The sequence below is a fragment of the Alphaproteobacteria bacterium genome (genome assembly GCA_020638555.1).
GTDB lineage: Bacteria > Pseudomonadota > Alphaproteobacteria > Bin95 > Bin95 > JACKII01.
The window spans coordinates 682,149-794,847 of sequence record JACKII010000001.1; the positions used below are offsets into that span (position 1 = coordinate 682,149).

A 112,699-nucleotide genomic window follows, 5' to 3' on the forward strand; every position below is an offset into this window, starting at 1 on the left:
AAGCCACCGGCGGCACAGAGCGCAGGCACGATCAGGGCCGGATAGCCGATCAGCCAGATCGCGCTCGCCCATAGCGCCAGCAGGTTGACGACGAACAGCACGCGCTCGACCAGGTCGCCGCGGCGGGCGCTCCAGGCCAGCAGGGCGAGGACGGGCAGATAGGCAAGGGCGATGAACCCCATGGGGGAGGACCTCCGGGCGTCGGACATGCAAGCGGGCTCTGGGCGGGCTCTGGCAAGCGGGCTCTGGCCCGTCGGCCGTACACGTGGGGCGGAGGCCGCCGCCGCGGGAGTGGACGAACCGGCGCGGGACGTGTCGCCGCGCGTCGGCGGCCGCGATGGCGCCGCCCCGCGCGATACGGTGAGTCAGGTCACGACGAAGCCGGACTTCTCGCCCAGCAGCGTCGCGCGCAGCATGTGCCGCGGCTGGGTCTGGTCGAAGTCCGTGAGGGCCACGTGCATGGTGGTCCGGTTGTCCCAGCAGACCAGGTCGCCCGGCCGCCAGACATGGCGGTAGACATTCTCGGCGCGCGTGGCGTGGGCGCAGAGATAGTCGATCAGCGGCCGGCTTTCCGCGGCCGTCATGCCGTGGAAGTGGGAGGACCGCTCGCTGACATAGAGCGCGCGGCGGCCGCTGTCCGGATGGACGCGCACCGCCGGGTGGGCGATGGGCGGGTTCAGGCGGCGCACCTCCGCAGTCTGGGCCGGGTCGCGCTCGTTGATGCCGGCGGTAAGGCTGACATCGTAGACCACGTCCAGCTCGTCCAGGAAGGCGCGGAGCGGCGGCGACAGGCTCTCATAGGCCCGGACCATGTTGCAGAACATGGTGTCGCCGCCCACCGGCGGCCGCTCGACGCAGAACAGCATGGAGGCGGCGGCGGGATGGTCGGTGTAGGAATAGTCGGAATGCCAGTTGCGGCCGGTGTTGCGCGTCTCCGACGGCTTGCCGCCGATTGGCCGGTTGGTGATCTGCAACAGTTGCGGATAGTCCTCCAGCCGGTAGAAGGGCGTGGCGGCGTGGTCGTCGAGCGCGCCGAACGCCTGGGCGAAGCGCAGCATGCCCGCGGCCTCGAAGCGCTGGCCGCGGAAGACGATGACATGGTGCTCGTTCCAGACCGCGCGGATGGCGGCGACGCAATCGGCCGACGGTGCCTGGTTGATGTCCACGCCCTCGATCACGGCGCCGAGGGCATAGGCGATGGGCGTGACGGTCAGGCCGGCGGCGGTGTCGAGCGGGGCCATGGCGCGATTTCCTCCGAATAAGGCGGTTGGTCTTTGTCCGGGATGCTAGCGCGCGGCGCGGCGGCGGGCTAGCGTGGCGGTGCTGTGTTCCGTTACCGGGAGAACCCGTCATGGCCGCCACGGCCGCCATCGCCTTTGCCAAGCCTGCCTTCGATGTGGGCTTCGCCACCAACGACCTCGACGGTTTCCGCGCGCTCTGGGAGGGGCGGTTGGGCCTGGCCTACGACCATCTGGCCAAGCTGGGCGGCGGTTTTCACCAGCACCGCTGGCGCCAGGGCGACTCGATCCTGAAAGTGAACCACACGCGCACGCCGCTGGCGGCGGCGCCGGTCGGCGGCTATCGCGCGCTGCTGCTGGCGGGCGACGAGGACGCGGACCTGCAAACGCCGGACGGCACGCCCATCGTCGTGCGGCGCGTGCCGGGCGCGGACCTGACCCTGCGCGCGGTCACCGCCGACACCGACGCCTTTGCCCGGTTTTATGGCGAGCGGCTGGGGCTGAAGCCGGACGGGCCGCACGCCTTTCGCCTGGGCGAGAGCCGCATCGTTGCGGCGGAGGGGCCGGCACCGGCCCGGGCCGGCTGGCGCGAGCGGGGGCTGCGCTACATGACGGTGCAGATTTTCGACTGCGACGGCCTCACCGCGGCGCTGGAGCGCCAGGGCGTCGAGGTCGGGATGGCGCCCCGGACCATCGGCCAGGTGCGCTACAGCTTCGTGCGCGACCCTGACGGCAACTGGATCGAACTGTCCGAACGGGCGAGCCTGACCGGCAAGCCGGTGCGGGAGGGGTGAGTGGGAATGGCGGTGGTTTGAGCGCCCGCCGAAAGCCGCGGCCTCGACCCCCTCCCACGCTTCACCCCGAGTGGGGCCGCAGGCCCGTATCGAGGGGGTAGGGTGGCGTCCCTCGATACGGCGCGTTCGCGCCTACTCGGGATGAAGTGACTGGGGCAGCGGCGGCAGTTGTTCCGTGTCTTCTTCCTTACTTCGCCTCCCTTGCTTCACCCCGAGTAGGGCCGCAGGCCCGTATCGAGGGGATATTATGCTAAATAGCTTAATACCCTTGATAGGTGCCTTTCCGCTTTTCCTTGAAGGCGGCGATGGCTTCCTTGTGGTCGGGGCCGGCGCGCAGGATGGCGATGTGGCTGCTGACCAGATCGAACGCGGTGTCCATGTCGCTGCGCAGGCCCTGGGCCACCAGCCGCTTGATCAGCTTGATCGAGAGCGGCGGCTGGGCGGCGATGCGCCGGGCGAGTTTCACCGTCTCGGCCATCAGGTCGGCATCCGGCCAGACATGGTTGACGAGGCCGATGGCCTTGGCCTGCTCGGCGTCGACGAAGTCGGCGGTCCAGAGCAGTTCGAGCGCCTGCGCCTGGCCGACCAGTCGCGGCAGGAAATAGGCGCCGCCACCGCCGGGGGCGAGGCCGATCTTGCCATAGGTCTCGGCAAAGCGGGCGCTGGCGCCGGCGACGCGGATATCGCAGGCCAGCGCCAGGTCCATGCCGCCGCCCACCGCCGCGCCGTTGACCGCGCACAGGATCGGCTTCTCGAACCGGGCCACCCGTTTGGGGAAGGCCTGGATCTGGCGCCAGATCCGCTCCTTGGTCGCATGGGGGCGGTCTTCCTGGCCCTCTCCCATGCCGCCGATATCGCCACCGGAGCAGAAGGCGCGGCCGGCGCCGGTCAGGATCGCCACCTGCACGTCGTCACGGGCTTCGAAATCGTCCAGGGCATCGACCAGGCCGAACAGCATGTCGGCGGTGAAGGCGTTCAGCTTGTCCGGGCGGTTCAGGGTCAGCGTGCCGATGCCGTCGGCAACGTCTATCAACAGATGGTCGGCCATAGTATCCTCCTCGGGCGTGGTTGGCGGACAGCCTGCGACGCGCCGGCGGGCCGCGCAATAGCGCTGCGGGCCGCCTTGCGGGAGACGAGCGATGGGTGAGGCTGGAGTTGCGGGCCCTGGCCGGCAGGCGCTGTTGATCGACTGCGATCCGGGCCATGACGACGCCGTCGCCATTCTGGTCGGCCACCGGCATTTCGACCTGAAGGCGATCACCACCGTGCACGGCAATTCCGGGCTGGACAACACCACCCGCAACGCGCTGGCGGTGCTGGAACTGGCCGGCATCGACGGCGTGCCGGTGGCGAAAGGCGCGGCCTCGCCGCTGGTGGGGCCGGCGCACAACGCCGCGCATGTGCACGGCCAAAGCGGCCTGGACGGCCACGACCTGCCGGAACCGGCGCTGAAGCCCGTGCCGGACCACGCCATCGACGTCATTATCGAGACCGCGCGTGCCCACCAAGGCGAACTGGTGCTCGCCGTGATCGGGCCCGCCACCAACATCGCGCTCGCCTTGCGCCGCGAGCCGCGCCTTGCGGACTGGGTGCGGGAGGTAACGGTGATGGGCGGCTCGGGCGGCGGCGGCAACATGACGCCCGCCGCCGAGTTCAACGCCTATTGCGACCCGGAGGCGCTGGCCGCGGTGTTCGCCGCCGGCTGGCCGCTGCGCATGGTGGGCGTGGACGTGACCCGCACCGTCGGCATCGACGCCACTGACATCGAGATCCTGCGCGGCAGCGGCCGCCGCACCGCCGGCGTCATCGCCGACCTGCTGAGCTTCTATATGGACCGCCAGACCCACAGCACCGGCCTGACCCATGCGCCCATGCACGACGCCTGCGCCCTGATCCCGCTGCTGGACGCCGACGCCATGGTCTATCGCGAGACCCGGGTGGAGGTGGAACTGGCCGGGCGCTTCACCCGCGGCATGACCGTCTGCGATTTCCGCGGCAGCCGCATCGACCGGCCGAACGCGCGGGTCGCGGTGCAGCCGGCGCGCGAACGACTGGTTGGCGTTATGATGGATGCTGTCCTATCCTACCCGTAATGTGATCGCACCATCCCAAAGCCGAGGAACGCCCCGATGAAAGTCGTTGAAGCCATTTGCGAGATCATGAAGCGGGAGGGCGTCGAGAACCTGCTCGCCTATCCGGTGAACCATGTGATCGAGTACGCGGCCCGCGCCGACATCCGGCCGATCATCGTGCGCCAGGAGCGGGTCGGCCTGCACATGGCCGATGCGATCAGCCGGCTCTCCAGTGGCAAGACCATCGGCGCCTTCGCCATGCAGCACGGCCCCGGCACGGAAAACGCCTATGGCGGCATCGCCCAGGCCTATGGCGAGAGCGTGCCGATCCTGGTGCTGCCGGGCGGCTATGCCCGCCGCATCGCCCACATTCATCCGAATTACAGCGCGACCCAGTCCATGCGCGACATCGCCAAGTCGGTCGAGCCGATCATGGCGGCGGGCGAGCTCTGCAACATCATGCGCCGCGCCTTCACCCGGCTGAAAAACGGCCGCGGCGCGCCGGTGATCGTCGAGATCCCGACCGACACCATGTTCGAGGAGATCGAGGGCGAGCTGGACTACACCCCGGTGCTGCGCACCCGCTCCGGCCCCGACCCGGTGGATGTGGCCCGCGCGGCCGAGGCGCTGATGGGGGCTGCGCGGCCGGTGCTCTATGTCGGCCAGGGCGTGCACTATGCCGAAGCCTGGGACGAGGTCAAGGCGCTGGCGGAGCATCTGGCGCTGCCGGTCTGCACCAGCCTGCAAGGCAAGAGCGCGTTTCCGGAGGATCATCCGCTGGCGCTCGGCTCCGGCGGCCGGGCGATCCCGAAGGCGCTGCACCATTTCCTGCAGAATGCCGACCTGATTTTCGGCATCGGCTGCTCGTTCACCGAGACCAGCTTCGGCGTGAAAATGCCCAAGGGCAAACGCTACATCCATGCCACGCTCGACCACATGGACCTGAACAAGGACATCGCCTGCGAGATCGGCCTGGTGGGCGATGCCAAATTGACCTTGCAAGCCCTGCTGGAGGCGGTGAAGGCCAAGGCGCCGGCGGCGCGCGACCCGAAGGACGTGGCCGCCGAGATCAAGGGCGTGGAGGAAGGCTGGCTCGCCGAATGGCTGCCGAAGCTGACCTCGAACGAGACGCCGTTGAACCCCTACCGCGTGCTCTGGGATTTGCAGCAGACGGTGGAGAAGGACAACACCATCATCACCCACGACGCCGGCAGCCCGCGCGACCAGCTCTCGCCCTTCTGGAAGAGCACCAAGCCCTTGACCTATATCGGCTGGGGCAAGACCACCCAGCTCGGCTATGGTCTGGGTCTGGCCATGGGCGCCAAGCTCTACCGGCCGGATGCGCTCTGCATCAATGTCTGGGGCGATGCCGCCATCGGCTTTACCGGCATGGACTTCGAGACCGCGGTGCGCGAGCGCATTCCGATCCTCTCCATTCTGCTGAACAATTTCTCCATGGCGATCGAACTGCACATCATGCAGCAGTCGACCGAGAAATACCGCTCGACCGACATTTCCGGCGACTATGCGGCGATGGCCCGCGCCTTCGGCGGCTATGGCGAGCGGGTGACTTCGCCGGACGAGATCATCCCCGCGATCAAGCGCGGCATCGAGCAGACCAAGAACGGCGTGCCGGTGCTGCTGGAATTCATCACCAGTAAGGAAGTGAGCATCAGTGCGTTCTAGGCGGAAGTCCGGCCCGGCATGACGGGGCTGATGCTGATCCTGGCCGGCCTGAACGGCTTGGCCATGGTGGCGATGGGCGCCATCGGTGCCCATGCGCTGCCATCCGGAGCCGCGGCGGCGGCAGCCGTGCCGTTCCAGAGCGGCTGGCAGATCCACGGGCTGCACGCAGCCCTGCTGGCGGCGCTCGCGCTCCACGCCCCGGAGAGCCGGTGGCTCAGGGCGGCGTTCTGGCTGGGCCTGCTCGGGACGCTGCTGTTCAGCGGCTCGATCTATGGTCTGGCGTTGGGCTGGTGGAGCGGCGGCCGTTTCGTGACGCCGATGGGTGGCAGCGTGCTGATGCTGGCTTGGCTGGCGCTGGCGGGTGCGGGCCTCGGCCGTTTGCGGGCGCGCGCACCCTAGCCGCACGGGCCAAGGCGCCGGCGGGAGACAGACGCGAAGGAGGAGGTGCCGGCAATGCGGTTTACCATGCAGCCCATGGTGCAGGCGCACCGTTACATGGTGTCGGCCGGCCATTATCTGGCGACCGAGGCCGGCATCCGCATGCTGGAGGCCGGCGGCAATGCCATCGATGCCGGCGTGGCGGCCGGGATGGCGCTGGGCGTGGTGCATTCCGACCAGGTGCAGTTTTCCGGCGTCGCGCCGATCCTGATCTATCTGGCCGAGCGCGACGAGGTGGTCTCCATCGCCGGCCTCGGCCCGTGGCCCAGGGCGACCCGGCCGGACGTGTTCGTGCACCAGCATGGCGGCCATATCCCGTTGGGGCTACTGCGCACGGTGGTGCCGGCCGCGCCCGATGCCTGGATCACCGCGCTGGCGCGCTATGGCACGATGCGGTTTGCCGAGGTGGCGGCCCCGGCCATCAAATACGCCCGCGAAGGCTTCGCCGTGCATCCGGTCATGGCGCATTTCATCGGCGTCTACCGCGACCAGTACCGCCTGTTCCCGGAGAACGCCGCCATCTGGCTGCGCGATGGTGAGCCGCCGCAGGTCGGTGACTTGCACGTGCAGGCGGACCTGGCCCGGACGCTGCAATACATGGCCGACGAGGAAACCGCCGCCCGCGCCCGCGGCGGCCGCGTCGCCGGGCTGGAGGCGGCGCGGGCGGCCTTCTACACCGGCGATATCGGCCGGGCGATTGCCCGATACCATGCGGACAACGAGGGCTGGCTGACCGCGGCGGACCTGGCGGATTACCGCTCGCCGGTGGAAAAGCCGCTGTCGGTCGAATTCCGCGGCCATCGGGTCTATTCCTGCGGCCCCTGGTGCCAGGGGCCGGTGCTGTTGCAGATGCTGCGCCTCGTCGACGGCATCGACCTGACGGCGCTGGGCCACAACTCCGCCGACTACATCCACACGCTGGCGGAGGCGATGAAGCTGGCCTTTGCCGACCGGGAGAAATTCTACGGCGATCCGGACCATGTGGACGTGCCGATGGAGCGGTTGCTGTCTGCGGCCTATGCGGCGGAGCGGCGCCGGCAGATCGACCCGGCCCGCGCCTGGCCGGAGATGGCGCCGCCGGGCGACATCCCCGGCTTTGGCGGCGAGCCGTTCGTGCCGATGCCGGCGGCGGGTGCGAGCCTGCTGCACCCGGACACCAGCTATTGCTGCGCCGTCGATGCGGCGGGCAATGTCTGGTCGGCGACGCCGTCCGACGTCTCGTTCGAGAGCCCGGTGATTCCGGGCCTGGGCCTGGTGCCCTCGGCGCGCGGCGCCCAGTCGTTTGCGAAGGAGGGCCATGCCTCCGCGCCGGCGCCGGGCAAACGGCCGCGGCTGACGCCGAACCCGGCCATGGTGGTGACGCCCGGCCGGCTCGCCATGCCGTTCGGCGCGCCCGGCGGCGATACCCAGCCGCAGGGCATGTTGCAGGTGCTGCTCAATCATCTGGTCTGGGGCATGCCGATCCAGGAGGCGATCGAGGCGCCGCGGGCGATCACCCACGCCTATCCGATGACGTTCGAGCCGCACAAATACTTTCCCGGCCGCCTGTCGCTGGAAGGGCGGATCGCGACAACAGTGCGCGATGACCTGGCGGGCCGGGGTCACCAAATCGAGGTACTCGACGACCTTTCGGTCGGTACCGCCGGCGTGTGCGCGATCAGTGCCGACCGAAGGACCGGCCTGCTTTCGGGCGGAGCGGACCCGCGCCGCGCTGCCCGCGCCATGGGATTTTGACGCCGACCATGACCATTGTTCGCGCTTGGCTCGCTGCCTGGGCCGTGCTGGCGCTGCTGCTATTGACCGCTGCGGCGGCCGGAGCGCAGCCGGCGTCGGTGCAGTCGATGAACCCGCTGGCGTCGACGGCGACTCCGGCCCCGCCCAGCGAGGCGGCGACGATCGACGCATTGATCCGGGCGCTGGAAGACCCGGCGGCACGGCAACGTCTGGTGGACGCGCTGCGGCAGCGGACCCAACCGCCGGCGCAGGCCGCGCAACCTTCCCAGCCGCCCGCGGCCGGCGTGGGTGCCGGCGCCGCGCCGCTAAACCCGGCCGCCGCAGCGGGATCGCAACCGACCCCGGCGCCCGCCGTGGTCGCTCCCTGGCGGCGACGACCGCCGCGCCGGGTGAGCCTTCCACGCGGCAGCGACTGCCCTGCAGGCAGCGACGACCGCTTTGCCGGCAGCGACCGCCCCGCCGGCGGCGGTCGCTCCGCCGGCGCGCCCCATCGTGACCCGGGTCCTGGACACGGTTCGGGGGATGGTGAGCGATCTGGCGGATTTTGCCGCCAACGCGGTCGACATCCAGCGGTTGTGGGGATGGGCCGAGATCCAGGCGAATTCGAACGAAAGCGCCGAGTTCTGGCAGAGCTTCCTGGCGGCCCTGCTGGTCGTGCTGCTGGTCGGCGCGGCCGGGTATTGGGCCATGCGCGTCGGGTTGCGGAAATTTGACCGCCGGCTGCGCAGCCGCATCCGGGCCCGGGAAGGCCACCATCTGCTGTGGCTCGGAATTCGTCTGGCCTTGCTGGAACTGGCGCCGATCGCGGCCTTCGCCGCATTGGGGTTCGGCCTGGCCAAGTCCCTGTATTTTCCGCTGCGCACCGAACTGGTGGCGGAAGCGGTCCTGACGCTGGTGTGTTCGGCGCTGTTGGTGATGGCGGTGGGCCGCATCGTGCTGCGTCCGAGCCTGCCGAGCCTGCGGGGCTTCCCGATGGATCAGGAGGTGGCGCGCGACCTCTACCGCGCGCTTCGCCGGCTGACGCTGTGGGCTTTGCTGGGGCATGCCCTGTTCAGCAATATCGGCGATCTGCGGGTACCCCATGGCGTGTTCGAGGGATTGGAGCGCCTCTGGGGCCTGGTGATCATGGTCATGGTGGTGACGCCGGTTCTGCGCTATCGCAGCGATATCGGCGAATTCATCCGCGGCAGTGGCGGGCGGTTTTCGCTGCTGCGCCGGTTTCTGGCCCAGATCTGGCTGCCGGTCGTGCTGTTGTATGCCGTCAGCGCCTATCTGGTCTGGGCGTTGCAGGTGTATCAGGGATCGGAATTGCTGGTCCGCGGCGGCCTGCTGAGCGTGGTCATTTTGCTGGCGGTCCAGCCGCTGGACCTGCTGCTGCGCCAGTGGCTGGAGTCGCTCGAAGCGGCCGAGGTGTCCGGCCCGACCGCCATCCTTCAGGCCCGCCTGTTGCGCTATGCCGCCGTGCTGCGAGCGCTGCTCTCGCTGTTGCTGTTCGTCGCGGTGGTGCTGGCGATCGGCTATGCCTGGGGGCTGGATCTGGCCGGATGGGTGGGCGACCACCTGTCGAGCCGGTTCGGCTCGGTTGCCGGAGACATTCTGTTCGTCGGCGTGATCTGCGTCGGCGCGTGGGAGGTGTTCGATCTCTGGTATCTCACCTATCTGGGCTCGGTCGACGAGAGCGGTGCGCGGGTGCAGCGCAGCGCCCGGTCGCGCACCCTGCTGCCGCTGTTGCGGACCCTGGTCCTGGTGGGGCTCGCCATCGGCTTCCTGGCCGCGACGCTCAGCAGCCTGGGGCTGGACGTGGCGCCGTTGCTGGCCACCGCCGGCGTGGTCGGCATCGCCGTCGGCTTCGGCGCCCAGAAGCTGGTGCAGGATGTGATCACCGGCCTGTTCATGCTGTTCCAGAACACCATCACGGTCGGCGATATCGTAACGCTCGCCAACTTTACCGGCACGGTCGAGCGCATCACGGTGCGCACGCTGGAACTCCGCGATCTGGAGGGCTCGCTGCACACCATCCCGTTCAGCGCCGTGACCACGGTGACCAACATGACCCGGGATTTCGGCCAGGCGATGATGGATATCGGCGTCGCCTACAAGGAGGACACCGACACGGTGATCGAGGTGCTGCGCCAGGTGGGAGCGGAGTTCGAAACCGACCCGGTCTTTGGCGCCGACCTGCTGGGCGCGCTGGAAGTGCTGGGCCTGAATGACCTGGGCCCCAGTTCCGTGGTGATCCGCTGCCGGTTCCGCACCCGGCCCTTGCGGCAATGGGGCGTGCGCCGGGCGTTTCTGGCGCGGGTCAAGCACCGGTTCGACGAACTGGGGATCGAGATTCCCTTCCCGCAACGCACGCTGCACTGGGCGGCGGACGCAAAGGCCCCAACGGCCCCGACGGCCAAAGCGCTCAAAGAGGCGGTGCAGCCGGAGGCCAAGGCATGAGGCGGCCAACCCCCACCGGCAAGCGCTGGCAGAACGATGCCCTGCGCCGGCGGCTCAGTCTCGCCGCCGGGGAAGCGCAGTCGCACCGCGCCGATGCGGCGGTGCAACGGGTTCTGGCCCTGCTCTCGGACGAGAATCTGGCGAGCGAGGCGGCCCATGCCCCTTCGCCGGAAGGGTTCGAACTGGAGTGTGGCGTGCTGGAGCAGGTTTGGGAGGATCCGCGCGTCTACAATCGGCGTGGGCAACTGGAACGCCAAGGGGTGACGGTGGAACAGGTGGAAGTGGAGACCACCGTCGCCGGTAAGACGTTCCGGCGGACGCGGCTGCGGGTGGGGTTCTGACCTTTCGGTTTCGCCCATGGCCTCTATAGTGCTGCCGTTACATTGGAACGGGAATAAAATGGCACGCGGATTTCGCAAACAGCGCCGGCGGGAGGTGGCCCGGCGCCGGCTGGGTGTGTTGAAATGGCTGGTGTTGATCGGCGGCCTGGCGGGCCTCGGCTGGATGGCCTATGCGGCCGGCTCGGAACTGGCCCGGCACGACATTCGCCGGTTGCAGGAGCAGCTTGTCGCGCTGGAGGACGAGCGGGCGAGGCAGACGGACGCGGCGGCGTCGCTGCGCAGCGAGCGCGACGACGCCCTGCAACGTCTGGAGGATTTGCAGCGCCGGTACGACCACGACCTGCCGACCGGCGAGGCCAAGGACCTGTTCGCCCTGGTGCGCCGGCAATTGGAGGCCGGCGTCGCCATCGACCGGCTGCGCTTTCTGATCGCGACCGCCGGCGAGGCGGTGCGCTGCGACGGCAACCCGGACGAGAAGCGGTTCGTCGTGCAGACGGGCCTGACCCGCAGTCAGAACGACTGGGTCGCCTTCGCGGGCCAGACCATTATCGTGCGGGCATCGGGCGAGGCGGTGCTGACCGAGGACGGGCTGAAACAGGCCTGGTTCGACGAGACCAAGCCCGTGACCGTCCGCTTCGAGAAGATCGACGGCGGCGAGAGCGAGGCCAAGGGCGTCCTGCCGCTCAGCCATTCGGTGATCCGCGGCGGCCACGAATACCGGTTCATCCTGACCAAGGCCTCGGTGCGCGGCTATCTGCTGGTCACCATGGAACGCTGCCGCCTGCCGACCGGGCAGTGACGCCCGGCCCGCGATCATCGCGGGCAAGGAGTATCGGTCCGGCGCATCGGCCAGGAGCATCGGCCCGGCGGTCAGGCCCGGCTGGCGCAGTCGATGCAGAGCGGGGCTTGCGGCACGGCTTCGAGGCGGGCGGGGGCAATTGCCTTGCCGCAACTGGTGCAGGTGCCGAACGTGCCCTCGTCGATGCGGGCCAGCGCGGCGCGGATCGCCGCGATTTCCGCGAGCGCCGCTTCCTCCAGGTCTTCCAGCACCTCGTCGTCCTCGCGCTCGATCGCCTGTTCGTCGAAGGCGGGGCTGACGGGCGCGCGCAACTCGTCCTCGATATGCTCGGCCCGGTGGGTCAATTCGTTCAGCCGGGCTTCCAATCGGGCCCGTATGGCGCTGGTGTCCGGCATTCGGCATCTCCTTCTGACGCTAGACCGTTGAACAGTCGGGGTTTCTGGTGCGTTTCGCCTTGACCGAAATCAACCGCCCGCCTCAGGCGTTGCGGCCGAGCCAGGCCGGGCGGTTGGTGCGCTCGAACGCATCGATCTTTGCCATGCTTTCCAGGGTGAAGTCGATATCGTCCAGGCCGCGCAGCAGGCAGTATTTGCGGAAATCGTCGAGCTCGAACCGATGCGCGACGCCGTCCGGGCCGGTGACGGTCTGGGCCTCGACGTCGATGGCGATTTCCGCGCCCGGCGCATCGTGCAGGTCCTGGCGCAGCGCGGTGCAGACCGCGGTCGGCAGCCGGATCGGCAGAAAGCCGTTCTTGAAGCTGTTGTTGAAAAAGATGTCGCCGAAGGACGGCGCGATCACGGCGCGGAAACCCCAGTCCTGCAAGGCATAGACCGCGCTTTCCCGCGACGAGCCGCAGCCGAAATTGCGGTCGGCCACCAGGATCCGGCCGCGCGACTTGTAGGGTTCGTTGCTCAGCACGAAGTCCGGGTTCTCGGTCCCGTCGGGGCGAAGGCGCAGGTCGTGGAACAGATAGGTGCGGTATTTCTCGTCGCGCGGGTATTTCAGGAAGCGCGCCGGAATGACCTGGTCGGTGTCGACATTGGCCTGGTCCAGCGGCACGCCGACGGCGGTCAATTGGGTGAAGGGCGTTTGCGGCATGGCGGCGGGCCTCCTCTCAGGCGAAGTCGCGCGGGTCGGCGAAGCGGCCGGTGACGGCGGCAGCCGCGGCGGCGGCCGGCGAGACCAGATGGGTGCGCACGCCCTGGCCCTGGCGGCCGCGGAAATTGCGGTTGCTGGTGGACGCCACCCGCTCGCCGCGCTCGGCCAGGTCGCCGTTCATGCCGGCGCACATGGAGCAACCGCTTTCGCGCCACTCGAATCCGGCCTCGCGGAAGACGCGGTCGAGCCCTTCGGCCTCCGCCTGGCGCTTCACCCGGAACGAGCCGGGCGAGACCAGCGCCTGTTTCACCTGCACCCGCCTGCCTTTCACCACCGCGGCGGCGGCGCGCAGGTCCTCGATACGGCTGTTGGTGCAGGAGCCGAGGAAGACCTTGTCCACGGCGACGTCCCGGAAACGCTGGCCGGGGGCGAGGCCGATATAGGCGAGGGCGTCCCGCCATTCCTCGGCCTTGTCGGCGCTGGGCGCATCGGCGGGGTCGGGCACGGCGCCGGCAATGGCCGCGGCCTGCTCCGGGCTGGTGCCCCAGGTGAGCATGGGTTGGATCGCGGCGCCGTCGAGACGCACTTCGGTATCGAACGCGGCCCCCGGATCGGAGGGCAGCGTCCGCCAGAAGGCCAGCGCGGCCTCCCAGTCCTCGCCTTGGGGCGCATAGGGACGGCCCTGGATATAGGCGAAGGTCTTCTCGTCCGGTGCGACCATGCCGGCGCGGCCGCCGGCCTCGATGGTCATGTTGCAGACGGTCATGCGCTCTTCCATCGACAGGTCGCGGATCAGCGAACCGGCGAACTCCACCGCATGGCCGGTGGCGCCGGCGGCGGAGATTTCGGCGATGATCGCCAGGATCACGTCCTTGCCGGTGACGCCAGCGGGCCGGGCGCCGTCGACGGTGATGCGCATGGCCCTGGGCTTGATCTGCCAGAGGGTCTGCGTTGCCAGCACGTGCGTCACCTCGCTGGCACCGATGCCGAAGGCATAGGCGCCGAGCGCGCCGTGGGTGGCGGTGTGGCTGTCGCCGCAGACGATCAGCAGGCCCGGCAGGGTCAACCCCTGCTCCGGCCCGACGACATGGACGATGCCCTGGGCGTCGCTGTCTATGCCGAAATGGGTGACGCCATGCCGGGCCGTGTTCTCCGCCAGGCGGGTGACGAGGCTGCGGGCCACGGCGTCCTGGGCATCGGCCAGGTCGCGGCTGACGGTGGGGATGTAGTGGTCGGCGACGGCGAAGGTCTGGCCGGGCCGGCGCACCGGCATGTGGCGCTGGTCCAGGTATTCGAAGCCGTGGAACGAGCCCTCGTGCAGCAGGTGGCGGTCGACATAGAGCAGGGTCTGCCCGTCCGGCCGCGCCTCGATGACATGGGCATCCCAGATCTTTTCGAACAGGGTTTGCGGCATGGGGGACGGCCCTCCTCGGTGGCGGTGTCGGCCTTGACGGCGTTGTCGGCCATGGTGGCGTTGTTAGGCAGTGTAGCGGTGCGCGTCCGTTGCCGCCAAGGGGCCGTAGATCGGGGGCGGCCGTGCGCGAAACCCTCCGGCATGTGAAACCGCTGCCGATCTTCGTCGGCAAGCCTGTCGGCCTCGCGCCGCCGGGTTGGCGGCGCTGGCGCTGGTCTGCGGCGTGATCGTGGTGTTCAGCGTGCCCGCCGAGGGCGGCTAGGGCGCCCCGGGCCTGTGCGGTCAGTAGGTGGCGTAGGCCGTGCGGCCGCCGGCGCGGTCGAACAGAACCACGGTGTAGGGATCGCTGGCGCCGCCCTGCTCCATGCCGGGCGAGCCGGCGGGCATGCCCGGCACCGCCAGCCCGGCGGCCTTGGGGCGTTCGCTGAGCAGGCGCTGCACGTCCGCCGCCGGCACATGGCCTTCGATCACATAGCCGTCGACCACCGCCGTGTGGCAGGCCTCCAGGTCCGGGGCGACGCCGAAATGGGTCTTGGCCGGGGACAGGTCCTCCATTGGAGTGACCTGCACCGCGAACCCGGCGGCGCGCATGTGATCCACCCATTTGGTGCAGCAACCGCACCAGGGCGACTTGAACACATGCATCTCGGCGCCCGCGGCCGCCGCGGCGTGCGGCGCGCCCAGGGCCATCAGGGCGAGGGCGGCGGTGGCGGCGAGGTTCGCGAACGTCCGGCGGGAGAACGCAGTGCGGTGCATGAGAGGGGTCCTTCGGCTTCGGTTTCGGCGGGTCGATGGTAACGGGCGTCACAGGGTGGCGAAAGCGTTATCGGCAGACGCGGCTTTTCGGTCGAATTGCGGTTGACGATTGGCTAGTGCCCGACAATCTCTGATGAAATTCCCAGCGCAGGACCGCGTGCCATGTTCGACCGACCGCCGCAGCATCCCGTCTCAACCGGTGTGGCGGAGGCTGGCGGCGAGAGCCGGCCCGCGGGCATGGGCGATCCGCCGGCGGACGGGCGCGGGCTCGGCGGCAAGCGCCTGGCCGAGGCGCCGGACTGGTATTATCTGCTGCGGGAATTCCACGAATTCTACCGCGAGGCGTCGGCCGGCGGCAGCGAGCCGATCCGGGCGCATCAGCGGGCGGTGCGGACGGCGGTGCGTCAGGTTCTGCGCGACAACCCGCCCTTCGCCGATCTGGAGCCGGGCGGCCGGGCGGTGACCGCGCATCTGCGCCGGGCGCTCGACAACGGCCGGGCGGAGCGGCACGCGGCCCTGATCCGCGCCATCGCCGCCGTCCGCGACGGGCTGAGCTGGCAGATCGGCTATGAACGGCCGCCGAAAGGGCTGGAGCGCAAATTCGCCTATGCGGAATTCGCCGGCCCCAGCGGCCCGGTGCTGACCAGCCGCGTGATCCTGGGGGTGGTGCTGTTCGCGCCCGGCTGCACCTATCCCGCCCACGCCCACACGGGCATCACCGAGAGCTATATCTGCCTGTCGGGGGCGGTGTCGGAGAACCATCAGGGCGTGTTCGGGCCGGGCTCGCTGATCTTTAACCCGCCGGGCCAGATGCACCGCATCACCGTCTCCGACTGGGAGCCGGCGCTGCTGGCCTATGCCTGGGCCGGCAAGCCGGAGGATCTGGCGGCCTACAAGCTGGTGTTCAGCCGGCCTGGCGCGAAGGGCAAGGCCAAGACGTGACGCGGCCCGCCGCCCGAAACCTTCGGCCCGCGGAGCCATGGACATCGGAGCCGCTGTTTCCCGGCCGAGCCGGAGGCGAGTGCCGGGACCGGTGGCGTTCATCGAACACGGGACCGGTGGTGTTCGCTCTGCCCGCGAGCGGCCCCGGATGGCGGCTCCGCCACCTCCGGGGAACAGAGGTTAGTGCGGAGTCTTTTCCAGCTGGCTCACCACCCCATCTTCCCTGTCCCCGCGGAAGCGGGGACCCACGCCTGAGAGACCAATACACAGTCCGTGTCCTGTGAGAAGCTCTCAGGCATGGGCTCCCGCTTTCGCGGGAGATGGGGCAGCCAGTACCGAAAACGCTCTATTGCCGGCCTGTCGCGGCGGCGTCGACCTGCGCCATGACCCGGCGCATCAGGTCCGGGTCGCTCCACGCGTCGTGGCGGCCTTGGGCATAGGCGCAGGCGTTTTCAAAGTAGATCAGGGCGTTGCGATGGCACTGGCGGAAATTGTCCCGGCGGACCACCACCTTTCCCGGCAGGCCCATGACCACCGAATTGTCCGGGATCACCGTGCCTTCGGTCAGGAAGGCGCCGCCGGCGATGACGCAGTTGCGGCCGACCCTCACGCCGTCCATCAACACGGCGCCGATGCCGACCAGCGTGTTGTCGCCGATCTCGGCGCCGTGGACGACGACCCGGTGGGTGATGGAGCAATGGTCGCCGATCACCGTCGGCCCCTCGCTGCCCACATGGATCATGGCGTGGTCCTGCACGTTGCAGAACCGGCCGATGCGCACGCCGTGCATCTCGGCCCGCACCACCGCATAGGGCCAGAAGCTGCTGCCCTCGCCGGCGCGGACGTCGCCGAACAGGCGCACGGTCGGGTCGACATAGGCGGGCCGGTCCAGGCGGACCGAAGCGGCGAAGGGCGGGGCGCCATGGCTCATGGGCAGCAGGCTCCGTTGCGGGCGACGACGCGGCCCCGGCGCAGCACCAGCGAACAGGGCGGGCGCGCGACCACGGCCTCGGCGAGGCTGCCGGCGGGCAGCGCGATCAGGTTCGCGTCCAGCCCCGGCTCCGGGCCGAATGGGGCCAGGCCGAGAGCGGCGCCACCGGCGGCGGAGCACACCGCGAACGCCAGCTCCAGGTCCGGGTCGGTGCGGTAGCCCTGCTGCCAGGCGACCAGCATGGCCCGCTCCAGCATGTTGCCGTTGCCGAACGGACCCCAGCGGTCGCGGATATTGTCGGAGCCGGCGAAGACCCGGACGCCGGCCTCGCGCAGGCGCTTGACCGGCGGCATCGGCACGGCGCCGGGGGCGTGGGTGACGATGGAAACGCCGGCGGCGGCCATGCGCGCGGCGAGCGGGTCGAAATCCGCCGCCGTCATCTCGCCCAGGCAGAAGGCGTGGCTGACCGTGACCCGGCCTGGCTCGCCCCAGTCTTCGGCGCGGTCGACGATGGCCGCCAGTTCGCGCTGTCCCTGCGGTCCCAGGTCGTGCAGGTGGATGTCGACGCCCTTGCCGTGCTTTTGGGCCAGGGCGAAGACGGTGTTCAGATGGCCGGCAAGGCTGCCGTCATAGCCTTCCGGGTCGATGCCGCCGATCAGGTCCGCGCCGTCCGCCAGCGCCCGGTCCAGCAGGTCGGCGACACCGGGAGAGCGGACCACGCCGCTTTGCGGAAAGGCGACGATCTGGAGGTGGACGCGGTCGGCATAGCGTTCGCGCAGGCGCAGCAGCGCGTGCAGGCCGTCGAGCCCGGCCTCCGGGTCGATGTCCACATGGCTGCGCACGGCGGTGGTGCCGTGGCCGATCATGGTGCGCAGCAGCGCCTCGGCCCGTTGTTCCACCGGCGGCAGGTGGGCGCGGTCGTGCTTTTCGCCCTCGATGCGGCTGGTGCGGTCGGGGCCGGCGCTGTGCGGCCGCCAGGGCAGGCCCCAGAGCGTCTTGTCCAGATGGGCGTGGCCGTCGACGAGCGCCGGCAACAGCAACTGGCCGGCCAGGTCGAGGCGCTTCGGCGGCGGTGCGTCCGCTGTCTGGTGCAGCAGGCCCGGCGGCGCGATGGCCGCGACCGTGCCGTTCCGCACCCGCAGGTCCACCAGCTGGCGGTCCGCCAGCTGGGCATTGGCAAGCACGAGGTCCGGCGCGGGCATGGTGCGGCCCCGCCGGCTCAGACGAAGGCGCCCGGCGGCGCCGTCACGATGGATTTCAGCGCCGGCACGGGCTCGCGCAGCCTGGCGAAGTCCGGCACCGGCCGGGCGGTTTCCGGGTTGGCGGCCATGGCCTGCTCCAGCGCGTGCGCGGCGGCGAGAAGCTCCGTGTCGCGGCCATAGCGGCCGACCACCTGGAAGCCGAACGGCATGCCGTTCTGGTCGGTGCCGCAGGGCAGGACGATGGACGGATGCGCACTCATGGTGACGCCATAGGCGGTGCCCATCCAGGTGTAGTATTTGTCGAATGTCTGGCCGTTCATCTCCATCGGCGCCAGGGTCTCCCACGGGAAGGGCGACATGGGGGTGATGAGGGTGATGAACAGGTCATAGGTTTCCAGGAAACGCGCATAGCGGCGATAGTGCGCCGTGTGCTCCGCATGCGCCCAGGCGACATCGGCGAGCGAATAGGTGGTGGCCAGCTCGTAATTGGCGCGGGTGTTCGGGCCGAGCAGGGCCGGGTCCCGGTCGTAGATCGCCTTGTAGCGCTGGGCGTAGGACAGGGCGCGGATGATGTCGAAGGCGCGGTCGAGGCCCCCCGGCTCCGGATGGGCCGCGTCGCAGGCACGGAAAAAGCCCCGGATCGCCTGGATCTTGCGCTCGAACACCGGGCGGTAGGCGGTTTCCACCGGCGCGAAGCCCTGGTCGGCGCTGAAGGCGACCCGCAGCGAGCCGAGATCGACCCGGTCCGGGTAGAGCACCTCCTCCGGGAACAGGTCGCGCGACAGCGGGTCGGCGCCGGTCTCGCCGACCTGGGCGGCCAGCAGCAGGGCGGCGTCGGCGACGGTCCGGCCCATGGCGCCCTGCACCGACAGCGGCGACCAGCCGAAGGCCGACTTGTCGTTCGGCACGGTGCCGGGGGTGTTGCGGAAGCCGACGACGCCGCACCAGGCCGCCGGGTTGCGCAGCGAGCCGCCGGTGTCGGAGCCCGTGGCGATCGGCATCATGTTGCAGGCGAGCGCCGCCGCCGAGCCGCCGGACGAGCCGCCGGCGGTCTTCATCGGGTCGAACGGGTTGCCGGTCGCGCCCCAGACCGGGTTGCGGGTGTTGGAGCCGGAGCCGAATTCCGGCGTGTTGGTCTTGCAGAACAGGTTGGCGCCGGCGCCCCGCACCTGGCCCACCATGAACTCGTCGGCGGCGGGGATGTCGTCCTTGTGCAAGGGCGAGCCGGACGTGGTGAGCAGGCCGGCGGTGGCGTTCAGGTCCTTGACGCCGCAGGGCAGGCCGTGCAGCAGGCCCAGTTCCTCGCCGGCCATGACCGCGGCCTCGTCCCGCTTCGCCTGGGCGCGGGCGCTCTCGAAGTCGGTGGCGCAGATGCAGTTGACCGCCGGGTTGAAGGCCTCGATCTGGGCGATATAGGCGTCCAGAACCTCCACCGGCGAGACCTGTTTGCTGCCGATCATGCGGCGCAATTCGACGGCGGACGTGCGGACGAGATCGGAGGGCGCCATGGTGCAATCCTTCGGTGGCTGGCTATAAGGAGCCGGTGCAATGCAGCGCGTCCGGCGCCCGGCGTCAATGTCCGATCTCAGTCCGCGAGAACGAGGTGTTTTCCATGATCGATTCCCAGGTCGTTGCGGCCGCGACCGCGGCGGTGCGCGAGGCCGGCGCGCTGGCTCTGACGGAACGGGCCCAAGGGCTCGCGGTGGAGGCCAAGGCGCGGCAGGACTTCGTCACCCAGGCCGACCGGGCGGTGGAGCGGCTGCTGCGCGAGCGGCTGCCGGCGCTGCTGCCCGGCTCCGAGGTGCTGGGCGAGGAAGAGGGTGGCGCGGTCGCGGCCGACCGGCTCTGGGTGGTCGACCCGATCGACGGCACCACCAACTATATCCGCGGCCTGCCGCACTGGTGCGTGTCGGTCGCGCTGCTGGAGCGGGGCGCGTTGCGGCTGGGCCTGGTCTATGCGCCGGAATTGGACTGGCTCTACCGCGCCGAGGCTGGAAAGGGGGCCATGCGCAACGGCGAGCCGCTGCGGCGCGTGCCGGTGGCGGCGGACGAGGCGCTGCTCGACCTCGGCCAGTCGCGGCGGCAGACGCCGGCGGCGTTCGGCGCGCTGATCGCCGGCCTGCGCGAGCAGGGGCTGCAATACCGGGTCATCGGCTCGGCAGCGCTGGGGCTCGCCATGGCGGCGAGCGGCGAGGTGGACGGCTTCTGCGAGGGCCATCTCTGGCCCTGGGACGTGCTGGCCGGCCTGCTGATCGCGCACGAGGCCGGCTGTTATGTCAGCGAGTATCTGGAGGGTGACGCCATGCGCTATGGCAATGCGGTGCTGGCGGCCGCGCCGGGCATCGAGGAGGCGGTGTTGCGGGCGGCGGACGGCGCGCTGGCGGACTCGCTGCCGCGGTGGCTGCCGCCCGCCTGACCTTGGTGCGCATTCCCGGCTTTGCCTGGCGCGAGGCCGAGGCTAGACTGGCGCGCATGAGCAGCGACGACACCCCCCGCCAGCCCCTTTCGCCCGACCGGTCGCGACCGGTGGAGCGGAGCGTGGCCGACCTGGGCGGCCTGCCCGATGCCGGGCCGGTCGTCCGCGAAGAGTACGAAGCGACCCTGAAGGACAAGCGCATCGATGCCATGAGCATGCTGTTGCGCCGGGTCGACGACCGCCTGACCTCCGACACCTCGCGCCGGGCGCAGGAGGAGCTGGAGGAGCCGGTCTACGACACGATCCACTATTACGACCGCTGGCTGCTGGCCATGCGCACCAACCTGCTTAATCTCGGCTATGTGACCGAGGACGAGATCGCGGCGAAGATCGCGGAGATCAAGGCGCGCCAGGGCAGTTGAAGGGGCGAGTCAACGCCTTGTCCCATCCCTCTCGGCGTCATTGCGAGCCCGCGCAGCGGGCGAAGCAATCCCGCCCGCCGCCGGCACAAGCCGAAGCCAAACCTGGATGGCTTCGTCGCCTTCGGCTTCTCGCAATGACGGCGAGGGGAGCCGGGTAGGTGGGGAAATCGCAAGGCGGCCCCGCCGCGGTCCCGATGCGCAAGCGGCGCTATCGTTTCGGGATCTGGCCGCGGGCCAGTTCGTCGGCGCGTTCGTTCTCGGCGTGGCCGGCATGGCCCTTGACCCACTCCCAGGCGATCCGGTGCGCCGCCGCCGCGCGGTCGAGCCGTTCCCACAGGTCCTGGTTCTTTACCGGCTTCTTGCCGGCGGTGCGCCAGCCATTCGCCTTCCAGCGCGGCAGCCACTGGGTGATGCCGTTCTTCACATAGGCGCTGTCGGTGACGAGGCGCACCGGGCTCGGCCGTTTCAGCGCCTCCAGCGCGGCGATCACCGCCATCAGTTCCATGCGGTTGTTGGTGGTCTCGGCCTCGCTGCCGGCCAGTTCCTTCTCGTGGCCGCCATAGCGCAGCAATGCGCCCCAGCCGCCCGGCCCCGGATTGCCGGAGCAGGCGCCGTCGGTGAAGATCTCGACCACCTTGCCTTCGCTCACGCTGCCGCCGCCCTCAGTCGAGGCCATAGGCACCCGGCCCGGCAATGCCGCGGTGGAAGCGCAGCCGCTGCCAGTATTCCAGCGGGTCCTTCGGCACCACCAGCGCGCCTTCGGGATGGTTCAGCCAGTCATAAAGGCGCGTCAGCAGGAAGCGCAGGCAGGCGCCCCGGGCCAAGAGCGGCAGCGCGTCGCGCTCCGCCGGCGCCAGCGGCCGCACGCTCTCATAGGCCGCCAGCAAGGCGCGGGTCTTGGTGATGTTCAGGCTGTTGTCGCGCTCGAAACACCAGGCGTTCAGGCAGATGGCGATGTCATAGGCGAAGGCGTCGTTGCAGGCGAAATAGAAGTCGATCAGGCCCGAGAGCTTGTCGCCGATGAAGAACACGTTGTCGGGGAACAGGTCCGCGTGGATCACGCCCTGCGGCAGGGTCTCCGGCCAGTGGGCGGCGAGGTCGGCGAATTCGGCCTCCAGGTCCTCGCCCAGGCCTTCCTTCACCTCGTGGGCGCGCGCAACCGTGGCGTCCAGCAGCCAGCGCCAGCCGGCAACGGACAGGTCGTTCGGGCGGCGGATGGAGAAATCGGCGCCGGCCAGATGGAAGCGCGCCAGCGCCCGGCCCAGTTCCGCGCAATGGACGACGCGGGGCCGTTGCGGCGACATGCCCTTCAGGAACGAGATCACCGCCGCCGGCCGGTCGTTCAGGCGGCCGAGCGCCCGGCCGCTCTGGGCGTGGATCGGCGTCGGGCAGGGCAGGCCGGCCTCCGCCAGGTGGTCCATCAGGCCGATGAAGAAGGGCAGGTCGGCCGGATCGACGCGCTTTTCATAGAGGGTGAGGATGAAGCGCCCGCGCTCGGTCTCCAGGAAGAAGTTCGAGTTCTCGACCCCTTCGGCAATGCCCTTGAACGCAATGACGTCGCCGAGGTCGTAGTCGGCGAGGAATTGCAGCAGGTCGTCTTGTTCGACAGGCGTGTAGACCGCCAAGGGGCACCGTGATGGGTTGGATCGGGCTGGAACTCCGCCAAATCGCCCCAGCTATCGCCCGAAGTCAAGCGAGGTGTGGCGCCATCATGTCACGAGCAGGCGCGGCAGCTTGAATTCGATGTTCTCGACCGCGGTTTCCACCGGCTCGACCGTGAGGGCGTAGCGGGATTCGAGCGCGGCCGTGACCTCGCGCACCAGGCTTTCCGGCGCCGATGCGCCGGCCGAGAGCGCCAGCACGCGCACGCCGTCGAGCCAGGCCCAGTCGATATCGGCGGCCCGGTCGACCAGCAAGGCGCGTTCGCAACCGGCCTGCCGCGCCACCTCCACCAGCCGGTTCGAGTTGGAGGAGTTGGGCGAGCCGATCACCAGCAGCGCGTCGGCCCGTGCCGCCGCCGCCTTCACCGCCTGCTGGCGGTTGGTGGTGGCATAGCAGATGTCCTCCTGCTTCGGCCCGTGGATGGCCGGGAAGCGGCGACGCAGCACGGCGACGATGGCGGCGGTGTCGTCGACCGAGAGCGTGGTCTGGGTGACATAGGCGAGGCCGCTGGCGCCGGGCGGCGGCTGCACTCGCTCGGCATCGGCCACGGTTTCCACCAGGGTGACGGCGCCCGCCGGCACCTGGCCCATGGTGCCGACCACCTCCGGATGGCCGGCATGGCCGATCAGCAGCAGGTGGCGGCCCTCGCGTCCGAATTGCCGCTCGGCCTCGCGGTGGACCTTGCTCACCAGCGGGCAGGTGGCGTCGACATAGACGAGCTTGCGCCGGCCCGCCTCCGCCGGCACCGATTTCGGCACGCCATGGGCCGAGAAGATCACCGGGGCGTCGTCCGGCACCTGGTCCAGTTCGTCGACGAAGACGGCGCCCTTGGCCCGCAGCGATTCGACCACATAGCGGTTGTGGACGATTTCGTGGCGGACATAGACCGGCGGCCCCCATTTTTCCAGCGCGCGCTCGACGATCAGGATGGCGCGTTCCACGCCCGCGCAGAAGCCGCGCGGGGCGGCGAGAAGAAGGGTGAGGGCGGGTTTCGTCATGGGCGCTGGCTCGTCGCGTGAAGGGGCCGCATCCGCGAACGCTTGCCGCGGCCGCCGGGAAGCCTATGCTCGTGCCAGTATGGCACAGAACCGTCTAGCATGTTCCCCCTGTGAGAGGCCAATGTCCCGAGTTCGCACCCTTCGTCGCGCCCTGTTCCCGGGCCTGGCCGGAATCGCCCTTCTAGCAGCCGGCGGTTGCAGCTTGGTCAACGGGCCGAAGCCGGAACCGACCGCCTGTCCGACCTATGGCATGTTGCGCGACGGCGCCAGCTTCACCCGCTATCGCGCGGGCGCGCCGCCGGACCCGACCAATGTGGAACTGGCGGCCCAGATCGTGGACGTGAGCGCCGGCTGCGTCCTGCAACCCGAGCCGCGGCAGATCGAGATGACGCTGGGGCTGCGGGTGCTGGCGACGCGGGGACCGGCGGCCGGTGCCGCCGAGCAGCGGCTGGCCTATATCGTTGCGGTGACGGACGCGAACAACACCTTCCTGAACCGGCAGGTCTATCCGCTGGCCGCCACCTTCACCGGCAATTCGCGGCAGGCCGGGTTCGAAGAGGTGCTGAACCTGAACTTCCCGCTGGCGGAGAAGCAGTCCGCCAACGATTTCCGGGTCTATGTGAGCCTGCAACTGACGCCGGACGAACTGAAGGCGGTCGAGGCCCAAAAGCAATAGGCGCACACGCCGTCGTCGCCCGCCGGCGACGGCTGCCTACAGCGACTTCCGCATCTGTTTGGCGATGATCTGCAGCATGACCTCGTTGGCGCCGCCGCCGATGGGGGCGAGCTTGGAGTCGCGGTAGATGCGGCTGATGCGGTTTTCGTGCATGAAGCCCTGGCCACCCCAGAAGCGCAGGCAGTCGCCGGGAATGGTCTCGGACATGCGGCCGATCTTGTATTTCGCCATGCTCGCGAGCTGGGTCACGTTCTCGCCGGCCACATAGCGCTCCACCGCCTGGTGCAGCAGCGCGCGGGTGGCGGTGACCTCGGTCTGCATCTCGGCCAGGTGATAGGCGACCCACTGGTTGTCGAGGATGGAATGGCCGAAGGCCTGGCGCTGGCTGGTATACTCGAGCGTGATGCGGATGCAGTCCTCCAGCACGCCCAGCGAGCGGGCGACGACATAGAGGCGTTCCTCCTGGAACTGCTCCATCTGGTAGAGGAAGCCCTTGTTTTCCTCGCCGATGCGGTTGGCGACCGGCACGCGCACGTCGTCGAAGAAGATCTGCGCCGTGTCGGAGGAATGCAGGCCCAGCTTTTTCAGCTTGGTGCGGCTGATGCCGGGGGTGTCGAGCGGCACGACGATCAGCGACTTGTTGCGGTGCGGCCCGCCCTCCTGGGCCGTGTTGGCCAGCAGGCAGATCCAGTCCGCCTGCATGCCGTTCGAGATCCACATCTTCGAGCCGTTGATGACATAGTCGTCGCCGTCGCGCCGGGCGAAGGTCTTGACCGAGGCCACGTCGGAGCCGGAGCCGATCTCGGATACGCCGATGGCGCCCAGCAGGTCGCCGGCGATGGAGGGGCGGAGCCATGCCTCGCGCAGTTCGTCCGAGCCGTATTTGGCCAGCGCCGGCGTGCACATGTTCATCTGCACGCCGACGGAGGTGGAGACGCCGTTCGCCGCGATATGGCCCATCTCCTCGGCCGCGACGATCTCGTAGGAATAGTCGAGGCCGAGGCCGCCGTATTCCGGCGGCCGGGAAATGCCGAGCAGGCCGGCCTCGCCCAGGATCTTGATGACCTGGTGCGCGGGATACTGCCCCGCCTCCTCCCATTCGTCGACGAATGGGTTGATGTGGGTGTCGACGATGCGTTTGGCGGTGCGGCGGAGTTCGTCGTGTTCGTGGGTGAACAGCATGGGGCGGGCCTTGGGCAGGAAAAAATCGGGGCGGTCAGTGGTCGTCCTCGCCGTCGACACCCAGCACGTCGCGGGCGAGGCGGTGGAGATCGGCGGTCAATGGCGTCGGGTCCGTATCGACACCGCGGGCGAACGCCTCCGCCACGGTATCCAGCAGCACCAGGCGGGAATGGCGTTTGTCGTCGGCGGCGATGACATGCCAGGGCGCGGCGGCGGTGGAGGTTCGCTCCAGCATCTCTGTCGCCGCCTCGCGGTAGGCGTCATAGGCGAGATGGGCGCGGATGTCGGCCTCGGAAATCTTCCACCATTTGAAGCGGTCCCGCACCCGTTCGACCAGGCGGGCCTGTTGCTCGTCCCGGGTCACGTGGAAATAGAATTTGGCGATGCGGATGCCGTCGTCGATCAGCGCCTGCTCGAACGCGTTGATCTCGTCATAGGCCGCGCGCCAGCGGTCGGCGGGCGTCAGGCCATCGACGCGTTCGACCAGCACCCGGCCGTACCAGGACCGGTCGAAGATCGCGATCTGGCCGGCGGGCGGCAGGCGGGCCCAGAACCGTTGCAGGTAATGCTGCCCGCGCTCCGCCGGCGTTGGCGGGCCGATGGGCCAGACGTGGAAGAAGCGCGGGTCCAGTTCGGCGATCAGGCGGCGGATGGCGCCGCCCTTGCCGGCGGTGTCGCCGCCTTCCACGACCACAATGCCGCGATGGCCCTGGGTGTGGCCGGCAAGGGCGACCGTGCGCATCCGGTACTGTGCCGGCCGCAGCCGGTCCTCGTAGTCGTCCTTGGAGAGTTTCGGGTGCGCGTCGTCCGCCGGCAGCGACGGGGGTCGCTCCGCCATGGGCTAGCCCTTGTCCTCGTCCATCACCCGCTTCAGATAGGCCGGGTCCCCGCCCAGCTTGTCCAGGCCGGCGCGTTCCAGTTGCAGCAGCATCGGCGAGCGGCTGTCGAGATTGCCCCAGCCGCGCGCGACCAGCGCCTCGGTCATCTCCGCATGCACCATGTTGATGACGCGCATGGGCACGCCCATGTCGCGACCCAGTTCGGCCGCCAGGCTCACATCCTTGTGGGCGAGGCGCAGCGCGAAATCCGGCGGGTCGTATTTGTCGATCAGGAATTGCTTGGTCAGCCGGTCGAACGGCCGGGCGCGGCCGAGCGCGCCCTGGCGCACCGCTTCCCACAGCGCGGTTGCGTCGAGGCCGGCCTTGACGCCGACCGAGAACATCTCAGCCATGGCGGTCTGGATGGCATAGCCGCAGGCATTGTGCACCAGCTTGGCGATGGAGCCGGCGCCGATCTCGCCGATCCAGCGCACCTGGTCGCCCATGGCGTCGAGCGCGGCGCGGTTCGCCTCGAACACGGCCTTGTCGCCGCCGACCCAGACCGCGAGCTTGCCCGACTCCGCGCCGGCCGGACCGCCGGAGACGGGGGCGTCCAGATAATGGAAGCCCTTCGCGGCGAATTCGGCGTGCAGGCGGCGCACGACCGTCGGCGAGTTGGTGGCGAGGTCGAAAAACGCCTGGCCGGGCTTCATGCCGGCGATCAGCCCGGTGTCCGGGTCGGCGGCGACCTTGGTCACCTCCGGCGGGCCGGGCAGGGAGGCCAGCACCACGTCCACCTGTGAGGCCAGTTCCGCCGGCGTTTCCGCCCACGCCGCACCGGCGTCGAGATGCTTGCGCGCGTGCTGGCGCGACAGGTCGGAGACCACCAGTTCGTGGCCGCCCTTCTGAATGTTGCTGGCGAAATGGCCCCCCATGGTGCCGAGGCCGATAAATCCGACTTTCATCTGCGAGCGTTCCTGCGTTCCAAGTGTGCCATCGGCGATCCGGGCCGCCGTTCGCGAGAGTATGGACCGGCGCGCGGCCGCCGTCACGAGCTTCCCAGGCTGAGCAGATTGTCCAGCGGCCGGTAGAGGTCTTCCAGATAGGCGATCTCGTCCGGCGGCAGTTCGATCCGGCTCGCTTCCACCAACTGGTCCAACTGCTCCAGGCGGGAAACGCCGACCACCGGGGCGGCGACGCCCGGCTTGGCGAGCACCCAGGCCACCGCGACCTGCGCCGGCTTGCAGCCCAGGCGACCGGCGACCTCGACCACGCGGTCGGCAATGGCGAAATCATTTTCGCCGCGGTAGAGGCCGCGGGTGCGCTCCCTGTCGGCGCCCTGGCTGCGCGTGGTGCTGCCGGCGTCGAGCGAGCCCTTGTAGGCGCCGGTCAGGATGCCGCGCGCCAGCGGCGACCAGGGGGTCAGGCCCACGCCGGTGGCGAGGCAGTAGGGGTTCATTTCCCGCTCTTCCTCGCGATAGATCAGGTTGTAATGGTTCTGCATGGAGACGAATTTCGTCCAGCCGTGCCGCTCCGCCGTCATCTGCAACTCGCAGAACTGCCAGGCGAACATGCTGGAGGCGCCGAGATAGAGCGCCTTGCCCGCCTTCACCACGTCGTGCAGCGCCTCCATCGTCTCCGCGATGGGGGGATGGGCGACGCCGGGGAAGCCGTGCGGGTGGCGATGAATGATGAGCTGGTCGACATAGTCGAGACCCATGCGGCGCAGCGAGGCATCGACGCTCTCCATCACGTGCTTGCGGCTGAGCCCGCCCTGGTTCGGCCCCTTGCCCATGGGCGCGGCCAGCTTGGTGGTCACCACATATTCGTCGCGCCGGCAAAGCTCGCGCAGCAATTGCCCCACCACCTTCTCGCACGAGCCGAGGCCATAGACATTGGCGCAGTCGAAATAGTTCAGGCCCAGGTCGAGGGCGCGCTTGAAGATCGGCCGCGACTGGTCGATGTCCAGGGTCCAGTCGCCCTGATGGCCGACGCCGGGCTCGCCGAAATTCATCGTGCCGAGGCAAAGGCGCGAGACTTGCAGGCCGCTTTGGCCCAGTTGGGTGTGTTGCAGCATGGGGGAATTCCTGGGAAGGCTGTCGTAGCTGGCTCGCGCCACTATGCCCAGTGAGGCCGCGGCCGGCCAGCCTTCTCGGCGCCCGCTTTTCCGATTGCGCCCGAAGGGCACTGGGATAGAGTAATCCGACCGGTATCCGAGCAACAACGGGATGGAATGGCCGATGATCAAAGTATGGGGCCGGCCCGACGGGTCGAATGTGATCAAGGCGATGTGGTGCATCGGCGAGCTGGGCATCCCCTATGAGCGCATCGATTGGGGCGGCAAGTTCGGCGGCAACGACGATCCGGCCTACCGGGCCAAGAACCCGAACGGCCGCCTGCCGACCATCGAGGAAGACGACGGCTGGTGCGTCTGGGAATCGGGCGCGGTCATCCGCTATCTGGCTGCCAAGCACGATCCGGGCGGGCTCTATCCCGCCGACCTGCGCGCCCGTGCCGATGCGGACCGCTGGATGGACTGGAGTTCGCTGAACCTGGCGCCCTTCAACCCGGTCTATCTCGACTATTTCTTCCGGCGCTCGCCCGCCGAGCGTGATATCGCGACGATCGAGGCGGCAGTGAAGGCCGCCATTCCGCGCTACGACATTCTCGACGCGCATCTGAAGGGGCGCGACTATGTTTGCGGCGACCGGCTGACCATGGGCGACATTCCCGCCGGCGTGCTGACCCATCGCTGGATCACCTGGACGCCCAGGGACCTGCGCCCGTCCCATCCCCATGTCGAAGCCTGGTATGCCCGCCTCTGCGAGCGGCCTGCCTATCGCGAGCATGTGGTGGACAAAACCAACAAGCTGCCGGCGTGAGACGAGGCTCGACGGCTTCGCCTAACGGCACAACCCGCCGTTTTGTCCCGTCTCGGCGTCATTGCGAGACGCCATAGGCGACGAAGCAATCCAGGCCAGAGGCCGCTAGCGCGCTTGCGGTCCTGGTTGAAGCACTTGGACATTTCCGGAAACCTTGATTCCGTCATGGCGAGGAGCGAAGCGACGAAGCCATCCAGCCGTTTTTCAGCGTGTCAAACTCTGGATTGCTTCGCCTTCGGCTCGCAATGACGGTTTCCGGACGTGTTCGCTTTCCTACCCCATCGTCCCTGTCCCTGCTTTCGCGAGGACAGGGACGATGGGATGATGAGCCAACTCTGGAACAGAAGCCACCACGCCCGCTGTCGCGGGCTCGCAATGACGGCGAAGGGGCAAATGGTGCTGGCGCAACAAGGCCAGTGGCCTCAACTGCCGCCTACCCCAGAAACGCCCTGAGCTTGGCCAGGATTTCGGCATTGACCTCGAAGCCGCCGGCGGCGCGCGCGGCTTCGCGCACCTGGAACGAGCGGTCGAAGGGCATGCGCACCGGCCGGGACGGGTCCAGCGGTTTGGCGCCGCGCACCGCCTCGGCATAGTCGGCCATCCGGCGTTTGGTGGCTTCGCCGTCGCCGAACAGATCGGCCTTCATGGCGACGATGACCATGCCGAAGCCGCCCATATTGTCGGTGATGCCGTCCGAGCCCGCCAGCACGCCCAGCAATTGCACCATCAGGCCCAGGCCCGAGCCCTTGTGCCCGCCCCAGGCGGTGAAGGCGCCTTTCAGCGCCGCGCTCGGATCGGTGGTCGGCCGGCCGTCGGGGCCGATGGCACGGCCCTCCGGCAGCGGCTGGCCCAGGCGGCGGGCCAGTTGCACCTCCGCGTGCATGATAGTGCTGGTGCCGATGTCCCAGATGATCGGGTGCGGCTCGGCCGGAAAGCCGAAACAGATCGGGTTGGTGCCGAACCGTCCCTCCGCCGCGCCGTGGGGCGCGACCCAGGGGCCGGCGTTGGAGGCGATCATGCTGACCAGGTCGTGCGCCGCCATCTGCTCGGCATAGTAGGACAGCATGCCGGTGTAATAGGTGTTCACCAGCCCGACCGCGGCGAGGCCGTAGGTCCGGGCCTTGTCGATGGCGATGGCGGTGGCGCGCTGGCCGACGATATAGCCGATATGGTCGTGGCCCTCGATCTTGGCCGAGACCGGGGTTTCGTGCGTGACCGCGATCGGTTCGCCCGGCAGGCCGGTGCGGGCGATGCGCTCGGTGATGGCGACGGCGCGGGCGAGGCCGCCATAGCCGAGGCCGCGCAGTTCGCAGTCGATCAGATGGTCGACGATGGCGGGCAGGTCCGCTTCCGCATGGCCCAGCTTGCGCATGACGCGGGTGAGCAGATCGGCGGCGTCGGCGGTGGCGATGCGCATGGGATTGGCTCCTCAGTACATGGTGTTGGGCAGCCAGGTGGACAGGCCCGGGAACACGATCAGCACGGCGAGCGCCATCACCTCGATCACGACGAAGGGCAGCACGCCCGCGAACAGTTCCGCGGTCCTGACCCGGCCGCCGGAGGCGGACACCACGGCGAACAGGTTCAGGCCGACCGGCGGCGTGATCACCGCGATTTCGATCATCTTGGTCAGGATGATGCCGAACCAGATCGGGTCCATGCCGAACGCCTTGACCACCGGAAAGACGAAGGGGACGGTCATCACCAGCATGGACAGCGGGTCGATGAACATGCCCATGACGAAATACATCGCCACCATCGCCAGGATGAAGGTGGGCGCGGTGAAGCCCGCGTCGGTCACCAGCACGGTCAGGTCGGCGACGAAGCCGCTCACCACCAGGAAGCGGCTGAACAGCAGGCCGCCGATGATGATGATGAACAGGACGCTGGTCAGTTCCGCCGTCTGGCGCACGCTTTCCCAGATCGCCGCCGGCCCCAGCCGCCGGCGCGCGAGGCCGATCAGCAGCGCGCCCACCGCGCCGAACGCGCCGGCGGCGGTCGGCGGCGTGATGCCGGTGTAGATGCCGCCCAGCACGATCACCACCAGCAGCAGCATCGGCCAGATGCCCGAAAGCCCGCGCAGCTTCTGGACCAGGTTTAGGCGCACGCCGGCCGGTGGCGCCCATTCCGGTTTCAGCCGCAGCATTACCGGAATGGCCGTCACATAGCAGGCGGCGGTGAACAGGCCGGGGATGATGCCGGCGATGAACAGGGCGCCGATGCTCTCGCCGGTCAGAATGCCGAAAATGACGAAGGTCAGGCTGGGCGGAATGAGGGCGGCGAACGTGCCGGCGGCGGCGATGCAGCCGGCGCTGACGCCGCGATTGTAGCCGAGCGCCAGCATTTCCGGCAGGGCGATGCGCGTGAACATGGCGGCATTGACCACGGTCGAGCCGCTGATGGCGGCAAAGCCGGCGCTGGCGATGACGGTGGCCATATAGAGGCCGCCGCGAATGCCGCCGACCCATTTGTTCACGGCCCCGTACAGTTCGCCGATAATGCCGGCGGCCGACGCCAGCGCGCCCATCAGCACGAACATCGGGATGACCGCGAAAGCGTATTCGCTAGCGGTGGAATAGGGCAGGGTTTGAAAGGTGATCAGCAGAAAGTCCAGGTCGGTCACCAGGACCATGCCGACCGCGCCGACCAGGGTGATGCAGAAGGCGATCGGCACGCCCAGGCCGGCGAAAAACACCAGCGCGGCGATGCCGATAAAGCCCATGGTGATCGGCTCCATCATAACGCGGCGTCGTCCTCGATGGCGTGCGCCTCAAAGGCGTCCGGATCGCCCCGGCAAAGGTGAACGAACTGGCGCAGGCTCTCCAGCAGCGCGATCACGCAGCCGATGCAGAGCGCGATCTTGCCGGGCCAGATCGGGAACCGGGTCAGGCCCAGCGAGCGCTCGTCGATGGCGATGCTTTCCGTCGCCGCGATGTAGCCGCGCCAGGCCAGGATGGCGAAAAAGGCGATGGCGGCCAACAAGGCCAGCGCCGTCAGGCCGGTGCGGACCCAGCCGGGTCGCAGGCGGCCGGTCAGGATGTCGACGGTGACATGGCCGCGCCGGTGCTGGGCGAAGGCCAGGCCCATGAACACGACCACCACCAGCGACGCCTCGCTGAATTCGAGGGCGCTCGGCACCGGCGTCGCCAGCAATTGCGTGCCGACGCTGTCGGCGGTGCCGACAATCGCCAGCAGGCCGATGAACACCGCCGCAACCGCCAGCGCCGCGGTGCCGAGCCATTGGATTGCGCGGTCGCAGAATCGGAGAAAGGGCATGGGCGCTCGCTTTGGTTGCGCAGGGCCGGAGCCCCTAAAGGCCCAGGTCCTTGCGCACCTTGGCGGCGTATTCCTTCGCCCCGGCCTCCTGCCCGGTCTTCGCCATTTCCGCGATCCAGGCGTCGATCATGTCCGGCACGGTTTCTTCGAGCTTGGCCTGCTCCTCGAACTTCACCAGTTCCGCGCCGCCGTCCAGGCACTCTTTCAGACCGTTGTCTTCGGCGGCCTTGGTGCCGGCGACGCCGAAGTCGGTCGCGTCACGGCCGACCTGGACCAGCAGGTCCTGCACGTTTTGCGGCAGTGCGTCGAACTTGCGTTTGTTCATCGCCAGGAAGAACGCATTGATGCCGCCCAGCTTGATGTCGATCACGTATTTCGCGACTTCATAAAGCTTATACGACCCGAACAGGGCATAGGTCAGGTAGGAGCAGTCCATCGAGCCGCGCTTCAGCGCCTCGTACATGTCCGCCGGCAGGACGTTGACCGGGGTGGCCTTGAGCGCATCGAACATGATCGGCATGTAATTGCCGAAGGTGCGGATCTTCTTGCCCTCGAAATCCGCCACCGTGCGCACCGGCGACGTGCAGATCAGCTTGTAGTTCGGCAGATAGCGGTTGACGAGCGGCTTGATGTTGTTGCGTGCGTATTCGGCGATCTGGTTCGGGTCGGTCTCGTCCAGCTTCATCGCCACTCGCATGGCCGCTTCGCCGTCGAAAAACGTCATCGGCAGCGAGTTGGTCATGGCCGCATAGGGCAGGGCCGAGGTGAAATAGCCCTGGACGACCGAGCCCATGTCGACCGCGCCCTTGCTCACCAGGTCCAGCATCTCGTTCGACTTGCCGAGCGCGCCGCCGTAAAACACCTTCACCTTGATCTTGCCGCCGGAGCGCTTTTCCACCTCGTCGGCGAAATACTGCGCCGGCTCGGTCATGTAGTTGGATTTGGGAAAGCCGGTCGCATAGCGGAAGGTCATCGACGGATAATCTTCGGCCTGGGCGCTGGCGGCGGCACCCAGCAAGGCCACCGCGGCAAAGGCCGCGCGGAGCGGTTTCATCATGGCGTTCGATCCCTGGCGTTAACGCATTGGCGCTCGTTGGCGCCGGCCAGAGACTAAAGGAGGTGCGACAGGTTGGCTAGCCCTCTGGGCCGGGCCGGCGCTACTTGGCGAAGGCCGGTTCCGCCTCGACCGCCGGCGCGGTGCCGCCGATCTCCCAATAGGGCGTCGGCTGGTATTTCTCGACCAGGAAGTCGACGAAGGCCCGCACCTTGGCCGACAGCAGGCGCTTGTGCGGATAGATGGCGTGGATCGAGGTTTCGTCCGGCGTCAGGTCGGCTTCCTGGGTCGGCAACACCCGCTCCAGCCGGCCCGTCTGGATGTCGTCGCCCACCAGCCAGGTCGGCAACAGCGCGATGCCGACGCCGCCCAGCACCCCGACATGCAGCGCCTCCGCGTTGTTGGCGGTGACGCGTCCGCTGACGCGGACCTCCTGATGCTGGCCGGACTCGCCGCAGCAAATGTGCCAGGTGGCGGTGGTGGATTGCAGTTTGTAGACCAAGCAGGTGTGCTTGGTGAGGTCGGTGCCGGTGACCGGCCGGCCGCGGCGGTTCAAATAGTCGGGGGCGGCGCAGAGAATACGCCGGTTCGGCGCCAGGCGCCGGGCGAACAGGCTGGAATCCGAAAGGCCGCCGACCCGCACGACCACGTCGGCGCCTTCCTCGATCACGTCGACGAAATGATCGGTCAGCGTCAGGTCGATGTCGATTTCCGGATAGCGGTCCAGGAATTCCGGCAGGTGCGGCGCGATGTGCAGGCGGCCGAACACGGTCGGCCCGTTGATGCGGAGAATGCCGCGCGGCACCGCTTCCAGATGGCTGACGGACCGGTTGGCGTCCTCGATATCGGCCAGGATCTGGCGCACGCGCTCGTGATACAGGCGGCCGGCCTGCGTCAGCGACAGTTTCCGGGTGGAGCGGTTCAGCAGGCGCGCGCCCAGCGAATCCTCCAGCGATCCGACCTGGCGCGACACGCTGGACGCCGCCAGCCCGAAGCGGCGACCCGCGGCCGAGAACGAGCCGGAGTCCACCACCTCCGCAAACAGCCTCATGCTATGCAGCGTATCCATGGCGCCAGTCTCCAGCTTTGCAATGCTCGCAAAGACCATATGGCGCAGCGCTGCATTTTAGCAAGGGCCGAACGGACATCCGGCCTTTGCGACTTAAGGCGTAAGCCCGAGCCGGGTAGGCTTGCTTCGGCAGGATCAGGCGCAGGGGGTCAGGCGTCGTCGCGGAAGGGGCCGGGCACCGGAAAAACGTCGATGCCTTCGTCGACCAGCTCCTTGGCCTCGGCCAGATCGGCCTCGCCATAGATGTTGCGGTGTTCGGTTTCGCCGTAATGGATGCGGCGCGCTTCCTCCGGAAAGGCCGAGCCGACATTCTCGGAGTTGTTTTCCACATAGCGCCGGAATTCGCGCAACATGTGCCGGTGCTGCGCCATCGCCATGGCCTGCTTGCGCTGCGGGTCGCTGTCCGGGTCGGATTTGGCGAGCGCCGGTGCCATCAGGGCCTTGCGGACGGTGACCGAGCCGCAATGCGGGCACGACACCCCGTCGCCGGCGAGCTGCGAGTCGCACGCCGCGCTATCGCGAAACCATGTTTCGAACGTGTGTCCCTGGTCACAGCACAGGTCGTACTTGATCATGCCCTTGCTTTCGCGGAAATGGCGGCAGCGGTCCGATGCGGCACGCACATAAGCCCAGTTTATATAGCCGCCCCGGCCGTTTTGCCAATGGCCTGCGTGCGGCCGAAGGCGCTACTCCGCCGCTGCGTCGGGGGCCGCTGCCGGTGCGGCATAGGGGCGGTCATTGTGCAGCGAGGGCACCATCTGCCGGGCCTCCTTCACCTTGGCCACGGCGATTTCCGCGGTGATGACGCCGGGCGTGTCGTCCTCCCGTTCGGCCAGCACCTCGCCCCAGGGGCTGATGATGATGGAATGGCCATAGGTCTTGCGCTTGGGAAAGTGCTGGCCCACCTGCGCGGCGGCGAGCACGAAACAGCCGGTCTCGATCGCCCGCGAGCGCAGCAGCACGTGCCAGTGCGCGCGTCCGGTCGGGACGGTGAACGCGCTCGGCACCGTCAGCACCTGCGCGCCGGCATGGGCCAGATCGCGGTAGAGATAGGGGAAGCGCATGTCATAGCAGACCGTCATGCCCAGCCGCGCCCAGGGCAGATCGACGGCGACGGCCGTGTCGCCCGGCTGGTAGGTGTTGCTCTCGCGGTAGCTCTCGCCGCCTTCCAGATCGACGTCGAACATGTGGATCTTGTCATAGGTCGCCGCCAGCCGGCCGTCCGGGGCGAACAGCATCGAACGGTTGGCGAGCCGGTCCTTGCCCAGCTTCACCACCATCGACCCGGCCAGCAGCCAGGCCCCCGTTTCCTCGGCCAGGGCCTGAAACGCCTTCACGCCGTCATGGGCGTCCATGGTCTGGGCGTTGGCGAGCACGCTGTCGCGCGGGCCGAGCATGGAGACGACTTCGGGCGTGGTGATGAAGTCGGCACCGGCGGCCCGCGCCTCGCGGACCAGGGGCGCGACATGGGCCATGGTTGCGGCGGGGTCCGGCAGCGAGGTGGTCTGGACACAGGCCGCGATAAAGGTCTCCGCCATGGCGTGAAGGCTCCGTTACAAGGCGACAAGGCGCGGAAAAGGGGTCAGGCCGGGCTGGCGAGCAGCGCGTCCAGCTTGCCCTGGGCTTCGAGCGCGTAGAGTTCGTCGCAGCCGCCGACCCCGACATCGTCGATGAAAATCTGCGGCACCGTGTGGCGACCGGCGGCGCGGTCGCGCATGGCGGCCCGGACGGCCGGCCCGCCATCGACGTCGATTTCGGTGAACTCCACGCCCTTCTTTTTCAACAGTTGCTTCGCCCGATAGCAGAACGGGCACCACATGCTGGTATAGATTTCGACTTTCGTCATTGGCTTTCGCGACTCCGACTGATCCATCCGCTATATCAAGGCACGGGCCGGCGGTTCGTCAAGGGAGCGGCGTTCCGGCCTCGACCCGCGCAAGGCACAGCACGTCGACCCCGCTGGCGCCGGCCGCGAGCAAGGCGGTGGCGCAGGCCTCGGCCGTGGCGCCGGTGGTCATGACGTCGTCGACGACGATCACCCGCCGACCGTCGATGCGATGGCGGTGCCGGTCGGCGACGGCGAAGGCGCCCAGAACATTGGCGCGCCGCCGGCGGCGGCTCAGCCCGCCCTGGCTCGGCGTCTTGCGCACGCGGACCAGCCCGTCCGGCAGGGCCGGCACGCCGGCGATGCGCGCCAGCGCGCGCGCCAGCTCCGCGGACTGGTTGTAGCGGCGCTGGAACAGGCGGCGCCAATGCAGCGGCACCGGCACCAGCCAGTCCGCCTGCCGCAGCATGTCCGCACCGGGGCGCGCCATCCAGCGGGCCAGGACCGGCACGCCCGCCAGGGCGTCGGCGTGCTTGAGGCGCAACACCAGCTCGCGGCTGCCGTCCTCGTAGGCGAAGACGGCCCGCGCCCGGTCATAGGCCGGCGGTTCGGCGACGCAGTGGCCGCAAATGTCCTGGCCCGGGGCTTCGAGGGGGATGCCGCAGCGTTCGCAGAGCGGTTCGCTCAGGAACCGCACCATCGGCCAGCAGTCCGGGCAGAGGCCGCCGGGCGGTGCCAGCGGCTCCTGACAGGCCAGGCAGCGCGGCGGCAGGGCCATATCGAGCGCCCGCCCGAGCGGCGTGGCCGCCCGGCGGGCGAGGGCCGTCGGGTTCAGGCGGGTCAGGGCGACCAAAACGTCACCGTGTCGTCACGCTTGATCTGGTCGACCAGCGCGATTTCCCAGGTGAGATACTCGTTCATGAAGTCCTCGACCGTGCCCTTGCGCTCATAGGGTTTGAGCCAGACGTCGTTGGGTTCGCTCGCCATATGGGATTCGCCCGCCTCCAGCGGATAGCCCGCCGCGACCCAGGCCGCGGTGCCGCCGGCCAACGCCGTGACCGGGCGCCCGAGCGCATCGCTCAGCTCCGCGGCCGCGACGGCGGCCAGCAGGCCGTCTTCGCTGGTGGCGACATAGGCGGCGGCCGCGGGCAGGTTCGCCTTGTCCGCCTCCAGGCGCGAGCGGATCAGATAGTGTGCCCCCGGGATGTGGCCCTTGCGGTAGTCGCGGGAATAGCCCAGGTCGATCACCGCCGTCTCGCCCGCGTCCAGGGCCGCCTTCAGCGCGTCGGCCGCCAAGGTCGGAGCCGACGTCGGGTCGCCCAGCACCGGGGTCGCTCCGGCACCGGTCTCCAGGCCGTCGGCCGGCAGGCCGCCCTCCAGCACGTAGACGTCCCAGTTCATCTGTTTCAGCCAGTGCGCCGCCATGGTCGAGCGCACGCCGGTGTCGCAGACCGTCACCACCCGCGCGCCGCGCACGCCGGCATAGCGGTCCGTCGCCTGCACCAGCTGGCCGCCCGGCGCGTGCTTCGAGCCCGGCAGGTGGCCGGCGGCGAATTCCTCGGCCGTGCGCACGTCGACCAGATACACGCTCCGGCTCGGGTCCCGCTCCCACGCCCGGACCTGATCCAGGGTGGCGTGCGCCACCCGGAAGCGGCTGTCGACGCCGCCCGCCCGCTGCCGGGCCGCGTCGACGGCGGTGGCGGACGGGTCCGGGTGCAGGCGGGTGTTGCCGTGTTCCAGCTGGAAGCCGGACAGGTGCCAGCCCATGGTGCCGTTTTGCAACGCGACGACCTTGTTCGGGATGCCGGCATTGATGAGCGACTGGGCGCCGATGATCGACCGGGTGCGGCCGGCGCAGTTGACGACCACCGTGGTGGACGGGTCGGGCGCGATCTCCTGCACCCGGTAGACCAGCTCGCCGCCGGGGCAGCAGATGCCGCCGGGAATGTTCATGGTGTGGTATTCGTCCATGGGGCGGCTGTCGAGAATGACCATGTTCTCGCCCGCCTGCATCATGGCGTTCAACTGCTCCGCCGTGACCGAGGGGGTGCCGAAATGGTGTTCCACATGCTCGCCGAACGCCTTGGACGGCACGTTGAACCCGGCATAGGTCTCGTAGCCGGCCTGCGACCAGCCGGCGACGCCGCCCTCCAGCACGCCGACATGGGCATAGCCATAGCCTTCCAGCTTCGCCGCCGCGCGCGTGGCGAGGTCGCCGTCGCCGGCGGCGCACACCACGACCCGGGCGGTCTTGCGCGGCGCCAGGTCGGCCATCAGCAGTTCCAGGCGCGAGAGCGGTACGGAAATGGCGTAGAGCAGGTGGTTGTCGGCGAACGCCTGTTCCTCGCGCACGTCGACGATCGCCAGTTCCGTGCCGTCATTGGCGAGGGCTTTGAGGATCAGGTCGTGCAGGGCCTCGGGGGTGGTGGGCGCGGGCATGGGGTGTCGCTCCGGGTGCGAAAATTCTGAGATGCGATGCCGCACACTCTAAGCATGGGGCCGGAATGATGCTAGGTTGGCGGCATGACTGCACCGGAAATCTTCGACCGCCGCCTGGTGCGCGCCCGACGGGAGCGGGCCGCTGCCGGGTTCGGCGACCACAGCTTCCTCTACGATGAGGTGTGCGCCCGCCTGATCGAGCGTCTCGCCCTGATTCAACGGGGTTTCCCGCGGGCCCTGGTGCTGGGCGCGCGTACCGGCGGGCTGGCCGACGGGATGCGCGACGGGTTCGGCGTCGAGACCCTGGTGCAGGCCGATCTCTCCGGCGCCATGCTGGCACGGGCGGACGGGCCGCGGCTGGTGGTGGACGAGGAGTGGCTGCCGTTTGCCGACGCCTCGCTCGACCTGGTGGTCAGCCCGTTGTCGCTGCATGTGGTCAACGATCTGCCGGGCGCGCTCGCCCAGATCCGGCGCGCCCTGAAGCCCGACGGCCTGTTCCTCGGCGCCCTGTTCGGGCTCGGCACGTTGGCGCCGTTGCGGGACGCGCTGCTGGCGGCCGAGGCCGGGCAGGGGGTGGGCAGCAGCCCGCATGTCGCCCCCTTCACCGAGGTGCGCGTCGCCGGCAGCCTGTTGCAGCGCGCGGGCTTCGCCCTGCCGGTGGCGGATGCGGAAACGGTGACCGTCACCTATCGGAACCCGATGCGCCTGTTCGCCGACCTGCGGGGGATGGGCGAAACCAACGTCCTGAGCGATCGCACCCGCCAGGGGCTGCGCCGCGGCGTGCTGATGGAGGCGGCGGCGCGACTGGCGGGGCAGGCCATTCCGTTCGAAGTGGTGTTCCTGGCCGGCTGGGCGCCGGCGGCGGGCCAGCAGAAGCCGCTCGCCCCCGGCAGCGGGCAGGTGTCCCTGGCCCGGGTGCTGAAGTGAGGGGCAATCGCGCCTGCGACCCCGGAAGGCTTGATCGGCGCCCGGACAAGAGTATATGAAAGAGCCATGATGGTCGCAGTACAGTTCGATCTCCGCGCAACGCGAATTACGGACCCGGTCCTCCTGTAGAGGGCCGGGCGTCTGGCGTTTTGAACCGCGCTTTTCCGCGTTGTTTCCCGACTGTTTTGCGAGTCTTCCCATGTCCGAGTTGCTGCATGCGCCCAAGGCCGGCGCCGTGATGTGTTTTTCCGTTGCCGCCACCCCCGATCCGGGGTTGATGCCCCGCGTGCTGGAATTGTTCGCCAAGCGCGGCCTGGTGCCGAGCCGGTTTTTCGGCCAGGTGGAACAGGCGCCGCAGCCGCGGTTGGAACTGGATATCCAGGCCTGCGGTCTCAGCCCCGAAGTGGCGGCGCATATGGCGCGGTCCATGGGCCAGATCGTCGGCGTCGAGCGCGTTCTCATGGCCGAGCGGCTCGACGGTCGCAACTGAGGCCGGCCGGCGCGAAGGCCGCCGGCGGCGCCGGATGGCCCGGCCGCCCACGCGGTGCGATGGTCCGGAGTCTAGGCAATGGCGGCGGTCTTTAGTATGGGATCGTTCGCATGAACGCCGCGGCGTTGGTCGGCCTTCGCGTGTCCCGGAGGGCCTTTCGCAGAGACAGAGAGAATTCCCATGGTTGAATGGCTCACCCCGGCCGTGCTGGAGCAGGTCGCCACGATCTGCCGCGAGGCCGGCGCCGTGATCATGCCCCATTTCGAGGCGGAGGGCATGGCGTTCGAGAACAAGGACGACGCCCGCCGCAGCCAGGTGACCGAGGCCGATACGGAGGCCGAGGCGCTGATCCTGCCGGCGCTGGCGGCGCTCAACCCGGCCATCCCCATCGTGGCGGAGGAAGAGGTCGCGGCCGGCCGCGTGCCCGATATTTCCGGCGGCGAGTTCTGGCTGGTGGACCCGCTGGACGGCACCAAGGAATTCATCAAGAAAATCCCGGAATTCACCGTCAATATCGGCCTGATCCGCAACGGCCGGCCGGTGCTGGGCGTGGTCTATTCGCCGGCCGGCAACGACCTTTATGCCGGTTGCGAGGTGCTGGGCCAAGCCTGGCAGGAGCGCGACGGCCAGGCGCGGGCGCCGCTTTCGGTGCGGCCGGTGGATGCCGGCGGCATCACCATCTGCCTCTCGCGCACCTATGGCCAGAGCGTCGAGCTCAGCCATTTCCTGGAGCGGTTCACGGTGGAGAAACAGGTGGATGCGGGCTCCAGCATCAAATTCTGCCTGATCGCCCGCGGCGAGGCCGACGTCTATCCGCGCTATGGCGGCTCGATGGAGTGGGACACGGCGGCGGCGCACGCGGTCCTCAACGCCGCCGGCGGCAGGGTCTGCGGGATCAATGACGGGCCGGAACTGCGCTATGGCAAGAAAGAGTTCCGCAACCCCTATTTCGTTGCCTGGGGTGGGCCCGAGATTGGCGCTGCCTGAGATTCTGCCCGCCGACGCTGTCGGCATCGCGGCTGCCGCGGCCCGGCTGCGGGCGGGCGGGCTGGTCGCGTTTCCGACCGAGACCGTCTATGGCCTGGGCGGCGATGCGACCTGTGACCGGGCGGTGGCGCGCATCTTCGCCGCCAAGGGCCGGCCAACCTTCAACCCGCTGATCGCACACGGGCCGTCGGTCGATGCCCTGCGGCCGCTGGTGGAATGGACGCCGCAGGCGGACGCCGTGGCGGCGGCCTTCTGGCCGGGACCGCTGACCCTGGTGCTGCCGCGGGCGGCGGATTGCCCCGTGTCGCCGCTCGCCAGCGCCGGGCTGGAGACGCTGGCGCTGCGGGTGCCGTCGCATCCGGTGGCGCGGGCGCTGTTGCAGGCGACGGGCCGGCCGGTGGCGGCGCCCAGCGCCAACCGCTCCAACGCATTGAGCCCGACCGAGGCGGCGCATGTGGTGGCCTCGCTGGGGGAGGCGGTGGATCTGGTGCTGGACGGGGGAGCGTGCGCGATCGGGCTGGAATCGACCGTGGTCGACCTCTCCGGCGCGGTGCCGCTGCTGCTGCGCGAGGGCGGGCTGCCGCGCGAGGCGTTGCAGGCGCTGCTGCCGGACCTGCGCCCGCCCGAGGCGGGAGGGGCGGTCCGCAGCCCCGGCATGCTGGCCAAGCACTATGCCCCGGACTGCCCGCTGCGCCTGAACGCGCGCGCAGTGCGGCCCGGCGAGGCGCTGCTGGCCTTCGGGCCGGATGCGCCGGCGGCGGACATTGTTCTGAATCTGAGCGAACGGGGCGACCCGGTCGAGGCGGCGGCCAACCTGTTCCGCCATCTGCACGCGTTGAACGCGCGCCACCCGGCCGGCATCGCCGTCATGCCGATCCCGGAGGCGGGCCTCGGCCGCGCGATCAACGACCGGTTGCGGCGCGCAGCAGCGTAGCGGGCGGCGCGGCCGGGGGCATCCGGCGCGGCGCGATCCGGTCCATGGCATAGACGTGGCCATCATTTTATTGTAAATTATGCTTATTGCCGCTTTGTACCATGGATGGGGGAAAGCTGCGGCGCCGCGATTCTAGCCATTCGGGCGATCCAATGCTTCGATCTCTAGCATTGCTCTTGGTTCTTTCCGGTTGTTTTTTTGCCTCTCTGGCCGCAGTGGATCTGTTGGTCTGGGATCAGGTGTTGGCAAATTGGCTTCAATTGATATTTGGTTTCATGAAAAATGAGCGCGATCTGGCCCGAGTAGGGCTGGTATCGCTGATGACAGCCTGGTTGGCCCTTGCGGTGGTGTTGTGCATACCGGCTTGGCGCAGTCGCACTCTGCCGACTATGGCAGACTGGCCTGTCCAAGGTTGGCCAGGGGGCGCCTATCTGCTCCGAACGCTGGCCGTGGTCGTGGTCACGCTCGTCGTGGCGAGCGTGTTGGATGTGATGGCTTGGAACGCTTGGTTGGAGGCCGGGGACAATGAAGCGCCAAGAGGTTCATTTTCTGGGCTGTTAGATGGGTTGGAATGGAGCAACGGGGTGCTGATCCTCGGCAGCGGGCTGTTGGTGATGATGGTGCTCTATGACTTGCGTGGCCTGTTGTTTCCGGAGGTCGCGTCCGCCGCGATGGCCGGAGCGGCGCAGAACGCTGGTTGGGTGCTGCCGGAGGCGATCACGGTCGAATTGATGGGCCGGCCGGAACTGCGCTTCGAACTGGCTCGCGACCTGCGCCGGCGGGCGATCCAGATGCGGCGCTTCTCGCTGGTGGCGCTGGCCGGGATCGGCGTATTGCTGGTGGTGGCGGTCGCCGTGATTCTGTTCGCGGGCTTCATCGCCAATCTGGGCGTCGGCGCCACCGGGCCGGAGCGGATCCAGCAATTGCTGGACGCGGAGAACGGCGCCATCCGGCGTCTGCGCGAGCAGGAAAGCCAACTGCGGCGCGACCTGGAGCAGTCCGAGATCGCCTATTTCACGGCGGCGCGTCCAACGCGAGCGATCGTCCGAAAGCTCGAGGACCTGAACCTGACGCAGGCGGACCGGGAGCGCTTTCAGCAGACCCCCACCTATCTGCAGGCACATGCCGAACTGGAATCCATGGCCGCGCAGATCGCCTCGCACCAGCAGGCGCTGGAGGCGATCCGGGGCGCGCGCATCGAATATCTGACCGATAACATCAAAAGCGATTTCGGCGCGTCCGAGGAGACCAGCAATGTCAACTTGCTGATCGCCTCCGGTATCACCCGGTTCGGCATCCTGTTCATCATGCTGTTCATCGTGCAGATTCTGGTGAATCTCTACCGCTACAGCATGCGCATGTCGGCCTATTATCTGAGCCAGGCCGACGCTCTGTTGCTGGCCGAGGACGGCGGCGACGCGCTGCTGAAAGTGGTGCCGGCGCTTTCGCCCCAGAATGTCGATTTCGGCAAGGCGCCGCAGACGCCGATGCAGAATCTGGAGAAACTGGCGGAGATTGCGGCGAAGCTGCGCTGACGCGACCGGGGCGGCAAGGCGGCCGAAGCCGGCGCAGTTTGTTGACTTGGCCCCGTTGCCGCTTTAGATCAGAAGGCTATTCCGAGGCTGTGCCTAGGGCGCAGATTTCTTGTGCATTCGATCTCGCGTGAAGAGGGCTCCCGATGGCCAGCGCTGAGCGTCCGCTCTCCCCCCATTTGCAGGTCTACCGGCCGCAATGGACATCCATCCTGTCGATCTCGCATCGCGCCACCGGCATCGTGTTGTCGGTCGGTGCGGTCGTGCTGGTCTGGTGGCTGGTCGCCGCCGCGGATTCCCCGGCCTATTACCAGGATGTCGCCGGCCTGCTGGGCTCGGTGATCGGCCAGCTGTTCCTGTTCGGCTGGACCTTCTGCCTGATGTATCACCTGATGAACGGCATCCGCCATCTGGTCTGGGATGCCGGCGGCTGGCTGGAGCTGGAGCAGGCGCGCAAGTCGGGCACCCATTGCGTCGTTGCCGCGGTCGTGCTGACGGTTGTCAGCTGGATCGCCGCCTACGCGGTCCTGTAAGGGGAGAATTGCCATCATGTCGCTCCGTTCCCCGCTCGGCACCGCCCGCGGCCTGGGTTCCGCCAAGTCCGGCACCCATCACTGGATCGCCCAGCGCGTCACCGCGATTGCGCTGATCCCCCTGACCGTCTGGTTCGTCATCGGCCTGATCGCCCATGCCGGCGCGTCCTACGAGGAGGCGCGCGCCTGGATCGGTTCGCCGGTCTCGGCGACGCTGATGATCTGCCTGATCGCATCCATGTTCTACCACGCGCAGCTTGGGTTGCAGGTGGTGATCGAAGATTACATCCACGCCGAACGCTGCAAGATCGCCAGCCTGCTGCTGGTCAAGGGCGCCGCCTTCTTTGTGGGCGTGCTGGGCGTGCTGTCCGTTGTCCGCATCGCGTTTGGAGGCTGAGCGCCGTGACCGAAGCCTATACTGTTCAGGACCATACCTATGACGTCGTCGTGGTCGGCGGCGGCGGCTCCGGCCTGCGCGCGGTGCTGGGATGCGTCCAGGCCGGCCTGAAGACGGCCTGCGTCACCAAGGTGTTCCCCACCCGCTCGCACACCGTGGCGGCCCAGGGCGGCATCGCCGCCTCGCTCGGCAATATGAGCGACGACAACTGGCACTGGCACATGTACGACACCGTCAAGGGGTCGGATTGGCTGGGCGACCAGGACGCGATCGAATACATGTGCCGCCAGGCGGTGCCCTCGGTGATCGAGCTGGAGCATTTCGGCATGCCCTTCAGCCGCACCGAGGCGGGCAAGATCTACCAGCGCCCGTTCGGCGGCCACATGAAGGATTACGGCAAGTCGCCGGCCCAGCGCGCCTGCGCCGCTGCCGACCGCACCGGCCACGCGCTGCTGCACACGCTCTATCAGCAGAGCCTGCGCCATTCGGCGGAATTCTTCATCGAATACTTCGCCATCGACCTGATCATGAACCAGGACGGCGGCTGCCAGGGCGTGATGGCCTGGAACCTGGACGACGGCACCATGCACCGCTTCCAGGCGCAGCAGACCATTCTGGCCACCGGCGGCTATGGCCGCAGCTATTTCTCCTGCACCTCGGCCCACACCTGCACCGGCGACGGCAACGGCATGGTCGCCCGCGCCGGCCTGCCGAACCAAGACATGGAGTTCGTGCAGTTCCACCCGACCGGCATTTTCGGCGCCGGCTGCCTCATCACCGAGGGCGCCCGCGGCGAGGGCGGCTATCTGACCAACAGCGAGGGCGAGCGCTTCATGGAGCGCTATGCGCCGACGGCCAAGGACCTGGCCAGCCGCGACGTGGTCAGCCGCTCCATGACCGTGGAAATCCTGGAGGGCCGCGGCGTCGGCGCGAACAGCGATCACATCCTGCTGCACCTGGAGCATCTGGGTGGCGACGTGCTGCACCAGCGCCTGCCGGGCATCACCGAGACCGCGCGCATCTTCGCCGGCGTCGACGCCACCAAGGAGCCGATCCCGGTGCTGCCGACCGTGCACTACAATATGGGCGGCATTCCGACCAATTTTGACGGCGAGGTGCTGCGCCCGACCGCGGACAATCCGGACGCCACCGTGCCTGGCCTGATGGCCGTCGGCGAGTGCGCCTGCGTCTCCGTGCACGGCGCCAACCGGCTCGGCTGCAACTCGCTGCTGGACCTGGTGGTGTTCGGCCGGGCCGCCGGCCTGCATTGCGCCGAGACCCTGACCGCCGGCGCCAAGCAGAAAGACCTGCCGAAGGACGCCAGCGACAAGGCGCTGTCGCGGCTGGATCATTTCCGCAACGCCAAGGGCTCGACCGGAACCGCGGAAATCCGCGATTCCATGCAGCGTTCCATGCAGTTGCACGCGGCGGTGTTCCGCGAGCAGTCGTCGATGGAAGAGGGCTGCCGCAAGATCGAGCAGGCGGCCGGCGCCATGGACGACATCCGCGTCAACGACCGCTCGCTGATCTGGAACAGCGATCTGGTGGAGACACTGGAACTCGACAATCTGATGGCCTGCGCCCAGAACACCATGATCTCGGCCGAAGCGCGCAAGGAAAGCCGCGGTGCCCACGCCCGCGACGACATTCCGGACCGCAACGACGAAGAATGGATGAAGCACACGCTGGCCTGGTATTCCGAGGACCGGCGCGTGTCGCTCACCTATCGTCCGGTGCACAACTTCACCCTGAACCCGGACGAGGTCGAATACATCGCGCCGCAGGTGCGGGTGTACTGACCGGCTTTGCTGACCTTCAAAGGCTAGAGACCTGACCCATGGCTGAATTTTCGCTGCCGAAGAACTCCCAGATCAAGCCGGGCAAGAAGCACACGCCGGCCAATCCGCCGAAAAACCCGCGCACCTTCAAGATCTACCGCTGGTCGCCGGACGACGAGGAGAATCCGCGCGTCGACGAGTATGTCATCGACCTGGCCGAATGCGGGCCGATGGTGCTGGACGCGCTGATCAAGATCAAGAACGAGGTCGACTCGACCCTGACCTTCCGCCGCTCCTGCCGCGAGGGCATTTGCGGGTCGTGCGCGATGAATATCGACGGCACCAACACGCTCGCCTGCACCAAGGGCATCGAGGAAATCAAGGGCGACGTTGCTGTCTACCCCCTGCCCCACATGCCGGTGGTGAAGGATCTGGTGCCGGACCTGAACCATATCTACGCCCAGCTTGCCTCGGTCGAGCCCTGGCTCAAGACCGAGACCAACCCGCCGAACCGCGAGCGCCTGCAGTCGGTGGAGGACCGCGAGAAGCTGGACGGGCTGTGGGAGTGCATTCTGTGCTTCTGCTGCTCCACCTCCTGCCCCAGCTATTGGTGGAACAGCGACCGCTATCTGGGCCCGGCGGTGCTGTTGCAGTCCTATCGCTGGCTCGCCGACAGCCGCGACGAGGCGACGGGCGAACGGCTCGACAATCTGGAAGATCCGTTCCGGCTGTATCGCTGCCACACGATCATGAACTGCACCAACACCTGCCCGAAAGGCCTGAACCCGGCCAAGGCCATCGCCGAAACCAAGAAGATGATGGTCGCCCGGCAGGGCTAGCCTTCAGGACCTGCGCCCCGGCCCGACCGGCCGGGGCGGTTCCCCTGGCGGTCCCAAAACCAAGCCCCCGGAATGCGGCCGCATTCCGGGGGCTTGGTTTTGGGCTTTCGTCCGTGGCCGCCGGAGCGGCGGCGGATCAGACGATCAGCGCGCGGGTCTCGTCGACGCTGAAAAAGATGAAGGCGGCCAGTGCGGCCAGGGTCAGGCCATAGGCCAGCGTGGTGGTCAGCCAGTTGGTGGAATTGTGCATGGTGGGGACTCCCGGATTGCGATGTGACAGCCGCAATATAGGAAATGCTGCATCTGCGAATAAGCGCGGTTTTGGCATAGCATTCATGCCGTTTCTGCAATTCAGACGCTGAACGATAAAGATTGCACCGATCTTGTGCAAAGGTGGCCGCAATCTTGTGCAAAGACGACCCAAGCCGCGAGCGCGGAATGTCCGCGCGGCCGGCGCCGGGCGGCGCGGGATTACTGCAGTGCACAATGTCGGGGCCGTTCTCGGGAGCCGTTCCCGGTTGCCGTTCTCGGGGGCCGTTTTCCGGGGGCGGCGCGAACGGCAACCGGTCAGTCCCGTCGCACCTTGAACAGGAAGGTCAGCGGCGCCAGCAGCAGTGGCGCCAGCGTCAGCACGTGGAAGGCGTTGATATAGCCGATCATCGCCGCCTGCCGGCGCACCTGCTCGCCGGCCAGTTGCTGGAAGGACGCGGTGTCGAAATCGCCGAACACCCGCAGCCAGGGCGCCAGCAGGTCGGTGTGGAACAGCGTGACGAAGCCGATCAGATAGCCACGCGCCTCGGCCGACGAGGCGACCAGCACCATCAGGATGACCGCGATGAAGATGCTGGACCCCATCATGCGCATCAGCGAGAAGATGGCGTTGCCCTGGGTCAGCAGGGTGGGGGCCAGGGTCGAAAAGCTGAGCACCGCCATCGGCGTGTAGGCCAGGCCGAAGCCGAAGCCGTGCAGCAGGTTGGTGTAGATCACCTGGTCCATGGTCATGTTCATGTCGAGCTGGCCCATCCAGGCCCCCGCCACCGCCTGGATCACCAGGCCGGCGAAAAACGTGGCGCGCGGGTTGATCCGGGTCAGGGTCGCGACGACGAAAAAGCTCAGGAAATTGCCGACGCCGCGCATGGCGATCAGATAGCCGACAATGCTCTCCGGAAAGCCGCGCAGGTCCTGCAGCAGCGAGGGGAACAGCACCATGGGCGTGTATTGCAGCATGCCCATCAGGAAGGCGAAACAGATGCCGAGCACGAAATTGCGGTCGCCGAAGGCCGCCGCGTCGAACAGCGGTTCGCGCGCGAATTTGGCGTGAACGCAGAACAGATAGAAAAAGCCCACCGCCAGCGCGCATTCGATGACGATTTCCATCGACTGGAACCAGTCCTCGCGCTGGCCGCGGTCGAACATCAGTTGCAGCGCGCCGATGGCGACGGCGATGCAGACGAAGCCGACGAAATCGAACCGGCGGGCGGTGCCGCGCTCCTCGTTGCCGAGCGAGAGCACCACCGGGATGCAGGCGGCGAGCCCCAGCGGCAGGATCATGAAAAACGACCAGCGCCAGTCCAGCAGGTCGCCGATCAGGCCGCCGAAGGTCGGCCCCAGGATCGGCCCCATGACGCCGCCGACGCCCCACATCATCAGCGCCATCGGGTGCTGGTGCTTCTCGAACCGGCGCAGGATGATCGACTGGCCCATGGGAAAGATCGGTGCGCCGAACGCGCCCTGGATGATGCGGAACACCAGCAGTGTGTCCAGCGACCCCGCCAGGCCGCACAGCACCGACGACAGGGTGAAGCCCAGCACCGAGCCCAGCACCAGCCGCCGCCAGCCCAGCTTGGAGGCGAGCCAGCCGGTCAGCGGCGTCGCGGCGGCGGTGGCGACCAGGTTCAGGGTCAGCACCCAGGCGATCTGGTCCTGCGTCGCCGACAGCGCCCCGCGCATCTGCGGCAGGATCACGGTGACGCTGGTGATGGTCACGCCGAACAGCACCGTCACCATTTGCACGGTGACGAGCGTCAGCCATTGTTGGGCGGTGAAGGTGCGGATCATCGGGCAGCCGGGCGCGAGGGAGCCGGCATCATCACCGGTTTCGCCCCGCTGGCAAGCCCCTGGGCAGGCACTGGGCAGGCACTCTCGGGGTCAGGCGGCCAGGACCTTCGGCATCACGTCCTCGGCAAAGGCCGTGAGCTGCTCCCGCATCACCGCCAGCGGCGTGCCCATGGAGGACTGGACGTTCACGTCCTCCAGCCCCGGATAGCGCTCGGCCAGTTCCTGGAGATAGGCGACGAAGCCTTCCGGCGGGCCGCAATACCAGGAGCCGGTCTCGACCGCCCGCTCCAGGGTCGGGATCGGCTGCTCGGCCCAGCCGCCGCGGGTTTGCAGCTTTGCCAGCGCTTCGGCCGACATGGGCACCATGTTCAGGGGCGCGAACATTTTCAGGTGCTCTTCGAAGAAGGGCGTCGCCTCGCGGATGGCTTTTTCCCGCGTCTCGGCGATGTGGTAGTTCAGGCCGAGGCAGAGATTCTGCCCCAGCGTCACGGCGTGGCCGGCGCGCTCATAGGCTTCCTTGAAGGCGACGATCGGCCGTTCCGCCATCAGGGCCGAGCCGCCGCCGACCACGCCCTTGATGCCGTGCCTCGCCATGAAGTCCAGGCCGCGCGGCTGGGCGCTGACGATGGGCTGCCAGGTCTCCACCGGCTGGGTGAGCGGCCGCGGCACCAGGGTCAGCTCCTCCACCTCATAGCCGCGATAGGGCACGCGCGGCGGCAGGGTGTAGTGCGGCCCCTCGTGGCGGAACGCCTCCTGGTGGAAGGCTTTCAGGATGATTTCCACCTGTTCCTCGAACAGGTCGCGGTTGGCGTCGGCGTCCTGCAACACGCCGCCCAGCGACTCCACCTCGCGGGTGTGATAGCCGCGGGCGACGCCGAAAATCACCCGGCCCTTGGTCAGGATGTCGGCGACGGCGAAGTCCTCGGCCAGCCGCAACGGGTGCCACATGGGCGTGACGTTGAAGCCGCAGCCGAAGCGCAGGTTTTGGGTCGCGTGCGCCAGATGGACATAGAACAGCGGCAGGTTCGGAATGACCTCATAGCCTTCGCGCTGGAAATGGTGTTCGGCCATCCAGAAGGTGTCGTAGCCGAGGCGGTCCATCAGCACCGCCATGGACTCGGCCTTGTCGAACACGCTGGCCAGTTCGCGGTTGGAATAGCGGCGCTCGTTGGCGGGCGTCGCATCCTGGCCCATGTCGCCCAGGTCGATATGACCGGCGAACAGGCTGCCGAAGCGTTTGATCATCGGGGCGTTTCCTCGGGCTTCTGGGTTTCCCGATACGCTAGGCAGAAATGGGCCATGGCGCAAACCCGCAGTGGCCCTTGCCTCGCATCCTTCCACGCGGCAGGATGGCGGCGTTCTCAGGGCGGGGTGAAAGTCCCCACCGGCGGTATGCCATGCTCTCATGGCGAGCCCGCGAGCGCCTCCCCGCGGAGGTTAGCTGACCAGGTGCGATGCCTGGGCCGACGGTCACAGTCCGGATGGAAGAGAACGCGCAGCCGGCGCACCAATTGCGTGCGGGCCTGCCGTGATCGCCTTGGGTGACGTGTCTGTTGCGATAAGGAGATCACGAGAAATGACACCCACCCGGTACGCCTTCGTCAAAGCCCAGTGGCATGCGGACATTGTCGACCGCGCCCTGGACGGTTTTTGCGAGCTGATACCCCCGGCTCAGGTCGACGTGTTCGACGTGCCCGGCGCGTTCGAACTGCCGTTGCAGGCGCGCACCCTCGCGGAAACCGGCCGGTATGCGGCCGTGGCCGCCGCCGCCTTTGTCGTCGATGGCGGCATCTACCGGCACGATTTCGTGGCCCAGGCGGTGGTCGACGGGCTGATGCGCGCCGGCCTGGATTCCGGCGTGCCGGTGCTGTCCGTGTCGCTGACCCCGCATCACTACCAGGAAACCGAGCACCACACCGCGATCTTCCGGGCGCATTTCGTCGAGAAGGGCCGGGAGGCCGCGAGGGCGGCGCTCATGATCGGCCGGACCCGGCAGGCCATCGCCGCGTGAGGCGCCGCGGCCAAGGCGCAGCGCCCCGCGCGCTGCGTCAGGCGGCGAACTTCACGTATTCGAAGTCGCCCGGCTTGTTGTCGATGCCGACGCGCGGCGGCGCGATCCAGCCGGCGAACCGGCCCGGCTCGGCCGCCGGCCGCATCAACGACTGGATATAGGCCGCGTCGTCGCCGTTCGGCAGGAAGCGGTCGCGCTGCTGCGCCCACGCCGCCTCGCTCAGCACCTCGCCCTCCGGCGTGACCGTCAGGCCGGCGAAGCCGCCGATCTGGCGGTGGAAGGCCTGGTGCGGCAGCGTGATCCGGAAGGCGATGCCGCGGTCCGCCAGGATCTTGTTCCAGCGGGCAATCCCCTGGGCACAGTCGGCGATATAGTCGTCGCGCAGGCGCATGTTTAGCGCCTGCAAGGCGGGCTCCTGCACCTCGCGGAAGGCGCCGTCCTGATAGCGCAGCACCGGATAGGTGGCGTTCACCAGCCGGTGGTCGTCCGGGATATGCGTCTCGCGGAAACGGCCCTTCAGGCCGGTGTTGAAGGCGTTGGCGGCGTTGGTCGAGACCTCGCTGCCGAACAGGTCGAGCGAGAGCGAGAAGTGCAGGTTCGCCTTGCGCTGCACCGTCGGCAGGTCGATCACGCCCAGCGCCCGGACGCGCTCCACGTCATAGGGGTCGGCGATGCCGGCGGCGGTCATCGCCTCGGCGGTGCGCTGGATGATGCGGCCGACGCCGCGCTCGCCGACGAACATGTGATGGGCTTCCTCCATCAGCATGAACCGGCAGGTGCGCGACAGCGGGTCGAAGCCGGACTGGGCCAGGCTTTCCAGCTGCATCTTGCCGTCGCGGTCGGTGAAGAAGGTGAACATGAAGAAGGAGAGCCAGTCCGGCGTGCGCTCGTTGAAGGCGCCCAGCATGCGCGGGCTGTCGGTGTCACCGGAGCGGCGGCGCAGCAATTCCTCCGCCTCCTCGCGGCCGTCGGCGCCGAAATACTTCTGCAACAGATAGACCATGGCCCAGAGATGGCGGCCTTCCTCGACATTCACCTGGAACAGGTTGCGCATGTCGTAGAGCGAGGGAGCGGTCTGGCCCAGATGGCGCTGTTGCTCGACGCTGGCGGGCTCGGTGTCGCCCTGGATCACCAGCAGGCGGCGCAGCAGGGCGCGGTATTCGCCGGGCACTTCCTGCCAGGCGGGTTCGCCGCAATGCTCGCCGAACGGGATGGTGCGGCCCTCTTCCTGCGGCGCCAGCAGGATGCCCCAGCGATAGTCCGGCATTTTCACATAGTCGAACGTGGCCCAGCCCTCGCGGTCCACGTTCACGGCGGTGCGCAGATAGACCAGGGACTCCTGGAAGCCCTCCGGCCCCATGTCCTTCCACCAGTTCAGATAGCCGGGATGCCAGCGCTCCAGCGCGCGCAGCACACGGCGGTCGCTGCCGAGGTCGACATTGTTGGGGATGGAGGTCGAATAGTCGACGGCGCCGATTCCGGTGGCGGTGGTCATGGGCGGTCTCCTTCGCGTGGATCGCGGTTCGGCTCACTATAGCGGTGTTGGCTTCCGCTTTCATCGGTGGTTTCGCGCCGCAGCCGATTGGGCCTAGTCTGCTGGCCTCTGGAATTCTCGACCGGGAGACGGCGCATGGGCAGGCTGGACGGCAAGATTGCGGTGGTGACGGGGGCCGGCAACGGCATTGGCAAGGCGATTGCCGAACGGTTCGCGGCAGAGGGCGCGCGCCTCGCCATCGGCGACCGCGAGGCGGACGCGCTGGAGCGCACCGCCGCCGCCGTCCGCGCCGCCGGCAGCGAGGCGGTCGCCACCGTCGGCGATCTCACCGAGGAAGCCGGGGCCGAAGCCCTGGTGCAGAGCGCCATCGACAGCTTTGGCGGGCTCGACATCCTCGTGAACAATCTGGGCGGCAGCCGCAACGCCAAGATCTGGGACATGAGCGTCGAGGACTGGGATTTCGTCCTGCGCCTGAACCTGCGTGGCACCTTTCTCTGCACCCGCGCGGCGGCGCGGTTCATGAAGGAGCGGCGGGCCGGGCGGATCATTTGCCTTTCCTCCGGCAGCCGCGAGGGCACGCCCTGGACCGCCTACTATCAGGGCGGCAGCGCCTATTCCGCCGCCAAGGCCGGCGTGCACGGCTTCGTGCGCGACGTGGCCCTGGAACTGGCGGAATTCAACATCACCGTCAACGCCGTCGCGCCCGGTCCGATCGACACCGAACGGGTCGGCGCCGGGCTGCGCCGGATGGACGAAACCGTGGATTTCAGCCCCAGCCGCATGACGCCGCTCGGCCGCCTCGGCACGCCGGAGGAGGTGGCCGCGGCCGCGGTGTTCCTCGCCTCGGACGAGGCCGGTTATGTCAGCGGCCACACGCTGGCCGTCGCCGGCGGGCGATAGGGACGACCGCGGCCCGTCTCCCCAAACGAAAAGCCCCGCCGCTCGCGAACGAGGGGCGGGGCCGTGCCGGCGGGCCGAATCCCGGTCGGCGGCGAGCGCTTAGCTGCTGTAATACATCTGGAACTCGATCGGGTGCGGGGTGTGCTCGAAGGCGTACACCTCTTCCATCTTCAGATCGATATAGGCGCTGATCTGGTCGTCGGTGAACACGTCGCCGGCGGTCAGGAAGCTGCGGTCGGCATCGAGCGAGGCCAGGGCGTCGCGCAGCGAGCCGCAGACGGTCGGGATGTCGGCCAGCTCTTCCGGCGGCAGGTCATAGAGGTTCTTGTCCATGGCCTCGCCCGGATGGATCTTGTTCTTGATGCCATCCAAGCCCGCCATCAGCATGGCCGCGAATGAGAGATACGGGTTGCCGGCCGGGTCCGGGAAGCGCACCTCGACGCGCTTGCCCTTCGGGCTCGCCACATACGGGATGCGGCAGGAGGCCGAGCGGTTGCGCGCGGAATAGGCCAGCAGCACCGGCGCCTCGAAGCCGGGGATCAGGCGCTTGTAGCTGTTGGTGGTGGAGTTGGTAAACGCGTTCAGCGCCTTGGCATGACGGATGATGCCGCCGATATAGAACAGCGCGGTCTCCGACAGGTCGGCATACAGGTTGCCGGCGAAGGTCGGCGTGCCTTCCTTCCAGATCGACTGGTGCACGTGCATGCCGCTGCCGTTGTCGCCCGAGATCGGCTTCGGCATGAAGGTCGCGGTCTTGCCGTAGCCGTGCGCCACCATCTGCACGATGTACTTGTAGGCCAGCAGGTCGTCGGCGGCCTTGACCAGGGTGTTGAACTTCAAGCCCAGCTCGTGCTGCGACGGCGCCACCTCGTGGTGGTGCTTTTCGACGTCGAGGCCGATCTGCGCCATGACGCTGACCATTTCCGACCGCATGTCCTGGGCGCTGTCGACCGGCGCCACCGGGAAATAGCCGCCCTTGACGCCCGGCCGGTGGCCCGGATTGCCGTCCACATACTCACGGCCGCTGTTGTAGGGGCCTTCGTTCGAGTCCAGGTGATAATAGCCCTGCTGCATGTCGACGCCGAACCGCACGTCGTCGAACACGAAGAACTCGGCTTCCGGGCCGAAAAAGGCGGTGTCGCCGACGCCGGTGGAGCCCAGATAGTCTTCCGCATTCTTGGCGGTCGAGCGCGGGCAGCGGTCATAGCGCTGGCCGCTGATCGGGTCGTGCACGTCGCAGGTGATGACCATGGTCGGCTCGGCAGCGAACGGGTCCATATAGGCCGTCTCGACGTCCAGTTGCAGGCACATGTCGGACTCGTTGATCGCCTTCCAGCCGGCGATGGAGGAGCCGTCGAACATGAAGCCGTCTTCGAAGCAGTCCTCGTCGATGGTCGTGTGCCACTGGGTCAGGTGATGCAGCTTGCCGCGCGGGTCGGTGAAGCGCAGGTCGACATGCTTGATGTCGTCATCGGCGATCGCCTTCAGCACATCTTCCGGCGTTTTACAGTTCAACGTCATGGGGCAAGCTCTCCTTCGGAGGAATGTGAACGACTGGGATACGGTAATCAGACGGCTTCGTTGCCGGTTTCGCCGGTGCGAATGCGAATGGCCTCGTCGATGGTGGAGATGAAGATCTTTCCGTCTCCGATCCGGCCCGTATGGGCGGCCTGCTGGATCGCCTCGACCGCGTTGGCCGCCATGGCATCGTCGACCACGACCTCGATCTTCACCTTCGGCAGGAAGTCGACGACGTATTCCGCGCCGCGATAGAGCTCGGTATGGCCTTTCTGCCGGCCGAAGCCTTTCGCCTCCAGCACGGTCAGCCCTTTCACGCCGACTTCGTGCAGGGCGTCTTTGACGTCGTCCAGCTTGAATGGCTTGATAATGGCTTCGATCTTCTTCATGGCGCGCCTGCCTTGAAACGGATGCAACGGGTGCCGTCGGATGCGACGGACTGCAATTAGCGTGCCACCCCCCCGACCGCAAGGTTCTCTTGCCTTCCAGGCAGGCAATTGCGCGCAAAACGACCGTTCGGACGGCATTTGCTCAGATTTTGCTCAGATGCCGTCCATTTTTCGGGCGTCACACCGCAATGCCCGCCGGGGGGTCAGGCCAGCAGGCGCTGCACCTTCTCGCAGGCGCGCTCGATATCCTCGACGCTGGCGGCATAGCTGAACCGGATAAACCCTTCGCCGAGCGCGCCGAAACTGGTGCCGGCAACCGTGGCGACGCCGGCTTCGTCCAGCATCTTGTTCTGCAATTCCTTGGCGCTGAAGCCGGTGCCCTCGATATTGGGAAAGGCATAGAACGCGCCGCCCGGCTCGATGCAGCGGAAGCCCGGGATCTGGTTCAGCGCGCGCACGATGACCCGGCGCCGCTGGTCGAACGCCCGGCACATCTCGTCCACCGCGTCCTGCGGGCCTTGCAGGGCGGCGATGCCGGCAAATTGGGTGGGCGCGTTGACGCAGGAATGGTTGTTCACCGCCAGCCGCTCCGCGTAATAGCAGAGCTCCTTGGGCCAGACGCTGTAGCCGAGCCGCCAGCCGGTCATGGCATAGGTCTTGGACCAGCCGTCCAGCAGGATCACCCGGTCGCGAATGCTCTCATAGGAGAGCAGGGTCACGTGCTCGCGGCCGTCATAGAGGATGCGGCTGTAGATTTCGTCGGCCAGGATGACCACGTCCGGCCAGCGCTCCAGCCCCGCCACCAGCTTGTCGATCTCCGCCTTCGGCACGACGCCGCCGGTGGGGTTGGCCGGCGAATTCAGGATCATGAGGCGCGTGGCCGGCGTGATCTGCTCCAGCACCGCCTCGGCGCTGAAGGCGAAGCCGTTTTCCTCCAACAGGCGCATGGGCACCGGCGTGGCGCCGCTGTAGCGGATCATCGACTCGTAGATCGGGAAGCCCGGGTTCGGATAGATGATCTCCGCCCCCGGCTCGCCGAACATCAGAATGGCGAAGAACATGGTCGGCTTGCCGCCGGGCATGATCATGACCAGGTCGGGATCGACCTCGACCTTGCGGTATTTGGCGATGTCGGCGGCCACCGCCTCGCGCAGCGCCGGAATGCCGTTGGCCGGCGTGTAGCCGTGATGGCCGTCGCGCAGCGCCTTGACTGCGGCCTCGACGATGTGCGGCGGGGTTTTGAAGTCCGGCTGGCCGATGCCGAGATTGATGATGTCCTTGCCCTGGGCCGCCAGGCGGCCGGCGCGGGCCAGCACCTCGAAAGCGGTCTCGGTGCCGAGTTGGGAGAGATTGGCGGCAAGTTTGGGCACGGCAGGGGCGCTCCGGCGGTTGGGATTCGGGACAACGGGTTTTGGCCGGTGACGATCCACACCGGCCGCCCGCTGTCAAGGCGGAAGCGCGCGGGCCGCGACCGCAAGGCGTCTGCCGCTTGCCCCGGCGGATCGCGTCGCCCCGCTACAGCGCCACCACCTTGCCCGGGTTCATGATGTTGTCCGGGTCCAGGGCCTGTTTGATCCGGCGCATGTAGGCGTACGCCTCGCCGGTTTCCTTCATCAGCGAGCCGATCTTGCCGATGCCGACGCCGTGCTCGCCGGTGCAGGTGCCGCCCATGGCCAGCGCCCGGTCGACCAGGCGTTTCGAGAAATCGTGCGCGGCCTGTTTCTCCGCCTCCACGTCCGGGTCGAGCATGATGCAGCAATGGAAATTGCCGTCGCCGACATGGCCGCAGATCGGCGCATACAGGCCGGAGCCCTGGATGTCCCGCTTGGTCTCGACGATGCATTCGGTCAGGCGGCTGATCGGCACCACCACGTCCGTCGCCCAGCCGCGCTTGCCGGGCGCCATGGCGAGGCAGGCGTAATAGGCGTTGTGCCGCGCCTCCCAGAGCCGGGTGCGGTCTTCCTCGCGCGTGGCCCAGGTGAATTGGCTGCCGCCGAAGTCCTCGGCAATGCCCTGCACCGTCTCCGCCTGTTCCTTCACACCGGCCGCCGATCCGTGGAATTCGAAGAACAGGGTCGGCTTCGGCTGCAACTCGTCCAGCTTGGAAAACGCGATGCAGGCCTGCATCTGCGCCTCGTCCAGCAACTCCATGCGCGCGACCGGAATGCCGTATTGCAGCACGGTGACAACGGTGTCGACGGCGCTTTGCAGGTCGTCGTACTGGCAGATCGCCGCCGCCATCGCCTCCGGCACGCCGTAGAGCCGCAACTGCACCTCCGTGATGATGCCGAGCGTTCCCTCTGCCCCCACATAGACATGGGTCAGGTCGTAGCCGGCGGACGATTTGCGCGCGCGGCCGCCGGTGTGGATGACCGAGCCGTCCGCCGTCACCACGGTCAGGCCCAGCACATTCTCCTTCATGGTGCCGTAGCGCACCGCGTTGGTGCCGCTGGCGCACACCGAGGCCATGCCGCCCAGCGACGCGTCGGCGCCGGGGTCGACCGGGAACATGAGGCCGGTGTCGCGGATATGGCTGTTCAGCGCCTTGCGGGTCACGCCCGCCTGCACCCGGCAGTCCATGTCGGAGGCGTTGACCTCCAGCACCCGGTCCATGCCGGACACGTCGATGGTGATGCCGCCGGTGGGCGCGGTGACATGGCCCTCCAGGCTGGTGCCCGTGCCCCAGGGGATGACCGGGACCTTGTGCCGGGCGCAAATCTTGACGACCGCGGCCACTTCCTCGGTCGACAGCGCGAAGGCGACGGCGTCCGGCGCGGCCGGCGTGAAATAATCCTCGCCGCGGGCATGCTGGTCGCGCACCGCCTGGGCGGTGGAGAGCCGGTCGCCCAACAGCGCCTTCGCTTCCTCGACGGCCAGACGGATGCCGGTGTCGTTGCGCAAAACCTTGTCGTTGCGCAGAACCTTTTCGTTGCGCAGATCGGGGGCGGCGGTGTCGGACATGGCGGCGCATCCTCGGTTTGGATCGGTTGCCTCCGTCTTACCGGTTTTGGCCCGACCGGGGAAGGCCGCTCGCCCGCCGCAGGACTCGTCAATAGGGCGTACCGTCCTTGTGGGCGAACACCCATTGGCCGGTCGGGCTCATGACCGCCTGGATGTCGTCGTCGGGATAGCGGCCTTCGTCGCCCTCCGGCCGGTCGCCGACTTCCAGCAGCAGCACGTCGCGCCCGGTGCGGTTGACCAGATGGTGGGCGAGGCCATTGGGCGGGAAGCCGACGCATATGCCGGGCGCCAGTTCCGTCTCGCCCCGGTCGGTGACCAGGGTCGGATGGCCCTCGACGACATAGACGAACTCCTCCTGGCGGGAGTGGACGTGCAGCAGCGCCGTCTCGCCGCCGGGCAGCACCCGCGTCAGGTTCACGCCGAAGCGGGTCAGGCCGAAATGGTCGCCCAACTGGCGTTTCTCGCGCTTGGCCATGCGGCTGAAAAACGGCTCCGGATAGTTCGAGGGCTTGGTGCGCGGCGCCACGTCGAGGGCGGCGATGGCGGGCGCGGGATTGGCAACGGTCATCGGGCAGTCTCCTTGTCGCTGCAAGCCGGACCGGAAGGGTAAGCCGGTGGCGCCGCCCGAAAAATCTTGAAAAACCCAGTCAAGGGAAACTTCCTGAGTCCGCGGGTCTGCGCCCGCATGTCCGCGGGCAGTGCTGGACAGGCTTCGGCGAACGGGGTTAGCCTTTCGTCCATAACCAATCAGCCCCAGGAAAAGGAAACGGCACGATGGGTATGCTCGACGGTCGCGTGGCGATCTGCACCGGCTCCGGCCGCGGTGTCGGCGCGGAAGTGGCGAAACTGATGGCGGCGAACGGCGCCAAGGTGGTGGTGAACGACCCCGGCGTCGGCGGCAGCGGCGAGGGCGGCGACAACACGCCGGCGCAGCAGATCGTGAACGAGATCAAGGCCGCCGGCGGCGACGCCACCGCGAATTTCGGCTCGGTCACCAATTATGGCGACTGTCTCGGCATGGTGGAGCAGGCGCGCGACGAGTTCGGCCGCCTCGACATCGTCTTCAACCCGGCCGGCATTCTGCGCGACCGCATGTTCCACAAGATGGACCCGGAAGACTGGCAGGCGGTGATCGACGTGCACCTGACCGGCCATTTCAACGTCAACCGCGCCGCCATCAACCTGTTCCGCGAGCAGGAATACGGCCGCATGATCATGGTGAGCTCGACCTCGGGCGTGCTGGGCAATGTCGGCCAGGCCAACTATGGCGCCGCCAAGATGGGCATTGTCGCGCTCTGCAAGATCGTGGCGATGGAGAACGCCTCCAAGGGCATCACCGCCAACGCCATCCTGCCGTCCGCCGACACGCGCATGACCCGCAGCGTGCCGACGCCGAAGGACCCGACGGCGGCCGCCGTCCGCGACGAGCGCCTGACCCGCTCCCGCGCCGACGCCATCGCGCCGCTCTGCGTCTTCCTGGCGAGCGAGAAGGCCGGCTATGTCAGCGGCCAGGTGTTCCACCAGCGCGCGGCGGAACTGACGCTCTATGGCGCGATGATGCCGGTGCGCATGGTGCACCGCCAGGGCGGCTGGACGCCGGAGACCATCGAGGAAATCGCCATGCCGAGCTTGTCCAATGGCTTCTCGAAGCTGGGCGACAGCCGCAACATGCACGCCGGCATGCCGATGATCTGAGCCGAAAGGCCAGCCAGTGCCGAAGCCCTGCCTGCTGGCGGGGCTCCGGTGTTGGGGCTCCGGTGGTGGGGCTCCGGCCTTGGGGGGCGTTTTGGCCGGGAGCGCAAAGCTGCGTTGCCCGGCCGAATGGGGTGCGCGACATTGCGCGCGATGCTGCGCCGCCCTAGCTTCGTCGGTAGCCGATCCGAAGCCGGTCCCTCAGCACAGGGCCGCGGCGAACAACGGGAGTGAAACCCATGAACGATTCCATCGCGGTGAAATCCCAGGCGCCCGCCGGCGCCAAATCCTCCCTCTACGTCCCCGCACTGGAGTTGACCCAGGGCCAGCCGGCGCCCATCGCCGCCAATGGCGGCCGGCATTACGCCGCCTTCGACCGCAACGGCGATGCCGGCACCGGTGCGGCCATCGAGGCCGCGCTGCAACAGATCGCCGACGGCAAGGGCCAGGATGCCACCCGTCTGCTGGAAACCGCACCGCCGGGGCCGATCCAGACCCGATGGGGCGTCGGCTTCCGCGAATACGACGAATGCGTCGCCTATATCCGGGCCCAGGGCCTGAGCGCGCCGGAGGGCGGCGTGGTGCTGCCGCTGCGCTATTCGATCAACGAGAACCCGTCCTATTCGGTCGTCCCGTCCAACGGCCTCTGGCGCGACCCGGCCCGCGCGGACGATGCCGCGGCGCTGCGCCAGGAAGAGAACGACAACCGCAGCCGCTCGCTCTATTTCCCACACGTGCTGCGCGATGCCCGGCGCATCGGCGAATACCATCCGGGTCTGCGCCCGGACAGCCCGGAATGCATGGACCGGCTCGGCGTCTCGCTCGCCCATATGCCGGCGACGGCGTGCCGGAACTTCTATGACGCGCACGAGGTCGAGCGGGTGTTCTACCCGGAGATCGAGAAGCTGCTGCTGGACTTCTTCCCCGGCGCGACCGACGCCCTGGTCTACAACCACGACGTCTTCGACAAGCAGTACACCGGCGACCGGACCGAGAACCAGGACGACAAGAATCCGGGCATCAACGAAAACTACGTCAACATGGTCCACAACGACCTGAACGACAATTCGGGCCGGGTGCGCCTGCGCGAGCTTCTGACCAAGAATCTGCGCAATTTCGGTCGCACGCAGAATTACACCGAAGCCGAGGCGGACGCGAAAATGGCCCGCCGTTTCGTGTCGATCAACCTGGCGAAGCCGTTCGAGACCATTCGGCAATGGCCGTTCGTGCTTTGCGCCTGGCCGTCCTTTGCCGACCAGCCCTATATCAACAATTATCGCATCTACGACGACCGCGTCGGCGAGACCACGCGCTTCACCAACCGGGCCGACCACGAATGGTACTGGTTCCCCGAGCAGCAGCCGCACGAGATCTCGATGCTGAAATGCTACGACTCGGTGACCGACGGCTCGGTCTCGCGCTGGTCGTTCCACACCGCCTGCTATGACTGGACCGCCCCGCCCGGCGTGCCGTTGCGGCGCAACATCGTGGTGCGGTCCTACGTGTTCTTCTAGAACGGAGGCCTCCCAAAACACCGCAGGAGGACAGCCCCCCATGTCAGCCACCAAGCCCTATGCCGGCGTGTTTCCCATCGCGCCGGTGCCGTTTCACGACGACGAGACGCTCGACCTGGATGGCATGCGGCGGGTGCTGGACTGCATGATCGACCAGGGCGTAGATGGCATCTGCGTGCTGGCCAACTATTCCGAGCAGTTTCTGCTCTCCGACGCCGAGCGCGAAACCCTGCTGCGGCTGTCGCTGGAGCATGTGGCGGGCCGCGTGCCGGTGATCGCCACCTGTTCGCACTATGCGACCGGCATTGTCGAAGCGCGCGTGCGGATGGCCAGGGACCTGGGCGCCGCCATGGTCATGCTGATGCCGCCCTATCACGGCGCCCTGCTGAAAGGCTCGGAAGCGGACACGTTCGAGCAGTTCCAGCGTGCCGCCGATATTGGCCTGCCGATCATGGTGCAGGACGCGCCGCTCTCGGGCGTCGGCCTCGCGGTGCCGTTCCTGGCCCGGATGGCGCGGGAGATCCCCAATGTCTCCTATGTCAAAATCGAAACGCCCGGCACGGCGGACAAGCTGCGCGCCCTGATCGCGGCCGCCGGTGACGCCATTGCCGGGCCGTTCGATGGCGAGGAATCGATCACGCTGCTGGCCGACCTCGACGCCGGCGCCACCGGCACCATGCCGAGCGCCACCTTGCCGGACCTGATCCGGCCGGTGCTGACGGCCCATGCCGCCGGCGACCGGGCGGCGGCGATGGCGCACTACAACCGCATTCTGCCGCTGATCAATTTCGAGAACCGGCAATGCGGGCTGCGCGCCTGCAAGGTGGTGATGCAGGCCGGCGGCGTCATCCGGTCGGATCGCGTTCGCCATCCGCTGCGCCCGCTGCCGGAGCCGACCCGCGCGGCGCTGCTGGAACTGGCCGGCCCGCTGGAGCCGGTGGCGCTCGCCTGGGGGCGCTGACCGCGCAGCCGGCGCATTTCCCGCCCAAAAAATTAGCATCAGCCGCAAAATATTCGCCGCCCCTGTGAACCAGATCACAGGGGCGGCGTTGTCTCGCCGTCATACTGCCATGGTCATGCCATCAATGAGCCGCCCGGAGCCAAAATTCTTGAGAATCCCGCAGGCGGTTACCGTATCCGGGGCGCGAGGCCCCGATCGGACAAACGGAATGGGCGCCGCCATGGCAGGCCCAAAGTGTTAGTGGGGCCGTCGCTTGCAGGGCGAGTGACGGAAAAAGACGGCGCGTCGGGCAAGACCGGCGCGCCGTCTTTTATTTCTTGTCTGTCGGGGCCGAACGGCTACAGCGCTTTCGATCCTGGTTTACCCACTCTCCTGCCCCATCTCCCGCGCTAGCGGGGACAGGGAAGCTGGGTTGGTGAGCCAGCGGGAAAAGACTCCGCTCTAACCGGACCGACGCCGAAGCCCTCAGAGGAAGGGCTGGTAGCTGACGCCGCTCCAGCGGAAGCCCTGGCCCATGGTCTCCACATAGCCGACGGCGGGAAACGGCATGTGATAGCCGGTGACCAGCAGGCGGTCGGCCGCCGCCATGCCCAGCACTTTCTTGCGGGTGGCCGCTGCCCCTTCCTTGTCCATGTCGAAGCGCACATGCCAGTCCGGCCGTTGCAGGCTCATGACGAAATGGTTGCAGCAGTCGGCGAACAGCAACAGGCGCTTGCCCTCGCTTTCGATATGATAGGCCATGTGGCCCGGCGTGTGGCCGAAGGCGGCGATGGCGGTGATGCCGCTGGCCACCCCGGCCTCGTCGCCCAGGAACGTCATACGGTCGGCGAGCGGCACCACATTGGCCTGCACCAGCTGGCCGACCCGGTTTTCCGCCTTGTCCGGCGCGGACCAGAAATCGTACTCGACCTGGCCGGTGACATAGCGGGCATTGGGGAAGGCCGGCTGGCCGTTCTCCATCAGGCCGCCGATATGGTCCGGGTGCATGTGGGTGAGAACCACCACGTCGATCTGGCCGGCGCCATAGCCGGCGGCGGCGAGCCGGGCCAGCAATTCGCCGGCATTCGGCCGCCGGGCGGCGCCGTTGCCGGTGTCGAACAGCACCAGCTCCGTGCCGGTGTTGACGATGACCGGGGTGAAGCCGATCTCCATGCGCTTGCCGGGCAGGTTGTTGGCCTCGGCATAGGCGGCGACCGCTGCCGCGTCCTGGTTCTCGCCGAAAATCGGATAGGGGCCGTCGAGCGCGACGCCGCCGTCGAAAATCGTCGTTACCTCGAACCGCCCCAGCGGAAAGCGGAACACGGTCGGGCGATCCGGCCCCATCATCGGCGCCGCCGCCAGGGCAGGGGTCGCGAGCCCGCCGGACAGCAGTGGCGCGGCGGCAACGATACCGGCGGCGGCACCCAGCGCGCCGCGGCGGGTCAAGGTCACGTCATTCATGGCGGAGTCTCCCTGTGTGCACCGATGATGTCCTGACGCTATACGAATGCCACATGTCGTGCAGGTCAAATCCGAGACAGGCTCCGGACCACCCGGATCACGCGATTGTGAGCGCCTTCAACACGAACGCGTACTGAAACGCGTCTTCCTTGAGGCTGTCGAAACGGCCGGCGGCGCCGCCATGGCCGGCGCTCATCTCGGTTTTGAGCAGCAGCAGGTTGGGGTCCGTCTTGGTCGCCCGCAGTTTCGCCACCCATTTCGCCGGCTCCCAATAGGTGACCCGCGGGTCGCTGAGGCCGCCAATGGCGAGGATGGCCGGATAGGCCCGGGCGGCGACATTGTCATAGGGGCTGTAGCCCTTGATGCGGGCGAACGCGTCCGGGTCGGTGATCGGGTTGCCCCATTCCGGCCATTCCGGCGGGGTCAGGGGCAGGGTCTCGTCGCACATGGTGTTGAGCACGTCGACGAAGGGCACGTTGGCGACGATGGCGGCGAACTTCTGCGGTGCCCAGTTGGCGATCACGCCCATGAGCATGCCGCCGGCGCTGCCGCCCTCCGCCGCAATCGCATCGGCCCGGGCGATGCCTTCGGCCACCAGATGGTCGCGCGCGGTCAGGAAATCGCGGAACGTGTTTTCCTTCTTCTCGCGCTTGCCTTGCGTGTACCAGCGATAGCCCTTCTCCATGCCGCCGCGCACATGCGCCTGCGCCCAGACAAAGCCGCGATCCACCAGGCTGAGCCGCACCACGCCGAAACTGGCGGGCAGGCTGATGCCATAGGAGCCATAGCCATAGAGCAGCGTCGGCGCCGGCAGCGTGACGTCGCGCCGGTGTACCAGCGTGATCGGCACCTCTTCCCCGTCCGGCGTTTTCGCCAGCAGACGGCGCGTGACATAGGCGGCGGGGTCGTGGCCGGACGGCACTTCCTGGCGCTTGCGCAGCGTTCGCGTGCGCGTTTCCAGGTCGTAGTCATAGGTCTCCGCCGGCGTCGTCATGGAGGAATAGACGAAGCGCAGGGTCGTGGTCTCGAACTCCAGCCCGCCGGAGAGGCCCAGCGAATAGGCTTCCTCGTCGAAGCCGATGGCGTGCTCGGCGCCGCTCGCACGCTCGCGCACCACCAGGCGGGGCAGGCCGTCCACCCGCTCCAGCCGGGTCAGATGGGCGGAGGTCAGGTGCAGGCCCAGCACCAGCGTGCAGGCCCGGTGCGGCACCAGATCCCGCCAGTTCGCCCGGTCCGGCGCGTCCACCGGCGCGGTCACCAGCTTGTAGTCCTCGGCGCCGTCGGCATTGGTGCGGATCACGAACCGTTCGCCGTCATGGTCCAGGTCGTATTCGACGCCCGTATCCCGCGCCGCGATCAGGCGCGGCGCCGCGGTCGGCGCGTCGGCCGGGATCACATACCACTCGCCGGTCTCGTGATCGTGGGTGTTGATGGCGATAAACGCCCGCGACGCGGTACGGCCGACGCCGACGAAATAGCCGGGGTCGCTTTCCTTGTAGACGCAGACATCCGCGGCCTGCGGCGTGCCCAATTCGTGCCGCCAGACGCTTTCCGGCCGCCAGTTGGCGTCGCGCTTGGTGTAGAACAGGTGGCGGCCGTCATTGGCCCAGGTCAGCGACGGCGTCGCCTCCAGCAATTCGTCGGCCAGATCCTCGCCGGTCGCCAGGTCGCGCACGCGGATCGCGTATTGCTCGGAGCCGGTGGTGTCGGCAGCCCAGGCCAGCAGGCGGTGGTCGTCGCTGTGCTGCACCGCGGCGATGCGGAAATAGGCCTTGCCCGCGGCCTCCGCATCGCCATCCAGCATGACGTCGACCTGGTCGGGCTCGTCCGCCGGCGAGCGGCAGAATTGCGGGTGCTGGCCGTCCGGCCGGAAGCGCTGGAAATAGGCGAAGGCGCCGTCCGGCATTGGCACGGAGGCATCGTCCGGCTTCAGCCGCCCCTTCATCTCCGCAAACAAGGCGTCCTGCAACGCCTTCGTGTCGGCCATGGCGGCCTCGGTGTGGGCGTTTTCCGCCTCCAGATAGGCGCGGATTTCCGGGTCGAGCAGGGCAGGGTCGGCCATCACCGCCTGCCAGTTGTCCGCCCGCAGCCAGGCATAGGGGTCGGCGACGCGCTCGCCATGGCGGTCGTGGACGACGTTACAGGTGCGGGCGACGGGGGGCTGCGGCATGGCGGTCGGATCCTTCGGGGAGGGCGGGCTGGCAGGGCGGTGTAGCGCAGGTTCGCGCCCGAATGAACCGGCCTCTGCCCGTGTTCCGGCAATTGCGCACTTGCGGCCCCGGTCCCATCTGTGGTCAACACTGGCCCCGACGTCCGGGCGGGCCCGTGTTCGCCTGCGGCAGCCCAGAGCTTGAGCAATGCTCTCTGCGTTCGCTATGATAGAAGAGGCCGCTTGCGTCAGCCGCTGCCGCCGACCACTTCAAGGATGAACCGGTGCACCATTTCCACGGGCTAGAGCCCTTGCCAGACGACTTGCGCGGTGCCGCCGTGGCGCTCGGCAATTTCGACGGGGTTCACTGCGGCCACCGGGCGATCCTGGAGGCCGCGCGGGCGGCGGGCGGGCCGCTGGGCGTGGTCACGTTCGAGCCGCACCCGCGCAGCGTCCTCGGCAAGGCCGACTGCCCCTTTCGCCTGACCTCGCCGGCGGGCAAGGCCCAGGCGCTGGCCGATCTGGGGGTGGAGCTTCTGGTGGAAATCCCCTTTACCCGCACCTTCGCCAACCTGCCGCCGCAGGATTTCGTCGAGCAGGTGCTGGTGCAGACCGTGGGCGCCCATCACGTGGTCATCGGCTTCGACTTTTGTTTCGGCGCCAAACGGGCCGGCACCGCCGCCACCATGCGCGCGCTGGGCGAACGCTTCGGCTTCGGCGTTACCGTTGTCGACCTGGTTCAGGCCGCCGACGGCACGTCCTTCTCCTCCACCGCGATCCGCGCGCATTTGCAGGCGGGCCGGCCGCGGGCCGCCGCGAAAATGCTGGGCCGCTGGTGGGAGATCGACGGCCTGGTCGCCACCGGCAACCAGCGCGGCCGCACCATCGGCTTTCCCACCGCCAATCTCCGCCTCGGCCAACTGTTGGAGCCCGCGCTCGGCGTCTATGCCGTGCGCTGCTCGATCGGCGAGGGCGAGGACCTGACCTGGCACGACGCCATCTCCAATCTGGGCCGCCGGCCCACGGTCGACGGCGAGACGCTGTTGCTGGAAACGCACGTGTTCGACTTCGAGGGCGACCTCTACGACAAGACCATGCGCGTGCAGTTGCTGGAGTTCATCCGGCCGGAACGCAAGTTCGACAGCTTCGACCTGTTGCGCCAGCAGATCGCCAGGGACTGCGACACCGCTCGCGCCATCCTGGCCGATATGCCGGCCGATCCGCTTTAACCGACACACAAGACCAGAGCCTCCTTGAGACAATGACGACGGATTACAAGAGCACGGTCTTCCTGCCGAAAACCGAATTTCCCATGCGCGCCGGCCTGCCGAAGCGCGAGCCGCTGCTGCTGGAGCGCTGGGCCGCCATGGACCTGTTCGCGCAACAGCGCGCGGTCTCGCAGGGCAAGCCGCAATTCGTGCTGCACGACGGCCCGCCCTATGCCAACGGCCATCTGCATATCGGCCACGCGCTGAACAAGATCCTGAAGGACGTCATCAACCGCTCGCAGCAGATGCTGGGCAAGGACGCCCACTACATCCCCGGCTGGGATTGCCACGGCCTGCCGATCGAATGGAAGGTCGAGGAAGAGTATCGCGCCAAGGGCAAGAACAAGGACGAGGTCGACCTGGTCGAGTTCCGGCGCCAGTGCCGCGAATTCGCCGACGAATGGATCGACACCCAGCGGGACGAGTTCCAGCGCCTGGGCGTGATCGGCGACTGGGACAATTATTACACCACCATGTCGTTCGCGGCCGAGGCGACCATCGCCGAGGAGCTGGCGAAATTCGCCATGAATGGCGGCCTTTATCGCGGCGCCAAGCCGGTGCTCTGGAGCGTGGTCGAGCGCACGGCCCTGGCCGATGCCGAGGTGGAATACCAGGAGCACACCAGCCACACCGTGCACGTGCCCTTCCCGGTGGTGACGCCGGGGCCGGCCAGCGGGCTGGAGCCGGGCATGCCCATCGTCATCTGGACCACCACCCCCTGGACCCTGCCGTCCAACCGGGCCATCGCCTATGCCGAGGATGCCACCTATGCGGTGGTGCGTTGCGTCGCCGGCACGGACAAATTGCGCATTCCGGTCGGCACCCGCTTCGTCGTCGCGCCGGCGCTGCTGGAGAGCACCGCCAAGGCCGCGCGCATGACCGAATGGGAGGTGGAGCGCGAGATCGCCGGCCGCGATCTGGCCGGGACGGTCTGCGCCCATCCGCTGCGCGGCCATGCCGGCACCGACGGCTTCTACGACTACGACGTGCCTCTGTATCCGGCCGACTTCGTCACCATGGATGCCGGCTCCGGCTTCGTGCACATCGCCCCCAGCCACGGCGCCGACGACTATGAACTGGGCATGAAGGTCGGCCTGCCGATCACCGACAATGTCGGCCCGGACGGCGCCTTCCGCGAGCATGTGGCCCTGTTTGCCGGCCTGCGCATTCTCGATGACGAAGGGCAGGAGGGCCCGGCCAACCGCGCCGTCTGCGAGATGCTGGCCAGCATCGACCGGCTGTATTCCTGGGGCCGCCTGAAGCACTCCTACCCGCATTCCTGGCGCTCGAAGGCGCCGCTGATCTTCCGCAACACGCCGCAATGGTTCATCTCGATGGAGACGAACGATCTGCGCGACAAGGCGTTGCAGGCCATCGACGACACCCGCTTCGTGCCGCCGAGCGGCCAGACGCGCCTGCGCAGCATGATCGAGCAGCGGCCGGACTGGTGCGTCTCGCGCCAGCGCGCCTGGGGCGTGCCGATCCCGCTGTTCGTGCACAAGAAAACCGGCGAGATCCTGCGCGACCAGGCCGTGTTCGACCGCGTCGCCGACGCCTTCCGCGACGAGGGCGGCGATGCCTGGTATGCCAGCCCGCCGGAACGCTTCCTCGGCAACCAGTACGACCCGGCCGAGTACGAGCAGGTGCGCGACATCGTCGAGGTCTGGTTCGACTCGGGCTCGACCCATGTCTTTACGCTGGAAAAGCGCCCGGGCATGAAATGGCCGGCCGATCTCTATCTGGAGGGTTCGGACCAGCATCGCGGCTGGTTCCATTCCTCGCTGCTGGAAAGCTGCGGCACCCGCGGCCGCGCGCCCTATGACGCCGTCCTCACCCATGGCTTCGTGCTGGACGAGGACGGGCGGAAAATGTCGAAATCGCTCGGCAATGTCACCGCGCCGCAGCAGGTGATCGACCAATACGGCGCCGACATCCTGCGCATCTGGGTCTGCTCCGCCGACTATTCGGAAGACCTGCGCATCGGCAAGGAAATCCTGAAACACCAGGCCGACCACTATCGCCGCGTGCGCAACACGCTGCGCTTCGTGCTCGGCTCGCTCGGCGGCTTTGCCGAGGCGGAGCGGGTGGCGCCGGCGGAGATGCCGGAGCTGGAACGGCTGATGTTGCACCGCATCGTCGAAATGGACGCGCTGGTGCGCCGCTGCATCGACGAGTTCGACTTCCACACGCTCTGGGTCGAACTGCACAATTTCTGCGCCAACGACCTGTCGGCCTTCTATTTCGACATCCGCAAGGATTCGCTCTATTGCGACCATCCGGCGACGCTGCGGCGCCGGGCCTGCCGCACCGTGCTGGACCATCTGTTTGAAGCGCTGGTGACCTGGCTGGCGCCGATCTGCTGCTTCACCGCCGACGAGGCCTATCTGACCCGCAGGTTCGGCTCGATCGAGGCGGCGCCGGCGGGCGAAAGCGTGCACCTGCTGACCTATCCGACCTTCCCGGCCGAATGGCGCGACGCGGCGCTGGCGGCGAAATGGGCCAAGGTCCGGGGCGTGCGACGGGTGATCCTGGGCGCGCTGGAGAAGGAGCGGGCGGAAAAACGTCTGCGCGGCTCGCTGGAGGCCGCGCCGGTCGTCCATGTGACGGCGGCGCAGGCCGACGCTCTGGCCGGGCTCGACCTGGCCGAGATCGCCATCGTCTCCGACGCCACGGTCGCGACCGGGCCGGCCCCGGCCGGCGCCTTCACCCTGGCCGACGTGCCGGGCTGTGCCGTCGTGCCGGTCAAGGCGGAGGCGGCGCGGTGCGAGCGCTGCTGGCAGCACCTGCCCGATGTCGGCAGCGATCCGGACTATCCCGACGCCTGCCACCGTTGCGCCGACGCCGTGCGGCAATTGCCGGAGGCCGCTTGAGCCTCCGGACGATGCGCGGCACCGGCATCGCCCTGGCGCTGCTGACCCTGGTGCTGGACCAGTGGACCAAGGTCTGGGCGCTGGGCGCCCTGGCCGACCCGCCGGTGCGAATCACCGTCACCGGCTGGTGGGAAATGGTGCTGGTCTGGAACCGTGGCGTCAGCTTCGGCCTGTTCGGGAACGATGCCGTGCCGCCTTGGGCCCTGGCCATCGTCATGGCCGCCATCGGCCTCGGCATCGCGGTCTGGCTGCTGCGCGCCCACACCTGGCTGACGATCTTGGCCACCGGGCTGATCCTGGGCGGCGCCATCGGCAATGTCGTCGACCGTCTCGTCTATGGCGCGGTGGTGGATTTCGTGCGATGGCATGCCTATGGCCATAGCTGGCCGGTGTTCAATCTGGCCGACGCGGCCATTTCGCTCGGCGTCGTATTGTTGATTGCCGAAAACTTGTTGGGCGGCCGGTCCGCCCCCACATCGGCATCGGAGTAGAAACCAATGCGTGCAAGCATGCGACGGATCCTTCTGGTCACGGCCGCTCTGGCCCTCTCTCTCACCGCTTGCGAGCAATTGCGCGAGTCGGCGGGGATATCGAAAAAAGCCCCGGACGAATTCCGCGTCGTCCGCAACGCGCCCCTGAGCCTGCCGCCGAATTACGCGCTGCGGCCGCCGGAGCCGGGCGCGCGGCCGCTGCCGCAACTCGACCCGCGCCGCGAGGCGCAGCAGGCCGCGCTCGGCCGCGATGCGGGCGCCGTCGCGCCGACCGGGGCGATGGCGGCCGGGACGATGGCGGCCGGCGCCGCATCGGCCAGCGCGGCATCGGCCGGCGAGAGTGCCGGCGAAGAGGCGCTGTTGCGCAACATCAAGGTGGGCGACACGCCCACGAATATCCGGGCCCAGGTGGACGAGGAAAGCGCCATCCTTGCCGCGGACAACCGCAATTTCGTCGAACGGCTGATGTTCTGGCGCGACCAGCCGCCGCCGGGAACGGTGGTCGATGCCCGGGGCGAAGCCCGGCGCATCCAGGAAAACGCCGCGCTCGGCCGTCCGCCGCAGACCGGCTCCACGCCCACGATCGAACGGAAGAGCAATGCCGGAGTCTCCCTGTTCTGAGCCCCTCCGTCGGCCGTTGCGCCGGGTCGGCATCGGCCTGACCCTGGCGCTGGCCCTGTGGCTGGGGCCCGCCGCGGCCAAGGTGTTCGGCCCCACGACATTCCGCCTCGATAACGGCCTGCAGGTCGTGGTGATCGAGAACCACCGGGTTCCCGCCGTCGTGCAGATGCTGTGGTACAAGGTCGGCGCCGCCGACGAAGTGCCCGGCTATTCCGGCCTGGCCCATTTCTTCGAACACCTGATGTTCAAGGGCACGAAAAAGACCCCGCCCGGCACGTTCGAGGCGCTGGTGCGCCGCCATGGCGGCCATGAGAACGCGTTCACCACCTGGGACCATACCGCCTTCTATCAGGTGGTCCCGCGCGAACAACTGGGCGCGGTCATGGCGCTGGAGGCCGACCGCATGACCGGCCTGACCCTGACCGACTCCGATATCGAAACCGAACGGCAGGTGGTGCTGGAGGAATGGAACGAGCGGGTCGGCCAGAACCCGTCCGCCAAGCTCAGCCAGGCGATGAACGCCGCGCTCTATCGCAACAGCCCCTATATGCGGCCGGTGATCGGCTGGCGGCAGGAAGTTGCGGCGCTGGACCACGAAACGGTGCGCACCTTCTATCACCGGCATTACGCCCCGGACAACGCGGTGCTGGTGGTCGCCGGCGATGTCGAGCCGGACGCGGTGCGGGCGCTGGCAAAGCAATATTACGGCCCGATCCCCGCCGCCCATCTGGCGCCGCGCCACCGGCCGAAAGAGCCGCCGCCGATGGCGGCCTCCCGCGTGACCGTGAAGGACGAGCGGGTGACGGTGCCCAGCTGGCGGCGCAGCTATCTGGCGCCCTCGCTGCACAGCGCCGGCCACGAACACGCGGACGCCCTGGAAGTGCTGGCCGAGATCCTGGGCAACCGGTCCGTCGGCCGCCTGACCAAGGCGCTGGTTCAGGGCTCGGAACAGGCCACCGCCGTCGGCGCGTGGTACGACAGCGACAGCATCGGCGAGACCACGTTCGGCTTTTATGCGGTTCCGGCCGCGGGCGTCGGCCTCGCCGACCTGGAAACCGCGATGGACGGCGAAATCGCGCGCCTGTTGCGCGACGGCGTGACCGCGGACGAGGTTGCCCGGACGGTCAAGAGCATGCAGGCGGACGCCGTCTATGCCCGCGACGACCTGCAGACCGGCGCCCGCGTCCTGGGCGAGGCGCTGGCCAATGGCGGCACCGTCGAACAGGTGGAAACCTGGCCGGAGCGCATTGCCGCGGTCACGCCGGCCGACGTGCTGGCCGCGGCGCGGCTGGTGTTCCAGCCCGATCGTTCGGTGACCGGCTTGCTGTTGCCCAAGGACCCCGCATCGTGAGACACCTTTTCCTGGTCCTCATCGCCCTGGTGCTGGCCCTGCCGGCCCAGGCGAAACAGGACGCCATCGTCGAGGTCACCAGCCCCGGCGGCATCACCGCATGGCTGCGTCAGGATTCCTCCGTTCCCCTGCTGGCCATCGACTTCCGCTTTCGCGAGGCGACGGACGTGCCGGCCGACAAGGCGGGGGTTCAGACCCTGGCCGCGGCCATGCTGACCGAGGGTGCGGGCGACTGGGACCAGGATGCCTTCCGCCAGGCGCTGAACGACGAGGCCATCGGCCTGTCGTACGCGGCGGGCCGCGATTATTTCTCCGGCAGCCTGACCACGCTGACCGCCAACCGGGCGCTGGCGGTGCGCCTGCTGCACGCCAGCCTGACGGCGCCGCAGCTGGGGGAGGCGGCGTTGCGCCAGAACAAGGCGGCGCTGGTCTCCAGCCTCCGCCGCAGCGAAACCCAGCCGGACGCCATCGCCTACCGCACCTGGTTCCGCCTGGCCTTTCCGGACCATCCCTATGGCCGGTCGGTGCGCGGCACCGCCGAAACCGCGGCCGGCCTGGAAGCCGCCGACGTGCGCGGCTTTCTCGACCGGGTTCTGACCCGCAAGGATCTGGTGATCGGTGTCGCCGGCGACATCACGCCGGAAGCGCTCGCCCCCTTGCTGGACCAGGCCTTCGGGGGCCTGCCGGATCGGGCACCGCCTTCGGACCTGCCGCCGGTGCCGCCCATGCCCAAGGGCATGGCGGTCGTCGCCCATCCCGGCCCGCAAAGCGTTGTCGTGTTCGGCGAAGCCGGCATTCCGCGCTCGGATCCGGACTGGTATGCGGCACTGGTGGTGAATCAGATTCTGGGCGGCAGCACGTTTTCCTCCCGTCTGGGCGAAGAGGTGCGGGAGAAACGCGGGCTGGCCTATGGCATCACCACGGGTCTGGCGCCGTATCGCGCGGGGCCGGTGCTGCTGGGCCGCACCGCCACCCGCAGCGCGGCGGTCAAGGAAACGGTCGACATCATCGCCCGCGAATGGCAGCGCCTCGCCACGGACGGCCCCACGGCCGACGAGCTGGCGGATGCCAAGGCCTATCTGATCGGCGCGTTCCCGCTCAGCCTCGATTCGACCGACTCCATCGCCGCGGTGCTGGTCGACATGCAGTCGGCCGGATTGCCGCGGGACTATTGGGCCAAACGGCCGGCGGTCATCGAAGCGGTCGACCTTGCCACCGCACGCCGCGTCGCCGCGCGCCTGCTGCACGCCGATCGTTTGCTGAGCGTGGTGGTGGGAACCCCGGACGGTTTGACTAACACATTGGGGCCGTAGACATTCTCCGGTAGTGTGCGTCATTTTGATGCCGTTTTCGGTTATGGCCGAATCGGGGGCATTGCCGATAAATTACCGCACATGTCTATCAAAACCTTGATAGCAGAATAGAAACTATCAAGGCTTTGATATGCATCAATTTTGTGCGGGCCCGCTGAGTGGAATTTTTTCACTTGGATTGATCCGAGTACCCACTCTGAACCGTATAGGGTTTACACAAAGTGAAAGATCGAGACCAACATGGTTCAAGCCAGGGGGCTCGGTCGTTCGTTGCGATGCTGAGAATGGATGCGGGTGAAAATGCAAAGACCGTCTGATCGCAATCAACGCCGTAACTTCGGTGCGGTGGCGTTTGCGGTCTGTGGTCGGGGTATTAACCAAAGCGTGCACAATAATCGAAGCGGCAACGACCTTCGTGAATCGGTTCTTTTGTGCCGAGGTCGGGGTAACCCAATCGTAACGCATGGAAGGGGCGATACTTAGCCGGGGGTGCTGGAAGAGCAGTCCCGAAATCAACTACGGCAAAGCGGGGACGTTCCCCCCAAGCCGTCTAGGAGGCAAGAATGAGCGAACAACTCCGTCGTCGGTCGGTCACCATTTCCGGCCATCGGACCAGCGTATCCCTGGAAGATCCCTTTTGGGAGCAACTCAAGGGCATTGCCGCGGAACGCAACCTCTCCATCGCGAACGTGGTGGCCGAGGTTGACAAGGGCCGGCAGAGCAATCTGTCCAGCGCGCTCCGCGTGTTTGTGCTGAAGGAACTTCTGAAGCGTCAGACCACGATGCCTCTGAATTCCTGACCGCTCGGTCCAGCGGCTATTGCTGAAGTCGAATGCGGGTGCCACCGGGGGCAAAGGTGGCACCCGCATTTGCTTTGGGGGATCAGCCGTTGACGTTGACGACGACCCGGCCCCGCACCTGACCCTTGAGAATGTCCGCGGCCACCGCCGGTGCGTCTTCCAGCGACACTTCCCGCGTGATTGCGTCCAGCTTCGCGGTCTCCAGACTGTCCGCCAGCAGCGCCCACGCCGCCTCGCGCTTCGCCCGCGGCGCCATCACCGAATCCACGCCCAGCAGCGCGACGCTGCGCAGGATGAACGGATAGACCGAGGCGGGCAGGTCGCCGCCCTGGGCCAGGCCGCAGGCGGCGACGGCGCCGCCATACCGGGTCTGCGCCAGGACATTGGCCAGGGTGTGGCTGCCGACCGCATCGACGGCGCCGGCCCAGCGCTCCCTGCCCATCGGGCGCCCTTTTTCCGACAACTCGTTGCGGTCGATGATGTCGGCGGCACCCAGGCCCTTCAGATAGGCCTCCTCGCTCGCCCGGCCGGTGGACGCGATCACCCGGTAGCCGCGTTGGGCCAGCAGCGCGATGGCGACGCTGCCGACACCGCCGGCCGCACCGGTCACCAGAATATCGCCGCGCTCGGGCGTGATGCCGGCGTCGGCCAGCGCCTGCACGCACAGTGCCGCCGTATAGCCGGCCGTGCCGATGGCCATGGCCTGGCGGGCGCTGAAAGCGGCCGGTCGCTTGATCAGCCAGTCGCCCTTGACCCGCGCCTGCTGCGCCAGCCCGCCCCAATGGCCCTCGCCGACGCCCCAGCCGTTCAGGACGACCGCGTCGCCGACCCGGAATTCGGCGTTTTGCGACTCGGCGACCGTGCCGGCAAAGTCGATGCCCGGCACCATCGGATAGGTCCGGACCACCGGCGCCGCCCCGGTGATCGCCAGGCCGTCCTTGTAGTTGATGGTCGAATAGTCCACGGCCACCCGCACATCGCCGTCGGGCAGGACGCTTTCGTCGAGGGACTGGATCGAGCAGCGGACGGATTTGTCCTCGTTCTGCTCCAGATAGAGGGCACGGAACATGACGGGCGGGCTCCTTCTCGGGTGCCGGTTGAAACGCTGCCCCGCACACCGTCAGGGCAGGGCGGGAAAGTCAAGCCTGCGGGCGCTCCCCCTTTGCCGCGGCCACGCTCCGCGCCCGGCCGGCCAGCGCGACCAATGTCGGCCGGATCGCCGCCGGGTCTGCCAGCGGCGTTTCGAACCACAGCCGCTCGCCGCGGTCGCCGGCCACCAGATCCAGCCCGTCCGGGTCGATCCCCGCCAGCCGCCACGCCCCGGCCGGCGCGCTGCAAAGCGCGGTCGCATACAGCGCCACCGCGCCGGCATGATCGGCGTTCATATGGCCGCAGACATCCGCCTGCAAACCGGCGAAAGCGGCGGCGAGGTCGTCCTCCGGCCGCACTAGGTCCGCGGCCGCCAGGTGATAGGCCTTGCCGAAGCCGCCGTTGAAGCTCGCCCGCTCGATCCGCACCCGCCAGAACGCGAAATCGCCGAAATCCGCATAGAGCGCCGCCTTTGGATGGCGCGCCAGATAGCGCCAGCGCACGGCCTCCCGCTCCGCACCCGGCAACACCCGCTCCGCCCGGCCGCTGAGGGTGACGCGCGGATGGGCCAGCGGGTCGCCCTTGCCGGGGTCGCCCACCAGCAGCGCGCAGCGCGAATCCGCCAGCAGGGCCGGCGTGTGCGCCGTGAGCGCCGAGGTCAGGAACACCGGCGCGCCCGCAATATCGGTGGCAAGCCCGATGCGGCTCGCCAGCGGCGCCCCCGTTTCCGGCTCCAGACAGGCCAGCGCCGCATGGCGTGCGGTACGGACCAGTGTCGCGACCCGACGGCGCACGTCGTCATCGACGGTTTGCCGCAAGGCGACCGGCTCGCGGCCGGCGTCGGAGGGTTCGGTGGCATCGGTCATGGCGGTTTCCTTTCGCGCCCCACTCAGATGTCGCGCCCGGGCGCGGAAATCAACGGTCTTGCCGCCCGTCCCCGCCCTGCCTAGGCTCCGGAGTGCGCACTCGTCCACGGCGCTTCGCCCCTCAACACCGGCTTTGCCCCCCATGCAACAAGACATCCCGCGCGGCATTCTGTGCATCGCGCTGTCCACGGTCGTCCTCACCTCCCAGGACGCCATCACCAAATGGCTGTTGCAAAGCCATCATGCCGGCGAGGTGATGTTCATCCGCGGCCTGATGGCCGTGCCGGTGGTGGTGGTCATGCATCTGCTGCTCGGCCACTCGCTGCCGCGCCTGCGCTCGCGCAAGCCGGGTTTCACCGCCTACCGCTCGGTCATCGCCGTCGTTTGCAGCTTCTTCGTCACCCTGTCCTTCGTGTTCCTGCCGCTGGCGGACGCGCTCGCCATCGTGTTCGTGAGCCCGCTGATCATCACCGCGCTTTCGGCGGTGATGCTGCGCGAGCCCGTGGGCTGGCGGCGCTGGCTGGCGGTGATGGCGGGGTTCGGCGGCGTGCTGCTGATCACCGAGCCGGGCCAGGCGCCGCTCACCTGGGTGATCGTGCTGCCGCTGATGGCGGCCCTGACCGCCGCTTTCCGCGACATCGCCTCGCGCCAGCTGGCCGGCGTCGACCCGCCGACGACGACGCTGTTCTGGAACATGATCGCCAACGCCATCGGCGGCGCACTGACGCTGCCGTTCTTCGGTTTCACCTGGCCGGCGCCGGACCACTGGTTGCTGTTCGGGCTCTCGGCCGTCATGGTGGTGATCGCCATGTGGTTGATCGTGGCGGCCTTTCAGCTGGCCTCCGGCGCAGCCATCGCGCCCTACCGGTATCTGTCGCTGGTGTGGGCAGGCTTGATCGGCTATGCGGTTTGGGGTGACATACCGTCCGAGACGAAGCTATTGGGCGCCGCTATCGTCGCTGTCAGCGGCCTGTTCATCCTCTGGCGCGAGACCCGGTTGCGACGCCAGTTGAAGCGAGCCTGAATCATGACCGAGCCCGAGACCAAGTCCATCGCCACCGCCACCGGCCGCATCGCCTACCGCGAAGCGGGCTGCGGCCCGGCCCTGGTCTGCCTGCACGGGCTTGGCGGCGGCGCCCGCTCCTGGAGCCAGCAATTGCGGGGGCTGAGCGACCGGCGCCGCGTGATCGCCTGGGATACGCCCGGCTATGGCGGCTCCGACGATTATCCCTCGAAAATCCCGACCCCGGCCCATTATGCCGACGCCCTGGTCGCCATGCTGGACGGCATCGGCGTCACCGGCGCGTTCGACCTGGTGGGCCATTCCATGGGCGGCGCCATCGCCCCCCAGATCGTGGCGCGGCATCCGGGCCGGGTGCGCCGGCTGGTGCTGTCGGCCACCCGCATCGCCTTCGCCAACTGGGGCGGCTATGAGGAGCGCCTGAAAGAGCACGCCTCGATGACGCCGGAGGAGTTCGGCGCCACCCGGGCCAAGTCCATGTGCTCGGCCGATGCGCCGGTGGCGGCGCGGGCCGCCGTCGCGGGCATTGCCAGCGAGCTCCGGGCGCCCGGCTATGCCGCCGCCGTGCACCTGCTGTCGGTCTGCAACAACGAGAAAGAACTCCGCGCCCTGCGCCTGCCGGTGCTGGTGCTGGCAGGCGCGGAGGACCGCATCGCGCCGGAGGCCGAGACCGCGGCCCTGACCGCCCTGGTTCCCGGCGCCCGTCGGGAAATCATCGGCCACGCCGCGCACGCCGCCTATGTGGAACAGCCCGCCGCCTACAATGCCCGCCTGACGGCGTTTCTCGATCCCTGAAATCAAGACAACAGAACCAAGACAACAGCACCACAACAACCCAAAAAGGGATTTTTCCATGAGTTTGACCGTCGGCATCGGCTCGTTCGGCACTATCGGCCGACAGGTCGCGCGCCTGCTGGACGCGGGCGGCATCCCGGGCCTGAGCCTCGCCCTGGTCTCGGCGCAGGACCGGGCGCGCGCGGCCGAGCGCATGGCCGATTTCCACCGACCGGTGCCGGTGGTCGATCTGGCCGACCTGGCCGCCTGCGACGTGGTGTTGGAAGCCGCCCCGGCCGTGGTGTTCGAGGCCATCGCGGCGCCGGCCATCGAGGCCGGCCGCATCTTCCTGCCGACCAGCGTCGGCGCGCTGTTGCCCCGCCGTCCTCTGGTCGAGCGGGCGGCGGAGACGGGCGCCCGCATCATCGTGCCGACCGGGGCGCTGCTGGGTCTGGACGCGGTGCGCGCCGCGGCGGAGGGCACGATCCACACGGTCGCCATGGTTACCCGCAAGCCGCCGCGCGGCCTCGTCGGTGCGCCGTATCTGGTGGAAAACGCGATTTCGGTCGAGGGGTTGAGCGCGCCGAAACTGGTGTTCGAAGGGTCGGTGCGCGCGGGCGCCGCCGGCTTTCCCGCCAATGTGAACGTCGCCGCCGCCCTGTCGCTCGCCTGCGCCGGGCCGCGGCTCGCCGACTTCGACACCTGGCCGGACCGGATCACACTACAGATCTGGGCCGACCCGGGCGTCGACCGCAACACCCATCACATCACCGTGGATTCGGACAGCGCCCGCTTTTCCCTGGATATCGCCACCATCCCGACCGAGGAAAACCCGCGCACGGGCAAGATCACCGCACTCAGCGTCATCGCCTGCCTGCGCAGCCTGACCCAGACCCTGAAAGTCGGCACCTGACCCGAACGCACCGGCCGCGGGGCCGTCAGACCGTCACGGTCTGGCCTTCGCGGGCCACGAAGGTGCCGGGCTGGCGGGCGGCGGCGATGCGCCCCAGCTCGTCCAGGTCGTCATCCGTGCGCGCGGGGTCGTGATGGAACAGGGCCATGCGCTTGACATCGGCCAGGCGGGCCAGGCGGATTGCTTCCTCCCAGGTGGAATGGCCCCAGTGCGGCCGCTGGGCGAATTCCTGGGCGTTGAACATGGAATCGTAGATGACCAGATCCGCGCCTGCGATCAGGCCGGCGATGGCCTCGTTGGTTTCGCCTGGCTTGTGCGAGGTGTCGGAGATATAGCAGACGGCCCGCCCCTCGAACTCCACCCGGTAGCCGACCGCATCGTTCGGATGATCCAGCATCGCGGTCCGCACGAGGATGCGATCGCTCAGCACCAGCCGGTCGCCGGCGCGAAAGTCGTAGTATTTGACCTGCGGGCCGAACGCTTCCAGCGGCACCGGAAACAGCGGCGCGGACATCAGCCGGCCCAGGGTCTGTTCCAGCGTCGCCTCCGGCAGCAAATGGCCCGCCCAGATCCGGAACTGGTTGCCGGGCACGAAGGCGGGGGCGAAGAAGGGGAAGCCCTCGATATGGTCCAGATGGGTGTGGGACAGCAGAATATCCGCCTGCACCTGGCCTTCCGCCGCCATCTCGCGCCCCAGCAGCCGCAGCCCGGTGCCGCCGTCGATCACGACGCGCCGGCCGCCACAGGTCACCTCCACGCAGGAGGTGTTGCCGCCATAGCGCACGGTCTCCGGCCCGGGGGTGGGCACACTGCCGCGCACGCCCCAGAAGCGGATGGTGAACGCGGTATCGTCTTCGCTTTGGCTTGCTCTCACAGTCACCGGCATCTGACCCATTTTGTTATCATTCTCGTATACTGGGGCAAAATCTTTAAGCCAACCCGATGCAATCGAAAATAGTGACGGCGGTCACTCGCCAAAGGCCGCCGGACCTTGGGCACAAGCTTAGGGCACAAGCTTGTAGCCGCCGGTATCCGTCACCAGGATTTTCGCATCGGACGGGTCGGGCTCGATCTTTTGCCTCAGGCGGTACACATGGGTTTCGAGCGTGTGCGTGGTCACGCCCGGATTGTAGCCCCAGACCTCGTGCAGCAGGGTCTCGCGGTCGATCACCCGCTGCCCCGCGCGGTAGAGATATTTCAGAATCGCCGTCTCTTTTTCGGTCAGCCGCACCTTGCGCTCCGAGCCGGTTTCCACCAGCAGCTTCGCCGCCGGGCGGAAGCTGTAGGGGCCGATGGTGAACACCGCATCCTCGCTCTGCGCGTGCTGGCGCAGATGCGCTCGCAGGCGCGCCAGCAACACTCCCAGCCGGAACGGCTTGGTGATGTAGTCGTTGGCCCCGGAATCGAGGCCCAGAATCGTATCCGCGTCGCCATCGGCGGCGGTGAGCATCAGGATCGGGCAGGCAATGCCGTTGCGGCGCAGCACGCGGCAGGCGTCGCGCCCGTCCATGTCCGGCAGGCCGACATCCAGGATGATGGCGTCGAAATGCTGCTGGCCCGCCTTTTCGAGGCCCTCGCCACCGCTGCCGGCCTGGACGACCTCCAGGTCCTCGTGCAGGCGCAACTGCTCGGCCAGCGAGGCGCGCAACGCCTGGTCGTCGTCGATCATCAGAATGGCTTGTCGCGCCATGGCCGCACAGGCTCCTTGCAATCGCTGCGGGGCGAACCGAAATGCCCACCTAGCATATAGGGTGCGTCATGACCATTGCACCCTGGTGCCGACCGGCCGGTGCGGGACATCCGCGGGCTTTGCGGGCTATGGGCGGAAAATGCCCGTGAATTCAAGGTGAGCGTCACCGAATGCCGGGATGTCCGGCCTACCGCGGCCCCCCGGTTTCTCCGCGATGCCACCGGCACGCCGGCCGCCCGATCTCGAAACCGTTTCATCGCCCGGGAATCTGCGCTATTGGTCGGACCAGTCGAGGACACTGCGGGAGACGCCGATGGATAGCCCCACAGGGCGGCCCACCGACGATTACCATCAGCGCTCGCTGCCGGGCGAGCGTCGTGTTCTGGCCGTTCTCGGCCCGACCAACACCGGCAAGACCCATCTGGCGGTCGAGCGGATGCTGGGCCATGCCAGCGGCATGATCGGCTTTCCGCTGCGCCTGCTGGCCCGCGAGAACTACGACAAGATCGTCCGGCTCAAGGGCGCGGCCCAGGTGGCGCTGGTCACCGGCGAGGAAAAGATCATCCCGCCCCGGCCCCGCTATTATGTCTGCACGGTCGAGAGCATGCCGCTGGATCTGGCCGTGGACTTTCTGGCGGTCGACGAGATCCAGATGGCCGCCGATGCCGAGCGCGGCCACATCTTCACCGAACGCCTGCTCCACGCCCGCGGCCGCACCGAGACCATGTTTCTGGGCTCCGAGACCGTGCGCTGGCTGATCCGCAAGCTGGTGCCGGAATGCGAATTCATCACCCGGCCGCGCTTTTCCACCCTTTCCTATGCCGGCCATCGCAAGGTGACCCGGTTGCCGCCGCGCTCGGCCATCGTCGCCTTCTCGGCGGCGGAGGTGTATCGCCTGGCGGAGTTCGTGCGCCGCCAGCGCGGCGGCACGGCGGTGGTGCTGGGCGCGCTCAGCCCCCGGGCCCGCAACGCGCAGGTCGGCATGTACCAGGCGGGCGAGGTCGACTATCTGGTGGCGACGGATGCCATCGGCATGGGCCTGAACATGGACGTGCGCCATGTCGCCTTCTCCGCGCTGGCCAAGTATGACGGCAACCGGCTGCGCGACCTGCTGCCCGGCGAGGTCGGCCAGATCGCCGGGCGGGCCGGGCGGCACATGTCCGACGGCACGTTCGGCACCACCGCCGACCTCCAGGGCATGGACGAGGAGTTGGTGGCGCGGGTGGAGGCGCACGAGTTCGACACGCTGCGCACGCTGATGTGGCGCAATGCCGACCTGGATTTCCGCAGCGTCGAGGGATTGCTGCGCTCGCTGGACGAGAAGCCGCCTTTTCCCTTCCTGCGCCGCACGCGGCGGGCCGACGACCATCGCACGCTGGAATCCCTGGCGCAGATGGCGGAGGTGTCCGGCCGCGCGGTCGGCCGGAGCGCCGTGCAATTGCTGTGGGATGTCTGCCAGGTGCCGGACTTCTCCAAGACGCTCACGGATTCGCACACCCGCCTGCTCGCCCGCATTTACGGGTTCCGCTCGGAAGGCGAGGGGCGGTTGCCGACCGACTGGGTGGCGAGCCACATTCGCCGGCTGGAGCGCACCGACGGCGATATCGACACGCTGATGGCCCGCATCGCCGGCACCCGCACCTGGACCTATATCAGCCATCGCACCGGCTGGCTCGACGACCCGGTGCACTGGCAGGAACAGGCGCTGGCGATCGAGGACAAGCTGTCCGACGCCCTGCACGACCGGCTGACCCAGCGCTTCGTCGACCGCCGCACCGCCGTTCTCGTCCGCCGCCTGGCCGAGGGCGACGAACTGATCGGCGGCGTCAACGCCGCGGGCGAGGTGGTGGTGGAGGGCGAGACCGTCGGCACGCTCACCGGTTTCCGCTTCAAGGCCGATGCCGCCGACCGGGGCGAGGACGGCCGCGCCTTGCTGAACGCCGCCAACCGGGTGCTGCGCCAGGAGGTGGAAGGCCGGGTCGCCCAGGTGGCGCAGGCCGATCACCAGGATTTCCGCCTGTCCGAAGACGGGCGCATCACCTGGGCCGGTGAGCCGCTGGGCGCGCTGGTCAAGGGTTCGAACTGGCTGAAGCCGCGGGTGGAGCCGCTGGCCAGTGCGCTGCTCGACAGTCGCCACCGGCAGGCGCTGCGCGCGCGCATGCAGGACTGGCTCGACCGGGAGGTGCAGCGTCGCCTGGGCTCGCTGACCCAGTTGCAGGCGCTGGAAGGCTCGGCGGAGCTGCGCGGCATCGGTTATCGCCTGGCGGAGGCCGCGGGCGTGCTGCCGCGCCGCAGCGTGCGCGACCAGCTCCGCACCCTGTCGAAGGCGGAGCGCAAACGGTTGGCGGCGGTGGGCCTGCGCATCGGCCGCGAACACCTGTTCCTGCCCCAGTTGCTGCGCGGCGCGCCGAACCGCTGGCGCCTGACGCTCTGGCGGCTCTATCACGGCGGCGCCGAACCGCCGGCCGAGCGTCGTCCGGCCCTGCCGGTGGATCGCGACGCCGATCCCGCCTGGTATCGGGTCTGCGGCTACACGCTCGCCGGCGATCACGCCATCCGCGTCGACCGGTGGGAGAATTTCGCCGCCGCCGCGCACAAGGCGGCTGGCGCCGCTTCCGATGGCGCCCCCGGCGTGACCGCATCGGCCGAGTTGGCGGCGCTGGCGGGGGTCGATGCGTCCGCCGTGCCCGATCTACTGCGCCGCCTGCGCTTTTTCCCGACCGGCCAGACCAGCGAGACCGGCGCCGTTCTGTATGCGCGCCAGCCCCGTCGCCGCGCCCCGGCCGGCAAGGCGGACCAGAGCGGCCCGTCCGGTAAGCCGGACCAGAGCAAGACCGCCAAGACTGCCAAGACCGCGGCCCGCGCAAAGCGCCACGGCGCCGGCAAGGCCCGCAACCCGCGGCCGGTCAATCCGGATTCCCCCTTCGCCGGCCTGCGCTCCGCGCTGGCGGCGGCATCGTGAGGTGACCACGCCCTTGCTGCACGACCAAGACGCGCCCCCGACCCGCCTGCGCATCGACAAATGGCTGGTGCACGCCCGGTTCTGCAAGACCCGGTCGGTCGCCGTAACCCTGGTGAGCAAGGGGCGGGTGCGGGTGAACCGCCAGCCGGTGCGCAAGGCCAGCCACGAGTTGAAGGCGGGCGACGTGCTGACCCTGCCGCGGGGGCGCGGGGTCGCCGTGGTGCGGGTGATCGCCATGGGCGAGCGCCGCGGACCTGCGACAGAAGCGCGGCTTTTGTACGAGGAACTGGTGCCGGCGGATTGAATTTGGCACACATGAGGATCAGATAGACCATCCTCTCGGAACTGCCGGTTCGCGCGCGGCTTTGCGGCGGCCCGTGGTTGCAGTTCGCGCCAGGAGCCCGTGCATGACCTATATCGTCAACGAAGACTGCATTAAGTGCAAACACATGGACTGCGTCGAGGTTTGCCCCGTCGACTGCTTCTATGTGGGCGCCAACATGCTGGTGATCCATCCGGACGAATGCATCGACTGCGGTGTGTGCGAGCCGGAATGTCCGGTCGAGGCCATCAAGCCCGACACCGAACCGGGCGCCGAGGACTGGGTCGAGTTCAATCGGGAATATGCCGAGAAGTGGCCGAACATCACCCGCAAGGGCGAGGCCCCGGCCGATGCCGAGGAATGGGCCGGCGTGCCGAACAAGTTCAAGGACCATTTCGACCCGTCGCCGGGCACTCCCTGACCGCTCGCCGCCGCCGCGACGCATTCGCCGTCGCGGCCCGGTTGCCTGTGACCTTTCGCGCACCGCCCGGCCGTTTCGGGCGGTGTTTCCGTGCGAATCCGCCTCTCGCAGCGCGGAGGCGTGCCGGCATCGCCCAAATTTCTCGCACCCGCCCATGGGAAACGCCGGCATTTTATGCTATATGATGTTTGTGTGACGGTTTCTCCGCACTGCGCACGCAGGTTTGCGCAAATGGTGCGCCGGGCCGTTGTTATCGATGCGATGGTTAAAGGCCAAACAAGATCGACAGAATGAGCGTGGTGCGGCTCGGCAGGCAACACTTGCTGGCTGGGTTCCTTGCGCCATTCGGATCGGAGACCGCACGGCAACGCGGCCGTGCGGCGTGTGGCTTTGACCGCCTGACATCGGTATCGGAACAGTGAGCGTTGCGTTGCGACGCAAACCTCAAGACGCGTGAGGGAAAGAGGTCAGAATCTATGGCAAAACAGGCAAAGTTCCAGCCCGGTGACTATGTGGTCTATCCCGCGCACGGCTTGGGCCAGGTTACCGATATCGAGACCCGGACCGTGGCCGGGTTCGAGCTGGAAATGCTGGTGATCGAGTTCGAAAAGGAAAAGATGACCCTGCGCATTCCGCTCGCCAAGGTTGGCGCGGCCGGGCTGCGGGGCCTTTCCTCGAAGAAGGACATGGCCGATGCGCTCAAAACCCTGAAGGGCAAGGTGCGGATCAAGCGCACCATGTGGAGCCGCCGGGCGCAGGAATACGAGGCGAAAATCAACTCCGGCAGCCTGGTGCAGGTGGCCGAGGTGGTGCGCGACCTGTTCCGCAACGCCGAACAGCCCGACCAGTCCTACAGCGAACGCCAGATCTATCAGGCGGCGCTGGAACGCCTGACCCGCGAACTGGCCGCGGTCGACCGCCTGGACGAGGACACGGCCCAGCAAAAGCTGGAAGCGATTCTGAGCGCCGCGTCGTCCGCCGCCCAGGCCGCCGCCGCCGATGCGGAAGACGAGGCCGAGGACGAGGTGGAGGCCACCGAAGAGGCGGCCTGAGTCCGACCGCCGTTTTGACCGGTTCTCCGGTTTCCAGGGCCACGCCGCAAAGCGTGGCCCGAATTTTTTGATAAGGGCCACGCCGCAAAGCCTGGCCCGAATTTTTGGTAAGAGCCACGCCGCAAAGCGTGGCTCTTGGTTTTGGCGGGTCCCGCCTCAGCTTGCCTGGTAGGCGTCGCCCTGCTGCCGGGCCTTCTCCTGCAGCGCCCGCACCGCCGTCACCATGAAGGCGCAGGTGGGCGTCGGCACGCCGAGGCGCTCGCCCTCCGCCACCACGCCGCCGTGAATGGTGTCGATCTCCGAGCGGCGGCCGGCCAGCACGTCCTGGTACATGCTGGGCCGGGCCTTCGGCATTTTGCCGATGAAGTCGCTGACCCATTGCACCGGGTCGTCGTAGAGCAGTGCGATCCCCTTCGCCGCGGCGACAGCCGAGGTCTCCAGCACGCAGGTCTTGGAGAGCTCCCAGGCGTGCGGGTTCTCCCGCACCTCGCCGGTGCGCAGGCCGAACAGGGTACAGGTGGCGCTGACGGCGATATTGGCGTTCAGCTTGCTCCAGACCACCGGCCAGATGTCGGCGAAGGTCTCGCAGTTGAAGCCGGAGGACGTCCAGACATCGCGCACCCGCTCCAGCCGGTCGGTCAGGCCGCCCGCCGCCTCGGCGATGTTGATGGCGGACATGCCGTTGTGATGGGCGTGGCCGGGGCCGATCATGCTGGCGCCGAAGCCGCCGGCAATGCCGGCCAGCACCCCGCCCTCGTGGCCGCCCAGCAGGCTCTGGATCTTCTCCACATTGCCGAGGCCGTTCTGCAGCGACAGCACCGCCGTTTCCGGCCCGATCATTGCCCGGGCGGCGCCGACGGCGGCGTCGGTGTCATGGCCCTTGGTGGCGACGATCACCAGGCCGCACGGGCCGGCCTCGGCCGCATCCGCGGTGGCGTGGATCGGCACGGTGCGGTCGCCGGAGGCGCCCTCGACCCGCAGGCCCTTGGTGCGCATGGCGTCCACATGCGCCTGCCATTTGTCGAACATCCAGACCTCGTGGCCCGCGTCCGCCATCAACGCGCCATAGACCGAGCCCATGGCCCCGGCGCCGACGATTCCCACTTTCATGCCGATCCTCTTTACGTCTGTCTTCGGTTTTTTCGTGTCTTCAGGCGGCTGGAGATTGGCGAAGCCCGCGCCTAAACTCCAGGAAAATTCGGACCGAGGCGAGGATTGCCGCCATGACCGTTACCCCCATCCGCATCCGCCCGTCCGGCGGCGCCTTGGGCGCCGACATCGAGGGCGTGGATCTCTCCCGGCCCCTGGATGACGCTGTCTTCGAGGCGATCCGCAACGCCTGGCTCGACCATCTGGTGCTGCGCTTCCGCGGCCAGCCGCTGACGCTGGCGGATCTGGAGCGCTTCAGCGCCCGGTTCGGGCCGCTCGACCGCGCGCCGGTCACGCCCTGGACCGGCCAGCCGCACATTCCCGACCACCCGTTCGTCGCGGTGATGAGCAATATCGAGATGGACGGCCGGCCCATCGGCTCGCTGGGGCATGGCGAGGCGATCTGGCACACGGATATGAGCTACAAGGAGGCGACGCCGACCGCCTCCATCCTCTATGCGGTGGAAATCCCGCCGGAGGGCGGCAACACCAACTTCGCCAACATGTACCGGGCCTACGAGACGCTGCCGGCGGACCTGCGCGCCCGCGTGGATGCGGGCCTGACGTGCAAGCACGACGCCTCCACCAACAGCGCCGGCCAGCGTCGCGCCGGCTTCGAAGGGATGAACGATCCGCGCGACTTGCCGGGCGCGGTCCATCCGGTGGTGCGCGTCCATCCCGAGACCGGGCGCCGCTGTCTGTTCCTGGGCCGCCGCCGCAACGCCTATCTGACGGGCCTGCCGCTCGCCGAAAGCGAGGCGCTGCTGGATGCGCTCTGGGCCGCCGCCATCGACCCCGGCCGGGTCTGGAGCCAGGAATGGCGGGTGGGCGACCTGCTGATCTGGGACAACCGCTGCACGCTGCACCACCGCGACGCGTTCGCAGCCCAGGACCGGCGGCTGCTCTGGCGCACCCAGATCCAAGGCGACCGGCCCTTCGGCGCCACCGCAGCCGCCTGACGGCGCCTGGCATCGACCGTCTTCGGACATTCACAAAAGCGAAAAATTTCTGTCACGCTCCCGCGTCTATAGGAGCGGCCTGCATGCCGTGGCCGCCCGCCGCCGGCACCGCACCCGCTCATCGTTTGGAGACCCGCGACCGTGAAGACGACCGAGACGCCCCGCCTGTCCTTCGACGCGTTCGACGAACTGCAAAATCCGCCGCCGGTCGAAACCGGCTTCGACCGCGTGGCCGCGGCCTTTCTCTCGCGCCGTGGCTTTCTGAAGGGCGCCGCCGTGGCCGGGGCAGGCGCTTTCGTGCTGGGCGCCGGCTCGCTGGCCGCGCGCCAGGCCCGCGCCGCCGCCGGCTGGCTCGACTTCACGCCGATCGCCGCCAACACCGCCGACGCCATCACGGTGCCGCAGGGTTTTCGCTGGTACCGTCTCATCAGCTGGGGCGATCCGCTCTGGAGCGACAAGCCGGGCTTCGATCCCGCGACCCGCGGCACCGGCGCCAGCCAGGAAACCGCGTTCGGCGACAACAATGACGGCATGGCCCTCTTCACCGCGCCGGACGGCAAGCCGGTCTTCGCCATCAACAACGAATACGTGAACCGCGACATCATCTACGGCAACCGGGCCGACGGCAAGCCGGAGACCGCCGACGACGTGCGCAAGGGCAAGGCCGGCCACGGCGTCTCCGTGTTCGAGGTGGCCATGCGGGACGGCCGGTGGGCGCCGGTGCTGGACAGCCAGTACAACCGCCGCATCACCGCCGACACGCCGATGGCCATCACCGGCCCCGCCGCCGGCCATGACTGGCTCAAGACCGCGGCCGACCCGTCCGGCACCCGGTCGCTCGGCACCTGGAACAATTGCGGCAACGGCCAGACGCCCTGGGGCACCTATCTGACCTGCGAGGAGAATTTCAACGGCTACTTCTCTTCCAGCGACCCGGACCTGACTGTCCCCGCGGCGCTGAAGCGCTATGGCGTCGGCGTCAAGGACTGGGGCTATGCCTGGGCCAGCGCCGACGAACGCTTCGACATTTCGAAGCACCCGAACGAGCCGAACCGCGCCGGCTATGTGGTCGAGATCGACCCGTTCGACCCGACCTCGACCCCGAAAAAGCGCACCGCCCTCGGCCGCTTCAAGCACGAGAACGCGGAGGTCGTGGTGGCCGACAACGGCCATGTGGTCGTCTATATGGGCGACGACGAAAGGGGCGAGTTCCTCTACAAATTCGTCTCTGCCGGCACGTTCGTCGAAGGCGGAAACACTGCCGACCTGCTGGAGGACGGCCGCCTCTATGTCGCCAGGTTCGCGGACGACGGCACGGGCCAGTGGGTGGAACTGACGCCGGAGGCGACCGGCATGGCGTCCAAGGCCGAAATCTGCATCCACACCCGCCAGGCGGCGTCGGCCGTCGGCGCCACGACCATGGACCGGCCGGAATGGGTCGCGGCCAACCCGCTGAAGGCGGAGGTCTGCTGCTCGCTCACCAACAACAAGAACCGCGGCGTGAAGCCGAATGCCGGCGGCGACGACACGGCCGTCAACGGCCCGAACCCGCGCGAAAAGAACCATTACGGCCAGATCGTGCGCTGGATGCCAGCCGGCGGCGACCACAGCGCCGACGGGTTCGAATGGGACCTGTTCGTCATGGCCGGCAACCCGACCGTGCACGGCGATGCCTATGCCGGCTCGAAGAACGTCACCGCCGACAACATGTTCAACTCGCCGGACGGCCTGAAGTTCGACAGCCAGGGCGGCCTCTGGATCGAGACTGACGGAAACTATTCCAACGCCAAGGACTTTGCCGGCCAGGGCAACAACCAGATGCTGGTCGGCAACACCGAAACCGGCGAGATCAAGCGCTTCCTGGTCGGCCCGAAGGAGTGCGAGGTCACCGGTCTCGCCTGGAGCCCGGACCGCAAGACCCTGTTTGTCGGCATCCAGCATCCGGGCGAGAAGGGCCACAGCCACTGGCCGGCGGGCGGCGACAGCGTGCCCCGCTCCTCCGTCATCGCCATCGTGCGCGAGGATGGCGGCCCGATGGGCTGATTCTGCCGCTCTTGGGGGTGGAAATGGGCGGGCGGGCCGGTGCACACTGGCCCGCCCGTTTTCCGTCCGCCTGGCAAGAGAGGCCGCCCCATGTCGCCAGCCCCCGACCCCACCACTGCCAACACCAAGCTGATGGCCGCCTTCGGCCGCGCCTGGGGCAAGGGCGATGTCGACGGCATTCTCGCCTGCGTGACCGAGGATTTCGAATGGCGTCAGGCGGTCGGCCCCGAAGCGCCCTGGGGCCGTCACGTCCGTGGCAAGGAGGCGCTGCGCCGGGCGCTCGCCGAGCGGGACGAAACCTTCGCGAACCTCCGCTATTCCGACAATCGGGTGGAGGTGTTCGGCGAGCGCATCGTCCAGACCTTCCGCATTTCCGGCACCCTGCCGGGCGGCGATCCGGCCGACTGGCGCGGCTGCGACCTCTACCAGGTCCGCGACGGCAAGCTCGCCTACAAGGACAGCTACTGGAAGCGGATCGTGCGGTAAGGGGCGGGTGGAGATCGCCACCAACCGTTACGGCGGCGCTGTTTCCCGGGCGAGGCGGAGCCAATTCTCCCGCGCTTTCCCGGACGCGGCCAAGCCGCGATCCGGGACCCCTCGCCACTTGGCAAAGCGCCGCGACCGATCCCGGTTCTCGCCTCCGGCGCGGCCGGGACACGGATACCGTTGCCGCCGCTGGAGCGCTTTCGGCACTGGTTGAACCACTCTCCTGCCCCCATCTCCCGCGCAAGCGGCAGCCCATGCCGGAGAGCTTCTCGCAGGACACGGGACTCTGTATTGGTCTCTCAGGCATGGGTCCCCGCTTCCGCGGGGACAGAGGAGATGGGATGGTGAGCCAGCGGGAAAAGAACCCGCGCTAGGCGTCCGTCAGCTCCAGCACGATCTTGCCCGGCTCGTTCCGGTCCAGCAGCATGGCATAGGCCCGGGCGTAGTCCGCCGCCGGCAGCACCGCCCGGACCGGCGGATGCAACTGGCCGGCCTCGTGCATCCGCGCCAGATCGGCAAAGGAGCGGCGCAACTCGCCCGCATCGTGCAGGAAATGGGCGTTCCAGAACACGCCGACCGCCGCGACGCCCTTGACCAGCAACAGATTGGCCGGGATTTGCTGGATGCGCCCGGCGGCAAAGCCGACGATCAACAGGCGCGCGCCCCAACGCACGCAGCGCAACGCCTCATCGAACAGATCGCCGCCGACCGGGTCGTAGACCACGTCCGCGCCCTGGCCGTCGGTCAGCGCCTTGACCGCGTCGCGCAGGCTCTCGCTCTGGCTGTCGACCACGGCGTCGGCGCCTGCGGCCCGCGCCGCCTCGCCCTTGGCCGCGCCGCGCACCTGGGCGATGACACGGGCGCCCAGCGCCTTGCCGATCTCGATCGCCGCCAGGCCGACGCCGGAGGTCGCGCCCAGCACCAGCAGCGTCTCGCCCGCCTGCAGCCGGCCGCGCACGGTCAGCGCGATGTGCGAGGTGCCGTAGATCACCGGCCAGGCCGCCGCAGTCCGCGCATCCATGCCCTTCGGCATCGGAAACACCCGCTGCTCGGGCGCCACGATGCGGCTGGCGAGACCGCCGTATTGCAGGGCGCAGAACACCCGGTCGCCGGGCGCGAAGCCCCGGACGCCCGCGCCCACGGCCTCGACCGTGCCCGCCGCCTCGAAGCCGGGGGTGAAGGGGAAGGGCGGCTTCACCTGGTATTTGCCGGCGACCATCAGCGTGTCGGCGAAGTTCAGCGCCCCGGCCTCCGCCGTCACCGCGATCTCGCCCGGTCCGGGCGCCGCCGTCGGCGGCTCGCCCAGCCGCAGCCCCGCGGGCTCGCACCAGTCGTCGCAAAAGAGCGCTACCATGCCTTCCTCCTGCCGCCCGGCTGCCGGACCATCCGGCGCCCTCGGGGGCCATCGCAAAAAACCGAGGCCCGCACGCGGGATGCACCGCGCGCGGGCCTGGAAAGGGTTCTATCAGCCGGCCCCGCCCGCTGGCGAGGCGGCAGGCTTACGCGGCCAGCGGGAACAGCGGTGCCACCACCGTGCCGCGCCGGTGCAGGTTGGCCGCGAATTCCTGCGGGAAGCTCTCGTGCACCGAGCCGGTGACCGTTTCGGTCGCCATCAGCGCGTCGGCCCAGGCCTTCACCTGCGGGAAGCCGTCCAGGAGGCCGCTTTGCAGCTTCGCATCCACCGCCAGGAAGCGCTGGAAGAAGGGCGCATAGGCGGCATCGACCAGCGACAGGTCCGGCCCGTTGAAATACGGCCCGTCATTGCCGCGCTCGGCGGCGATGGCGTGCTCCAGCTTCGCCAGCACGGTTTTCGCCGCCTCGAAGCCCTCGGCCTGCTCTTCCGCCGTCTTGGCGTAGTAGCAGGCGGAAAGCCCGCTGGAGAAGGTCGGCACGAAATCGGTCCAGGCGCGGTTGCGGGCGCGCTTCACCGGGTCGGCCGGATGCAAGGGTGCGCCCACGGTCTCGTCGATGAACTCGGCGATGGCGTTGGATTCGAACAGCGGCGTCGCGCCCACTTTCAGCACCGGCACCTTGCCGTGCGGCGAGATTTCCAGGAACCAGCCGGGCTTGTCGCGCAGGTTGATATAGGTAACGTCGAACTCGACCCCTTTGGCACGCATCACGATCACGGCGCGCTGAACCCAGGGTCAAGTGACGGAGCTGATCAGATGATACCGCTCGGTCATGGGGAGGGTCCTTTGATTGTCGGAAGACACGGAAATTGTCGGAAGACACGGAAATTGTCGGAAGACAAGGCGCAGTGTAGCGCAACGCCGCGCCCTTGCCATCTCCGCTTCGGCCGGGCGGCGGTGGAGGCCGCCCGGCGCGATGCGTCTACCGGCCTTTCCAGTCGGGCGACCGCTTCTCGGCGAAGGCTTTCGGGCCTTCGATATAGTCTTCGGATTCGACCATGGCCTTGTAGGCCGGATAGACGGACTGGTTGCGGATCGCATCGGCGACGCTGGTCTCGTCCAGGCCCATATAGACGCCCTGTTTCGAGGCGCGGATCGACATGGGCGAGCATTCCAGGATGGTCGCGGCCCAGCGCTTGGCGCCGGCCAGCGCCTCGCCCTTCGGCACCACCTCGTTGACGAAGCCCAGATCCTTGCCCTCGGCGGCGCTGACGCGGCGCCCGGTCAGGATCATGCCCATGGCCTGCTTGAAGTGGATGTGGCGCGGCAGGCGGTGGATGCCGCCGGCGCCGGCTGCCAGGCCCACCCGCGGCTCCGGCAGGGCGAAGGTGGCGTTTTCGGCCGCGATGATCAGGTCGCAGGCCAGCGCGATCTCGAAACCGCCGCCCATGGCCCAGCCATTGACCGCCGCGATCACCGGCTTGGCGATGTCATAGCGGTTGGTCAGGCCGCCGAACCCGGTGTCCGGTCGGTGGCGCGGCCCGCCGGCCGCCTGGTATTTCAGGTCGTTGCCGGCGCTGAACGCCTTGTCGCCGGCGCCGGTGACGATCGCGATCCACTGCTCCGGATCGTTGCGGAACGCGCTGAAAACCTCGTCGAACTCCCAATGCGCCGGCGGGTGCAGGGCGTTGTAGACCTCGGGTCGGTTGATGGTGACGATGGTGAGCGGGCCTTCGCGCTCCACCTTCAGGAATTCGTATTGGGCCATCGGGCGTATCCTCCAGGAACGGTTCCGGTTTCAGTGAGGCAGGCATGGTGCCGCGGTTTCGGCGCGGCGGCAATCGTCAGGCCGCCTCCGCCCGGCGCAGCAGCCGGGGCCAGAACAGCCAGAGCGTCGCGCCGCGCAGCGAGAAGAAGACCAGCAGGCAGAGCCAGAGCCCGTCATTGCCGCCCCAGTCCCGCGTCAGCCACAGCGCCAGCAGGTAGAGGACGAAGCTCATCAGCATGGCATTGCGCATCAACCGGTTCTGGGTCGCACCCAGAAACACCCCGTCCAGCACGAACGCCACCACCGAGACCAGCGGAAACGCCACCGCATAGGGCAGGAAGTCCCGCGCCCGCGCCTGCACCTCCTCGATGCCGGTCAAAAGCTGGATGCCGAACCAGCCGCCCGCGCCCCACAGCACCGCCAGGCCGACGGCAATGCCGAAGGACCAGCGCAACGCGCCGAAGGTGGCCCGACGCACCCGTTCGCGGTTGCGCGCGCCATAGGCCTCGCCCACCAGCGCCTCGGCCGCGTGGGCGAAACCGTCCAGCGCATACGTGCCGATCATCACCATCTGGTAGAGCACCTGATTCGCGGCCAGCGCCACGTCGCCCTGCATCGCCGACAGGTTCATGAAGATCGCAAGGCCGGTGATCAGGATCAGCGTGCGGATGAAAATGTCCCGGTTCACCGACATCATCCGCCGCAGCCGGGCCAGGTCCAGCACCCGGGTGCGCCCCTGGCCGCCGGGCAGCGTCGCCAGCCGGCGGCGGATCAGCACGAAGGCCAGGGCGATGGCCAGGTATTCGGCGATCACCGTCGCGCCGGCCACCCCCTCCACCCCCCAGCCGAAGCCCCAGACGAACAGGAAGTCCAGGGCGATGTTCAGGCCGTTGGCGAACAGTTGCAGATAGAGCGGCGTCTTGCCGTCCTCCAGCCCGTAGAACCAGCCGATGGCGACGAACATGGCCAGCGCCGCCGGCGCGCTCCAGAGCCGGATCGCCAGATAGTTGGCGGTCTGTGCCTCCACCGCCTGGCTGCCGTCCAGCGCCCAGAGGCCGGCCTGGACGATCAGAGACTGCGCCAGGACGATGGCAAGGCCCAGCAGCCCCGCCAGCAGCATGGCGCGGGTCAGGATATTCCGCACCTCGCCCCAGCCCGGCCCGTCCGCCAGGCCGTGGCCGGCGCCCACCGCCTGGGCCGTCGGCCCGGTCGTGCCCATGCGCAGGAAGTTCAGGCTCGCATGCACATAGTTGTAGATCACCGTCCCCAGCGCGACGCCGCCGATAAAGGCCGGGTCGGGCAGATGGCCGACCACGGCGGTGTCGACCGCGCCCAGCAGCGGCACGGTCGCGTTCGAGACGATGATCGGCAGCGCCATGCGGCGCAGGCGCCGGTCGGTGGAGGGCTCGGAGACGGCCTGGGACGGCGGCGGCGCGCTGGGGACGGTCATGCGGGGGAGGCGGTTCGCTCGGGCGGGGAGTTGGCTCTATCCTGTACCAAGTCTAGCCGCGGGCGCCCGGCCCGTCATTGCCGCCAAAGGAGCACACCCATGACCGCTGCCCCATCCTCCCTCGACCGCCTGCTGGCCGCCGACGCCATCCGCCAGCTCAAGGCCTCCTATTGCCGTTTCGTCGATACCAAGCAGTGGGGCCGGCTCACCGCGTTGTTCGCGCCGGACGCGCGGGTCGAGGGCTTCGGCTCGGTGCCGGACGGTTCGGACGCCGCGGCGTTCGTCGAGGGGGTGGCGGCGTTTCTGGGCCCGGCGATCTCGATCCACCATGTGCACGAGCCGCAAATCCTGGTCTCCGGCCCCGACACCGCCCGCGCGGTCTGGCCGATGATGGACTATGTGGAACGCCCCGCCGCGCCGACGCCGGAGGAGCGGGGCTGGATCGGCTGGGGGTTCTACGAGGAAGACTATGTCCGCTCGGCGGGGATTTGGCGCATCGCCTTCATGCGCCTCGCCCGCCAGCGCATGGACGCCCTGACCCCGGACCATCCCCGCCCCAGGCCCGGCCGCATCCCCCCGGTCCCCGGCTGGATCTGAGGCAGCGTGTTGGCCGAGTCCGCCGTGTTTCCCGGCCGAGCCGGAGGCGAGGGCCGGGACCGGTGTCTTTCATCGAACACCCTCCTTGCCGGTGTTCGCACGCCGCAAGCGGCCCCGGATCGCCGCGCTGCGGCGTCCGGGGAACAATTCGCCCTGTGGGCGGCCTCGTGGCGAAGTGATAAGCGCCCTAATACACCGTCGCCCGCGGCACCCAGGCGAGGCGCAGCACGTTGGTGGCGCCGGGGGTTCCGAAGGGTACGCCGGCGGTGATCACCAGCGCATCGCCCGGCTGGGCCAGGCCCTCGGAGCGGGCGATGCTGGCGGCCTTCTCGACCATGAGCTGGAAATTGTCGACGTCGGCGGTGTGGACCGTGTGCACGCCCCAGGTCAGCACCAGCCGGCGCGCCGTCTTCTGGTTCGAGGTCAGGCCCAGCACCGGCGCCATCGGCCGCTCGCGCGCGGCGCGGTAGGTGGTCGAGCCGCTGGTGGTGTAGGTGACGATGGCGGCGGCGTGGATCGTCTCCGCCACCGTGCGCGCCGCCGCGGTGATGGCGTCGGCGGCGGTCGGCTGCGGCCGTTCGTGCTGGGCTTCCAGCACCTGCTGGAACACCGGGTCGGCCTCCACCCGCTTGATGATCCGGTCCATGATCGCCACCGCGTCGGCCGGATAGTCGCCGGCGGCGGTCTCCGCCGACAGCATCACGGCATCGGCGCCGTCATAGACGGCCGACGCCACGTCCTGCGCCTCGGCCCGGGTGGGGGCGGGGGAGTGGATCATGCTTTCCAGCATCTGGGTCGCGACGATCACCGGCTTGCCCAGTTCGCGGCAGCAACGCACCAGGCGCTTCTGCTGCACCGGCACCTCCTCCGGCGGCATTTCCACGCCCAGGTCGCCGCGGGCCACCATGCAGGCGTCGGAGAGTTCCACCAGTTCGCGCAGCCGGCTGATGGCGGCGGGTTTCTCGAACTTGGTCAGCACGCCGGCGCGGCCGGCGATCAGGCGCCGCGCCTCGGCCAGGTCCTCCGGCCGCTGCACGAAGCTGAGCGCGATCCAGTCCACGCCCTGGTCGAGCGCGAACTGCATGTCGTGCCGGTCTTTCTCCGTCAGCGGCGACAGCGGCAGCACCACGCCGGGCACGTTCACGCCCTTGCGGTTGGACAGCGGGCCGCCGGCGATCACCTCGCAGTCGGCGAATTCCGGGCCGCAATCGAGAACGCGCAGGCGGATCTTGCCGTCGTCGACCAGCAGGTCGGTGCCTTCCTCCAGGGCGGCGAAGATTTCCTTGTGCGGCAGCGTCACCCGCTCGGCCGTGCCGGGCGCATCCTCCATGTCGAGGCGGAAGTGCTGGCCCGCTTCCAGCACCACCCGGTCGCCCGCAAACGTGCCAACCCGCAGTTTCGGGCCCTGCATGTCGGCCATGACGCCGATGGGGCGGCCGGTCTCGCGCTCGATCTGGCGGATGGCGGCGAGGCGGGCGGCGTGCTCGGCGTGCTCGCCATGGCTGAAATTCAGCCGGAACACGTCGACCCCGGTGTCGAACAGCTTGCGGATCACCTCCTGCGAGGTGCTGGCCGGCCCGAGCGTGGCGACGATTTTGGCGTGGCGACCGCGGTGCATGACTGTCAAGGCTCCTGGCGTTCCGGGCGATCGATCAGGATCGCGCGAAAATCGTTAACATTGGTCCGTGTCGGTCCGGTGACGATCAGATCGTCCAGCGCCGCAAAGGCGCGATAGGCGTCATTGTCGGCCAGCAGCGCCGCCGGGTCCAGGCCCCGGGCGCGCAGGCGGGCCAGGCTGTCGGGGCCGGCGAGCGCGCCGGCATTGTCCTCGCTGCCGTCGATGCCGTCGGTGTCGGCGGCCAGCGCGTGCACGGCCGGATGCCCGCCCAGCGCCAGGGTGAGGCCCAGCAGGAATTCCGCATTGCGGCCGCCGCGCCCCTGGCCGCGCACTGTCACCGTGGTCTCGCCGCCGGAGAGCAGCACGGCGGGAGGCGCCAGCGGCTGGCCGTGAGCCGCCACCTGCAACGCGATGCCGGCCAGCGCCTTGCCCACCTCGCGCGCCTCGCCCTCGATCCGGTCGGATAGGATCAGCGGCGCCACCCCGGCCCGGCGCGCCACCTCGGCCGCCGCCTCCAGCGCCTGCTGCGGCGTGGCCAGCATGCGGAAATCGGTGGTGGCGAACACCGGGTCGCCCGGCTTCGGCGTCTCCGCCGCCGGGTCGGCGAGGCGGGCGGCGACGCTCGCCGGCGGGTCGATGCCATAGCGGGCGAGCACGGCGCGGGCGTCGGCCAGCGTGCTATCGTCCGGCACGGTCGGGCCGCTGGCGATCACGTCGGCCCGGTCGCCCGGCACGTCGGAAATGGCGAGCGTCACCAGCCGCGCCGGCGCCGCCAGCGCCGCCAGCCGCCCGCCCTTCAGCGCCGAAAGGTGTTTGCGCACCGCGTTCATCTCGCCGATATCGGCGCCGGAGCGCAGCAGGGCGGCATTCACCGCCCGCTTGTCGTCGAGCGAGACCCCGTCCGCCGGCAGCGCCAGCAGGGCCGAGCCACCGCCCGAGGCGAGGAACACCACCAGGTCCTGCGGCCCCGCCGCGGCGGCGAGCCGGGCGATGCGCGCCGCCGCCTCGGCCCCGGCGGCGTCTGGCATGGGGTGGCCCGCCTCGACGACCTCGATGGATCTTGTCGGCCGGCCGTGGGCGTAGCGGGTGACGACCAGGCCGGTCATCGCCACGTCCGACCAGGCGTCTTCCACGGCCGCCGCCATGGCCGCGGCCGCCTTGCCGGCGCCCAGAACGATGACGCGGCCCGCGGCGGGCGGCTCCGGCAGGTGGGCGGCCAGCACGCGCTCCGGCGCCGCGCGGTCGACGGCGGCGCGAAAACAGGCGAGGAGGAGTTGACGCGGATCGGACATCATGGTGACTCGTCCCATGGAAACCGGCCCTGGTCAACGCGCGTCTTGACCACGATATAAGGGCCACCGCAACCGCCCGCCGAGGAGGCCCGCCCCCATGGACCAACAGACCCAGACCGAACTGGAAGCCGCCGCCTTCCGCACCCTGGTGCAGCACCTGCGCGACAATCCGGACGTGCAGAATATCGACCTGATGAATCTGGCCGGCTTCTGCCGCAACTGCCTCTCGAAATGGTACAAGGCCGCGGCCGACGAGCGCGGCCTCGCCCTGGACTACGAGGCGGTGCGCGAGAGCATCTACGGCATGCCGTACGCGGACTACAAGGCCCGGTACCAGACCGAGGCCTCGCCGGAGAAAATCGCCAAATTCCAGGAAAAGAACCCGGGCCACTGAGCCCTTGGCCTGGTGTGCTCTCTGTGCCGGTTGACCCACTCTCCTGCCCCATCTCCCGCTTCCGCGAGGGCAGGGGAGATGGGCTGGTGAGCCAGCGGGAAAAGACTCCGCTCCAGGCTCTGAACCGGAGCCCTTGACGGCAAGGGCGCGCGGGCGGCCGTCGCCGGCCCGCCCGCGCGCCCTCGGCCGTTCGGGTCAGATCGGGTCCCAGCTAAAGTATTCGCCGGTGCTTTCCAGGCCGTAGAGTTCGTTGCGCAAGGCCGGCTCGGCCATGGCCGCCAGCGACTCGTGGTCCCAGCCGCCGGCGCGGTGAATGGTCTTCACCGGGCGCGGCTGGCTCATCAGATAGATTTCGCCGCCGCGCACGCCGAAGACGTTGCCGGAAATCTTGGCCGCCGCCTCGCTGCAGAGATAGGTCACCACCGGCGCCACATGCTCCGGCCGGGCGTTCTCGCGGAATTTCTCGAACGCCTCTGCCTGCTCGTCGCTCTTGATCGGGATCGACTCGATCATCCGCGTCCAGGCGAAGGGGGCGACGCAGTTGGAGCGGATGTTCTTGATCGCCCCTTCCATGGCCAGCACGCGGCTGAGGCCGACAATGCCCATTTTCGCCGCCGCGTAGTTGGCCTGGCCGATCTGGCCCACCAGGCCGCTGGTCGAGGTGAAGTGGACGAACGCGCCCGACTCCTGCTCGCGCATCGGCTCGACCGCCGCGCGGGAGACGTTGAAGCAGCCGTTCAGATGCACCTCGATCACGGCCTTCCAGTCGCTTTCCGACATTTTGTGCAGCATGCCGTCGCGCAGAATGCCGGCGACGTTCACCACCGCGTCGATGCGGCCGAAACTGTCGATGGCGGTGTCGATCATGCGGCGGGCGCCGTCCCAGTCCGAGACGCTGTCGACATTCGCCGCCGCCTCGCCGCCCATGGCCTGGATCTCGTTCACCACCTGCTGCGCCGGCGCCAGATCGCCGCTTTCGCCGCCGGACAGCGAACCGCCCAGATCGTTCACCACCACCTTGGCGCCGGCCTTGGCCATGTCGAGCGCAATGGCGCGGCCGATCCCACGCCCGGCGCCGGTCACCAGCGCCACCTTGCCATCCATCAAACCCATGGTTGGATCTTCCTATTCAGTGCGAGCAATGGCCGGGCCGATGCCGGCCGTCCAGGGCCGAACCGCGGGACCAGCGTCCGCGACGGGACGGTCCGGTTCCCTTGTGAGTAGCAGGCGGGCGCCCGGCTGTCACGCCGGCGCAACGCCCGGGCCGGTGGCCGTGGTCGGTTTCCGCCGTTACCGCCGCCGCCCGGACGGTTTTCCCGCCCGCCGGCCGCAATCGGGAAGCCCCTCCCAGGGCGCCGTCTATTTGCGTGCGCGGCCCCAAGGCCGCTTGCCACCCGGTATGTCCCTGCCGTAACACTGCCCAAAATTTCGTCGCGACTGACGCCAAGGAAAGGACATCTGGACGATGACCGGACGCTACGCCGAACTGCATGCCCGCTCGCTGGCCGACCCGAACGGCTTTTGGGGCGAGGCCGCCGAGGCCGTCCACTGGTACAAAAAGCCGGACTATATCCTGGACGACCGCGACCCGAACCGGCCGCGCTGGTTCACCGGCGGCGAGACCAATGCCTGCTACAACGCCCTCGACCGCCATGTGGAAAGCGGCCGCGGCGAGCAGGCGGCGATCATCTATGACAGCCCGGTCACCAACACCATCCGCTCCTACAGCTTCCGCGAGCTGCGCGACCAGACCGCCCGCTTTGCTGGCGCGCTGCGCAAGCTGGGGGTGGGCTATGGCGACCGGGTCGTGATCTACATGCCGATGGTGCCGGAAGCGGTCGTCGCCATGTATGCCTGCGCCCGCATCGGTGCCGTGCACTCGGTGGTGTTCGGCGGCTTTGCCGCGCACGAGCTGGCGGTGCGCATCGACGATTGCCAGGCCAAGGTGGTGGTCAGCGCCTCGTGCGGCATCGAGCCGAACCGCATCGTCGAGTACAAGCCGTTGCTGGATGGTGCCATCGAGCAGTCGAAGAACAAGCCCAGCCACACCATCGTGCTGCAACGCCCGCAATGCGCCGCCAGCATGGTCGAGGGCCGGGACATCGACTGGAACGACGCCATGGCCATGGCCGACCCGGTCGATTGCGTGCCGGTGAAGGCGACGGACCCGCACTACATCCTCTACACCAGCGGCACCACCGGCCTGCCCAAGGGCGTGGTGCGCGACACCGGCGGCCATATCGTGGCGCTGCACTGGTCGATGAAGAACATCTACAATGTCGATCCGGGCGAGGTGTTCTGGGCTGCCAGCGACATCGGCTGGGTCGTCGGCCATTCCTACATCGTCTATGCGCCGCTGTTCGCCGGCAACACCGCCATCCTGTTCGAGGGCAAGCCGATCGGCACGCCGGACGCCGGCGTCTACTGGCGCATCATCAGCCAGCACAATGTCAAGTCGCTGTTCACGGCGCCCACCGCCTTCCGCGCCATCCGCGGCGCCGACCCGGAGGGCAAACTGCTGAAGCAGTATGATCTCTCCGGCTTCCGCACCCTCTATCTGGCGGGTGAGCGTTCGGACCCGGACACGATCCAGTGGGCCGAGCGGCAATTGCAGGTGCCGGTGATCGACCACTGGTGGCAGACGGAAACCGGCTGGTCCATTGCCGCCAATCCGGCGGGCATCGAATTGCTGCCGGTCAAATACGGCTCCCCCACCAAGCCCGCGCCGGGCTGGGACCTGCGGGTGCTGGGCGAGGACGGGCACGAACTGGCGCCGGGCAAGATCGGCGCGCTGGTGGCGAAGCTGCCGATGCCGCCTTCGTCCTTCCCGACGCTCTGGAACGCGGACGAGCGCTATCTCTCGTCCTATTTCAACAACTTCCCGGGCTATTACGAGACCGCGGACGCCGGCTATATCGACGAGGACGGCTATGTCTTCGTCATGGCGCGCACCGACGATATCATCAACGTCGCCGGCCACCGCCTGTCGACCGGTGCCATCGAGGAGGTGCTGGCGGCGCACCAGGATGTGGCGGAATGCGCGGTGATCGGCGTTGCCGACGACCTGAAGGGCCAGATCCCCGTCGGCTTCCTGGTGCTGAAATCCGGCGTCAACCGGCCGGAGACGGAGATCAAGGCCGAAGTGGTGAAAATGGTGCGCGAGACCATCGGCCCCGTGGCCGCCTTCAAGGACGCCGCCGTGGTCGAGCGCCTGCCCAAGACCCGCTCCGGCAAGATCCTGCGCGGCACCATGCAGAAGATCGCCGACGCGGAAATCTGGAAAATGCCCGCCACCATCGACGACCCGGAAATCCTGGCCGAGATCGAGGCGGCGCTGAAAACCGTCGGCTACGCCCGCAAGGGCGGCTGACGCGGAGGGCTCGGGGCTGCGGTGCCATGGTCGCATGGCGCCGCGGCGGCCGGGGTCGGGCCGTCGGTATCAGGCCGTCGGGGTCAGGCTGTCGGTATCAGGGCGTATCGTCCAGGGGCGGCCACCAGGGCGTGCCGTCCGGCAGTTCGTCGCCGAACAGTTCCGGATCGTCGAAGGCCTGCATGGCCTGCCAGTGGGTCTCGATGCCGGCCCGGAACAGGTCGGCGGCCAGGCCCTGGGCCAGGCGTTCCGCACCTTCGCTCACCGCGGGAATGTCGCCGGAGACATTGCCGTGGGTCATGGCGGCCGCATAGGTGAAGCAGTAAATATCGCCCAGATAGGGGGCGCTTCCGGCCTCGCGCTCGACGAACTGGAAGCTGGGCGAGAGGGCCGGAAAGGCCAGCCATTCCGCCTGCGCGTCGCCCGCCCGTTCGGCCAGCAGGTCCGCATGGGTGCGGATCAGCGGGGCATGGTCCGCCAGCTCCGCCGGTGCGGCCAGGTCGATGGCGAAGCCGGTGCCGAGGATGACATGGTCCGCCGGCAGCGAGCCCTTGGGCGTCGCGAGGCAGAACCGGCCGCCCTCGCGCCGCACTTCGGTTACCGGCGCGTCGAGCCAGAGCGCCGCGTTTTCGTGCCGGAACACCCGCAGCAGGGAATCCCGCGGCGGCGCGACCCGGTAGCTGCCAATATAGTCCAGCAGTTTCAGCCGCCAGTCCGGCGCCAGTGTCGGGAAGCCATGGGTGAAGCCGCCATAGACGATGCCCTTGGCCTTGTTGATGCGCGGCACCGCCGGCGCGCGCGCCAGTAGCGTCACCTGCCGGGCGCCGGCCTCCAGGGCCGAGGCGGCGTTGTCCATGGCCGACGCGCTGAGGCCGATCACCGCCACGTCCTTGCCGTGCAGTGCGGCGAAGTCGATATCGTCCGACGTGTGTTGCACGCCCTGCCCGAAAAACGGGGCGAGGGCGGCGGGAATTCGCGGCCGGGCCTGGCCCTCGCGGCCGGTCGCCAGCACCAGCTTGCGGCAGGCGGCGGTCTCGCGGTGGCCGTCGGCGTGGATCAGGTCGCAGTCCAGGCCGTGCGGCGCCGGCCGGATCGCGGCGAGGCGCACGCCGTTTTCCACCGGCAGGCTCAGCACCCGGCGATACCAGACCAGATAGTCCATCCACATGGCGCGCGGGATCTTGCCGAGCCCGGCCCAGGCCTCGGCCCCATGCTGGGCCTCGTACCAGGCGCGGAAGGTGAGGGCGGGCAGGCCCATGGCCGGGCCGGTCAGGTGGTTCGGGCTGCGCAGCGTGCGCATGCGGGCATAGGTCACCCAGGGGCCTTCGCGGCCGGCCTCCGCCCGGTCCAGCAGGCGCAGCCGCTCGATCCCTTGGCGGCGCAATGCGAACGAGACCGTGAGCCCCAGCATGCCGCCGCCGGCGACGATCACGTCGCTGACCGGCCGGCCATCGGTGGCGCTTGTCTCCGGCACCCAGCCTTTCGGCGGATAATTCAGCAGGCGCAGGTCGCGGGCGAGGTCGGCTTCGAGAGCCGCAAGGGAAGTCGGTACGGGCATGCCCCGTTCCTAGCGCGGGTCCGGGCCTCGGGCCAGGGCGCCGATTGGCTCAGCCTGCCGGCCCGATGGCGGGGCGACGGGGCGGTATCGCGCCATTGCGCCCGTCCGATCCCGCATCTAGATTGCCGGCATCCGCATATCCCCAAGGGAGAAGTACGCAAAGATGGCTGATGGAATGCTCGACGGCAAAGTGGTGCTGGTGACCGGCGCCGGCCGTGGCATCGGTGCCGAGGTGGCGAAACTCGCCGCGGCAGAGGGTGCCAAAGTGGTGGTGAACGACCTGGGCGGCGCGGTCGACGGCGCCGGCGCCGGCGATGCGACCCCGGCGCAGGAGGTCTGCAACGAGATCGCGGCCAAGGGCGGCGAGGCGGTGGTCAACGGCGACAGCGTCGCCGACTTCAAGGCCGCCCAGGGCATGGTGCAGCAGGCCATCGACACGTTCGGCCGCATCGACGGCATTGTGAACGTCGCCGGCATTCTGCGCGACGTCATCTTCCACAAGATGAGCCAGCAGGACTGGGATCTGGTCATCGCCGTGCACCTGAAGGGCTCGTTCAACGTCGCCCGCGCCGCGGCCGAGCATTTCCGCACCCAGGAATCCGGTGCGATGGTGCACTTCACCTCGACCAGCGGCCTGATCGGCAATTTCGGCCAGGCGAACTATTCGGCCGCCAAGCTCGGCATTGTCGGCATGAGCACCAACATCGCGCTCGACATGGCGCGCTATGGCGTGCGCTCCAACTGCATGTCGCCGTTCGCATGGTCGCGCATGATCGGCACCATTCCGTCCAACACGCCGGAGCAGGAAGCCCGCCTCGCCAAGATCAAGCAGATGGTGCCGGCCCAGATCGCGCCGATGTGCGTCTATCTGCTGTCCGATGCGGCCAAGGACGTGACCGGCCAGATTTTCGGCAGCCGCATGAACGAACAGATCCTGTTCAGCCAGTCGCGGCCGATCCGCTCGGTCCACAAGGCCGAAGGCTGGACGCCGCGCAGCATTGCCGAGGAAGGCATGCCGGCACTGGTGCCGAGCTTTGTCGGGCTCGACCGCTCCGGCGACGTGTTCTGCTGGGACCCGATTTGATTGATCCGCGCGACCTGAAACGCTGCGACTACAAGGATTTGGAATATGAGTGAAGGATTGTTGGAGGGCAAAGTCGTCCTCGTGAACGGCGCTGGCCGCGGCATCGGCCAGCAGATCGCCATCACCTGCGCCCAGGAAGGCGCCAAGGTGCTGGTGAACGATCTGGGCGGTTCGGTCGAGGGCGAAGGCCGCGACACTGGCCCGGCCATGGAAACGGTCAAGATGATCGAGGCCATGGGCGGCGAGGCCGCTGCCAATGGCGGCTCCATCGCCAACTGGGACGATGCCCAGGCCATGGTCAAGCAGGCGGTGGACACGTTCGGCCGGATCGACGGCGTGGTGAACGTCGCCGGCATTCTGCGCGACCGCATCTTCCACAAGATGACGGAAGACGATTTCGACAGCGTCATCAACGTGCACCTGACCGGCTATTTCTATGTGGCCCGCGCCGCTGCGGATTATTTCCGCCAGCAGGAATCCGGCGCGATGGTGCATTTCACCTCGAACAGCGGCCTGGTCGGCAATGTGGGCCAGGTGAATTACGGCGCCGCCAAGATGGGCGTGGTCGGGCTTTCCAAGTCGATCGCGCTCGACATGAGCCGGTTCGGCGTGCGCTCGAACATCATCTCGCCGTCGGCCTTCACCCGCATGATCGAGACCATCCCGATCAAGGGGCCGGAAGGCGAGAAGCGCCGCAAGCGCCAGGAAGCCATGACCCCGCAGAAGATCGCGGCCCCGGTCGCCTATCTGCTGTCGGACGCGGCCAAGGACGTGAGCGGCCAGATCTTCTATGTGCGCTCGAACGAGATCATGCTGATGAGCCAGCACCGCCCGGTGCGCATCATCCACCGCGGCGAGGGCTGGACACCGGCGCTGATCCACGAGCACGCCATGCCGGCGCTGCGCCCCCACTTCACGCCGAGCGCCCCCAGCGCGGCGTATTTCAACTGGGACCCGGTGTAAGCTTGGCCGCTTGAGCTTTCCTGCTTGAGCTTTCCCGGGCGCGCCCTGGCGCGATCCGGGGTCTTTCTCCGCCCCGGCGCCCCGTGCGTCCGGGGCGGCTTTCGTTCCGCTCCCCGGACGCACGGGCCAAGAGCGACGTTTCCCCTACCGCAACGGCATGCCGCCCGCTACAAACAGGGGGCCCTCGAGACGGCCCCTCGAGTCGGCCCCTCGAGTCCCCTCCCGCGAAGCCGCGTCGATCCCTGCCATGCTCCGGTTCTTCCCCCTTCGCTTTGCCCTGTCGCTCGCGCTCGTGTTGGCGCTGCCGCTTGGGCCTGCCCCCGCCATGGCGGCCGAGCCGACGGTCTGGCAGGCGCAATATCCGCTCGCGCCCGACCATCCGGTGGTGACGGAGGGGTGGGCGGCGATGGCCGCCGCGCTGAAGCCCGATATCGACCTGCAACTGCGCCTGACCGGCCCGCGGCTCGGCACGGCGGAATCGCTGGATGCGCTGTCGCTCGGCGCGCACCAGATGGCGCCGGTCGCGCTCGCCAGCTATCCGGACGATTTTCCACACTGGGCCATGCTGGGCGAACTGTTCCTGGTCGGCGGCGAGAGCGTGGCGGCGGCGGCCGCGATCAGCGAGCTGGTGATGCGGGAATGCCCGGCCTGCCAGCAGAATTTCGCCCGGCGCAAGCTGGTCTTTCTCGGCACTTACGGTGCGGCCCCCTACCGGCTGATCGGCCCGCGCCCGCTGGCCGCCAGCCAGAGCCTGGAGGGCCAGACCGTGGCCACGCCCGGCAGCCTGTGGGACCGGTTGGTGGTCAGCCTCGGCGGCAGGGCCGCGCCGCCCCGGGAGGACACCGGCGCCGCCCTGGTGGCGGGGAAGGTGACGGCCGTGATCGATATCGCCGCCGCCCTGCGCCGACCGCCGCTCGCCGGCCACGCCCTGGCGGTGACCAAGCTGCCGCTCGGCGGTTATCGCGGCGCCGGCCCGTTCATGGTCAACCGCGATGCCTGGCGCAGCCTGTCGGTCGACCAGCGCCGGCGCGCATTCGTGGCGGCGGCAACCGGCATCGTGCGCATCACGGCCGCCTATCACCGCCAGGATGCGGCGGCGCTTGCGGCGGCCCGGAAACAGGGGATCGCGGTGGTTCGGGGCGAGTTGCTGCTGGAAGATCGCATCCGCCGTTTCGCCACCGCCGATCAGGAGCAGGTGGCGAAGAGCGCCGAACAGCGGTTCGGCATCGCCAATGCGCCGCACTTTCTCGACCGGCTGAAAGTGCTTTACGACAAATACGCGATCCTGCTGGGGCCGAAAGCGACCGACGACGACGCGATAGCCCTTCTTTCCGCCGAAATCTTTGATAGGCTCGACGCCGAAACCTACGGGCTCCAATAACCGTCCGAGGCGGAGGAATCAGCCGATGAGTTACGAACGCCCCTATGAGGGCATCAAGGTCGTCGACCTTTCGCAGGGCATTGCCGGCCCCTATTGCGGCATGCTGCTGGCCCAGTACGGCGCCGACGTCGTCAAGGTGGAGCCGCTGGAAGGCGACTGGTCGCGCATTCTGGGCACGGTCTATGGCGACAACACCGCCTATTCGATCGCCGGCAATCTGGGCAAGCGTTCCATCGCGCTCGACCTGAAGACCGAAGCGGGCCGCGAGATCGTCAACCGCCTGATCGACGGCGCCGACCTGTTCATGGAAGGCTTCCGGCCGGGCGTGATCCAGCGGCTGGGCTTCGGCTACGAGGACGTGGCCAAGCGCAATCCCGGCATCGTCTATCTGTCGGTGTCCGGCTTCAGCCAGAAAGGCCCGCTCGCCACCAAGCCGGCCATGGACCCGGTGTTGCAGGCGTTTTCCGGCTTCATGATGGAAAACAAGGGCCAGGACGGCATTCCGCACCGCACCAACCCGATCGTGGTCGACATGTCGACGGCGCTCTACTGCTTCCAGGCGGTGTCGGCGGCGCTCTATGCCAAGCGGGACGCGACCGAGGGCCGGTTCATCGACGCCTCGCTGATGGCGGCGGCCTCCAACCTCCAGGTCGTGCGCATGATGGCGACCTATCTGGAGAAGGGCGAGATCAAGGCGCCCTCCGGGCCGTCCGGCACGTTCCCGACCGCCGACGGCTATATCCAGATCGTCATTCTGCGCGACCGCGACTATCTCGCGCTCTGCGATGCGCTCGGCCTGCCCGATCTGGCGGCCGATCCGCGCTTCCAGACCCGCGCCGACCGGGTCGAGAATGCGGATTATCTCGGCCGGGCGATCAGCGCGGTGCTGTCGCAACGCACCACGGCGGAATGGACCGCCATCCTGACCGAGGCGAAATTGCAGAACGAGGCGGTGCTGGATTATTTCCAGTTCCTGGACCATCCGCACGTGGAGGCATCGGGCCTGGTCTCGTGGCTGAACCATTCGGCGGTGCCGGAGCCGATCCCGGTGCCGAACCCGCCGGGCACCGTGCCGCTGGTCGACGGCATGGCCGCGGCCCACGCCCCGCATCTGGGCGAGCACACCGGCCAGGTGCTGGCCGAGTTGGGAATCGCCGCCGAGCAGGCGGAGCAATGGCGGGCCGCCGGCGCGATCAAGGGGTGAGGGCGCGCCCGGAAAGGCGCCCGGTTCGGCCGGTGCGGCGCATCGCTCCGAAATGCATCTGGCATTGCGGCGAGCGAGGCGATACATAGGGCGCTTGGCCACCTTGTGCTGCGAGGCGGGCCCGAACACCTGTGGATCGTTGCCCTCCTGCCCGCGGCAGGGCGGCGGGTCCCGAGCCTGTTAGTCAGAGTGCCATGCTTCAGATCGTCCTCGTCATTCATCTTCTGATCGCCGTCGGCCTGGTCGGCGTCGTGTTGCTGCAACGCTCGGAAGGCGGCGCGCTTGGGATTGGCGGCGGCGGAGGCGGCGGGTTCATGACCGGCCGCGGCACTGCCAACCTGCTGACCCGGACGACGGCCATCCTGGCGGCGTGCTTCTTCGCCACCAGCCTGGTGCTGGCGGTTCTGGCCAGCGGCACGCACAAGAGCGGCTCGATCATGGATGGCGCGGTGCCGACCGCGCCGGCATCGTCGAGCGCCCCCGCAGCTCCGGCGGCGCCCACCGGCCCGCAAGTGCCGCTGTCCAAGTGACGGGTCGGGGGTGATGCCGCGGCGGGCGGGCAGCGGTCCGCGATTCATTTTCATCACCGGCGGCGTCGCCTCGTCGCTGGGCAAGGGATTGGCGTCGGCAGCGCTGGGCGCGCTGTTGCAGGCGCGCGGCTTCAGCGTGCGCATCCGCAAGTTCGACCCCTATCTGAACGTCGATCCGGGCACGATGAGCCCCTACCAGCATGGCGAGGTCTATGTCACCGACGACGGGGCGGAGACCGATCTGGATCTGGGCCATTACGAGCGCTACACCAACATCGCGGCGCGCCGCTCGGACAGCGTCTCCACGGGGCAGATCTATTCCGAGGTGATCCGGCGCGAGCGCGCGGGCGAATATCTGGGCGCGACGGTGCAGGTGATCCCGCACGTCACCGACATGATCAAGGAGTGCATGGCGCGCGATCTGTCGGACGAGGATTTCGTGCTGGTCGAGATCGGCGGCACGGTCGGCGACATCGAGGGCCTGCCCTTCCTGGAAGCCATCCGCCAGATGCGCCTGGACCTGGGGCCGGAGCGGACCATGTTCGTGCACCTGACGCTGGTCCCCTACATTCCGTCTGCCGGCGAACTCAAGACCAAGCCGACGCAGCACTCGGCCCGCGAACTGCAAAATCTCGGCATCCAGGCGGATATCCTGCTCTGCCGCTGCGACCGGGACATCCCGGCCGACGCCCGGCGCAAGATGGCGCTGTTCTGCAACATCCGGCAGGAACGGGTCATCCCGGCGCTGGACGTGGACACCACCTATGCGACGCCGCTGACCTATCACGAGGCCGGCTTCGACCAGCAGGTGCTGGAATATTTCGATCTGGAGGCCCCGCCGCCGGACCTTTCGGCGTGGGAAGACGTGGTCCAGCGGGTGCGCCATCCGGAAGGAACCGTGCGCATCGCCATTGTCGGCAAATACACCGACCTGCGCGACGCCTACAAATCGCTGATCGAGGCGCTGGCCCACGGCGCCATCGCCAACAACGTCAAGCTTCAACTGGATTGGGTCGAGGCGGCGGCGATCGAGGACGGCTCCGCCCATGACGTGCTGACCGGCGTTTCCGGCATTCTGGTGCCGGGCGGTTTCGGCGAGCGCGGCTCGCAGGGCAAGGTGGCGGCGGTGCGCTATGCGCGCGAGCAGAATGTGCCGTTTTTCGGCATCTGTTTCGGCATGCAGATGGCCGTGGTCGAGGCGGCGCGGGCCTTGCTCGGCCTGACCGGCGCCAGTTCGACCGAATTCGGCCCGTGCGAGCATCCGGTGGTCGGCCTGCTGACCGAATGGACCCATGGCAACACCGTGGAGCAGCGCGACGCCGAGGGCGATCTGGGCGGCACCATGCGCCTTGGCGCCTATCCGGCGGAACTGGCGGCCGACAGCCTGGTCTCCCAGGTCTATGGCGGCGCCCGCGAGATTTTCGAGCGCCACCGCCATCGCTACGAGGTCAACATGACCTACCGCACCCGGCTGGAGGAGGCGGGCCTGCGCTTTTCCGGCGTCTCGCCCGACGGCCGCCTGCCGGAGATCGTCGAACTGCCGGGGCACCCCTGGTTCATCGGCGTGCAGTTCCACCCGGAACTGAAATCCCGGCCGATGGCGCCGCACCCGCTGTTCACCGCCTTCGTCGCCGCCGCGGTCAAGCAGTCGCGCCTGGTGTAGTCACCAGGGCCGGCAGTTCACGCTTGCCCGGACGGCGCATCGCGTCGATCCGGGACCTCGGTCCGAGCGAGGCTCCACGGCGGGCGGTGGCAGAGGCGGGAGTGGGCTCGGCCGGGAAAGCAGGGAGTGGTTGTCCCTGGGCTTTCCCGGACGGCGCATCGCGTCGATCCAGGACCTCGGTCCGAGCAGGGCCCTCTGCAGGCAGTGGCAAAGGCGGGAGATCCGGCCCTCGCCTCCGGCTCGTGGCTGCCCTAACTCGCCCTTTCGCGCTTTCCCGGACGGCGCAGCGCGTCGATCCGGGACCCTCGGCGTCGAGCAGGGCGGGCGGGCAGTGGCAAGGCAGGGGTCCAGGCCTCGCCTCCGGCTCGGCCGGGAATGCTCGAATGGCTGTCCCAACTCGCCCTTTCGGCTTTCCCGGACGGGCAGTCGATCGGGCGGGGCTCCACGGCAGAGCGGTGGCAAGGGCGGAGATCCGGCCCTCGCCTCCGCTCGGCAAGGAATGCAGGAATGCTGTCCAACTCGCCCCTTTCGGCTTTCCCGGACGGCGCAGCGCGTCGATCCGGGACCTCGGTCCGAGCAGGGCTCCACGGCAGGCGGTGGCAGAGGCGGGAGATCCCGGCCCTCGCCTCCGGCTCGGCTGGGAATGCTCGGGAGTGGCTGTCCTGACTTCGCCCTTGCAACTCTCCCGGACCGAGGCGGCGGATCCGGGATATCGAGCAGGGCTCCCCCTCCGGCGGTCCTATTCCGGCGCCGGCAGCTTGCCCAATTCCTGCAACACCTGCTGGGCGATCTGGGTCGCGTCCCGGGCGGCGGGAAAGCCGGCATAAATGGCGGTGTGCAGGATCGCCTCGCGGATTTCGTCGGCGCTGGCGCCGTTGTTGACCGCCGCCAGCAGGTGCACCCGCAACTCGCCCGCGCGGCCGAGCGCGGTCAGCGAGGCGATGGTGAGCAGCGACCGGGTCTTCAGGTCCAGCCCGTCGCGCGCCCAGACCAGGCCATAGGCCGCCTCCTCCGCCAAACGGTTGTAGGCGCTGGTGAAGTCGGTCTCGCGGCCGTCGCGTGCTGCCACATAGTCAGCGCCGAAAATCCGTTCCAGCAGGGCGCGGCCGCGTTCGCTTGCGTCCGACATGGTTCAGGCCTCCATCCCCAACCGCCGCAGCGTCTCGCGCGCCACGGCGGCGGACGCGGTGAGCCCCGGCGATTCGATGCCGTAGAGATTGACCAGACCCGGCACGCCGTGTCGCTCCGGCCCTTGCACCAGAAAGTCCGGCTGCGGCTCGCCGGGGCCGTGGATTTTCGGGCGCATGCCGGAATAGGCCGGCACCAGCGCGCCGTCCTGCAGGCCGGGATAATAGGTGCGCACCGCGGCATAGAAGGAATCGGCGCGGCGCGGGTCGACATCGTAGTTCAGCGTCTCGACCCACTCGATATCCGGGCCGAACTTGCACTGCCCGCCCAGGTCCAGCGTCACATGCACGCCCAGCGCGCCCGGCACCGGCATGGGATAGACCAGCCGGCGGAAGGGCTGCTTGCCCAGCAGCGAGTAGTAACTGCCCTTGGCCAGATAATCCCGCGGCACCGTCTCGGCCGGCAGGCCCTTCAGCGCCCGGCCCAGCTTCGGCGCGTGCAGGCCGGCGCTGTTGACCACCGTGGTCGCCAGCAGGTCCATGGGCTCGTCGCCGCCGACGCGCAGCAGGATGCCGTCGTCGCAGACCTCGCCGCCCAGCACCGGCGAGAGCAGGGCCAGCATGGCGCCGTGGTCCTCCGCGTCGCCCTGATAGGCCAGCATCAGGCTGTGGCTGTCGATGATGCCGGTCGACGGCGACAGCAGCGCGCCGACGCAGGCGACCTCGGGCTCCAACTGCCGCACGGCGTCCGGCGACAGATATTCCAGGTCGGGCAC

At 68.4% G+C, this 112,699-nt stretch carries 104 protein-coding genes and 1 riboswitch (2 of these 105 only partly in view); of the genes, 52 read left to right on the forward strand and 52 right to left on the reverse strand.

Features of this window, described 5'->3' with window-relative positions:
* Nucleotides 1–182, reverse strand: the 5' portion of a protein-coding gene (locus tag H6844_03210) for a hypothetical protein (GenBank protein MCB9928409.1). 64 nt of this gene lie to the left of the window's left edge; 182 of the gene's 246 nt are visible here — the first part of the coding sequence; the start codon lies at nt 180–182; its stop codon lies beyond the left edge, outside the window.
* Between the two features lie 183 nt (nt 183–365).
* A complete protein-coding gene (locus H6844_03215; protein ID MCB9928410.1) occupies nt 366–1,241 on the reverse strand; it encodes a TauD/TfdA family dioxygenase in 876 nt (291 codons plus the stop codon).
* Nucleotides 1,242–1,351: 110 nt separating this feature from the next.
* On the opposite strand from H6844_03215, the gene H6844_03220 reads away from it, so the two are divergent.
* Nucleotides 1,352–2,032, forward strand: coding sequence for a VOC family protein (locus H6844_03220; protein ID MCB9928411.1), 681 nt, complete (start codon nt 1,352–1,354; stop codon nt 2,030–2,032).
* A 259-nt stretch (nt 2,033–2,291) separates the two neighbouring features.
* Here the strand turns inward: H6844_03220 and H6844_03225 are convergent, their stop codons facing one another.
* Complete coding sequence (locus tag H6844_03225) at nt 2,292–3,080, reverse strand: enoyl-CoA hydratase/isomerase family protein (protein ID MCB9928412.1); 789 nt, start codon at nt 3,078–3,080, stop codon at nt 2,292–2,294.
* Between the two features lie 91 nt (nt 3,081–3,171).
* Here H6844_03225 and H6844_03230 point away from each other — a divergent pair, with 91 nt between their 5' ends.
* The 7 genes from H6844_03230 to H6844_03260 all read left to right on the forward strand — a co-directional run bounded on the left by H6844_03230 (nt 3,172) and on the right by H6844_03260 (nt 11,544).
* Nucleotides 3,172–4,125 (forward strand): nucleoside hydrolase, encoded by a 954-nt coding sequence (locus H6844_03230; protein MCB9928413.1) that lies wholly within the window; start codon nt 3,172–3,174, stop codon nt 4,123–4,125.
* A gap of 36 nt (nt 4,126–4,161) precedes the next feature.
* The gene (locus tag H6844_03235; protein ID MCB9928414.1) at nt 4,162–5,790 is read left to right on the forward strand and encodes a thiamine pyrophosphate-requiring protein; all 1,629 of its coding nucleotides are present in this window, start codon (nt 4,162–4,164) and stop codon (nt 5,788–5,790) included.
* Nucleotides 5,791–5,808: 18 nt separating this feature from the next.
* The gene (locus tag H6844_03240; GenBank protein ID MCB9928415.1) at nt 5,809–6,189 is read left to right on the forward strand and encodes a DUF423 domain-containing protein; all 381 of its coding nucleotides are present in this window, start codon (nt 5,809–5,811) and stop codon (nt 6,187–6,189) included.
* Nucleotides 6,190–6,243: 54 nt separating this feature from the next.
* Complete coding sequence (locus H6844_03245) at nt 6,244–7,962, forward strand: gamma-glutamyltransferase family protein (GenBank protein MCB9928416.1); 1,719 nt, start codon at nt 6,244–6,246, stop codon at nt 7,960–7,962.
* A gap of 492 nt (nt 7,963–8,454) precedes the next feature.
* On the forward strand, nt 8,455–10,404 hold the full coding sequence (locus H6844_03250; GenBank protein ID MCB9928417.1) for a mechanosensitive ion channel: 1,950 nt from the start codon (nt 8,455–8,457) through the stop codon (nt 10,402–10,404).
* Complete coding sequence (locus H6844_03255; GenBank protein ID MCB9928418.1) at nt 10,401–10,745, forward strand: hypothetical protein; 345 nt, start codon at nt 10,401–10,403, stop codon at nt 10,743–10,745. The genes H6844_03250 and H6844_03255 overlap by 4 nt, the downstream gene beginning before the upstream one ends.
* 58 nt (nt 10,746–10,803) lie before the next feature.
* Entirely contained in the window at nt 10,804–11,544 is a 741-nt protein-coding gene (locus H6844_03260; protein MCB9928419.1) for a hypothetical protein, read from the forward strand.
* 71 nt (nt 11,545–11,615) lie between these two features.
* Here the strand turns inward: H6844_03260 and H6844_03265 are convergent, their stop codons facing one another.
* From H6844_03265 to H6844_03280, 4 genes are all read right to left on the reverse strand, one after another.
* Nucleotides 11,616–11,939: a TraR/DksA family transcriptional regulator gene (locus H6844_03265; protein MCB9928420.1), complete on the reverse strand. Its 324-nt coding sequence runs from the start codon at nt 11,937–11,939 to the stop codon at nt 11,616–11,618.
* Between the two features lie 82 nt (nt 11,940–12,021).
* Nucleotides 12,022–12,642 carry a 3-isopropylmalate dehydratase small subunit gene (leuD, locus tag H6844_03270; protein ID MCB9928421.1) on the reverse strand — a complete coding sequence of 207 codons (621 nt, stop codon included), beginning with the start codon at nt 12,640–12,642 and terminating at the stop codon, nt 12,022–12,024.
* Between the two features lie 16 nt (nt 12,643–12,658).
* Nucleotides 12,659–14,056, reverse strand: coding sequence for a 3-isopropylmalate dehydratase large subunit (leuC, locus tag H6844_03275; protein ID MCB9928422.1), 1,398 nt, complete (start codon nt 14,054–14,056; stop codon nt 12,659–12,661).
* 282 nt (nt 14,057–14,338) lie between these two features.
* On the reverse strand, nt 14,339–14,746 hold the full coding sequence (locus H6844_03280) for a DUF411 domain-containing protein (protein ID MCB9928423.1): 408 nt from the start codon (nt 14,744–14,746) through the stop codon (nt 14,339–14,341).
* Between the two features lie 303 nt (nt 14,747–15,049).
* Between H6844_03280 and H6844_03285 the strand changes: the two genes are divergently transcribed.
* The gene (locus tag H6844_03285) at nt 15,050–15,754 is read left to right on the forward strand and encodes a cupin domain-containing protein (protein ID MCB9928424.1); all 705 of its coding nucleotides are present in this window, start codon (nt 15,050–15,052) and stop codon (nt 15,752–15,754) included.
* Nucleotides 15,755–16,100: 346 nt separating this feature from the next.
* Here H6844_03285 and H6844_03290 read toward each other — a convergent pair whose 3' ends face one another.
* From H6844_03290 to H6844_03300, 3 genes are read right to left on the reverse strand one after another with little or no spacing between them, the layout of a single operon-like run.
* A complete protein-coding gene (locus H6844_03290) occupies nt 16,101–16,685 on the reverse strand; it encodes a gamma carbonic anhydrase family protein (GenBank protein ID MCB9928425.1) in 585 nt (194 codons plus the stop codon).
* Nucleotides 16,682–17,887, reverse strand: a complete 1,206-nt coding sequence (locus H6844_03295) for an amidohydrolase family protein (GenBank protein MCB9928426.1) — start codon at nt 17,885–17,887, stop codon at nt 16,682–16,684. The genes H6844_03290 and H6844_03295 overlap by 4 nt, the downstream gene beginning before the upstream one ends.
* 17 nt (nt 17,888–17,904) lie before the next feature.
* Complete coding sequence (locus H6844_03300) at nt 17,905–19,395, reverse strand: amidase (GenBank protein MCB9928427.1); 1,491 nt, start codon at nt 19,393–19,395, stop codon at nt 17,905–17,907.
* Nucleotides 19,396–19,499: 104 nt separating this feature from the next.
* Between H6844_03300 and H6844_03305 the strand changes: the two genes are divergently transcribed.
* Together H6844_03305 and H6844_03310 are read left to right on the forward strand one after the other, a co-directional pair.
* The gene (locus H6844_03305) at nt 19,500–20,303 is read left to right on the forward strand and encodes an inositol monophosphatase (GenBank protein MCB9928428.1); all 804 of its coding nucleotides are present in this window, start codon (nt 19,500–19,502) and stop codon (nt 20,301–20,303) included.
* Complete coding sequence (locus tag H6844_03310; GenBank protein MCB9928429.1) at nt 20,285–20,725, forward strand: nitrile hydratase subunit beta; 441 nt, start codon at nt 20,285–20,287, stop codon at nt 20,723–20,725. Before H6844_03305 ends, H6844_03310 begins: the two co-directional genes overlap by 19 nt.
* A 208-nt stretch (nt 20,726–20,933) precedes the next feature.
* Here H6844_03310 and rnhA read toward each other — a convergent pair whose 3' ends face one another.
* From rnhA to ispH, 3 genes are all read right to left on the reverse strand, one after another.
* Nucleotides 20,934–21,401, reverse strand: a complete 468-nt coding sequence (gene rnhA, locus H6844_03315) for a ribonuclease HI (protein ID MCB9928430.1) — start codon at nt 21,399–21,401, stop codon at nt 20,934–20,936.
* Nucleotides 21,388–22,350, reverse strand: a complete 963-nt coding sequence (locus H6844_03320; GenBank protein ID MCB9928431.1) for a homoserine kinase — start codon at nt 22,348–22,350, stop codon at nt 21,388–21,390. Before H6844_03320 ends, rnhA begins: the two co-directional genes overlap by 14 nt.
* Nucleotides 22,351–22,434: 84 nt before the next feature.
* Nucleotides 22,435–23,385 (reverse strand): 4-hydroxy-3-methylbut-2-enyl diphosphate reductase, encoded by a 951-nt coding sequence (gene ispH / locus H6844_03325; GenBank protein ID MCB9928432.1) that lies wholly within the window; start codon nt 23,383–23,385, stop codon nt 22,435–22,437.
* Nucleotides 23,386–23,587: 202 nt separating this feature from the next.
* Between ispH and H6844_03330 the strand changes: the two genes are divergently transcribed.
* The gene (locus H6844_03330) at nt 23,588–24,061 is read left to right on the forward strand and encodes a hypothetical protein (protein MCB9928433.1); all 474 of its coding nucleotides are present in this window, start codon (nt 23,588–23,590) and stop codon (nt 24,059–24,061) included.
* Nucleotides 24,062–24,097: 36 nt separating this feature from the next.
* Here H6844_03330 and H6844_03335 read toward each other — a convergent pair whose 3' ends face one another.
* From H6844_03335 to H6844_03350, 4 genes are all read right to left on the reverse strand, one after another.
* A complete protein-coding gene (locus H6844_03335; GenBank protein ID MCB9928434.1) occupies nt 24,098–25,243 on the reverse strand; it encodes an acyl-CoA dehydrogenase family protein in 1,146 nt (381 codons plus the stop codon).
* A 34-nt stretch (nt 25,244–25,277) separates the two neighbouring features.
* Nucleotides 25,278–26,081 (reverse strand): polyphosphate kinase, encoded by an 804-nt coding sequence (locus H6844_03340; protein ID MCB9928435.1) that lies wholly within the window; start codon nt 26,079–26,081, stop codon nt 25,278–25,280.
* A 3-nt stretch (nt 26,082–26,084) separates the two neighbouring features.
* Nucleotides 26,085–27,026 carry an NAD(P)-dependent oxidoreductase gene (locus tag H6844_03345; GenBank protein MCB9928436.1) on the reverse strand — a complete coding sequence of 314 codons (942 nt, stop codon included), beginning with the start codon at nt 27,024–27,026 and terminating at the stop codon, nt 26,085–26,087.
* Between the two features lie 83 nt (nt 27,027–27,109).
* Entirely contained in the window at nt 27,110–28,135 is a 1,026-nt protein-coding gene (locus H6844_03350) for an aldo/keto reductase (GenBank protein ID MCB9928437.1), read from the reverse strand.
* Nucleotides 28,136–28,301: 166 nt separating this feature from the next.
* On the opposite strand from H6844_03350, the gene H6844_03355 reads away from it, so the two are divergent.
* Nucleotides 28,302–28,943 carry a glutathione S-transferase family protein gene (locus H6844_03355; GenBank protein MCB9928438.1) on the forward strand — a complete coding sequence of 214 codons (642 nt, stop codon included), beginning with the start codon at nt 28,302–28,304 and terminating at the stop codon, nt 28,941–28,943.
* A gap of 433 nt (nt 28,944–29,376) precedes the next feature.
* Here the strand turns inward: H6844_03355 and H6844_03360 are convergent, their stop codons facing one another.
* The 10 genes from H6844_03360 to H6844_03405 form a co-directional block, all read right to left on the reverse strand.
* Nucleotides 29,377–30,360, reverse strand: a complete 984-nt coding sequence (locus H6844_03360) for an Ldh family oxidoreductase (GenBank protein MCB9928439.1) — start codon at nt 30,358–30,360, stop codon at nt 29,377–29,379.
* A 12-nt stretch (nt 30,361–30,372) separates the two neighbouring features.
* Nucleotides 30,373–31,683 (reverse strand): TRAP transporter large permease, encoded by a 1,311-nt coding sequence (locus H6844_03365; protein ID MCB9928440.1) that lies wholly within the window; start codon nt 31,681–31,683, stop codon nt 30,373–30,375.
* Nucleotides 31,680–32,219, reverse strand: coding sequence for a TRAP transporter small permease (locus H6844_03370; protein ID MCB9928441.1), 540 nt, complete (start codon nt 32,217–32,219; stop codon nt 31,680–31,682). The genes H6844_03365 and H6844_03370 overlap by 4 nt, the downstream gene beginning before the upstream one ends.
* A 34-nt stretch (nt 32,220–32,253) precedes the next feature.
* Complete coding sequence (locus H6844_03375; GenBank protein MCB9928442.1) at nt 32,254–33,276, reverse strand: C4-dicarboxylate TRAP transporter substrate-binding protein; 1,023 nt, start codon at nt 33,274–33,276, stop codon at nt 32,254–32,256.
* 100 nt (nt 33,277–33,376) lie between these two features.
* A complete protein-coding gene (locus H6844_03380) occupies nt 33,377–34,342 on the reverse strand; it encodes a LysR family transcriptional regulator (GenBank protein ID MCB9928443.1) in 966 nt (321 codons plus the stop codon).
* Nucleotides 34,343–34,491: 149 nt separating this feature from the next.
* Nucleotides 34,492–34,917: a DUF1178 family protein gene (locus H6844_03385; protein MCB9928444.1), complete on the reverse strand. Its 426-nt coding sequence runs from the start codon at nt 34,915–34,917 to the stop codon at nt 34,492–34,494.
* A 111-nt stretch (nt 34,918–35,028) separates the two neighbouring features.
* Nucleotides 35,029–35,880, reverse strand: a complete 852-nt coding sequence (locus H6844_03390; GenBank protein MCB9928445.1) for a carbon-nitrogen hydrolase family protein — start codon at nt 35,878–35,880, stop codon at nt 35,029–35,031.
* Between the two features lie 44 nt (nt 35,881–35,924).
* Nucleotides 35,925–36,188, reverse strand: a complete 264-nt coding sequence (gene grxC, locus H6844_03395; GenBank protein MCB9928446.1) for a glutaredoxin 3 — start codon at nt 36,186–36,188, stop codon at nt 35,925–35,927.
* Nucleotides 36,189–36,246: 58 nt separating this feature from the next.
* Entirely contained in the window at nt 36,247–36,945 is a 699-nt protein-coding gene (locus tag H6844_03400) for a ComF family protein (GenBank protein ID MCB9928447.1), read from the reverse strand.
* 62 nt (nt 36,946–37,007) lie between these two features.
* Nucleotides 37,008–38,606 (reverse strand): thiosulfate sulfurtransferase, encoded by a 1,599-nt coding sequence (locus tag H6844_03405; GenBank protein MCB9928448.1) that lies wholly within the window; start codon nt 38,604–38,606, stop codon nt 37,008–37,010.
* Nucleotides 38,607–38,690: 84 nt separating this feature from the next.
* On the opposite strand from H6844_03405, the gene H6844_03410 reads away from it, so the two are divergent.
* The 9 genes from H6844_03410 to H6844_03450 all read left to right on the forward strand — a co-directional run bounded on the left by H6844_03410 (nt 38,691) and on the right by H6844_03450 (nt 47,023).
* A complete protein-coding gene (locus H6844_03410; protein MCB9928449.1) occupies nt 38,691–39,533 on the forward strand; it encodes a methyltransferase domain-containing protein in 843 nt (280 codons plus the stop codon).
* Nucleotides 39,534–39,732: 199 nt separating this feature from the next.
* Entirely contained in the window at nt 39,733–40,023 is a 291-nt protein-coding gene (locus H6844_03415) for a hypothetical protein (protein MCB9928450.1), read from the forward strand.
* Nucleotides 40,024–40,203: 180 nt separating this feature from the next.
* Nucleotides 40,204–41,010 (forward strand): 3'(2'),5'-bisphosphate nucleotidase CysQ, encoded by an 807-nt coding sequence (gene cysQ, locus H6844_03420; GenBank protein ID MCB9928451.1) that lies wholly within the window; start codon nt 40,204–40,206, stop codon nt 41,008–41,010.
* Entirely contained in the window at nt 40,943–41,944 is a 1,002-nt protein-coding gene (locus tag H6844_03425; GenBank protein MCB9928452.1) for a threonylcarbamoyl-AMP synthase, read from the forward strand. Before cysQ ends, H6844_03425 begins: the two co-directional genes overlap by 68 nt.
* 584 nt (nt 41,945–42,528) lie before the next feature.
* A complete protein-coding gene (locus H6844_03430; protein ID MCB9928453.1) occupies nt 42,529–43,479 on the forward strand; it encodes a hypothetical protein in 951 nt (316 codons plus the stop codon).
* 143 nt (nt 43,480–43,622) lie between these two features.
* Nucleotides 43,623–44,009 carry a succinate dehydrogenase, cytochrome b556 subunit gene (gene sdhC, locus H6844_03435; protein ID MCB9928454.1) on the forward strand — a complete coding sequence of 129 codons (387 nt, stop codon included), beginning with the start codon at nt 43,623–43,625 and terminating at the stop codon, nt 44,007–44,009.
* 16 nt (nt 44,010–44,025) lie between these two features.
* On the forward strand, nt 44,026–44,406 hold the full coding sequence (gene sdhD, locus H6844_03440) for a succinate dehydrogenase, hydrophobic membrane anchor protein (protein ID MCB9928455.1): 381 nt from the start codon (nt 44,026–44,028) through the stop codon (nt 44,404–44,406).
* Complete coding sequence (locus H6844_03445) at nt 44,403–46,205, forward strand: succinate dehydrogenase flavoprotein subunit (protein MCB9928456.1); 1,803 nt, start codon at nt 44,403–44,405, stop codon at nt 46,203–46,205. The genes sdhD and H6844_03445 overlap by 4 nt, the downstream gene beginning before the upstream one ends.
* Nucleotides 46,206–46,243: 38 nt before the next feature.
* Nucleotides 46,244–47,023, forward strand: a complete 780-nt coding sequence (locus H6844_03450) for a succinate dehydrogenase iron-sulfur subunit (protein MCB9928457.1) — start codon at nt 46,244–46,246, stop codon at nt 47,021–47,023.
* Nucleotides 47,024–47,590: 567 nt separating this feature from the next.
* On the opposite strand, the gene H6844_03455 is transcribed toward H6844_03450, so the two are convergent.
* A complete protein-coding gene (locus H6844_03455; GenBank protein ID MCB9928458.1) occupies nt 47,591–49,081 on the reverse strand; it encodes a DHA2 family efflux MFS transporter permease subunit in 1,491 nt (496 codons plus the stop codon).
* A gap of 90 nt (nt 49,082–49,171) precedes the next feature.
* Nucleotides 49,172–50,326, reverse strand: coding sequence for an LLM class flavin-dependent oxidoreductase (locus H6844_03460; GenBank protein ID MCB9928459.1), 1,155 nt, complete (start codon nt 50,324–50,326; stop codon nt 49,172–49,174).
* 108 nt (nt 50,327–50,434) lie between these two features.
* A riboswitch (FMN riboswitch) is annotated at nt 50,435–50,578 on the forward strand.
* Nucleotides 50,579–50,657: 79 nt separating this feature from the next.
* On the opposite strand from H6844_03460, the gene H6844_03465 reads away from it, so the two are divergent.
* Complete coding sequence (locus H6844_03465; GenBank protein MCB9928460.1) at nt 50,658–51,092, forward strand: 6,7-dimethyl-8-ribityllumazine synthase; 435 nt, start codon at nt 50,658–50,660, stop codon at nt 51,090–51,092.
* Between the two features lie 37 nt (nt 51,093–51,129).
* Here H6844_03465 and boxB read toward each other — a convergent pair whose 3' ends face one another.
* Nucleotides 51,130–52,587, reverse strand: coding sequence for a benzoyl-CoA 2,3-epoxidase subunit BoxB (gene boxB, locus H6844_03470; GenBank protein ID MCB9928461.1), 1,458 nt, complete (start codon nt 52,585–52,587; stop codon nt 51,130–51,132).
* Between the two features lie 135 nt (nt 52,588–52,722).
* Here boxB and H6844_03475 point away from each other — a divergent pair, with 135 nt between their 5' ends.
* The gene (locus H6844_03475) at nt 52,723–53,487 is read left to right on the forward strand and encodes an SDR family oxidoreductase (GenBank protein MCB9928462.1); all 765 of its coding nucleotides are present in this window, start codon (nt 52,723–52,725) and stop codon (nt 53,485–53,487) included.
* A 99-nt stretch (nt 53,488–53,586) separates the two neighbouring features.
* Here the strand turns inward: H6844_03475 and glnA are convergent, their stop codons facing one another.
* From glnA to H6844_03500, 5 genes are all read right to left on the reverse strand, one after another.
* A complete protein-coding gene (gene glnA / locus H6844_03480) occupies nt 53,587–55,008 on the reverse strand; it encodes a type I glutamate--ammonia ligase (protein ID MCB9928463.1) in 1,422 nt (473 codons plus the stop codon).
* A 47-nt stretch (nt 55,009–55,055) separates the two neighbouring features.
* A complete protein-coding gene (locus H6844_03485) occupies nt 55,056–55,394 on the reverse strand; it encodes a P-II family nitrogen regulator (GenBank protein ID MCB9928464.1) in 339 nt (112 codons plus the stop codon).
* A gap of 203 nt (nt 55,395–55,597) precedes the next feature.
* Entirely contained in the window at nt 55,598–56,764 is a 1,167-nt protein-coding gene (locus H6844_03490; GenBank protein ID MCB9928465.1) for a pyridoxal phosphate-dependent aminotransferase, read from the reverse strand.
* A 145-nt stretch (nt 56,765–56,909) separates the two neighbouring features.
* A complete protein-coding gene (locus tag H6844_03495) occupies nt 56,910–58,355 on the reverse strand; it encodes an FAD-binding protein (GenBank protein MCB9928466.1) in 1,446 nt (481 codons plus the stop codon).
* A gap of 88 nt (nt 58,356–58,443) precedes the next feature.
* Nucleotides 58,444–58,923: a cupin domain-containing protein gene (locus H6844_03500; GenBank protein MCB9928467.1), complete on the reverse strand. Its 480-nt coding sequence runs from the start codon at nt 58,921–58,923 to the stop codon at nt 58,444–58,446.
* A gap of 206 nt (nt 58,924–59,129) precedes the next feature.
* Here H6844_03500 and H6844_03505 point away from each other — a divergent pair, with 206 nt between their 5' ends.
* From H6844_03505 to H6844_03515, 3 genes are all read left to right on the forward strand, one after another.
* Nucleotides 59,130–60,050, forward strand: coding sequence for an SDR family oxidoreductase (locus H6844_03505; GenBank protein ID MCB9928468.1), 921 nt, complete (start codon nt 59,130–59,132; stop codon nt 60,048–60,050).
* A gap of 236 nt (nt 60,051–60,286) precedes the next feature.
* Entirely contained in the window at nt 60,287–61,561 is a 1,275-nt protein-coding gene (locus tag H6844_03510) for a hypothetical protein (protein MCB9928469.1), read from the forward strand.
* A 40-nt stretch (nt 61,562–61,601) separates the two neighbouring features.
* Nucleotides 61,602–62,522 carry a dihydrodipicolinate synthase family protein gene (locus H6844_03515; GenBank protein ID MCB9928470.1) on the forward strand — a complete coding sequence of 307 codons (921 nt, stop codon included), beginning with the start codon at nt 61,602–61,604 and terminating at the stop codon, nt 62,520–62,522.
* A 465-nt stretch (nt 62,523–62,987) separates the two neighbouring features.
* On the opposite strand, the gene H6844_03520 is transcribed toward H6844_03515, so the two are convergent.
* Both H6844_03520 and H6844_03525 read right to left on the reverse strand, forming a co-directional pair.
* Nucleotides 62,988–63,962: an MBL fold metallo-hydrolase gene (locus H6844_03520; protein ID MCB9928471.1), complete on the reverse strand. Its 975-nt coding sequence runs from the start codon at nt 63,960–63,962 to the stop codon at nt 62,988–62,990.
* 97 nt (nt 63,963–64,059) lie between these two features.
* Nucleotides 64,060–66,132 carry a S9 family peptidase gene (locus H6844_03525; protein MCB9928472.1) on the reverse strand — a complete coding sequence of 691 codons (2,073 nt, stop codon included), beginning with the start codon at nt 66,130–66,132 and terminating at the stop codon, nt 64,060–64,062.
* A 263-nt stretch (nt 66,133–66,395) separates the two neighbouring features.
* On the opposite strand from H6844_03525, the gene H6844_03530 reads away from it, so the two are divergent.
* The 7 genes from H6844_03530 to H6844_03560 all read left to right on the forward strand — a co-directional run bounded on the left by H6844_03530 (nt 66,396) and on the right by H6844_03560 (nt 74,825).
* The gene (locus H6844_03530; protein MCB9928473.1) at nt 66,396–67,340 is read left to right on the forward strand and encodes a bifunctional riboflavin kinase/FAD synthetase; all 945 of its coding nucleotides are present in this window, start codon (nt 66,396–66,398) and stop codon (nt 67,338–67,340) included.
* Nucleotides 67,341–67,372: 32 nt separating this feature from the next.
* Entirely contained in the window at nt 67,373–70,249 is a 2,877-nt protein-coding gene (locus tag H6844_03535) for an isoleucine--tRNA ligase (protein ID MCB9928474.1), read from the forward strand.
* Between the two features lie 11 nt (nt 70,250–70,260).
* The gene (gene lspA, locus H6844_03540; GenBank protein ID MCB9928475.1) at nt 70,261–70,740 is read left to right on the forward strand and encodes a signal peptidase II; all 480 of its coding nucleotides are present in this window, start codon (nt 70,261–70,263) and stop codon (nt 70,738–70,740) included.
* A gap of 18 nt (nt 70,741–70,758) precedes the next feature.
* Nucleotides 70,759–71,361 (forward strand): DUF3035 domain-containing protein, encoded by a 603-nt coding sequence (locus H6844_03545; GenBank protein MCB9928476.1) that lies wholly within the window; start codon nt 70,759–70,761, stop codon nt 71,359–71,361.
* Complete coding sequence (locus H6844_03550) at nt 71,339–72,712, forward strand: insulinase family protein (GenBank protein MCB9928477.1); 1,374 nt, start codon at nt 71,339–71,341, stop codon at nt 72,710–72,712. The genes H6844_03545 and H6844_03550 overlap by 23 nt, the downstream gene beginning before the upstream one ends.
* Nucleotides 72,709–74,025, forward strand: coding sequence for an insulinase family protein (locus H6844_03555; GenBank protein ID MCB9928478.1), 1,317 nt, complete (start codon nt 72,709–72,711; stop codon nt 74,023–74,025). Before H6844_03550 ends, H6844_03555 begins: the two co-directional genes overlap by 4 nt.
* A gap of 563 nt (nt 74,026–74,588) precedes the next feature.
* A complete protein-coding gene (locus tag H6844_03560; GenBank protein MCB9928479.1) occupies nt 74,589–74,825 on the forward strand; it encodes a ribbon-helix-helix domain-containing protein in 237 nt (78 codons plus the stop codon).
* An 82-nt stretch (nt 74,826–74,907) separates the two neighbouring features.
* Here the strand turns inward: H6844_03560 and H6844_03565 are convergent, their stop codons facing one another.
* A complete protein-coding gene (locus H6844_03565; protein MCB9928480.1) occupies nt 74,908–75,894 on the reverse strand; it encodes an oxidoreductase in 987 nt (328 codons plus the stop codon).
* 70 nt (nt 75,895–75,964) lie between these two features.
* The gene (locus tag H6844_03570; protein ID MCB9928481.1) at nt 75,965–76,780 is read right to left on the reverse strand and encodes a HugZ family protein; all 816 of its coding nucleotides are present in this window, start codon (nt 76,778–76,780) and stop codon (nt 75,965–75,967) included.
* Nucleotides 76,781–76,922: 142 nt separating this feature from the next.
* Between H6844_03570 and H6844_03575 the strand changes: the two genes are divergently transcribed.
* The 3 genes from H6844_03575 to H6844_03585 are packed head-to-tail and all read left to right on the forward strand — an operon-like array spanning nt 76,923 to nt 79,488.
* Nucleotides 76,923–77,804: a DMT family transporter gene (locus H6844_03575; GenBank protein ID MCB9928482.1), complete on the forward strand. Its 882-nt coding sequence runs from the start codon at nt 76,923–76,925 to the stop codon at nt 77,802–77,804.
* 3 nt (nt 77,805–77,807) lie between these two features.
* The gene (locus tag H6844_03580; GenBank protein MCB9928483.1) at nt 77,808–78,596 is read left to right on the forward strand and encodes an alpha/beta fold hydrolase; all 789 of its coding nucleotides are present in this window, start codon (nt 77,808–77,810) and stop codon (nt 78,594–78,596) included.
* Between the two features lie 58 nt (nt 78,597–78,654).
* Nucleotides 78,655–79,488: an aspartate dehydrogenase gene (locus tag H6844_03585; GenBank protein ID MCB9928484.1), complete on the forward strand. Its 834-nt coding sequence runs from the start codon at nt 78,655–78,657 to the stop codon at nt 79,486–79,488.
* A 25-nt stretch (nt 79,489–79,513) separates the two neighbouring features.
* Here the strand turns inward: H6844_03585 and H6844_03590 are convergent, their stop codons facing one another.
* Nucleotides 79,514–80,374: an MBL fold metallo-hydrolase gene (locus H6844_03590; protein ID MCB9928485.1), complete on the reverse strand. Its 861-nt coding sequence runs from the start codon at nt 80,372–80,374 to the stop codon at nt 79,514–79,516.
* A gap of 117 nt (nt 80,375–80,491) precedes the next feature.
* A complete protein-coding gene (locus H6844_03595) occupies nt 80,492–81,178 on the reverse strand; it encodes a response regulator transcription factor (GenBank protein ID MCB9928486.1) in 687 nt (228 codons plus the stop codon).
* A gap of 2,753 nt (nt 81,179–83,931) precedes the next feature.
* Here H6844_03595 and H6844_03600 point away from each other — a divergent pair.
* The 3 genes from H6844_03600 to H6844_03610 all read left to right on the forward strand — a co-directional run bounded on the left by H6844_03600 (nt 83,932) and on the right by H6844_03610 (nt 85,935).
* Nucleotides 83,932–84,444, forward strand: coding sequence for an RNA-binding S4 domain-containing protein (locus H6844_03600; protein ID MCB9928487.1), 513 nt, complete (start codon nt 83,932–83,934; stop codon nt 84,442–84,444).
* A 103-nt stretch (nt 84,445–84,547) separates the two neighbouring features.
* Nucleotides 84,548–84,883 (forward strand): ferredoxin family protein, encoded by a 336-nt coding sequence (locus H6844_03605; GenBank protein MCB9928488.1) that lies wholly within the window; start codon nt 84,548–84,550, stop codon nt 84,881–84,883.
* Nucleotides 84,884–85,359: 476 nt separating this feature from the next.
* Nucleotides 85,360–85,935: a CarD family transcriptional regulator gene (locus tag H6844_03610; GenBank protein MCB9928489.1), complete on the forward strand. Its 576-nt coding sequence runs from the start codon at nt 85,360–85,362 to the stop codon at nt 85,933–85,935.
* A 156-nt stretch (nt 85,936–86,091) separates the two neighbouring features.
* On the opposite strand, the gene H6844_03615 is transcribed toward H6844_03610, so the two are convergent.
* Nucleotides 86,092–87,045, reverse strand: a complete 954-nt coding sequence (locus H6844_03615; GenBank protein ID MCB9928490.1) for a 2-dehydropantoate 2-reductase — start codon at nt 87,043–87,045, stop codon at nt 86,092–86,094.
* Between the two features lie 113 nt (nt 87,046–87,158).
* Between H6844_03615 and H6844_03620 the strand changes: the two genes are divergently transcribed.
* The 3 genes from H6844_03620 (at nt 87,159) to H6844_03630 (ending at nt 90,572) form a co-directional block, all read left to right on the forward strand.
* On the forward strand, nt 87,159–88,043 hold the full coding sequence (locus tag H6844_03620; GenBank protein ID MCB9928491.1) for a TauD/TfdA family dioxygenase: 885 nt from the start codon (nt 87,159–87,161) through the stop codon (nt 88,041–88,043).
* Between the two features lie 141 nt (nt 88,044–88,184).
* Complete coding sequence (locus tag H6844_03625; GenBank protein MCB9928492.1) at nt 88,185–90,086, forward strand: PhoX family phosphatase; 1,902 nt, start codon at nt 88,185–88,187, stop codon at nt 90,084–90,086.
* Between the two features lie 90 nt (nt 90,087–90,176).
* Nucleotides 90,177–90,572, forward strand: a complete 396-nt coding sequence (locus tag H6844_03630; GenBank protein ID MCB9928493.1) for a nuclear transport factor 2 family protein — start codon at nt 90,177–90,179, stop codon at nt 90,570–90,572.
* Nucleotides 90,573–90,942: 370 nt separating this feature from the next.
* Here H6844_03630 and H6844_03635 read toward each other — a convergent pair whose 3' ends face one another.
* From H6844_03635 to H6844_03650, 4 genes are all read right to left on the reverse strand, one after another.
* The gene (locus tag H6844_03635; GenBank protein MCB9928494.1) at nt 90,943–91,926 is read right to left on the reverse strand and encodes an NADPH:quinone oxidoreductase family protein; all 984 of its coding nucleotides are present in this window, start codon (nt 91,924–91,926) and stop codon (nt 90,943–90,945) included.
* A 145-nt stretch (nt 91,927–92,071) separates the two neighbouring features.
* On the reverse strand, nt 92,072–92,701 hold the full coding sequence (locus H6844_03640; GenBank protein MCB9928495.1) for a glutathione S-transferase family protein: 630 nt from the start codon (nt 92,699–92,701) through the stop codon (nt 92,072–92,074).
* 205 nt (nt 92,702–92,906) lie between these two features.
* On the reverse strand, nt 92,907–93,692 hold the full coding sequence (locus H6844_03645; GenBank protein ID MCB9928496.1) for an enoyl-CoA hydratase/isomerase family protein: 786 nt from the start codon (nt 93,690–93,692) through the stop codon (nt 92,907–92,909).
* Between the two features lie 76 nt (nt 93,693–93,768).
* Entirely contained in the window at nt 93,769–95,142 is a 1,374-nt protein-coding gene (locus H6844_03650) for an MATE family efflux transporter (protein ID MCB9928497.1), read from the reverse strand.
* 99 nt (nt 95,143–95,241) lie between these two features.
* Between H6844_03650 and H6844_03655 the strand changes: the two genes are divergently transcribed.
* Nucleotides 95,242–95,739: a nuclear transport factor 2 family protein gene (locus H6844_03655; GenBank protein MCB9928498.1), complete on the forward strand. Its 498-nt coding sequence runs from the start codon at nt 95,242–95,244 to the stop codon at nt 95,737–95,739.
* 187 nt (nt 95,740–95,926) lie between these two features.
* Here H6844_03655 and pyk read toward each other — a convergent pair whose 3' ends face one another.
* On the reverse strand, nt 95,927–97,357 hold the full coding sequence (gene pyk, locus H6844_03660; GenBank protein MCB9928499.1) for a pyruvate kinase: 1,431 nt from the start codon (nt 97,355–97,357) through the stop codon (nt 95,927–95,929).
* 5 nt (nt 97,358–97,362) lie between these two features.
* Nucleotides 97,363–98,652: a glycerate kinase gene (locus H6844_03665; GenBank protein MCB9928500.1), complete on the reverse strand. Its 1,290-nt coding sequence runs from the start codon at nt 98,650–98,652 to the stop codon at nt 97,363–97,365.
* A gap of 94 nt (nt 98,653–98,746) precedes the next feature.
* Between H6844_03665 and H6844_03670 the strand changes: the two genes are divergently transcribed.
* On the forward strand, nt 98,747–99,043 hold the full coding sequence (locus tag H6844_03670) for a DUF1244 domain-containing protein (protein MCB9928501.1): 297 nt from the start codon (nt 98,747–98,749) through the stop codon (nt 99,041–99,043).
* A gap of 195 nt (nt 99,044–99,238) precedes the next feature.
* On the opposite strand, the gene H6844_03675 is transcribed toward H6844_03670, so the two are convergent.
* Complete coding sequence (locus H6844_03675) at nt 99,239–100,156, reverse strand: SDR family oxidoreductase (protein ID MCB9928502.1); 918 nt, start codon at nt 100,154–100,156, stop codon at nt 99,239–99,241.
* 352 nt (nt 100,157–100,508) lie between these two features.
* On the opposite strand from H6844_03675, the gene H6844_03680 reads away from it, so the two are divergent.
* On the forward strand, nt 100,509–102,413 hold the full coding sequence (locus H6844_03680) for a propionyl-CoA synthetase (GenBank protein ID MCB9928503.1): 1,905 nt from the start codon (nt 100,509–100,511) through the stop codon (nt 102,411–102,413).
* A 97-nt stretch (nt 102,414–102,510) separates the two neighbouring features.
* Here H6844_03680 and H6844_03685 read toward each other — a convergent pair whose 3' ends face one another.
* A complete protein-coding gene (locus H6844_03685; GenBank protein MCB9928504.1) occupies nt 102,511–103,971 on the reverse strand; it encodes an NAD(P)/FAD-dependent oxidoreductase in 1,461 nt (486 codons plus the stop codon).
* Nucleotides 103,972–104,134: 163 nt separating this feature from the next.
* Between H6844_03685 and H6844_03690 the strand changes: the two genes are divergently transcribed.
* The 6 genes from H6844_03690 to H6844_03715 all read left to right on the forward strand — a co-directional run bounded on the left by H6844_03690 (nt 104,135) and on the right by H6844_03715 (nt 110,796).
* Entirely contained in the window at nt 104,135–105,055 is a 921-nt protein-coding gene (locus H6844_03690) for an SDR family oxidoreductase (protein ID MCB9928505.1), read from the forward strand.
* A gap of 45 nt (nt 105,056–105,100) precedes the next feature.
* Complete coding sequence (locus H6844_03695; GenBank protein ID MCB9928506.1) at nt 105,101–106,018, forward strand: SDR family oxidoreductase; 918 nt, start codon at nt 105,101–105,103, stop codon at nt 106,016–106,018.
* A gap of 247 nt (nt 106,019–106,265) precedes the next feature.
* Complete coding sequence (locus H6844_03700; GenBank protein ID MCB9928507.1) at nt 106,266–107,399, forward strand: hypothetical protein; 1,134 nt, start codon at nt 106,266–106,268, stop codon at nt 107,397–107,399.
* Between the two features lie 25 nt (nt 107,400–107,424).
* On the forward strand, nt 107,425–108,603 hold the full coding sequence (locus tag H6844_03705; protein ID MCB9928508.1) for a CoA transferase: 1,179 nt from the start codon (nt 107,425–107,427) through the stop codon (nt 108,601–108,603).
* 194 nt (nt 108,604–108,797) lie between these two features.
* The gene (gene secG / locus H6844_03710; protein MCB9928509.1) at nt 108,798–109,133 is read left to right on the forward strand and encodes a preprotein translocase subunit SecG; all 336 of its coding nucleotides are present in this window, start codon (nt 108,798–108,800) and stop codon (nt 109,131–109,133) included.
* 13 nt (nt 109,134–109,146) lie between these two features.
* Nucleotides 109,147–110,796 carry a CTP synthase gene (locus H6844_03715; GenBank protein MCB9928510.1) on the forward strand — a complete coding sequence of 550 codons (1,650 nt, stop codon included), beginning with the start codon at nt 109,147–109,149 and terminating at the stop codon, nt 110,794–110,796.
* 739 nt (nt 110,797–111,535) lie between these two features.
* On the opposite strand, the gene H6844_03720 is transcribed toward H6844_03715, so the two are convergent.
* The gene (locus H6844_03720; GenBank protein MCB9928511.1) at nt 111,536–111,925 is read right to left on the reverse strand and encodes a carboxymuconolactone decarboxylase family protein; all 390 of its coding nucleotides are present in this window, start codon (nt 111,923–111,925) and stop codon (nt 111,536–111,538) included.
* A gap of 3 nt (nt 111,926–111,928) precedes the next feature.
* A protein-coding gene (locus tag H6844_03725; GenBank protein MCB9928512.1) for an NAD(P)/FAD-dependent oxidoreductase crosses the window boundary here: on the reverse strand, nt 111,929–112,699 show its 3' portion. Its footprint extends 342 nt past the window's final position; the window shows 771 of its 1,113 coding nt (coding positions 343–1,113); its start codon lies beyond the right edge, outside the window — the gene reads right to left on this strand; it ends in the stop codon at nt 111,929–111,931.

Excerpts from the sequence above, each read along its gene's own strand:
- H6844_03215 (MCB9928410.1), bottom strand. The coding sequence starts at position 1,241 with ATGGCCCCGCTCGACACCGCCGCCGGCCTGACCGTCACGCCCATCGCC.
- H6844_03220 (MCB9928411.1), top strand. The coding sequence starts at position 1,352 with ATGGCCGCCACGGCCGCCATCGCCTTTGCCAAGCCTGCCTTCGATGTG.
- H6844_03225 (MCB9928412.1), bottom strand. The coding sequence starts at position 3,080 with ATGGCCGACCATCTGTTGATAGACGTTGCCGACGGCATCGGCACGCTG.
- H6844_03230 (MCB9928413.1), top strand. The coding sequence starts at position 3,172 with ATGGGTGAGGCTGGAGTTGCGGGCCCTGGCCGGCAGGCGCTGTTGATC.
- H6844_03235 (MCB9928414.1), top strand. The coding sequence starts at position 4,162 with ATGAAAGTCGTTGAAGCCATTTGCGAGATCATGAAGCGGGAGGGCGTC.
- H6844_03240 (MCB9928415.1), top strand. The coding sequence starts at position 5,809 with ATGACGGGGCTGATGCTGATCCTGGCCGGCCTGAACGGCTTGGCCATG.
- H6844_03245 (MCB9928416.1), top strand. The coding sequence starts at position 6,244 with ATGCGGTTTACCATGCAGCCCATGGTGCAGGCGCACCGTTACATGGTG.
- H6844_03255 (MCB9928418.1), top strand. The coding sequence starts at position 10,401 with ATGAGGCGGCCAACCCCCACCGGCAAGCGCTGGCAGAACGATGCCCTG.
- H6844_03260 (MCB9928419.1), top strand. The coding sequence starts at position 10,804 with ATGGCACGCGGATTTCGCAAACAGCGCCGGCGGGAGGTGGCCCGGCGC.
- H6844_03265 (MCB9928420.1), bottom strand. The coding sequence starts at position 11,939 with ATGCCGGACACCAGCGCCATACGGGCCCGATTGGAAGCCCGGCTGAAC.
- leuD (MCB9928421.1), bottom strand. The coding sequence starts at position 12,642 with ATGCCGCAAACGCCCTTCACCCAATTGACCGCCGTCGGCGTGCCGCTG.
- leuC (MCB9928422.1), bottom strand. The coding sequence starts at position 14,056 with ATGCCGCAAACCCTGTTCGAAAAGATCTGGGATGCCCATGTCATCGAG.
- H6844_03280 (MCB9928423.1), bottom strand. The coding sequence starts at position 14,746 with ATGGCCCTGGGCGCGCCGCACGCCGCGGCGGCCGCGGGCGCCGAGATG.
- H6844_03285 (MCB9928424.1), top strand. The coding sequence starts at position 15,050 with ATGGGCGATCCGCCGGCGGACGGGCGCGGGCTCGGCGGCAAGCGCCTG.
- H6844_03290 (MCB9928425.1), bottom strand. The coding sequence starts at position 16,685 with ATGAGCCATGGCGCCCCGCCCTTCGCCGCTTCGGTCCGCCTGGACCGG.
- H6844_03295 (MCB9928426.1), bottom strand. The coding sequence starts at position 17,887 with ATGCCCGCGCCGGACCTCGTGCTTGCCAATGCCCAGCTGGCGGACCGC.
- H6844_03300 (MCB9928427.1), bottom strand. The coding sequence starts at position 19,395 with ATGGCGCCCTCCGATCTCGTCCGCACGTCCGCCGTCGAATTGCGCCGC.
- H6844_03305 (MCB9928428.1), top strand. The coding sequence starts at position 19,500 with ATGATCGATTCCCAGGTCGTTGCGGCCGCGACCGCGGCGGTGCGCGAG.
- rnhA (MCB9928430.1), bottom strand. The coding sequence starts at position 21,401 with ATGGCCTCGACTGAGGGCGGCGGCAGCGTGAGCGAAGGCAAGGTGGTC.
- ispH (MCB9928432.1), bottom strand. The coding sequence starts at position 23,385 with ATGACGAAACCCGCCCTCACCCTTCTTCTCGCCGCCCCGCGCGGCTTC.
- H6844_03335 (MCB9928434.1), bottom strand. The coding sequence starts at position 25,243 with ATGCTGTTCACCCACGAACACGACGAACTCCGCCGCACCGCCAAACGC.
- H6844_03340 (MCB9928435.1), bottom strand. The coding sequence starts at position 26,081 with ATGGCGGAGCGACCCCCGTCGCTGCCGGCGGACGACGCGCACCCGAAA.
- H6844_03345 (MCB9928436.1), bottom strand. The coding sequence starts at position 27,026 with ATGAAAGTCGGATTTATCGGCCTCGGCACCATGGGGGGCCATTTCGCC.
- H6844_03355 (MCB9928438.1), top strand. The coding sequence starts at position 28,302 with ATGATCAAAGTATGGGGCCGGCCCGACGGGTCGAATGTGATCAAGGCG.
- H6844_03360 (MCB9928439.1), bottom strand. The coding sequence starts at position 30,360 with ATGCGCATCGCCACCGCCGACGCCGCCGATCTGCTCACCCGCGTCATG.
- H6844_03365 (MCB9928440.1), bottom strand. The coding sequence starts at position 31,683 with ATGATGGAGCCGATCACCATGGGCTTTATCGGCATCGCCGCGCTGGTG.
- H6844_03370 (MCB9928441.1), bottom strand. The coding sequence starts at position 32,219 with ATGCCCTTTCTCCGATTCTGCGACCGCGCAATCCAATGGCTCGGCACC.
- H6844_03375 (MCB9928442.1), bottom strand. The coding sequence starts at position 33,276 with ATGATGAAACCGCTCCGCGCGGCCTTTGCCGCGGTGGCCTTGCTGGGT.
- H6844_03380 (MCB9928443.1), bottom strand. The coding sequence starts at position 34,342 with ATGGATACGCTGCATAGCATGAGGCTGTTTGCGGAGGTGGTGGACTCC.
- H6844_03385 (MCB9928444.1), bottom strand. The coding sequence starts at position 34,917 with ATGATCAAGTACGACCTGTGCTGTGACCAGGGACACACGTTCGAAACA.
- H6844_03390 (MCB9928445.1), bottom strand. The coding sequence starts at position 35,880 with ATGGCGGAGACCTTTATCGCGGCCTGTGTCCAGACCACCTCGCTGCCG.
- grxC (MCB9928446.1), bottom strand. The coding sequence starts at position 36,188 with ATGACGAAAGTCGAAATCTATACCAGCATGTGGTGCCCGTTCTGCTAT.
- H6844_03400 (MCB9928447.1), bottom strand. The coding sequence starts at position 36,945 with ATGGCCCTGCCGCCGCGCTGCCTGGCCTGTCAGGAGCCGCTGGCACCG.
- H6844_03405 (MCB9928448.1), bottom strand. The coding sequence starts at position 38,606 with ATGCCCGCGCCCACCACCCCCGAGGCCCTGCACGACCTGATCCTCAAA.
- H6844_03410 (MCB9928449.1), top strand. The coding sequence starts at position 38,691 with ATGACTGCACCGGAAATCTTCGACCGCCGCCTGGTGCGCGCCCGACGG.
- H6844_03415 (MCB9928450.1), top strand. The coding sequence starts at position 39,733 with ATGTCCGAGTTGCTGCATGCGCCCAAGGCCGGCGCCGTGATGTGTTTT.
- cysQ (MCB9928451.1), top strand. The coding sequence starts at position 40,204 with ATGGTTGAATGGCTCACCCCGGCCGTGCTGGAGCAGGTCGCCACGATC.
- H6844_03425 (MCB9928452.1), top strand. The coding sequence starts at position 40,943 with ATGGCAAGAAAGAGTTCCGCAACCCCTATTTCGTTGCCTGGGGTGGGC.
- sdhC (MCB9928454.1), top strand. The coding sequence starts at position 43,623 with ATGGCCAGCGCTGAGCGTCCGCTCTCCCCCCATTTGCAGGTCTACCGG.
- sdhD (MCB9928455.1), top strand. The coding sequence starts at position 44,026 with ATGTCGCTCCGTTCCCCGCTCGGCACCGCCCGCGGCCTGGGTTCCGCC.
- H6844_03450 (MCB9928457.1), top strand. The coding sequence starts at position 46,244 with ATGGCTGAATTTTCGCTGCCGAAGAACTCCCAGATCAAGCCGGGCAAG.
- H6844_03455 (MCB9928458.1), bottom strand. The coding sequence starts at position 49,081 with ATGATCCGCACCTTCACCGCCCAACAATGGCTGACGCTCGTCACCGTG.
- H6844_03460 (MCB9928459.1), bottom strand. The coding sequence starts at position 50,326 with ATGATCAAACGCTTCGGCAGCCTGTTCGCCGGTCATATCGACCTGGGC.
- H6844_03465 (MCB9928460.1), top strand. The coding sequence starts at position 50,658 with ATGACACCCACCCGGTACGCCTTCGTCAAAGCCCAGTGGCATGCGGAC.
- boxB (MCB9928461.1), bottom strand. The coding sequence starts at position 52,587 with ATGACCACCGCCACCGGAATCGGCGCCGTCGACTATTCGACCTCCATC.
- H6844_03475 (MCB9928462.1), top strand. The coding sequence starts at position 52,723 with ATGGGCAGGCTGGACGGCAAGATTGCGGTGGTGACGGGGGCCGGCAAC.
- glnA (MCB9928463.1), bottom strand. The coding sequence starts at position 55,008 with ATGACGTTGAACTGTAAAACGCCGGAAGATGTGCTGAAGGCGATCGCC.
- H6844_03485 (MCB9928464.1), bottom strand. The coding sequence starts at position 55,394 with ATGAAGAAGATCGAAGCCATTATCAAGCCATTCAAGCTGGACGACGTC.
- H6844_03495 (MCB9928466.1), bottom strand. The coding sequence starts at position 58,355 with ATGTCCGACACCGCCGCCCCCGATCTGCGCAACGAAAAGGTTCTGCGC.
- H6844_03500 (MCB9928467.1), bottom strand. The coding sequence starts at position 58,923 with ATGACCGTTGCCAATCCCGCGCCCGCCATCGCCGCCCTCGACGTGGCG.
- H6844_03505 (MCB9928468.1), top strand. The coding sequence starts at position 59,130 with ATGGGTATGCTCGACGGTCGCGTGGCGATCTGCACCGGCTCCGGCCGC.
- H6844_03510 (MCB9928469.1), top strand. The coding sequence starts at position 60,287 with ATGAACGATTCCATCGCGGTGAAATCCCAGGCGCCCGCCGGCGCCAAA.
- H6844_03515 (MCB9928470.1), top strand. The coding sequence starts at position 61,602 with ATGTCAGCCACCAAGCCCTATGCCGGCGTGTTTCCCATCGCGCCGGTG.
- H6844_03520 (MCB9928471.1), bottom strand. The coding sequence starts at position 63,962 with ATGAATGACGTGACCTTGACCCGCCGCGGCGCGCTGGGTGCCGCCGCC.
- H6844_03525 (MCB9928472.1), bottom strand. The coding sequence starts at position 66,132 with ATGCCGCAGCCCCCCGTCGCCCGCACCTGTAACGTCGTCCACGACCGC.
- H6844_03535 (MCB9928474.1), top strand. The coding sequence starts at position 67,373 with ATGACGACGGATTACAAGAGCACGGTCTTCCTGCCGAAAACCGAATTT.
- lspA (MCB9928475.1), top strand. The coding sequence starts at position 70,261 with ATGCGCGGCACCGGCATCGCCCTGGCGCTGCTGACCCTGGTGCTGGAC.
- H6844_03545 (MCB9928476.1), top strand. The coding sequence starts at position 70,759 with ATGCGACGGATCCTTCTGGTCACGGCCGCTCTGGCCCTCTCTCTCACC.
- H6844_03550 (MCB9928477.1), top strand. The coding sequence starts at position 71,339 with ATGCCGGAGTCTCCCTGTTCTGAGCCCCTCCGTCGGCCGTTGCGCCGG.
- H6844_03560 (MCB9928479.1), top strand. The coding sequence starts at position 74,589 with ATGAGCGAACAACTCCGTCGTCGGTCGGTCACCATTTCCGGCCATCGG.
- H6844_03565 (MCB9928480.1), bottom strand. The coding sequence starts at position 75,894 with ATGTTCCGTGCCCTCTATCTGGAGCAGAACGAGGACAAATCCGTCCGC.
- H6844_03570 (MCB9928481.1), bottom strand. The coding sequence starts at position 76,780 with ATGACCGATGCCACCGAACCCTCCGACGCCGGCCGCGAGCCGGTCGCC.
- H6844_03575 (MCB9928482.1), top strand. The coding sequence starts at position 76,923 with ATGCAACAAGACATCCCGCGCGGCATTCTGTGCATCGCGCTGTCCACG.
- H6844_03580 (MCB9928483.1), top strand. The coding sequence starts at position 77,808 with ATGACCGAGCCCGAGACCAAGTCCATCGCCACCGCCACCGGCCGCATC.
- H6844_03585 (MCB9928484.1), top strand. The coding sequence starts at position 78,655 with ATGAGTTTGACCGTCGGCATCGGCTCGTTCGGCACTATCGGCCGACAG.
- H6844_03590 (MCB9928485.1), bottom strand. The coding sequence starts at position 80,374 with ATGCCGGTGACTGTGAGAGCAAGCCAAAGCGAAGACGATACCGCGTTC.
- H6844_03595 (MCB9928486.1), bottom strand. The coding sequence starts at position 81,178 with ATGGCGCGACAAGCCATTCTGATGATCGACGACGACCAGGCGTTGCGC.
- H6844_03600 (MCB9928487.1), top strand. The coding sequence starts at position 83,932 with ATGCGCGCCAGCCCCGTCGCCGCGCCCCGGCCGGCAAGGCGGACCAGA.
- H6844_03605 (MCB9928488.1), top strand. The coding sequence starts at position 84,548 with ATGACCTATATCGTCAACGAAGACTGCATTAAGTGCAAACACATGGAC.
- H6844_03610 (MCB9928489.1), top strand. The coding sequence starts at position 85,360 with ATGGCAAAACAGGCAAAGTTCCAGCCCGGTGACTATGTGGTCTATCCC.
- H6844_03615 (MCB9928490.1), bottom strand. The coding sequence starts at position 87,045 with ATGAAAGTGGGAATCGTCGGCGCCGGGGCCATGGGCTCGGTCTATGGC.
- H6844_03620 (MCB9928491.1), top strand. The coding sequence starts at position 87,159 with ATGACCGTTACCCCCATCCGCATCCGCCCGTCCGGCGGCGCCTTGGGC.
- H6844_03630 (MCB9928493.1), top strand. The coding sequence starts at position 90,177 with ATGTCGCCAGCCCCCGACCCCACCACTGCCAACACCAAGCTGATGGCC.
- H6844_03635 (MCB9928494.1), bottom strand. The coding sequence starts at position 91,926 with ATGGTAGCGCTCTTTTGCGACGACTGGTGCGAGCCCGCGGGGCTGCGG.
- H6844_03645 (MCB9928496.1), bottom strand. The coding sequence starts at position 93,692 with ATGGCCCAATACGAATTCCTGAAGGTGGAGCGCGAAGGCCCGCTCACC.
- H6844_03650 (MCB9928497.1), bottom strand. The coding sequence starts at position 95,142 with ATGACCGTCCCCAGCGCGCCGCCGCCGTCCCAGGCCGTCTCCGAGCCC.
- H6844_03655 (MCB9928498.1), top strand. The coding sequence starts at position 95,242 with ATGACCGCTGCCCCATCCTCCCTCGACCGCCTGCTGGCCGCCGACGCC.
- pyk (MCB9928499.1), bottom strand. The coding sequence starts at position 97,357 with ATGCACCGCGGTCGCCACGCCAAAATCGTCGCCACGCTCGGGCCGGCC.
- H6844_03665 (MCB9928500.1), bottom strand. The coding sequence starts at position 98,652 with ATGATGTCCGATCCGCGTCAACTCCTCCTCGCCTGTTTTCGCGCCGCC.
- H6844_03670 (MCB9928501.1), top strand. The coding sequence starts at position 98,747 with ATGGACCAACAGACCCAGACCGAACTGGAAGCCGCCGCCTTCCGCACC.
- H6844_03675 (MCB9928502.1), bottom strand. The coding sequence starts at position 100,156 with ATGGGTTTGATGGATGGCAAGGTGGCGCTGGTGACCGGCGCCGGGCGT.
- H6844_03680 (MCB9928503.1), top strand. The coding sequence starts at position 100,509 with ATGACCGGACGCTACGCCGAACTGCATGCCCGCTCGCTGGCCGACCCG.
- H6844_03685 (MCB9928504.1), bottom strand. The coding sequence starts at position 103,971 with ATGCCCGTACCGACTTCCCTTGCGGCTCTCGAAGCCGACCTCGCCCGC.
- H6844_03690 (MCB9928505.1), top strand. The coding sequence starts at position 104,135 with ATGGCTGATGGAATGCTCGACGGCAAAGTGGTGCTGGTGACCGGCGCC.
- H6844_03695 (MCB9928506.1), top strand. The coding sequence starts at position 105,101 with ATGAGTGAAGGATTGTTGGAGGGCAAAGTCGTCCTCGTGAACGGCGCT.
- H6844_03700 (MCB9928507.1), top strand. The coding sequence starts at position 106,266 with ATGCTCCGGTTCTTCCCCCTTCGCTTTGCCCTGTCGCTCGCGCTCGTG.
- H6844_03705 (MCB9928508.1), top strand. The coding sequence starts at position 107,425 with ATGAGTTACGAACGCCCCTATGAGGGCATCAAGGTCGTCGACCTTTCG.
- secG (MCB9928509.1), top strand. The coding sequence starts at position 108,798 with ATGCTTCAGATCGTCCTCGTCATTCATCTTCTGATCGCCGTCGGCCTG.
- H6844_03715 (MCB9928510.1), top strand. The coding sequence starts at position 109,147 with ATGCCGCGGCGGGCGGGCAGCGGTCCGCGATTCATTTTCATCACCGGC.
- H6844_03720 (MCB9928511.1), bottom strand. The coding sequence starts at position 111,925 with ATGTCGGACGCAAGCGAACGCGGCCGCGCCCTGCTGGAACGGATTTTC.